This window comes from Microbacterium sp. Leaf159, assembly GCF_001423615.1.
Taxonomy (GTDB): Bacteria; Actinomycetota; Actinomycetes; order Actinomycetales; family Microbacteriaceae; genus Microbacterium.
The window spans coordinates 2,553,551-2,664,559 of record NZ_LMOU01000001.1; the positions used below are offsets into that span (position 1 = coordinate 2,553,551).

A 111,009-nucleotide genomic window follows, 5' to 3' on the forward strand; every position below is an offset into this window, starting at 1 on the left:
TTGCCGACCCCGTCATCGCCCGACGTCGCAGCCCCCGTCGCGGGGGTCGTCGCGGCGGGAGTGGCCGGAGCCGTTCCGCCGTTCGCCGAGCTCTCGCCGAGGATCGCGATCCCGTTGCCGGTGACGTTCACCGGCGCGGTGGCCGGCGCGGTGACCTGGCTGCCGCCGAGGATGCCGTCGTCTCCGGTGGTGGTGCCACCGGTCGAGCCGCCTGCAGCGGGTGCTGCCGGTGCCGGACCGCCGGTGACACCGCTGTCTCCGAGGAGCGAGATGGCGTTGCCCGAGACATTCACCGGTGCAGTGACCGGCGCGGTGACCTGGCTGCGGCCCAGGATGCCGTCGTCACCGGACGTGCCTGTCGCCGTGGTGGGCGATGCAGCCGGGGAGGCCGGGGCAGTTCCGCCCGTCGCCGCGCTCTCTCCGAGGAGCGAGATGGCGTTGCCCGAGACGGTGACAGGCGCCGTGACCGGTGCGGTCACCTGCGTCCCGCTGCCGACACCGTCATCACCCGACGTGGTCGGGGCGACGGAGCCGCTCGTCGAGGTGCTCGAGGAGGCCGGTGCTGCGGCATCCTGTCCGAGAGTCTCGCTCTCGCCGAGCAGCGCGACGGAGTTGCCCGACACGGTGACGGGGACGTCGACGTGCAGCAGGGCCTGGGTGCCCGACAGCAGGCCGTCGATGCCGTTCGTCGTGATCGACGGAGCCGGAGCGGTGGCTGCCGGGGCCTGGGGAGCCTCAGCCGGCGCTGCGGGAGCCGCGCTGCCCGACGAGTCGCCGAGCACCGTGATCGCGTTGCCTGTCACCGTGACGGGCAGTGTGACGTCCACGACGGCCTGGGTGCCGGATGCGGCGCCGGAATCGCCGCTCGTGGTGGGAGCCGGGGCCGGGGCCGGAGCCGGAGCGGGGGCCGGGGCGGGAGCCGGAGCCGGAGCTGGGGCTGGCGCAGGGGCTGGGGCCGGCTGCGCGGAAGAGTTTCCGAGGATCGAGACCGCGTTGTCCACGATCGTGACGGGCACCGAGATCGGCGCAACCGCCTGAGTTCCCGAGAGAAGACCGTCTTCTCCCGAGGTGTCTGCCGCATTGGCGGCAGTCGCGCCGAGCAGGGTGATCCCGCCGGCGAGAAGCGTGCCCCACAGGGCCCGCTTGATGAAAGTACGCATGATGACCTTCTCCTGACTGAATTGGGTGTGTCTGGATGGGTGCACGCGAAAGAGGATGTGCGCGCGCAGCACGGCATCTGTCGTTCACGAGGAACGACCGGACAACCCGTCAGTCAGGAGAGACGTCGGTGTCGGCGACCAGAGACGTCGGCAGGACGTCGTCGGGTGCACCGGGGGTGCGTTCCACAGCACGGAACGCGGGAACGCCCACGTCGCTGAGACGCGCGTGGGAGAGAGCGGATGCTCCGCCGGAACCGGCAGAGGAGGAAGGCGCCACCGGTCCGCCGACGGGCGGCGTGAAGGGCGTGGTGTCGCCGGATTCGGGCGCACTCGTGGCCGGAGCAGCGGGGAGAGCCACCGGCTGAAGAGCGGATGCTGCGGCGTCACCGACTGTCTGCGCGCGCGTGGGCACCGCGGCAGCCGGAGGTGTCGAGGCCGAGCGGTCGTCGACATCGAAGCCGAGCCGGTCAAGACCCGGAAGCGGTAGACCGCTCTCGGAGCGGTTCGGGTCGAGGGCGGTGAGCACGGGAGGAACGGTGTTCTCGACCACCCCGCCGACCAGGTCGGTCGTCGCGTCGACGACACCGACGACGTCGTCGAGCAGCGTGTTGACGCCGAGTTCTTCGATCAGGTGGCCGACGCCGGGGAGGGCTGCGAGAGCATCCTGCACCGGGGTGATGATCTGAGAGACAGGAGCGTCGGTGAGCAGATCGGCGACCGGAGTGACCACGGCCTGCGCGGTGTCGGTGACCGCGTCGACGACGGGAGCAGCGGCGGGCCCCACGACGGGGACCTGCGTGATCGTCTCGGAGACGTGCTCGACGACCGGGGGAGCGGCCTGCTGCACCGGGGCGACCACCTGGGTCACGACGGGTGCGACCACTTCGGTGACGACGGGCTTCACGACCTGTGTGACGATCGGCGAGGTCACGGCGGTGACGGTGTCGCCCACCGACGAGACCGTCTGGCTCACGAGTGACGTGACCCCATCGAGCAGGGGAGCGTCGGAATTCTCGTCGGCATGCGCGGAGGATCCTCCGGTGAGGACGGTGATCGCCGCCCACGCGAGCGCACCCACGCCACCCCAGAGGGCGATGGCCGGAAGGCCGCGCCGGGTTGCCTGAGCGTTCACGTCGACTTCCCTCCCCCGAGAGACGATCGTTCGTTCGACGCACGTCGCGCCGATTGGGGGTGACGATACTCCCGGTATTCCGGCATGTCTAGAGTGATCTGCTCGAAAACGATGACATCCCGCGCACATTTCCGGGGGTTGCGAAGTGTGACGCGCCCGGTGAAATCTCGGCTTGACTTTCCCCAGGTTCTACACATCCCGTACCGGATTCGATGAACCTTCAATGCGCGGTTGAAGCACTTTCTCATCCACAGGGTGGGGAAACTGAAAAGCCCAGTTCAGCGCGATAAAGAAAAGTCTGCTTCACGGTAGTCCACCGAGTTATCCACATGTGTTCTGCACAGACTCTCCGGACTTGTTCGCACGCTTTCCACAGAGTTATCCACAGGCAGTGTTGCGACCGAAAACCCTCGCTCGTAGCGTGGTGCAGCGACCCGATGTCGGAAGCACCTGGTTTGCTGCGCAGAAGGCTTCGAAAAGGCCGCGACAGCGCAGTACGAGACCCGGGCAGCACATCCGCCCCATCACGCTCGTCGCATCGAAGGGAACACTGTGTCGATCGCTGACATCTCCGAGGATCGCCTCGGCGGCAAGCGTCCGCCCGAGCGGACCCCTCCGCACGACCTCCTCGCGGAGCAGAGCGCGCTCGGTGGAATGCTGCTGTCGAAAGATGCCGTCGCAGACGTGATCGAGACGCTCAGGGGCGCCGATTTCTACATCCCGAAGCACGAGCTCATCTTCGAGGCGATCCTCTCGCTCTACTCGCACGGCGAGCCGACCGACGTCGTCGCCGTCACCGACGAGCTCATCAAGACGGGCGAGCTCAGCCGCGCCGGCGGTGCCGACTACCTCCACACGCTCACCTCGATCGTCCCCACCGCGGCCAACGCCGGCTACTACGCGGGCATCGTCTCGGAGCGTGCGATCCTCCGCCGTCTGGTCGACGCCGGCACCCGCATCGTGCAGCTCGGCTACGACGGGCAGGGCGACGCGACCGACCTCGTCAACAACGCCCAGGCCGAGATCTACTCGATCACGGGCTCCGAGACCACCGAGGACTACGTCCCCCTGCAGATCGCGGTCGACGCCGCGCTCGAAGAGATTGAGGCCGCGAGCGGCCGCGACGGCTCGATGACGGGCGTCCCGACCGGCTTCAAGGAGCTCGACGAGCTCACCAACGGCCTGCACGGTGGACAGATGATCGTCGTGGCTGCTCGACCCGCCATGGGTAAGTCGACCCTCGCGCTCGACTTCGCCCGCGCGGCCTCCATCGGTCACAACCTCCCCTCCGTCTTCTTCTCGCTCGAGATGGGCAAGAGCGAGATCGCGATGCGTCTGCTCAGCGCCGAGGGCCAGATCCCGCTGCAGAACATGCGAAAGGGAAACCTCGATCCTCGCGACTGGACCACGGTCGCGGCGACCCGAGGGCGCATCAACGACGCGCCGCTCTACATCGATGACAGCCCGAACATGACCCTGGTCGAGATCCGCGCGAAATGCCGTCGGCTCAAGCAGCGCGAGGGCCTGCGCATGGTCATCATCGACTATCTGCAGCTGATGACCTCGGGCAAGCGCGTCGAGTCCCGTCAGCAGGAGGTCTCGGAGTTCTCCCGTAGCCTCAAGCTCATCGCCAAGGAGCTGCAGGTTCCGGTCATCGCGCTGTCGCAACTGAACCGTGGTCCCGAGCAGCGCCAGGACAAGAAGCCCGCCATCAGCGACCTGCGTGAGTCCGGCTCGATCGAGCAGGACGCCGACATGGTCATCCTGCTGCACCGAGACTCGGTCTACGACAAGGACGTGCGTCCTGGCGAGGCCGACCTGATCGTCGCCAAGCACCGTAACGGTCCGACGGCCACGATCACCGTGGCCTTCCAGGGCCACTACTCGCGCTTCCACGACATGGCGCCGGGCGGCGACTTCAACTGACCCCGGGGTTCCGCCGACGAGCGCGATCGTCAGCGGGTGGGCGTCTCTCGGAACACCGTGCGACACGGCAGCGTTTCGACGCCGTTGCACCCGAACGGATGCCAACTATGCGTGAATGGGCGTACATTTTCACGCCAGTTCACGGTGAGTTCGGGCCGCGAACCTCGGGGCGCCTCGCAGAGGACCGCCTGAACCCGACAGTCGAGGACGCAGTCGTGAGGGACCTCGTCGACCGGGCCCTTGAGCAGTACGTGATCGGCCCGCCGGCGAATGCCATAGAGAGGATCGCCTGGTTCCACTGCGAGTTCGAGGTGATCCATCCGTTCGTCGACGGCAACGGGCGTATCGGTCGTGTCCTGATGAACCACCGACTACTCGGGCAGGGGCTGCCACCCGTCATCGTCCGTGCGCGGAACAGGCGCGTCGAGTACTACCCGGCGCTCGACGCGTACTCTCGCGCGAATCGCCACGACGAGATGACGCGGTTGCTCGCGCTGCTGGTGCTGGAGGCGCTCCACAAACGGATCTCCCTCCTCACCAGTCCAGAGATCATCCGGCTCTCGGAGTGGGCACGGAATGTCGGGATGCGCGGCAACGTCGCGGCGAACCGCGCCAAAAGACAGACGCTCCCCGCGTTCAGGGTGAGGGACCGCTGGATGATCGCTGCGGATCATCGAGACTGACGTCGACCGAGCCAGGGGTGTCACCGGAGGCCGTCGACGCAAGTGCTCCCTGGTCGCACTTCCCACCACAGCTCGTACTCGGTCCCGTTCTCAGTCTCGATCAGCCACGGCGGAAACTTGACGTACCGCTCCATCGCGAGGTTCCACGCCGCGTCCGCTCTCGTCGAACGAGGGTCGTCCGCGGGCAGGTCGTCCTCTGTCGTCCATGATTCTGCGGGGTGGGTCTTCGCCCAGTCGTAGATGAGCTGACCTGTCTGAGACCAGTCCCGTTCATTCATGCTCTCGGCGATGTCGGTCGGCATCGGCAAGCGGTCCGAAGTGCCGTAGTCGTAGGTGCAGGAGTACTCATGCCCGTCATCGCCGACGTAACTCAGGGCGATCGTCACGTTCGTCGTGAGCCACCACCTCTGACCGAGCACGATCATGGCGCCGATGACCACCATGGCGACAGCGACTGTCGCAGCGACCGCGATCAGCCATCCCGTGCGAGGTCGCCGCCACGGCGGAGCTGGCGAAGATTCGATCGACATCAGATCATCGTAATCAGGCCGGGGAGGCGGACACCGCGTTCACGGAGCCGAGAGGTCTCCCGGGGCGCCGAACAGACGGAGCCGAGAGGGTCGAAGCAGGGGATGGACGGGACGCCCCCACCACGGGGGAGGCGGCAGAAAGGGCGCCCCATCCGATGCCGTCATATGGGCGGCACCCCAGCTGTCGCGTTACAGCGCGACAGAGCTGTGACGTAAGCGTGACACCAGCGAACGCCTCGCGCAAGCCCTATTGTCGACCGGTATTTCGGGCAGTGGACGGGGAGGCGCGATCAGTCGTCCGCGATTCAGGCGAGCGCCTCGGCGTGACGGCGAAGCCCTCGGCGGTTCGAGACGTCCAGCTTGCGCATGATCCGGTGCATGTGGCTCTCCACCGTGCGCACGCTGAGCACCAGGCGGGAGGCGATCTCGGCGTTCGACAGCCCGCTCGCGGCGAGGCGTCCCACCTCTTTCTCGCGATCGGTGAGCGTGACCGCTGTCGCCCCGAAACGCGCGAGGTCGAAGTGCCTCCCCGGGTGCCGCGCGCGGATCAGCTCATCCCGCGCGAGTGCCTTCCGCTGCCCTGACTCGTCCCCGGCTTCGGAGTACCACGTTCGGGCGAAGCGACAGGCTGACAGTGACGTTCCGGTGAGGCCCCGAGCATCCAGCTCATCGGCCGTGTCGAGGATCTCGCGAGGATCATGGTCGACCAGCGCCGTCACGAAGGCGGCCTGGGCGGCGAGTCCGGTGGCCTCCGGCAATTGCCTCAGGTGCGCCAGTGCGACTGCGAGTCGGGCCGGTGTCGGCTCGAGCTCCACTGCGGAGAGCTCCGCGGTGAGACCCGCCAGGCGGGCACCGCGGTTCCAGAGAGCCTCACCTGAGCGGGCGAGCAGCTCGGCAGCCTTCTGAGTGTTCCCGTCGAATGCGAGCAGCTGCACCTGCGGCCAAGCGCGGCTCTGCCCGGGAAGAGGGCCGTCCTCTGCTCCGAGCTGCTCCAGGTCGGCCGCGAGCCGCTCACCGGTCGTGAGCTGACCCCGGCGGATGGCGACCACGGCGGCGATCGCCAGCAGTGACAGCTGCACGCCGGGTGGCAGGGGCGAGGGTTCTCCGGCGGAGAAGATCACCTCGAGCAGGTCGTCGACCGCCGCGTGGTCACCGGACGCCAGATGGCAGAGTGCCGCGGCCGTGCCGAAAGCGCGCACCGCGTCGATGTCGAGATATCCGTGCGCCTCGTCGAAGCCGCGCTGCAGCACGTCCAGGGCCCCGCTCGCGTCGCCCTGACCGAACAGGGCCATTCCGAGGAGCACCCGCGGGGTGTGCCGCTGCTCTTCGTTGTCGAGATCCTCGATGAGCGTGTACACCCGCAGGGCGTCGGTGAAGCGTCCGAGGCTCACGAGCACACTCATCTGCGTCTCGAACATCACCAGCTTGACCGTCGAGGGAAGCTCGTCCGAGACCTCGAGGCGACTGCTGAAGTCGTCGGGGACCGCGCCGAGATTCGCGAACAACTGCACCTCGACCGCCCGCAGCATCCCGGCATGCATGCCGACCGTGGCAGCATCCTCCTGCAGATGAGCGACAGCGCGATCCAGATCGTTGTCGACGTAGGCGGTCCACTCGGCCTTGAGGGCGGCGAACTCGGCACGACTCGCGTCATCGCCCGAGCGGGCATCGGGAGACGAGAGGATCTCGGCGATCACATCCCTCACCTTCGCCGTATGCGTGTGCATGAGAGCGCGGATGTAGCGGACGGCACTGGCCGCGGTGGGGTTCGCCTCCCACTCGGCGGCCGTGACGATGCGACGCGCGCGTGCGCGCTCCTGCAGCAGCCGGACGAACAGAGCATCCTGACCGCTCGCCGTCGTCGGGGAGGACTGCGAGTCGGTGAGCACCGACCAGACCGACTCTGGCGTGCTCAGCTGCCGCACGATCTGCCCCGTGAGCCGCGTGCGGCGTGCGGTGAGCGGTTCATGCCGGAAGAACTCCACGAGCAGGGGCGGCATCACCGCGACGAGCTGCCGGTCACCGCTGGGGATGAACGTGATCATCCGACGCTCCTCCAGCAGCTCCAGTGTTGCCCAGTCGACGAGTTGGCTGGCCGTGTCGATGTCGGCGACGCCGACGATCGCGATGATCTCGAGCGCGTCGCGCGTCGCATCGTCGAGGCTCTCGAGGTGCGCCTCCAGCACGGCGCGCAGACCGCTGCTCCACAGGTCTCGGGTCGCGGTCCATTCGCCGCCGCGCAGCACGAGGCGCTGCTCGCGGATGGTCGCGTCGACGAGACTCAGCGCGAGCCCGATGTTGCCACCCGACTTCGCGAAGATCCGGCTCATGGTGCTCGCCTCGATCGGGTGCGAGAGGTACGTCTCGAGAGCCGTCTCCATCTCCTCGAAGCGCAGCGGCGTCATGTCGATCACATACGACGGCTCGAGCGTCGATGCGGGAAGACCGCTCGGCGTGTGTCTGGCGCGCAGACCCTGCAGGCGCGACAGGACGATCGGCACCCCGTACTCGCGTCGCACCGACTCGGCGACGCCCCACGACGACTCGTCGAGGTCGTCCCAGTCGTCGAGGAACAGCACCGACCGCGAGGCGCGGAGCGCCTGCCGCAGCGAGTCGGCGGTCTCATGCAGGTTCGGACCCGGCCGCTGCGTGCTGGTCGCACCGATGCCGGCGAGATGCAGAGCGGCGAGCGGATGCTGGCGCAGCGAGGCGATCCCGCGCACCGAGACCACGGTCCACTCGTCCTGCTCCACCCGGGCGCGCAGTGCCTTGAAGAACGCACTGCGACCTGAGCCTCGGCTGCCGACGATATCGATGCTGACGCCCGCCTGGATCAGGTCGACTGCTGCGGCGAGACTCTCTTCGCGACCGACCACCATGAGTTCCCGCCTCCTCACGTGCTGTACCTATGCAAAACGTACTCTCCTGGACTCCGCAGAGATAGGCGCACCGGCGGCGGCCGATGCGGCCGCCCTGCCAGCTCTGATCCTGTCGCTCCGAGCCCCCGATGATCACGATGAGCACGCCCGGTACGCGGGGATAGCTCCGAGCTTGCGTACTTCCGAGCGCGCCAGGGCAGAGGTTGTGGTGCAGGGCAGTACCCGGATGGCCGGTACTGAGCATCCGCGACACAGAATCCTCAGGTCTGCGCGCGTCCACTACGTAAGGGACAGCGAGGGCCACTGAGATCGACGCGGCCGAGTGCGGAAGGAATCGGAATCCCGGCTTCCGGCCGGCTGCGGACCGCAGTCTTACAGTCACCGCCCATCTGCGCACATCGTGCCCCGCGGTCCTACCCCACCCGAGAAACAGCGTGACGTCAGCGCGCGCCCGAATACATGGAGACGACAACCGTGAGCGAGAGCCCTCGATTACCAGGCCGTCGAACGCTGCGCCGGCGGCGCCGGATGGCGCGGCGCGTGCGTCTCGTCGCCGCGGTGACGGCAGGGCTCGGCATGATCGCCGGCGCCCTCGTGGTCGCAGCCCCCGCGATGTCCGCACCGAGCCACGAGCTCGTCATCACGAGCACCGCCTTCTCGGGGATCGATCAGACGCCCGGCGACGGCGTGTGCCTGACCGCCACGGGAACGTGCACACTTCGCGCGGCACTGGAGGAGTCGAACGCACTGAAGGGCGCTCCCGGTGACGTCGTCATCACCGTGCAGCCCGGTCTCAGCGGCACCATCCGACCGGTCATGACCCGTTCCGCCGCGAACTGGATGCAGACGGCCGCCGTGTCGACCTGGGATGACGGCGCCTTCTATCGCATCACCGCGCCGGTGACCGTCGACCTCGACAACCGCCTCTCCATCGTCCCCACATCGGAGTCCGTCGAGGGAGCCGCGTTCGAGATCGCAGGGACCGATGTGGTGCTGAAGAACTTCACGAACATCCTCTCCAGCGGAACCTCGATCGTGATGGGCGAGCAGGCGAAGCGAGTCAGCCTCACGGGCGGCTCGACCGTCACCCGGGAGAACTACTTTCCCGAGCGGTTCGTCGTCTACCGGCAGGGAGCGAGCGACATCTCGGTCAGCGACTATTCGCTGCAGGGGTTCTTCCACGAGAGCCAGCAGACGTCGGGGCTGTTCCTGTTCAACGCCACGACGACGGCGCCGATGAAGAACATCACCATCTCGCGGGTGCAGGTGAACTACACCTCCGGCGGCACCTGCAACGGATCGGACGGATCCGGGTGCCGCACCAACCTGACGACCTTCTCGCCGCGTGACTCGAACGTCGTGCTCGACGGCTTCTCGTTCACGGATTCAGTCGTGAAGAACCTCAACGGTGCCACCGGATTCAAGTTCTCGAACAGCAACACCACGGGTGTGAAGCTGTCGAACCTGACCATCTCGGGCAACCAGTTCCTCAACTCCACCGGGGATGGATCGGGAGACGAGTACGCCTTCATCACGCTGCCGCCGGGCACCCTCAGCGGTGAGAACCGGATCTCGCGCAACCACATCGTGCGCGCGGCATCGGGGCAGAGCATCGCGATCCGCTGGGACGGCCTGACCCGCAGCGGCACGGTGCCGAGCGGGCTCAGCATCACCGACAACTTCATCGACGGCTACGACTCCAGCATCCGCCTCTCTCGCAGCGGCCTGACGACCGTCTCGGGGAACACCTTCGGAACCCGGTCGGGCTCGCAGGGCAGGCCCGCCACCGGCGAGGAGACCGCCGATGGAGGTGCGCTCCTCGTCGACAACGGCACGGACTCGAACCTGACCGTGGCCACCTGGTTCCCGACGGCGAACGCCTCGGTGGTGGCCGCTCCGTCGAGCGCCGCCCTGGTCGCGACGCCGCGCGCCGGGTTCACGGGAGGGACGTGCCTGGCCGAGGTCGCGGTGCAGAAGCCTGTGAGCGGGCAGAACATCCCCACCGGACCCGTCTCGCTCGACCTCTACTGGACGGCCGATCGCACCGCCGAGATCTATCTCGGGCGCGTGACCGGCGTGACGGCGGCCACGGCATCCGTCGCCTTCTCGCTTCCCGTCGGACCGCAGGCGCTCGCCGGCGCCACCACCCCCACCTCTGCGCAGGCCGTGAACGCGACGACCGGTGATGTCTCGGGATTCGTGCGCGTGCAGACCCATGGCGAGACGACGCCCCAGCTCACCTCGTCGCAGTTCAGCCGCACGGTCGCCGTGGCCGGGAACTGCCGGCCGACCCTTGCGCTCGAGCAGGCGGCAGGTCAGAACGACCCCACGATGAGCCGCGACCTGCGCTACCTGCTCACCTCGTCGCTGCCTCTCGACCCAGCGACCGTCACGCCCGATGACCTCGTCCTGAACGCCACAGCCACCGCGGACACCATCGACGCGGCGCGGATCAATCCTCGAGTCGTCTCGGTGACGCCTGTCGCCGGCAAGAACGGACTCCAGTTCGAGGTGGTCGCACGCGTCGACGATTCGGCCGCCGTGTCAGCGGGCATCGTCGCGGGGCGCGTGACGTCGACCTCGGGGCTCACCAACACCGCGGCCGCGAGCTCGGTCGATGCCCGCATCACCTTCGTCAACCCGCTGCAGGTGACGGCGTCGCGATTCACCCTCGTGACGGGAGAGAAGAAGGGCAAGACGTATGCCGTGATGCTCCGCGCGGGCGCGCCGGTGCCGACGTCGCCGGTGACCTTCTCGTCGCAGATCGACGCGGTGGGCCTGGAGTACGGCGTCCAGCTGTCGACCGCCGCTCCCGTGATCGCGCCCGGTGGCCGGGCGACCGAGTCGATCGTGGTGAAGGCGAGTGCGGGCGACGTCCGCGCGAACACGAAGACGACGATCGCGGCGACGGTCGCCTCGGGCGACGGGAACTACGACGGGCTGGTCGTGCCGTCGGTGAATCCGTTCCTGTTCTCGACCGACCCGACCATCGACATCGAGAAGCGCGCATTCGCCGCAGTGACCGATTCCTCGACTCCGGCCGCGATCGAGCAGACGGGGACTCCGGTGCTCACCGGCGCCAGGCTCGTCGACGGGCAGGCCGTGTGCTTCGTGTACACGGTGACGAACCGATCGGCGGACGACTGGGTCACGAACCTGCACGACATCCTCGTGACGGACTCCGACCTGCGTCTCGGCACCGGTGGCCTGATCGGATCGATCCCGCAGCTGCCGATCGGCGAGAGCAAGAAGGTCGCCGCGTGCGGCACGATCGTCTCGAACGGGACGGCCGACGGGTGGCGCCGATGACCGCGGCCGACACACCACCCCACTCGACGAGGATGCCGCTCGTCGTCGGCATCATCGCCGTCGCGGCACTGGCCGTCGCCGCGATCGGCGCCGGAACCTACGCACTGTGGTCGTCTGAGGACACGTTCTCGGGCTCGCTGTGGCGCGCGGGGGATCTGGAGATGACGACCGAGCAGGCGTCGTGGCGGCAGATCACCCCGGGCGTGACCGAACCTCGATCCGGAGAGCTGGCGAGCACCCCGACCGACTTCTACACGATGCCCGGCGATGTCATCGAGATCACCCAGCCCCTCGAGACGTACCTGTGCGGAGAGAACCTGATCGGGGCGCTGAGCGTCGAGTTCGCGTCACCTCTCGACGTGCAGGCTCAGGTCGATGCGGGCGACATCGCGGTGACGCTGCGCGTGGAAGATGCCGAGGGCGACGTCGTCGCGACCGGCACGCCCGACGGCGGGCAGCTCGCGGTGCCCGGACTGCTCGGATCGCCTCAGGGCGAGACCGATCGCTGGACCGTGATCGTGCGGGTCGAGGTGCGCGGCGACTACGTCTGGACGGACAGCGAGGTGCGCAGCGCCGCGGGGATCTGGGCCGCCGGCGACCTGATCGTGCGCCTCGACCAGGTGCGCGGAACAGGGGCCCGAGCATGAGGCGGCGCACGGTCCTCTCGCTCACCGCCGCGATCGCCGGAGTGATGACCTTCGGCGCGGTCTCGACCGCGCACGCGCTGTGGACCACGAACGACGCCGTCCTCGTGCCCGAGCTGCGCACCGGGGCGCTGACCTTCGGAGCATCCGCCGATTCGCAGCGCGTCCTGTCGGAGTCGGGTGAGCCCGTGGAGGTCACCCTGCCCGGCAGCGAGATCGCCGCGGTGCTCGATCAGGGCGGCCTGCGGACCGAGCCCGTGATCTGGCGATTCCAGGTGTCCGGTGCCGCTCTCGGCATCACCGGACTCGAGTACGACGTCACGATCGGCCCTCAGGTCTGGAGTGATGGCCGCACCGCCGACCTGACCGAGGGCATCGCCGAGGAGGGCACGCTCCTGGCGGACTCGACGGTCCGGGTCTATCCGGCAGGCCTCGGCGACGACTGCTCGGTGATCCCCGATGGCGAAGGCTCGGCGAACGTGCAGCTGACCGACGCCGCCGATCGCACGCTGCAGGAGCCGGCCGCCAACCCGACGGGTGCCGAGATCAGCCAGACCTGGTGCGTCGCGATGCTCTGGAACCACCGCGCCGACGGCCTCTACATCTCGGAGGCGAGCGCCTACGGCATCGCCGTCGACGGCAGTGAGAACCGGGACTTCGACACCTGGGAGGCCGCAGTCGCCTTCCCGGCATCGCTGAACGCCATCGGTGTCTACGACCACATCGCATGGGCGGAGGGAACGGGCGACGACGGCACCCTGTCGCGCGACGACTCGTCATGGAACGGGACCGTGCACCCCGACCCCGCAGGGGAACCGGGCCTCGTGATCCGCATCGACCCTCGCGTGACCAACGCGAACCCCACCATCGCTCCTGGCGACCGCGCCACGCGATGAATCCAGACCCTCCATCCCGCAGGCAGGACACGACGTCCTGCCGCGCCACACCCGACCACCATCAAGAAGGAGCACTCCCATGAGTATCGAAAACCCCCAGATCATCGTCGTGACCGAAGAGAAGAAGAAGCGCCGCGGCGCACTGCTCCTCGTGGCAGGCGGAGCCGCGGCCCTGCTCGCGGGCGGATCGACGTTCGCGCTGTGGACCGCGACCGACGGCTTCAGCGGAGGACAGATCACCGCCGGTGACCTCGACGTCGTGCAGACCGCTGACACGACCTTCTGGGACGTCTCCGCAGACCGCGACGACGCGACCGCCACCGTCACCGGTACCGACGGATCGCAGCTCGGTCACGCGCTCTCCCCGGCGGATGCATCGACCTGGCGCATCGTTCCCGGCGACAAGGTCGCGGCCTCGTTCTCGGCCGACGTGACCCTCGAAGGCGACAACCTCGTCGGTCGGCTGGCGCTCGACGGCCCGGCCCTGAACGAATACGACATCACGGGCATGACGTACACGTACGAGGTGTACCAGGACGGTGCCCTCGTGCAGCCCGAGATCGCGCTGCCCGTCACGGCAGACGCGACGCTGCTCTACCTGTCGGCACCGCAGACCGGACAGGACGCGGGTCTCGAAGACGCGAACGGCACCTCGGTGCTCTCGATGGCCGCGACCACCGAGGACCTGACCGTCGTCGTCTACGGCACCTTCTCGTCGACGGTCACCGACCGCACCGACGTCACTCTGACCGACACGCTGTCGGGTCTGAACCTCAGGCTCGAGCAGGTCCGCGACATCGGCGAGCAGTTCTAAGCACCCCGATCGGGAGGCGCTTCAGGATCGGGGCGCCTCCCTCGACCACCACCCGACCGATGAGAGACGGACGCATGCGCACCGCCGGCAGAATCCAGAAGAGCTGGTACGAGTCGCCCTGGCGCATCGCCGGGCGGGCCGTGTCGATCGCGTTCGTCGTGGCGGTGATCGCCCTCATCGCCGCGCTCCTGGTGGTGCCGCGAGTGGCCGGAGGGTCCTCGCTCACGGTGCTCACCGGTTCCATGGAGCCCACCCTCGCGCCGGGCGACGTCGTGGCCGTGCGAGGCGTCGCACCCGATCAGGTGTGCACCGAGATCGGGGTCGGCGACATCGTGACCTATCTGCCGGAGCCGGGGAGTCCGGCGCTCATCACCCACCGGGTCGTGGGCAAGACCGTCGGCACCTTCGACGACGGCACCGACTGCCGCCTCATCACCCAGGGCGATGCCAACTCGGCGGCGGATGCTCCCGTCTCGCCCGAGCAGGTGCGAGGCGCATTCCTCTACAGCCTCCCCGCGCTCGGATGGGTGCGCCAATGGGTCTCCGAGAACCTCATGATGCTCGGCATCGTGCTCGGTGCCGGTCTGCTCGGGTACGGACTCTGGAGCACGTTCAGGAGGCCCCGGACCCGCGTGATCATGACCTCGGGGGCGGGTGGGGGCGCCGGGGCAGCCGCTCCCGCCCCCGCAGCCGAACCATCGTCCGACGACCTGCGGGTTCGGGAACTCGATCTCCGCGAGCGCGAACTCGCGGTCCGCGAGCAGGAACTCCAGCTCGCACGACTGCGACTGCTGCCGTTCGACGAGGACTCCTTCCGAGAGCTGCTGCCGACCACGACGAATCCCGAGAGAGACCAGTGATGCCGTACCCGCACCCCGCACCCTCGACTGCGCACCCCGCATCCGGAGATCTCGACGACGTGCTCGCGGACTCTCGTCGGCGGAACCGCCGGGCGTCGTTCGTCTCGTGGATCCTCGCTCTCGTGCTCCTGCTCACGCTGGCGGGGGTGCTCTCGGCCGCGGGTGTGCTGCCGCCGTTGCCGTCGGGCGAGCCGACCCGGATCGCGGTGACGGGCGGCTCAGCAGACGCGGCGCCGGCGACGGCATCCGGTGATCGGAGCGCGCCGTGGGATGCCGTCGCGACGGCCACCTGGGACGGCGCCGCGACGCACCTGGACTGGTCGGGCCGCTCGTACTCCACCGCCGAGGCCTCGTTCGTCGGCGATCGGGTCGCGTCGCCCGGCGACCGCACGCGACGCACGCTGCTGCTGACGAACTCCGGTCCCTCCCGTGCCGACCTGGCCGTGTCGCTGCGGCTCGGCGAGGTCGTGCCCGAGGGCGCGCGAAATCCCGACCTCGCAGGCGACGTCGAGCTGTTCTGGAACGTGGGCGGCATCGAGGGGCGGCAGCCGTATTCGGCTCTGCGCGACCGATCCGCCGGCGTGGTCGAGATCGCGCAGGTGCACGTCGCCCAGGGGGAGACGGTGGCCGTGGAGATCGGGTTCGAGCTTCCGGCAGCCACCACTCAGCAGCGCAACGAGGGAGCCGCATCCACCGAGCTCGCCTTCGATGTGGTCGCCACCATGTCAGGGGATGTCGACGCGCAGCCTGAACGTCTGGCGGCCACCGGAGCGGACTCGCTCCTGCTGTTCGGCATCGCCGCAGGGCTGCTGATGCTGCTCGGACTGCTTCTCGTCGCCCGTCGTCGACCGCGATGCGACGACTGCTCGAGGACGATCGGCAGAGACGAGTCGTGGACCGATCTGGCGCGCCATGATGTGGGCCGGTATCGGGTGTGCCCGGACTGCGCAGAGCTGCACCGGGCGTTGTCGTCAGCGGGGTGATCGAGGTCACCTCTGATCCTGCAATCCCGACAAGCTGAGGCACTGGAACCGGGGTTCCGACAGCTAGAGCACGATGTCGTCCGAGGCGGTCAGGGGGATCCACTCGGTCGATCGGATGCTGCCTCGCCGCAGCACGTCGGAGTCGACCAGCACTCCGAGGTCGACACCGGTGATGCGTGCGACCTCGGTCACCGGCACCTGGAATGTGCGGAAGGCCCCCAGAGGCGGCACGGCGAAGAGGCCGTCGGCGGTCTCGACGAGCTCGGACTGGTCGAGGACGAAACCGGCGGACGCCAGGCCGTCAGGCCCCTGCCACGTGGCCACCTTCCAGAACCGGAGAGGGATGCGGATGCCGCGATACGCAGGATCGTCATCCGCGAGCACGGGCGCCGTGAAGACCGAGAGACGCTGATCGGTGGCCTCGGCGTACTCGATGACGTGGTCTTCGAGACCCAGCCAGAGCTCCTTCGACTGATTGAACCCGGCCGCCTGGGGAGCCGCATTCGGATAGAAGAACGTGGCCTCGGTGGCCGCGCGAGCGTCGGCGACATCGCCCCAACCGGGGTCGCGCCGACGCACGAGGTGTCCGCGGTCGAGGTCGTTGCGTGAGTAGACCTCGGCGCCGGTCTGCAGGTCGGCGGCGACTCGGGGATCGAGACGCCACTCGCCGGTGCGCGGCAGCTCGCGCAGCAGCGCTCCGTCGATGTTCACACCCGTCACGGCCGCCAGGCGACGGTCGGTGTCGAGCAGCACCGTGAAGCGCGGGTAGGTCAGCTCGGTCGCATCCTGCGTCGGCTGAGGCAGGGGAACGCGCGTCGGAAGGAAATCGAGGTCGTATCCGTCTGCCATACCGACATATTGCCTTGGGTCGCCGACATCGACGAGGGGGTTGCCGCGCGCAGGAACGCCCCCTCCCGATCGTCTCGGGAAGAGGCGTTCGCGCTCAGCGGCTCACGGGGTCGGCATGCCGCCGTTGACGTTGAGCGTCTCGCCGGCGACGTAGCTCGACTCCGCGGAGGCGAGGAACACGTAGGCGGGGGCGAGCTCGGCGGGCTGACCCATGCGGCCGAGCGGGGTGTTCTCGCCGAACTCGTCGAGCTTCTCCTGGGGCTGTCCGTCGCTGGGCTGCAGGGGCGTCCAGATCGGACCGGGCGCCACGGCGTTCACGCGGATTCCCTTCGGCGCCAGCTGCTGCGCGAGGCCCTTCGTGAACGCGTTGATGGTCGCCTTGGTCGAGGCGTAGTCGACGAGGATGTCCGAGGGCGAGTACGCCTGGATCGACGTGGTGTTGATGATCGCGGAACCCGCCGGAAGGTGCGGGAGCGCCGCCTTCGTGATCCAGAACATGGCATACACGTTGGTCTTGAAGGTGTCGTCGAACTGCTCGTCGGTGATGTCGGTGAGCGACTCCTGGTAGACCTGCTTGCCGCCGTTGTTGACGAGGATGTCGAGGCCGCCCAGCGCTCCGACAGCTTCGGCGACGAGCGTGCGGCAGTACTCGGCGTCGCGCAGGTCGCCGGGGATCTGCGCCACCGTGGCGCCGGCGTCGCGCAGGATGCCGGCGATGCGTGCCGCATCCTCTTCCTCCTCCGGAAGGTATGAGAGCGCCACATCCGCGCCCTCACGCGCGAACGCGATCGCGGTGGCCGCTCCGATGCCGGAGTCGCCGCCCGTGATGAGCGCCTTGCGACCGGTCAGGCGGCCGGTGCCGCGGTAGGTGTCTTCACCGAGGTCGGCCTTCGGCGCGAGATCCGCGTCGAGCCCCGGCTCGGGCATGTGCTGCTTCTCGGGCTCGATGTCGGAGTAGAGCTCGGCGGGGTTGACGAAGGTGTACTGGTCACGAGACATGGGGTTCCTCTCGGTCGCGGGTGGGGGTATGCCTCCAGCGTGCGCCGACGTCGGCATCTCGACCAGCGCCTTGCGCCTCGCGGCCCTGGTCGCTAGGGAACCGGGAGGGGTCGACCCGCTCGAGCGCCGGGAGTAGCCTCGCCGCATGGGCCGACTCATCTACTCCATGATCACGTCCCTCGACGGTTACGTCAGCGGGCCCGATGGCGGGTTCGACTGGGCGCTCGACGAGGAGCTGCACGACTTCATCAACAGGCAGTTCGCCGACGTCAGTACCTACCTCTACGGGCGTCGCATGTACGAGACCATGGTCTATTGGGAGACCGCGCATCTCGAACCCGATCAGCCGCAGGTGGGGATCGACTATGCGCGCGTGTGGCAGGCAGCCGACAAGATCGTCTTCTCGACGACCCTGGCGGAGGTCTCGAGTGAGCGCACCCGTCTCGAGCGCTCCTTCGATCCCGCGGTGGTCGAGCGCTGGAAGGCCGAGTCCGACGGCGATCTGACGGTCGACGGTCCGACGCTCGCGGGCGAGGCGATCCGCGCCGGACTGGTCGACGAGTTCGGCATGTTCATCGGTCCGGGGATCGTCGGTGGCGGCAAGCCGTTCTTTCCCGAGGGCGTTCACGTCGACCTCGAACTGCTCGAGGATCGCCGGTTCGGCAGCGGCGTGATGTTCCTCCGCTATCAGACGGTGCGTCCGTAGAGCCGTCGATCCGGGTCAGCCCTGCGCGGAGACCCAGCCGGTGGTGAGGCCGGTGACGGCCGAGCCGTCGAGGTCCTTGAGCTTGATCGCGGTGAACGCGGTGGCACCGGCCGACGTCTGCACGCGGAAGGCGGGATCGTCGGCGGTGAGGGTCGCGAGGATGACCGCTGCGACGTCGTCGGGCGTCTGCGCGTTGCCCGGCGCGAACGCCTGTCGGGTGCGCGCGAGGTAGCTGTCGACGGCGGGCAGGTACGCGGCATCCGCGCCGGTCAGCAGCGCCTCACGGTCGGCATCGGAGTTGGCGACGAACTCGGTGAGCACCGGCCCCGGCTCGATCACGCTCACGGCGACGCCCAGGCTCTTCATCACGGGATGCAGGCTTTCCATGAATCCTTCGACGGCGAACTTCGCCGCGCAGTAGGCCTCGTTGAAGGGCTGGCCGACGACGCCGCCCACGCTCGTGACAGTGATGAGGCGTCCCCGTGAGGCGCGCAGGTGGGGGAGTGCGGTCTTGGTCACATCGACCACGCCGAAGAAGTTGACCTCCATCGCGGCGCGCACGCGATCGAGGCTCATGGCTTCGATGGTGCCGAGCGCCCCGGCGCCCGCGTTGTTGATCACCGCGTCGAGACGCCCGTGCTCGGCGACCAGCGCCTCGATCGTCGAGGCCACCGCATCGTGATCGGTGACGTCGAGCGCGCGGATGTCGAGGGCGACGCCGGCCTGTGCGGCAGCGGCCTCGAGAGCATCCGCCTTGCTCAGATCACGCATCGTGGCGATCGTCGTCCAGCCGGCGGCTGCGAGCGAAACGGCGGTGCTGAGGCCGATCCCTGTGGAGGTGCCGGTGACGAGAGCGATGGGTGCGGTGGCGTCGGTCATACCTGAAGTATGCGCGCCGTTCGATATGCCGCGGCTGGATGCGGTCTCAGGGGCGGACGCGCACCGTTCGACCCTCGAAGGTGACGAGGTCGCCGTCGTGCAGCTGACGCCCACGACGTCGGTCGACCTCGTCGTTCACCCTCACGAAACCGTCGATCACGACCTCCTTGGCGTTGCCGCCGGAGTCGAGGAGTCCCGAGAACTTCAGGAACTGGCCGAGGCGGATCATCTCTCCGCCGATGGAGACGTCGTCGATGCGGCCGGAATTCGTCATGACTGAAATGGTAGCCGCCGCAGACGCGTCGAGCCGCCGACCCCGAAGGGCCGACGGCTCGAAGAACGACGCGGACGCTCAGTCGTCGATGTCGGTGCCGACGACGGCGTAGTCCGCACTGAAGTCGATGTCGATCGAGCGGTTGTCGCTCGTGAGCACCGAGGCGTCGTAGGGGCTCACGCTGTCGTCGTCGGCGTCGAGGTCGGTGATCATCCCGTCGGCCTCGGCCAGCGCCGCGTCGACCAGAGCGCGGATCGCCGCCTCGTCGAGCGTGTGGGTCGGGGCGGAGTCGTCGTCATCCTGTTCGGTGGAGACGACGGTCGTCGCGAGGTCGGCGTCCACACGCACTTCGGTCTCGCTGCCGTTCGCGGCGGTCAGCTGGACCTCCCACGTGCCGTCGCGCTTCGCGTCGATCGACGTGACATCGCCGTCGGCTGCTCCGCGTGCGGCATCCGCGATCGCGACGAGATCGTCGGCCGAATCCGTGCCGATCCCGGTGACGGGGCCTCCGCCCTGCGGTGCGCCCTGCTGGTCGTCACGGTCGTCGCCACGGTCGTCGCCCGGCTGGCCCCCACGGTCATCCGCATCTCCGCGCGGGCCGTCGGAGACCGACGGACGGTCGTCGTCGCCGCCGAACTCGTCGCCGACGGCAGCGCCCAGGGCCACGCCGCCTCCGACGAGGACGACGGCCGCGGCGATTCCGCCGCCGATCAGAAGCGCGCGCTTGCGTCCGGGCTTGGCGGGGGTTGCCGGAGCGGACGCGGGAGCGGCCGTCGCGTCAGCAGCGAGCGGCGCGACGGGCACGGTCTCCGCCTCGGATGCCGGAGCGGGAGTCGCCTGAGGGGCAGGCGGAGCGGGCGGCGCCGGCGGGGTCGGGTTCGACGGGAGGTTCTCGGGCGTCTGGTCGGGGGTCGGGTTCTTGTCGTTCATGTCTCGATGCTCTCGCGCCGGTGCTGAAGCCACCCTGAAGCCTCCTGAAGCGATCTTCAGGAAGGGGGCTCAGCCGCGGATCGCGCTCGCCACGTCGGGGAAGGATGCAGGAATGTAGCCGCCATGCGCCTGCTCGCCGTGCACGAGTTCGCCCGTTCCGGTCTCCGCACTGCCGAGCACGCTCCACGGGTCGACGATCCGCACGTCATGACCGTCGAGGTGCAGGCGGCGGACGCCTTCGAGCAGCATCCGCTTGGCGATGTCGTTGGCGCGCTGCACCCGGTCGAGGTCGACGATCACGGGGTCGTCGCCCGCTGGCTCTTCCGCGAACCCGCGCAGCACGCGCTCGGCCTCCATGAAATGCAGGTCGCCGGCGATCTCGTGCACGGTCGCGCCGTCGTGCTCGACCCGGCGCGACACGGAGCGGGCCGCGTCCGTCGAGGTCATCAGGTGCAGGCCGAGATCGTGGTTCATGCGCTCGAACATGCGAACGCCACGGGTGCTGTTGCCGTGCGGGTCGAGCCGAGGTGAGAACACGGCGATGCCGACCTGCCCGGGCAGCACCCCCATCAGGCCGCCTGCGACGCCGCTCTTCGCGGGGATGCCGACCGAGGTCAGCCAGTCGCCCGCCGAGTCGTACATGCCGCACGTGGTCATGACGCTCAGCACCTGCCGGTTGATGGCGGGGGCGATCACCTGTTCACCGTCGGACGTGCGGCCTCCGGCGGCGAGCACCGACCCCATGCGGGCGAGGTCGCGCACCGTGACCGACACCGAGCACTGCCGGGTGTAGCCGCGCACCACATCCGCCGGTTCCGCGTCGAGGGTGCCGACCGTGCGCAGCATGTACGCGAGCGCCATGTTGCGGTCGGCCGACGACAGCTCGGACTCGAAGACGTCCTCTGCGATCGAGAGCCGGCGACCCGCGAGACGGCTGTAGAGGTCGAGGATGCGCTCGGTCCGAGCGTCCGCATCGCCGCCCTGCACGAGAGCGTGGGCGGCGATCGCACCCGCGTTGATCATCGGATTCCGCGGGCGACCGGTCTCGGGCTCGAGGGAGATCTCGTTGAACGCGTCTCCCGAGGGCTCGACGTCGATCCGCTCGAGCACGCCGTCGAGGCCCTGGTCGGCGATCGCGAGCGCATACGTGAACGGCTTCGAGATCGACTGGATCGTGAACTCCACGTCGGCATCCCCGGCGACGTAGACCTCGCCGTCGAGCGTCGCCACCGCGATCGCGAGCCGGTCGGGGTCGGCCTGGGCGAGCTCGGGGATGTACGAGGCGACCTCACCGGCATCCTCCCCGCACGACTCGAGCAGCAGGGTGAGGTAGTCGATCATAGGGGTCTGCATATCGACCATGCTCCCACGCCTCGCTGCCGCGACTCTGGGCCGACAGGTCTGCTCAGGCCGACAGAGGGAGCGTCACGACGAACCGGGCGCCGCCCCACCGTGAGGCGTCGACCGAGACGGTTCCGCCACTGGCCGTGGCGATGCCGTGGACGATCGCCAAGCCGAGTCCGCTGCCGCCGGCATCCCGACTGCGTGCCTCGTCGAGCCTGACGAAGCGCTCGAAGATGCGCTCGCGCTCGTCCGGGGGCACTCCCGTTCCGTCGTCCTCGACGGTCACGAAGACATGGGCATCCTGCGGGATCACGCTGATGGCCACGTGGCCGGCGCTGTGCCGCGCGGCGTTGTCGGCGAGATTGCGCAGCAGCTGACCGAGAAGCCGCGGATCGCCTTCGACTCGGGCAGCGCGGATGCCGGAGCTGTCGACCTCGATGCCGCGCGAACGCAGTCGGCGTGCCTCGCCGAGGGCGAGATCGTCGAGGTCGACGGCCTCATCATGAGTGCCGCCGCCCTCGTCGAGACGAGCGAGCAGCAGCAGGGACTCGACGATGCCCTGCAGGCGGAGACCCTCGTCGGAGACGACTTCGGCGAGTTCTCCGATGCTGGTCGTGGCCGGATGCGCCTGCGCGAGCTCGGCATGCTGGCGGATCGTCGCGAGGGGAGAGCGCAGCTCATGCGACGCGTCCGAGACGAACCGGCGCTGGGCCGTCGCCGAGGCGTCGAGGCGATCGAGCATCCGGTTCATGGTGGTCGCGAGCGCCGCGATCTCGTCTGCAGACGCGGGGACCTCGACCCGATTGTGCAGGTGCTCGGCGGTGATGCCGTCGACCTCCTGGCGGATGCGCGTGACCGGTCGCAGAGCTCGACCCACGACGAGCCACGTCGTGACCGCGACGAGCACGAGGAGCAGGGGGACGGCGACCGCGAGCAGCACGACGACGGTCGACAGCGTCTCGTCGTCGTCTTCGATGGGAACGGCCAGGACGAGGGTCTCGTCGTTCTCGAGGTCGTCCGAGACGACGAGCATCGGCGTGCCGTCGATCGTCACGGTGAGCGCGTGGTCCGCGATCGGCAGCGCGCTCGAGCCCAGATCGTCGCGGGCGTCCTCGCTCGCCGAGCGGATCGAGCCGTCAGCGCCGATGATCTGCACGAGTTCGTCGTCGAGGGTGTCGATGCCGCGGGCTCCACCGGGGCCGCCACCGGGTCCGTCCAGGCGCTCGGTCAGCTCGTCGAGTCGCTGCTCGGCGGCGCGCTCGGCGCTGGCATGGATGCTGGAGCTCAGGATGCCGTAGAACGAGAACGCTCCGATCAGCAGGGCGGCGGCCACGACGAGAGTCGCGCCGAGGGTCGTCCGGGCGCGCACTGATCTGAAGGGGCGGTCAGCCACCGTCGGCCGCCAAACGGTAGCCGGCACCGCGGATCGTCTCGATCGCCTCACGGCCGAACGGCTTGTCGAGCTTGCGGCGGAGGTGACCTACATAGACCTCGACGATGTTCGGGTCGCCGTCGAAGTCGTCGTCCCAGACGCCCTCGATCAGCGCGCGCTTCGACAACACCTGGCCCCGGTGGCGCATCAGGTATTCGAGCACGGCGAACTCTCGGGCGGTCAGGGTGACAGGCGTTTCGCCGCGCCAGACATGGTGCGACGAGGGGTCGAGCTTCAGGTCTCCGGCTTCGAGCACGGCGGGGCGGGCGACAGCGCCGCGGCGCACCAGGGCGCGGATCCGGGCGACGAGGATCGCGAACGAGAAGGGCTTCGTCACATAGTCATCGGCGCCGGTCTCGAGGGCCTCGACCTGATCCCACTCGCCGTCCTTGGCCGTGAGCATGAGCACGGGCGTCCAGTTCTCCTCGGCACGCAGCGCTTCGCACACCTTCCAGCCGCTCATGCCGGGCATCATGAGGTCGAGCACGATCGCGTCGTAGCGGGTCTCGCGCGCACGCCAGAGTCCATCGACGCCGTTGTTCGCGACGTCGACCGCGAAGCCCTCGGCCTCGAGCCCCCGGCGAACGGCGTCGGCCAAGCGCACCTCGTCGTCAACCACCAGGATCCGCATTCCTCCAGTGTGGCGGGCGCACGCTGAATCCGCGCTGAAGCGGGGTCAAACGAGCAGACGGGACTGGATCTCGCGGATCGTCGATCCGAGGACGCCGGAAGCCAGCAGCCCCGCGCCGAGCGGGCCGGCCGAGTTCGATCCGAGCAGGGGAAGCCGGCGGAGGGCGCTGGCTGCCTCTGTGGAGAGCAACTCGAACTGAGCATCGATCTCGTGCTCGGCAGCGGCGGCATCCTCTGGACGACTCGCACTCACCGCTGCGACTGCATACGCGGCCGCGCCGAGCGCGTGCGCTCCCATGTGGGCGACACCTGCGGCCTGTGCGGCGGAACGAGCTGCAGCGACACCGGCGGGAGTGCTCGCGCTCGCCGCGGCGCGTCCGGCGACGAAGCGGCGCGTGATCTCGCCGGCGGCGCTCAGCTCGCCGCGACTGAACGCCCTGGCCCGCGCGATCGCCTCGCGCGCTCTCGGGTCGTCGGGTACCTCCTGCTCGAAGAGGGACAGTGTGCGTTCAGCGCAGTCGGCGGCCCACACGGCAACCGTTCGCCGATCGAGCCCACTCAGGGATTGAGGAGACGGAGTCTTGGGCATGCCGACCTCACCGCTTCCGTCGTGCAGCTCGCGCCCGCGCGGCCTGGTGCGCGTCACCGAGGAGGGCGAGGACAGCGGCCGCGGTCCGCTCGGCCGGGTTGACCACGCTGATCCAGCCGGCGTCGCCGTAGAGCGGGTGCCGCACGAAGACATCCGCATCCGACGGCTGCGCCGTCGTGTCGACGAGCTGCGCGACCCGCTCACCGCCGACGTGGATGTTGACCCGGAAGCGGCCAGGAGTATCGAGCCCGGACGACGAGTCGTCTGGATAGTTCTTCGTGATGATCGTCCCGTAGGGCTGGGTGTGCTCCGGCATCCGACCGTCGGGCGCGAAGTAGAAGAACGCGTCGCCCCAGGCAAGCTCAGGAGTGTCGTCACCGCGGGCGGGGGCGACGACGAGTGCGCCGTCGAGGGCGCGGACGTCGCCGATGATGTTGTGCATTTCCATCATTCAATGGTGGAGTTGATGTGCTGTGTGGAGTTCTGCGGCGAGGAGATCGGAAAGCTGTGTTCAACCCTCAAGTGAGCGGATTGACCACTGCGCAGTTGGCGCGCGCTGTCGGCTATTCCACGCAGCAGGTGAGAGACCTCGAACGACTGGGTGTGCTCCCTCGGGCCGACCGCGCTCCGAACGGCTATCGTCGCTATCTCGCTCACCATGCCGTGGCGCTGCACGCCTATCGGTCGATGGCCGCGGCGATCGGTCCGGTGCCTGCGCGCACGCTGATGCCAGAGCTCGTCGGAGGGACGGTCGAGGCGGCTGCCGAGCGCATCGACGAGCTGCATGGCGCGCTCGCGCAGGAGCGGATGCAGGTGAGAGACGCCCTTCGAGGGCTGGAGGTCGCGGTGGGTGAGTCCTCCGATCTCTTCTCGGAGGAAGACGCGATGACGATCTCCGAGCTGGCCCACGCGCTGGGGGTCCGCGCATCGGCACTCAGGCATTGGGAGCGGGAAGGGCTCGTGCATCCTGCGCGCGCATCGCTGTCGACCGCGCGGTCTTTCGGAGCCCGCGCCGTCACCGAGGCGCGCATCGTCGCAGCGTTGCGTTCCGGCGGCTACGGCATCCCGTCTATCGCTCGTGTGCTCGAGCAGGTTCGCGAACAGCCCGTGACGGCCGATGCGCAGCGGATTCTGACGGAGCGTCTGGCGGGGCTGACCCGGCGCAGCGTGGCGCTGCTCGCCGCGGCGGGCCATCTGCACGAACTCCTCGAAATGCTCGGTGCCGAAGCAGCAGGTGCTGGCGAGGACGGTTGAGCCGTCGCGCGGCGCACACCCGGTTGGCACTGTCGGTGCCGTGTGGTTGCATGAGGGCATGACCGGACTCCGGGGGGACAGGTCGAGAAGCGTGCGTCTGCTTCTCGTCATCGCTGCGACGGCGCTGCTCGCGGGATGCGCGACCGCGAGCCCTGCGCCGCTGGGCGTATCGCCGTCGGAATCGGCGTCTCCCACCCCGACAGCGGCCTGCCCGCAGGTCGAGGGCGTCGAGCTGCCACCGGAATGTGCGCCGTACGATCCCGATAACGCGATGGCGCAGAACGAGCGCTATCGCGACCGGATGGAGCTCTCAGAAGACAGCCGAGCCGCAGCCGAGACGCCGGCGAACGAGATCCGCACGGCGCTCGAGGCTCTGCGCACCTCGGGAGACCTGTCTGTTTCGGCCGTGGAGGCTGCGATCGCGGCTGCCGGCCTCAGCGGCATCCAGACACTCGGCGATGAACGCGCGGTCGCCTTCGGTGCTGCCGCGCCTGCGGGCGGATGCATCTTCGGCGAGGTCTCGGCCGACGTGCTCACGGTCGAGATCGGCGGCATCATCATGGACGGCGGCTGCTTGCCGGCAGTCGGCCACTGACCACGACCCATCGACCGACCGACCGCGACCGACCGACCGCGACGGACCGGTTCAGGAGTCGGTGCGGAATCCCGCGGCCTTGTGCGTGCCGTCGCAGAACGGCTTGATGGTCGAGAGCCCGCAACGGCAGAGTGCCACCGTGCGGCGCGTGACCTCGATTGGCTCTCCGTCGGATGACTCCAGCACCGCTGCGCCGCGCACCAGCAGCGGCCCGTCGGGGTAGGCGGTGATGGTGACGGCATCCTCGCGCGCGCTCATCGATCCGCCCTCGATCGCAGCGACGATTCGCCTCGAGTCCACGAGTCGAGCATGTGACCCGCCGCCCATCCGTCGACGGTGAGGCAGGCGGATGCTCCGAACATGATGTCGGGCAGCAGCTCGGGGTGGTCCTCGGCCAGACCACCCGCGAGATCGCGCGCCGCGATCTGCTCATGCACGGCATCGGCCTCGACGTGCTCGTCGAAGTAGTCGGTGACGTCCTCGGCGAAGCCGAGCCGCCGCAGGCCGTCGGCGTAGAGGCGATTGGGGATCGACGACGTCATCTCGAATGCTGCGAGATGTCCGACGATGGCTCCGACGAGGCGGCGGTTGAGGCCGAACATCGACATCGAGTTGAGCGAGGCGAGCGTGATCGCCGGCACATCGTCGACGTAGCCGCCGTATGTGTCGTCGAGACCCGCGCCTCGCATCGCCCTGGCGAAGATCGTCGCGTGCACCCGGTCGGGCCGCCCTGCGCCGTACTCGTCCGACTGGATCTCGACGAGCGCTGCCTTCGCGCGGCCGCTGAGACGGGGGATGGCCCAGGAGTGCGGGTCGGCCTCGCGCAGCGTGTAGATGGAGCGCTGCATGAAGAACTCGCGCATCTGCTCGACGGTCGCCTTCTTCGCGACATACCGCGACAGGCTCGGGCCGGTGTCGGCTTCGGCGAGGGCGAACAGGGCTCGTCCGACGGCGTCCACGGTCGGCTCGGGGAGCCCCGGCATCGGGACGGTCGCACGCAGAGCCTGCTCGAAAGCCTGCTCGAGCAGCCCCCGAGTCGCGATCAGCGCGGCGTCGAACTCGAGGGTCGGGTCGAGATCGGGAAGAGAGCCGTACGACGAGGCGTAGAGCACGAAGAGGGCGAGCTGGATGTCGTCATCGCGCACGACGTCGGCGCTCGCCGCGAGCGCAGACTCGGTGCGGGAGCCGAGAACGTCGACGTCGCCACCGGTCAGTCGGCGGATGACGGCATCGCTGAGCGGACCGCGCGGCGTGATGCCATGGAGGGCGGTGGTGGTGAGGGCCGGGGCAGACATGCTCGCAGTCTCGCCCCGGTTCCGCCCACCCGTGAAGGGTCTTGACGGCGACCGTCGGATGCCTCAGCATCCGGATCTGTGACGTCCGCACCGCCGCCTAGGCTGGAACCATGAACAAGAACTCGCTCTGGACCATCGTCGGCGTCATCCTCGCCGTCGTGATCGCCTGGTGGATCGTCAGCGCGCTGTTCTCGATCCTGTGGTTCATCGCCAAGCTCGCGATCGTGCTCGTCGTCGCGGTCGTGGTGTTCCTGGTGCTGCGAGGACTCTTCAGCTCGAAGGCCGAGTAGCGCCCGCGAGCGCCGGTCAGGCGACGGGAGCCTTCGCGCCCACCCGGTACCGGGCGGCGCGATGCGTGTCCTGCACGCGGTCGCCCTTGCCCTGCAGCTTGTTGCGCAGCGTGCCCGGCGTGTACTCGTTCGGGTAGACGCCGCGCTCACGCAGCACCGGGATGACGTGCTCGATGACGTCCTGCCAGGTGCCGGGGGTGACCGCGTAGGCGAGGTTGAAGCCGTCGATGTCGGTCTCCTCGACCCACGACTGCAGCTCGTCGGCGATCTCGACGCCCGAGCCGACGATGGTCGGTCCGAGGCCACCGATCGCGTTGTGGCGGCCGAAGTCGCCGACGGTCCACTCGCGTCCGAGGTCCGCCTCCTCCTTGAGGTGCTGCAGCACCGACTGGATCGCGTTCGATTCGACGTTTCCGACCGGCTCGTCCTCCGCATACTGCGACAGGTCGACGCCCATCCAGCCGGACATGAAGGTCAGTGCGCCTTCGGGGCTCGCATACGACAGGTACTCGGCGTGCTTCGCCGCGGCATCCGCGCTGGTCTCACCCGTGATCACGGTGAGCAGGGTGTAGATGCGGGCGTCGTAGCGGTCGCGCCCCGCATCCTCGAGCGCGTCGCGGATGCGCTTGACCGTGCCGGCGAGCACCTCCTTCGAGGGCGCGGCGACGAAGATCGCCTCGGCGTTCTCCGATGCGAAGCGCACGCCGCGCGGGCTGGCTCCCGCCTGGTAGATCACGGGGGTGCGCTGCGGCGACGGCTCGGAGATGTGGATGCCGGGAACGCTGAAGTGCTTGCCCTCGTGGCCGATCGGGTGCACCTTCGACGGATCGGTGAAGATGCCGCGCTCGCGGTCCTCGACGACCGCGTCGTCTTCCCACGACCCCTCCCAGAGCTTGTAGAGCACCTCGACGTACTCGTCGGCGTGGTCGTAGCGGTCGTCGTGCGCGAGCTGATCCTCCTGGCCCATGTTGCGTGCGGCGCTGGGCAGGTAGCCGGTCACGACGTTCCAGCCGACACGCCCATTGGTGAGGTGGTCGAGAGTGCTGAGCCGACGCGCGAAGGGATACGGGTGCTCGAAGGCGGTGCCGGCGGTGATGCCGAATCCGAGGTGCTCGGTGACCGCCGCCATGGCGCTGACGAGCAGGATCGGGTCGTTCACGGGAACCTGCGCGCCGTTGCGGATCGCCGCCTCGTTCGTGCCGCCGTACACGTCGTAGGTGCCCAGGACGTCGGCGATGAAGATGCCGTCGAAGGTCGCGCTCTCGAGCAGCTTCGCGAGGTCGGTCCAGTACGAGATGGTGTTGTACTGACGCGAGCGGTCATCCGGATGCCGCCACAGACCGGACGACTGGTGGGCGACGCAGTTCATGTCGAAGGCGTTGAAGCGGATCTGGCGGCTCATGCCGTCAAGCAAACCCGCTGATCGACGGCCCGGCCAGTGTCGGCGACACGTGCCGACACATTCGGCCGGCCCCTCATGCTTTCGAATCGCGCACTTTGCAGTTCAAAACGAGTCGAGACTGCAAAGTGCGCGATTNTGTCGCGGTCGACGGTCTTCATCGTCGAGGTGATCGGGCGCGGATCGGGCATGATCGTCTCGACCTGCGGTTTCGCGTTCGCCTGAGCGCGACACCAGACGACGAAGCCCACCGCGGTGAAGACACCGTAGAACACGTACATGAATCCGGTGGCGTAGAAGCCCGAGCTGAACAGCAGTGGCACGCCCACGACGTCGACGGCTATCCAGATGAGCCAGAACTCCGTCCAGCCCTTGGCCATGCCGTAGGTGGCGAGCAGGGATCCGACGAAGGTCCAGGCATCCGCCCAGACGGGCTCCCACGAGCCGAGCGCGCGGAACAGGGGAGTGAGGGCGATCGTGCCGATCACCATCACGAGCACCAGGCCGATGCGGGCGCTGTTGGGTGCCCATCGCGGGGTCACGCGTCCGCCGTCTGCCGATGCCTGGCGCCACCGCACCCAGCCGTAGATCGCCACGATGATGAACATGACCTGGCGGCCCGCCTGGCCGAGCAGGTGCGGGAGTTCGTGGTCGGGGTTCAGGATCGACCCGAGGAACACGGTGAGTAGCAGCAGGTTGCCGACGATGCCCACCGGCCACGCCCAGATCTTGCGCTGCATGCCGCCGAGGGCGCTCGCGAGGCCGAACACGTTGCCGACCACCTCGCGGATGAGCAGCACCTGGCCGCCCGGAAGCACCCACTGCGAGTTGAAGGCGTCGGCCAGCCAGAGCAGGGCGTTCACGCGAGTTCGTCCGGGAAGGGGCGCTCGTCGAGCACCAGCTGCAGGAAGGTGAGGTCGAGCCAGCGGTCGAACTTGGCACCGACCTGCGGCATGCGTCCGACCTGCATGAAGTCGAGGCGCTTGTGCATGATGATCGAGCCGGTGTTGCTGCTCTCGATCGCCGCGACCATGACGTGCTTGCCCAGCTCGCGGGCACGGTGGATGAGCTCGATCATGAGCGCCTTGCCGATGCCGCGCCCGCGCTGGCCCTCGCGCACGTAGACCGAGTGCTCGACGGTGTGGCGGTAGCCGCTGTGCGGACGCCAGTCGCCGAATGTCGCGTAGCCCAGTACGCCGGTGTCATCGACGGCGACGAGCACGGGATAGCCGCGCTCGGTGCGCTCGGCGAGCCAGGAGGTGCGGTCGTCCACCGTGACAGCCTCTTCGTTCCAGATCGCGGTGGTGGTCAGCACCGCATCGTTGTAGATGGCCGTGATCGCCTCGACGTCGGCTGTCCCGGCATCCCGGATCTGGTGGTCGCTCATCGGGTCTCCTGCATCTGCGCTCGGGTGCGCACTGGACGACGGTAGCAGGATGCCGGGGCGGGAGATGCGGGAGACTGGCGGCATGTCCCTCGCTGAAACGGTTCGCGACCGCATCGTCCGTGCGATCGATGAGGAGCAGCTGGGGGCATACGGACTTCATGTGCTCGTCGGGCACGAGTCGGCCCACCATCGATGGCGCAGCGACGATCGCGTGAACCTGTATTCGGTGTCCAAGGGGGTCAGCGCACTCGCGGCGGGGATCGCCGTCGACGAAGGCATCCTGTCTCTCGATACCCGCGTTGTCGATGTGCTGGACGTGCCCGACCCCGGCTCGGGCGTCGAGAGGGTGTCCCTGCGGCATCTTCTCTCGATGACGAGCGGGATCGACTTCGAGTGGTTCGGAGATCAGGAGGTGCCCTGGCCCGACCTCGCCCAGGAGATGCTCGCTCGTCCGAGCCGAGGCCCGGGCGAGCACTTCCAGTACTCGGATGCGAGCACATACGTCGCCATGAGGATGCTCGGCGCTGCCGTCGGCGATGTGCGGGACTGGCTGATGCCCCGCCTGTTCGAGCCGCTCGGCATCCATGACCCGCAGTGGTCGAGATGTCCGCTCGGATGGATCGTGGGTGGGAGCGGGCTGGAGCTCCGCACCGAGGAACTGGCTCGGATCGGACGCGTGCTTCTTGATGGCGGCCGCTTCGGGGACGACCGCATCGTGGCGCAGAGTTGGATCGATCGGATGCATTCCGATTGGGTCTCCTCAGGGGCAGGTGGCCTCTACGCCTCCTACGGGCTGGCCGCCTGGCGAGGACCGGGTGACGGATGGCGTCTGGACGGGCGGTACGGGCAGTACGTCTTCGTCGATGACGCGGCCGACGTGGTCGTCACGATCACGGCGCACGAGGAGAAGAGCGATCAGCGGCTCATCGAGATCGCCGCTGACGCCGTTGCTGAGGCCGTCTCAGCATCGACCCCCGCGAGCACGGGGTGGGAGGCGTCACGCGCTCGGATGCCGTCTCGTCATCTCGTGCAGAGGGATGCGGCGGACGCACCCCGGTGCGGGCCGGTGAGCTCGAACGGAGAGGAATTCTGATGAGGATCGCAGTCGCAGGAGGAACGGGAGTGGTCGGTCGGCATGCCGTCGAGGCGGCGCGGGCTGCCGGGCACGATGTCGTCGTGCTCACGCGCTCGGCCGGTGCCGACGTGATCACGGGTGACGGCCTCGTCGACGCGCTGCGGGGCACGGATGCCGTCATCGACGTCACGAACACGACCACCCTCTCGGCCGCGAAGGCGGTCGACTTCTTCGAGACGGCGACCCGAAATCTGCTCGAGGCGGAGGAAGCCGCAGGCGTCGGGCATCATGTCGCGCTGTCGATCGTGGGGATCGATGGGATCGACGCCTCCTACTACGCGGGCAAGCTCGCGCAGGAGCGCGCGGTAGCCGCCGGCCCTGTGCCGTTCACGATCGCGAGGGCCGCGCAGTTCCATGAGTTCGCGGGACAGCTGCTGTCGGGGATGTCGGGGCCGGTCGCAGTGATGCCGAAGCTGTTGATGCGGCCCGTTGCGGCGCGCGAGATCGGAACCCATCTGGTGCAGGTCGCGTCGGGTGCGGCGGCGGGGCGCGCTCGCGATCTCGTCGGACCGCGGGATGAGGTTCTGGTGGATCTCGCCCGAAGGCAGCTGGCTTTCGACGGGGTGCGGCAGCCGGTGCTGGGGGTGCGGCTGCCCGGGGCATACGGGAAGGGGCTGGCATCGGGGTCGCTGCGCGGCGGCGCGGATGCTCTGCAGGGTGAGATCACGTTCGACGACTGGCTGGGCAGTGAGGACCATGTGCGCGGGGAATGAGCCGCTGTCGATCATATGTCGGCATACCGACCGAGATTCGAACATATCTTCTAAACTGGGGGCATGCCGAATCCCCGTCTGACACCGTTGCTCGAGGCCGTCGAGCGCCTCGGCGATGCCTGGGCGGATGCAGAGAGGGGCGTCGATCTGTCTCGGGTCGAACTGCTCGGGGCGCATCGTGCGGTCGGCGAGGTGCAACGTTGTCTCGACGGACTGCACGCCGAACTCGCGGCCGCGATCGCTCACGAATCCCGACCGGAGCTCGGTCCTGAAGGACTGGCGAAGCAGCAGGGATACCGGAGCGCGGCGGCGATGATCGCCGCGACGACCGGCGGGGCGCACGGAGACGCGAAGCGCCTCATCACCGTCGGTCAGGCGGCCGCGCCGCGCACCAATCTGCTGGGCGAGGCGCTGCCGGCGAAGTACCCCGCGCTGGCGATAGCGCTCGCCGCGGGGGAGATCTCCGTGCCCGCCGCCGCGATCATCGTCGCGCTGCTCGAACGCGTCCGCCTCAAAGTCGGGTCGGCGCGGGTCGAAGAGGCTGAGCGACTGCTCGTCGAGCGCGCCGACGGGATGACGCTCGACGACGTCCGTACTCTCGTCGCCCGCACCGAGGCCTGGCTCGACCCCGACGGTGTGGCCCCGAAAGAGCGAGAGGCGCGCGATCGTCGGTCGCTCACCATGTTCGAGCGCGATGGGTCTTTCCACTTGAACCTGCAGACCGACATCGCCGCGAGCGCCCCCATCAAGGCGGCGATCCAGGCCTACGTGTCGGCGACCTTCCAGGCGCGGATCACGGCACCCGATCCGGGTGCATCCGACGCAGACCATCGCACGGTCGCGATGATCCAGGCCGACGCGCTCGCGGCCATCTGCGAGCACGCGATCGCCTGCGACAACGGGGGAATGCCCGCGACCGGCGCGACGGTGGTGGTGCGCGTGAACCTCGACGACCTCACCGCAGGGCTGGGTGCCGCGACGATCGACGGCAGCGACCATCCCGTGAGCGTCGCCACCTGTCGCCGGATGGCCGCGGGCGGCGGGATCATCCCGGTGGTGCTCGGGTCTGAGGGAGAGATCCTCGACTGGGGCCGCGAGAAACGACTGTTCACACGGGCGCAGCGCCTGGCTCTCGTCGAGAGAGACGGCGGGTGCGCGATGTGCAGCCTCCCGCCACAGATGACCAAAGCGCATCATCTGAGATGGTGGCAGCGCGACACGGGGCCGACCGACCTGAACAACGGAGTGCTGTTGTGCGAGTCATGTCACCACCGCATCCACGACAACGGGTGGGAGATTCGCATCGAAGGGATCGGCGTCGCCGCGCGAGTGTGGCTCATCCCGCCGCCGCACGTGGATCCGGCGAGGACTCCTCGCCTCGGCGGGAGGGCCCGCTATGACATCGCAGCCTGAGTACGCCTCGTCGGCGTCGGCGTCGGCGTCAGACGTGCACGTCGGCGGGCGATTCCTCACCCTCGTGGAAGTTCGGCTTCTTGCCGATCAGGCGACCGATGCCCAGGATGATCCCGACGATGATCAGACCGGCGATCAGTCCGGCGATGGCCGAGAACAGGGTGTCGCCGATCCAGACGATGACCCCACCCGCCGGCTCGAGGAAGTGCTCGATGCCGTGCAGGATGTCGGCACCGAAGTGCATACCCACCTCGCCGAGGTTCACGAGCAGCAGGTGGCCACCGACCCACAGCATCGCGACGGTGCCGAGAATGCTGATGAAGCGGAAGACCGCCGGCATCGACCGTACGATCCGGGTGCCGGTGTGGCGGACCCGCTGCACGGGGTTCTTCGCCATCTTCAGGCCGATGTCGTCGATCTTCACCAGCAGTGCGACCGCGCCGTAGACGACGCCGGTCATGATCAGCGCGATCACCGCGAGGATCGCGAGAGTGGTCCAGATGTCGAGACCTGCCTCGAGGTTGGCGAGCGAGATCAGCATGATCTCGGTCGACAGGATCAGGTCGGTGCGCACAGCGCCCCAGACGAGCTTGTTCTCGTTCCGATCGCTCTCGTCAGCGTGGCCGTGCTGCACACCGAACCACTCGAGCACCTTCTCGGCACCCTCGAAGCACAGGTACGCGCCACCCAAGATGAGGAGGTACGGCAGCACCCAGGGGGCGAAGGCCGTGAGCAGCAGCGCGATCGGGATGATGATCACGAACTTGTTCGCGAGCGATCCGACCGCGATCTTCGCCACCACCGGAAGTTCGCGCGCGGGAGTGATGCCCTGCACGTACTGTGGGGTCACGGCCGCGTCGTCGATCACGACACCCGCGGCCTTGGCAGACGCCTTCATCGCCGCGCTGAGAATGTCATCGACGACGGCGAGCAGTCCAACAGACATGTGCGTCTCCCTGTGGTGTGTGTGGCTGAGCAACTCTATCGACTGCGGCGAAACTCACAGCGCGCTCACAGTCCCGCGGGACCAAATCCGGGGTGCCGCTGGTTCTTCTCTATGACGCTGCAGCCAGCCGCGTCGGACAAGGAGACAGACCATGTCGAACGAGTACAGCAAGACCCCCGAGGCCGTCAGCGACCTCACGCACCTGCAGTACGAGGTCACGCAGGAGGATGCCACCGAGCCTCCCTTCCGCAACGCGTACTGGAACACCCACGACGACGGCATCTACGTCGACGTCGTCTCAGGGCAGCCGTTGTTCGCATCGACCGACAAGTTCGACAGCGGCACCGGATGGCCGAGCTTCACCAAGCCCATCGATGCCGACGCCGTGACCACCCGCACAGACCGTACGCTGTGGATGAAGCGCACCGAGGCGCGGTCCAGCGGCGCCGACAGCCACCTCGGGCACGTCTTCGACGACGGGCCACGCAGCGCCGGAGGACTGCGCTACTGCATGAACTCCGCCGCCCTGCGCTTCATCCCGGCTGACAGCCTGGAAGATGAGGGGTACGGTCGCTACCGTCACCTCTTCGCCACCCCGAACACTGAGGAGAACTCATGACCGACACCGGAACCATCACCCGCACCCCCGGGACCGAGACCGCCGTGCTCGCGGGCGGCTGCTTCTGGGGCATGGAAGACCTCATCCGCCGCCAGCCCGGCGTGCTCGACACCCGTGTCGGCTACACCGGCGGCAGCAACGACCATGCGACCTATCGCAACCACCCCGGTCACGCCGAGGCGGTGGAGATCGTCTTCGATCCCACGAAGACGACGTATCGCGACATCCTGGCGTTCTTCTTCCAGATCCACGACCCGTCCACCAAGGACCGTCAGGGCAACGACATCGGATCGAGCTACCGCTCGGCGATCTTCCCGCTCACGCCCGAGCAGGAGACCGTCGCCCGCGACACGATCGCCGACGTCGACGCCTCGGGTCTGTGGCCGGCCAAGGCCGTCACGACGATCGAGCCCGAGGGTCCGTTCTGGCAGGCCGAGGAAGAGCACCAGGACTACCTGATCAAGTACCCGAACGGCTACNCGCGGCGGTCTGAATCCGGTCTCCTCGCCGGGGCTCAGGCCTCGGCGAGGAAAGCCAGTGCTGCTTCTTTGAATGCGCGGGATCCCGGAGCGTTGAAGTGATTGCGATCCGGGATCTCGAAGAACCGTCCCTGAGGAGCGGCTGAGGCGAGAGCGCGGGATCCCTCGATGATCGCGTCCTTCGACCCGGTCGCGAACAGGATCGGACTCCCCGGAGCGTTCGACGGATCCGGATCGATCGTCCGTGACGACCGCATGCCCTCGGCCAGCGCCACCAGGGCACCGAGGTCGTTGCCGGGCACACGCTCGGTCAGCGCGATGTAGTTCTGCGTCGTCGGGTCCGACACTGGCGTGCCGTCGGCCAGGTAGGCGCGCACCTGATCGAGATCGAGACGGGCGAGCGGGATGCCGTCCGGCACGCCACCGAGCACAGCGCGTCCGATGCGGTGCGGCAGATCGCGCACGACCTCCCAGCCGACTCGCGCGCCGAGCGAGTACCCGACGTAGACGGCCTCGTCGACGAGGTACGTGTCCATGACCGTCTCGACATCGGTCGCCAGGGTGCGGATGCCGTAGGCATCGGCCTGATGCGGCTTCTCGCTCAGGCCATGGCCTCGCTGGTCGAGGGCGAGCACCCGATAGCCCGCCTTGGTGAGCTCGCGCACCCATCCGGTGAGGACCCAGGTGTCGCGGGCGCTCGACGCGAAGCCGTGCACGATCACCACCACGGGTGCGTCGATCTCGCCCCAGGTGTACGTCGCGAGACGGGTGCCGTCAGCGGCGTGCACCTGCTGGGGCTCGGGCATGTTGGTCAGGTCGGAAAGAGGAACAGCCACGGCATCCATTGTCCTCCTGCGCGACGCCCGGATACGCCGAGACCCACCGGCCCCGAGGGGACGATGGGTCTCGGCGTGAGTGGATCCGAAGGGATGCGACTCAGAAGCGCGCGCGCAGCGCGTCGCCCAGCGACGCATCCACGTTCGTCCAGTACTGGAAGAAGCGCTCACGGATCGCGTCGATCGTGATGCCCTGGCCCTGGCCGGTCAGCGTCTCGAGGAAGCGAGCGCGCTGCTCGTCGTCGAAGACCGTGCGGTACAGGGTTCCGGCCTGGCCGAAGTCGTCGTCGTCCAGGTGCAGGGTTGCGGCGGCGCGGATCAGCTCGCCGTCCGACTCCCAGCTCGCCTCGACACCGGCTGCGGGATCGGCGGTCGGGCCGCCGGCCGCGCCGTACGAGTTCGGTGTGTAGACACGGTGCTCGGCCGGGTTGAACTTGTACTGCATCTGGCCTTCGTGCATGTAGTTGCGCACCTCGGCCGCGTGCGGCTGGTTGACCGGCAGCTGGTTGTAGTTCGCACCGATGCGGTAGCGCTGAGCATCCGAGTACGCGAACACGCGAGCCATGAGCATCTTGTCGGGCGAGATGCCAGTGCCGGGCACCTGGTTGCCGGGCGAGAAGGCGGCCTGCTCGATCTCGGCGAAGAAGTTCTGCGGGTTGCGGTCGAGCGTGAACGTGCCGACCTTGATGCGCGGGTAGTCCTTCTTCGACCAGGTCTTCGTCAGGTCGAACGGGTTGAAGCGGTAGGTCTTGCCCTCGTCGTAGGGCATGACCTGCACGTAGACGTCCCACGAGGGGGCGTCGCCGCTCGCGATCGCGTCGAACAGGTCGCGACGGTAGTAGTCGGCATCCGATCCTGCGAGCTTCTCGGCCTCTTCGGCGCTCATCGCCTCGACGCCCTGCTTGGAGAGGAAGTGATACTGCACCCAGAAGCGCTCGCCAGCGGCGTTGACCCACTGGTAGGTGTGCGATCCGTAGCCGTTCATGTGGCGCCAGCTGCGGGGCAGGCCGCGGTCTCCCATGAGGTACGTGACCTGGTGGGCGGACTCGGGCGAGAGGGTCCAGAAGTCCCACTGCATGTCGGCGTCGCGCAGACCCGAGTCGCCGAGGCGCTTCTGCGAGTGGATGAAGTCGGGGAACTTCATGGCGTCGCGCAGGAAGAACGTCGGGGTGTTGTTGCCGACGATGTCGAGGTTGCCCTCGGGCGTGTAGAAGCGCAGCGCGAAGCCGCGCACGTCGCGCCAGGTGTCGGGGGAGCCCTGCTCGCCGGCGACCGACGAGAAGCGCAGCAGCGTCTCGCTCTGAGCTCCGGGCTGGAAGGCCGCTGCGCGGGTGTAGGCCGAGACGTCCTCGGTCACGGTGAACGTCCCGAATGCTCCGCCGCCCTTGGCGTGCGGGTTGCGCTCCGGCACACGCTCGCGGTTGAACGATGCGAGCTTCTCGACGAGGTAGCGGTCGTGGAGGACCGTGGGGCCGTCAGCGCCGACGGTGAGCGAGTGGGCGTCGCTGGCGACCGGCGTTCCCGTCTGGGTCGTGGTGGCGGGCGTGGTCGATGGATCGGTCATGTTCTTCTCCTTCTGCGCGCGGGCGCGACGAATACCCCGGAGGACCGGGAGCGGACGACGGATGCTAGTGCGCGGCGTTCTGGCAACTGGGGCACAGGCCCCAGAAGGTGACTTCGGCTGTTCGGACGGTGAATCCCCCCGCCGAAGACGGGGTGAGACACGGCGCTTCGCCGACGACGCAGTCCACATCGCCGACCGCACCGCACTGGGTGCAGACGACGTGGTGGTGGTTGTCGCCGATGCGCCGTTCGTAGAGCGCTGCGGAGCCTGCCGGTTCGATACGGCGGAGCAGGCCCGCCGTCGTCAGGTCCGCGAGGATGTTGTGCACCGACTGGATCGACGTCGTCGGAAGCACCTCGGCCACGGCGCGGTAGACCCGCTCCGCATCCGTGTGGGCCATGGATTCCATCACCTCGAGCACAGCGACACGGCCCGCGGTCGCCCGCAGTCCCGCATCGCGAAGCGCGGAGTCGAGGTCGGTGTCCATGCCTCGACTGTACCCGCTGTTTTTAGTTATTCAAAAGATCGGCGTGTCGGCGTCGACGGTTGCGCGCTCCGTGCAGATGCGTAGCGTGGAGGGATGGGTATGAGACGAGCGGCGACGATCGGGCTGATCCTGGTGGCGGGCGTGGCGCTCGCCGGATGCACGGGGGAGCCCTCGGGCTCGGCTACGGCATCGCCCTCTGCATCCTCCTCATCCATGCCGACGAAGACTCCCGACGGGGCGGAAGCTGACGAGGCACTGCTCCCGATGCCTGTCGAAGAGATCCCCGAGTGGGCGCAGAAGGCGGTGCCCGGGTCGGACTCGCCCGGATACGTCTTCGGCTTCTCCGGATGGATGAGCGAGAACAGCTCGGCCAACGACGTCACCAGCTTCACGTCGCTCGAACCGGGAACGTATCAGGCGCAGTTCGCGTGCAGAGGCGAGGGGACGATCGAGCTCACCGTCAGTGAACTCGACGAGGGATCGCCCTCGGAGCCGATCGCCTGCACGAACGAGACGATCGCGTTCGACGTCACCAACGCCCGGACCGGAGTGAGGTTCGAGCTCGCGCTCGATGGCGCCCCCACGATCAATGCCGTCTCGCTCGTCACTGTGCCGTGAGTTCCCCGCGACCTCGATGGGTGTCAGGACTCCGAGGGCGCGAGAGGCAGCTCGAGTCCGTAGTTCCACGACAGGATCGCCGGCTGCTCACGGTAGAAGCTCAGCACGGAAACCGATCCGGCATTCAGGGTGATCTGCGCCCCGAAGCGCGGAGCCAGCCGCAGATAGACGGCGGTCAGGATGCGCAGGAAGTGGCCGTGCGCGACGAGTGCCACGTCTCCGTCCACCAGGGCGGGTAGGACGCGAGTGAGAACCCGCGACGCGCGGGCGGCCACCTCTTCGACGGTCTCTCCCGGCGTCTCGCCCCGGATCACACCATGCGTGAAGGCGCTCCAGTTGTAGCCGAGCTCCTCGCGGATCTCCTTCGTCGTGCGGCCCTCGTATCCGCCGTAGTCCCATTCGACGAGCAGCGGGTCGACCTCCGCGTGCAGGCCGGCGAGCTCGGCCGTGCGGCGGGCGCGCTCGAGCGGCGAGGTCAGGACGAGCGAGAAGTCGTAGTCCGCGACCAGTTCCCCGGCACCGCGAGCGAGATCCTCGCCCCGGGCGGTGAGCGGGACGTCGGTGAGCCCCGTATGCAGCCCCGCCTTCGACCATTCCGTCTCCCCGTGGCGCAGAAGCACGAGCTTTCCCGAAGGATTGTCGGGCGCTGGACGGTCGGGCAACGGGTCGTTCTCGGGGATCGCAGGCACACCGCAACCGTAGCCCGACGAGCCGCCCGATCTTCGAATCGCGCACTTTGCAGAAATGCACCCCCACCGATTGCAAGGTGCGCGATTCGAAAGTCAGGCCCGGGTGATCGTGAACCCGCCGCCGCGCACCCGCACCTGGCCACCCTGCACGGCTTGACCCCGCTGCGATCCGTCGGCGTCGTACGACCGGCCCGATCCTGCCGCGAGGGGCGCGACCCGCTGATCGCGGCGGCCCCCGTTGGCGTACAGCACGGCGGCGCCCGAGGTCGTCGCATACACGGCCGAAGCGACAGCCGGCTGGATCACCAGGGCATCGAGGCGCACGTCGCCGCGGCTGGTGCAGCGCACGGTCACCGCCTCGGCGGGCAGGTCGCCGCCGAGCAGCTGCGGCACCAGCATCCCGTCGGCCTCGGTGAGACCCCGATCGCCGGCTCCTCCGGCGGGAGTGCGCGTGCTCCAGAGCCGCTTGCGACCGCGGAACACCTCCCACACCGCGTCTCCGGCATCCGCAGCCTGCCTCCAGATGAGCCCGTGCAGGATGCCGCCGGCCTCGGTCACATCGAACTCGACGGACTCTCCGGCGGGCACCGTCACGTAAGCAGCACCCGAGAGGTTGCCCTCTCCGATCCACGCACCGCTCTCGGGGCGCGTGATCGAGCAGCCCGCTGAGAGCCGTGCGTTCTCGGCCTCGAGCACCCGCAGCCCCGAGAAAGAGGACAACCCGGTGATCGAGGTCGCGATCCGGGCGATGTCGCGGTTCGCATCGAGCAGCAGCATCGTGAGGAGCCCGTGGATCGTCGACTCCGCACCGGAGTTGCGATTCACTCGCCCGTCGGTCTCGACGCCGTCGAACGTCACGCCGGTGGCGGGATCGTAGACAGGGATGCCGGCGGTGTTGGCCCCGAAGAACCATCCCGCAGCGAGCCCTGCGAGCACGCGCAGCCCCTCGCCTCCGACAGTTGCCGCCTGCACGGCTCCAGCCACGCGACCGTGCGCGCCGTAGGCGATCTGCGCTTCGGCGGGCAACGGCGCCCACGCGTTGTGCGGCCCGCCCGAGGCGAGCACCTGCGGCGTGAATGTGCCGGCATCAGCGACGGCCGCGGCCTTCCAGTCGCGTCGCCTCAGCAGCGCACCGGCTCTGGCCAGCGCCTCGGGTGCAGCCGCACCCCAGGCGTGCCAGAACCCGAGAGACCCGGTCCACGGCAGCACCGCGCCGAACGGCCAGCCCTTCGCAGGATCGGTGGCCATCGCGCCCACACCCTCGCCATAGGTCTGCAGGGCCTGGCGGCTGCGGGCGTCGCCGGCCTCGGTCGCGGCGGCGAGCCCGAGCATCGCCTCGGCCGTGGCATCCGCTCCGCCGGCGATCAGCCAGGCGGGCAGATCCTTGCCGTCGCTGCGCACCCACTGCCCGGCTCGAGACAGCGATTCGCGACCGAGCGCATCGAGGGCGAGATGCAGCCGCTCGAGCAGGAAGGCCGCGAACGCGGCATCCTCCCGGCGGAACGCGGCGTATCCCTCACCGAACGCCCACACCGTGCGGGCGAGCCAGTACGACTCGGCGGAGTCCGAGGGGTCGGGCAGCTCGACGGGGATCGCGCTGGGGTTCAGCGTGCCGTCCTCCTGCTGCCACAGCACGACTCGACCGGCGTTGTCACCGCTCGTCGTCTGCAGGAACGCGAGCGACCGCAAGACATCACGCGCCTCGTCCCGGCTCTGCGGATCGCCGGTCGCCGTCCAGTCACGCAGGAACACGATGGCCGCGCGGGCGATGTCGTCCGCGTTGTACGCGCCCTGCGTCCAGTACCCGGTCACGGCGTCGCGCGTCCCTCCGCCGACGGGGCGGTAACCGCCGGCGCCGTCGGTGTCGGCATACGTCCACGGCGCGAGCACCCGCGGCGATGCCTCGATGCCGAACGTGGTGTGCGTCGCGCTCGCGACCACCGGCACCTCGGCGAGCAGGAACCGCAGGTGCGCGAGGTTCGTGAGTCGCGCACCACGTGCGGCATCCAGCGGCGCGGAGCCCCAGGGACGAAGACCGGCGGATGCCGAGGCCTGCGCCGTGTGCGCATCGAGGGGCAGCAGCGCGAGCGCCGAGCCGGCGGCCGCCGCGGTCAGGAACGTGCGTCGGGAGATGGACATGGTCTCATTCCTTGTCAGCGCCTGAGCCGGCGGAGTCTCTCAGTGCGCGACCCCAGGGCTGCGCCGGATCGTGGATGGCGACGGCCAGCGTCGTGTCGGACTGTCCGTAGTAGGCGAACCACTTCTCCTGGAACTTCACGAGTCCCTCGACGAACGTCACATTCGACACCAGACCGTGCATGTCCTCGAAGGTCTGCGGCCGCAGCCATGGCTCCTGCAGGCGGGCGATCACCTTCGTCGGCTCGTCGGGGTCGATCGCGATCTGTCCGCAGCGATAGTCGACGTCGACCGAGCCGTCAGCGTGCACCGTGCGGGTCGCCCCGTTCGTGAGGAACACGAGCAGGCCGTTGTCGGCCAGCACGGGCGAGGTGCCGATCTCGACGAGCGCTTCGTCCCACGTGCCAGGGGTCGGCGAGTACATCGGCTCGGTGTCGGCCGTGCCAGGGGTCCAGTGGATGAGATCGTCGCTGGTCGCCCAGTAGATCGCCCCCTCGCCGAAGTACATCCACCACTTCCCGTGCATCCGCTGCGGCACGATGACCCCGGCCTTCGACCAGTTGAAACCGCGCGGGTCCATGGTCTTGAACGTGTCGAAGTCGTCGAACAGCGGGCCGTGCTTGGTCCAGGTGCGCAGGTCGGTCGAGGTCGCGAGGCACAGCTGCGCGCTGCGCCTGTCCCAGCCGGTGTAAGTCAGGTAGTACGTGCCGTCGATCAGCGCGATGCGCGGGTCCTCGCATCCGAAGCGCTCGTAGTCCTCGGAGGGGGAGAGGATCGGCGCATCCTCGCGAGTGAAGTTCACGCCGTCCTTCGAGCGCGCGATGCCGATGTGCGACACGATGTCGTCTGCGTGCGCCCGATACAGCAGCACCACCTCGTCGCCGTCGACGATCGCGGCCGGGTTGTAGAGGTTGGCCGACTCCCAGCTGTCGCCTTTCGGCCGCAGGATGGGGTTGGCCTCGTAGGGGGTGAACGGGCCCAGGGGGAAGGTGGCTCCGGAGAACATGGATGCCTTTCTGGCTAGCCTTTGACGGCCGCGCCGAGGTCGGTGGCTCGGAAGAACCGCTGGAAGACGACGAACAGGATCACGACGGGGAACGCCAGCGCTGTCGCACCCGCGAGGATCGCGCCGTTGGGGTTCGCCGTGGACTGCGCGACGTTGGAGATGTAGTTCGCGAGGGAGACGGCGAGCGGCTGCAGCGACGCATCCTTCGTGATGAGGAACGGCCAGAGGAACTCGTTCCACGGACCGATGAAGGTGACGAGCACGACGGTCACGAGCACCGGCTTGATCAGTGGGATCGCGACCGACGTCAGCAGGCGGATCTCGCCCGCGCCGTCGATGCGTGCGGCCTCGAAGATCTCGACGGGCAGCGCCTTGAAGAACTGCACGAAGATGAACACCGCCGTCGTGTTGATGAGGAACGGCAGGATCATGCCCAGGTACGAATCGCCGAGCCCGTAGCTGCGCGTGATCTGCACGTAGAGCGGGATCATCAGCAGCTGGAACGGCACCATCTGCACGAGCAGCATGAGCACCCAGATGACCCCGCGACCGCGGAAGTCGAGTCGGGCGATCGCATAACCCGCGAGCAGGCCGAACACGACGGTCCCCAGCAGCACGCCGGCGGTGAAGATCAGCGAGTTGAGCAGCGAGCCGACCAGGTCGATGCGCGAGTCGATCGCGACGAAGTTGTCGACGGTCCACCCGGAGGTCGGGAAGAGCTCGTTAGGCGAGTTCGTCGGGTTCTCCTGGAAGGCGCCGACCAACATGAAGTAGAACGGGAAGGCGAAGCCGATGGCCGCGACCGTGAGGAGCACCAGGCTCAGGATGCGGGGGAGTGAACGCTTGCGTCTCATGGTCATCGCTCCCTGGTTGCGCGGTTGGCGGCGAGCGACAGCATCCCGACCAGGATCACGAGGATCATGCCGATCGCAGCCGCGGTGTCGGGGTTCTGCTGCTGGATGCCCAGTTGGTAGATGAGCAGCACGGGTGTCGAGGAGGCGCCGTCGGGGCCGCCGCCGTTCGTGAGCAGGTACGGCTCGGTGAAGAGGTTGGCGCCGGTGATGATCGACAGGATCAGCACGAGCGTGGTCGCATTGCGGACGCCGGGGATCGTGACGTTCCAGAAGCGCGAGAACGCGCCGGCGCCGTCGGTCTCGGCCGACTCGTAGAGCTCTTTGGGCACGTTCTGCAGGGCGGCGAGGTAGAGCAGGATGTAGAACCCCAACTGTTTCCAGGTCACGTACAGCGCGATCATCGGCATCGCGAGTCCGCTGTTCACGAGCCACGACGGATCCGGTGCGAGCGGGCCGAGGATGGTGTTGATCAGTCCGTTGCCCGAGAACAGCAGCATCCAGACGCCGACCAGCGAGACGCTCGCCGTGAGATAAGGCACGTAGAACGCCACCCGATAGGCGGCGACCCAGCGGATGCCGGTGTTCAGCGCCGCGGCGAGCACGAGCGAGAGCACGGCGGTGAGCGGCACGTTGATGACGAGGAAGATCAGCGTGTTGCGGAACGAGCCGAGCACGCGCGGGTCGGTGAGGACGGTGACGAAGTTGTCGAAGCCCACGAACGGGCGCTCGACCTCGACGTTGGGTGCGGTGAAGAAGTAGTCGTGGAAGGCGATGTAGATCGCGAACCCGAGGGGGTACGCGAAGATCGCGATCACGAAGACGAAGTACGGCAGCGCGAAGAGGGCGCCGAGCGGTTGCGCCCCCAACAGCCGGGTGCGCAACCGCCCCCTGGGTGGCCGTCCCGCGGACGGGGCCGGGGCAGCAGTGCCCCCGGCCACGTCCGCGACGGCGTCGTCTCGGAGCGTCATCGCAGACTCATCACTCGGCGACGAGATCGTCGATCTTCGCTGCCGCGTTCTTCAGGAAGTCGGCGATCGGCTCCTTGTCGAAGATCACGGATGCGGAGTACTCGTCACGGAACGCCTGCCAGGCCTCTACGGAGTTGGGGATGCTGGGCACATCCGCCGTCGCCTCGGCCTGCTCGGCGAACGCCACGTAGTTCGGGTTCGCGTCGAAGTAGTCGGCGTACGTGCCGGTGAGGTCGGTGCGCATCGGCATCTGACCGGTCGCCTCGAGCAGCTGCCCGTCGCTCTCGACACTGGTCGAGAACTTCAGGAACTCCCACGCGGTGCCCTGGTTCTCGCACGCCGTGAACATCGAGACGCTCTTCGAGTCGGCGAAGGTCGTCGGGTTCTCGCGGCCGTCGCTCGTGGGCACCGGCATGAAGCCGACGTCGACGGTGTCGGCGTACGACGGGATCGCCCAGGGGCCCGCGAGCTGCATGGCGGTGGTGCCGGCTGACATCGCATCGTCGGTCGACGCCTCGTTCGGGGAGAGCTTCTCGTCGTAGAAGGTCTTCCAGAACTCGGCGACCTCGCTGCCGGCATCCGAGTCGAACGTCGACGTGCCGTCTTCGACGAGCATCGTGCCGTCGGTCTCGGCGAGATAGAGCGGGTAGAAGTCGAACCAGGGCTGGTAGAACTCGCTCGTCGGCGCCGGCCAGATGGCGCTCTGCACGCCCGAGGCGACGATCGCGCGCGAACCTTCGAGGAACGCGTCGTACGTGTTCATCTGCGGGTCTTCGGGGTCGATGCCCGCGGCCTGGAACAGCGCCTTGTTGTACATCACCATCACGGGGTTCGACTTCCACGGCAGCTGGTAGAAGCTGTCGTCCGTGGCGTACGAGTCGACCTCGCCGCCACGATCGGTGATGTAGTCGCTGCCGCCCTCCATGGTGCTGAGGTCGACGAGACCGCCCTGCTTGACCCAGCCCGAGACGGCGGCCGGAGCCACGTTGTAGACGAGGCAGGGCGCGGTGCCCGCGGTGATCGCGGCGGTGATGGCCTCTTCCGACGATGAGCCGGCGGGGATCTCCTGGGCGTTGACCTTCTCATCGGGGTGCTCGGCGTTCCAGGCGTCGACGACGGCGGTGCCCCAGGCGACCTCCTGCTCGTTGTTCGACAGCCAGATGTCGATGGGACCGGTGGAGTCGGCTGAGCCTTCGCCGCTGCCCCCGCCTGCCGAGCATCCGGTGACGACGAGCGCTGCTGCCCCTAAGAGCGCTGCTGCGCGGATCTTCTTCTTCATGGTGTCCTCCTTGACGCGATGGTTCGGGTGATCGTCTAACGGGTGGTGCTCTCCCGGAAGTGCACGATGTTGCAGTCGACGACCTCGGTGCGCGGTTCGGCGCCCAGGATGTCGGCCAGCAGCAGACGGGCCGCAGCGCGTCCTCGCGCGGCGGGCCCTGACGAGACGCTCGTGAGAGCGGGGGAGAGGTGGGCGGAGAGATGGTCGTCGTCGAAGCCCGCGATCGCGAGATCGCGGGGGATGCTCAGCCCGCTCGAACGGGCGAACGACAGGCCGGCGATCGCCATGGTGTCGTTCGAGTACAGGATCGCGGTCGGTCGCTCGGGCAGCGCGAGCAGCTCGGCGGTGCGGGCGCGGCCGCTGGCGGCGGTGAAGTCGCCCTCGCGCAGGAGGTCGTCGTCTCCGACGGCGGAGATGTAGGCATCCGCGCGCACCCGCGAGTGCACGTAGTCGAGGGGGCCTGCGACATGCGCGATGCGCTCGTGGCCGGCGCTGCGCAGGTGCGCGATGATCTCGCGGATCGGCTCCGCGTCGTCGGTGCGGACGCACGAGAAGCGGGTCGGCTGCTCGTAGGCGCCCACCAGCACGGCGGGCAGCTCGAGTTCTTCGAGCAGCGGCACGCGCCAGTCGTCGGTGCGCAGGTCGAGCAGCAGGGCGCCGTCGGCTCGTCCGTGGCTGAGAGCGCGGTAGGCGCGCTCCTCGGCGGCGCGGTCAGGGACCACATGCAGGATCAGTCCGGTCTCGGTCTCGGCGAGCACCGACTCGACGCCCGCGATGAACGCGGGGAAGAACGAATCGTTCGCGATGACCTCGGGGTCGCGGGCCAGCACGACGGCCACGGCGTTCGCCTTCTGGGTTGCCAGGGCCCGGGCGCTCTGGCTCGGCACCCAGTTCAGCTTCTCGGCCGCGGCCAGCACCTTGGCCCTGGTGTCGTCGGAGATGGGCCGCTTGCCGCTCATCGCGTGCGAGACGGTGGCCTTGGTGACGCCGGCTTCACGGGCGACGTCGGCGATCGTCGTGCGGCTCATGCCACCTCCTCGTGGAACATCGGGCTGATCGTCGGCATCCGGTCTGGCAGTGTTTAACCGGTTTGACGATTGCGGGTGAAGCGAGTGTAAACCGGTTTGATGACCGTGGTCAAGACCCCTTGCAAGGGCGGAGCCCGGATCAGACGACGCGGCTCAGACGAACGTGACGGTCTGCTGCAGGCGTGTGCGCACGTCGAACAGCTCGTTGCCGCCGATCGCCCTGGCACCCGGAACTCCCTGACGCAGCACCATCGACAGCGCGCTGCGTCGCACGACGACGACCGGCACTCCGCGGCTGCTGCCGAGGGGTGTGACGGCCTGCGCCAGATCGTCGTCGGGGAGAACGACGATCACTCCGCCGAACTTCACCCGAGCGGCCTTGGCGACCGTACGCATGCGGGCGAGGGCCGCGGTGACGGGCGCGCGGGTGCCGAGGCTCGGCCCGGTGATCTCACCGCGCCGGAATCCGACGACTCCGCCGAAGTCCTCCGACATCACGCCGTAGAGGCCCGAGGGGCTGAGCACCACGTGGTCGAGCTTGTCGTCGGCATCGGCGCTCGTGGCGACGTCGTGCCAGACGGTGAATCCCATGCCGAGGGCGCTCACCGTGCGGGCGGTCGCCTCTTCGGCCAGCGCATCGGCGAGCAGTCGTCGCAGGTCTCGCGGTGCCGAGCGCACGAGCGCGGGGTCGTACGGATCGGGGACCTCGACGCCGCGGCCCGCCCACTCGCGGATCAGCGACAGGTAGCGCTCACGTCGCCAGCCGCCGGGGTGGCCGTACGAGCGCGCCCGCGGGCGTGTGTCGGTGCGCGTCGGGGACTGCGGACGCCATCCGCTCCACTCCGGTTCCGAGGGTATGCCGGGATGCGCGCCCGAGCGGCGGTCGTAGGCGGCGCGACTCTCGATGGTGCCGACGAGTTCCCACGCGCGCTGCACCTGGATGAACACGGCGGCGTCGCCTCCGGTGTCCGGGTGGGTCTCCCGCAGACGCAGTCGATACGCGCGGCGGAGCTCGACGTCGTCGACCGACGGGTCCACGCCGAGGATCTCGTAGGCAGAGGCCGAGAGCGGGCTGTCGAACATCGCTCTCCTTCCGAGATCGCGGCATCCAGAATATCCGGCTGTCGTTGTGGATCAGCCGTGGCGGTCGGGATCAGCCGTGAGTCCAGTCGTGGGAGGCGGGACGCGGCAACCCCTGGACACCTCGGCTGCGGCTGGTCTGAAGCGCGTCGTCTGCGAGCAGCGATCAGCTCCGTGGGCTGGGTCGGAACACGTCGATCACGGGGTGCGCGACGGCGAACGGGACGGCCGTGGCCGTGACGGGATCGAAGAGACGCGCGGGCGTGCGACCGGAGGCGAGCTCTTGTCGGGCGGCGGGGTCTGTGGCGTACAGTCGCAGGGCCAGCCAGAGGAGAGTCCCGTCGATCCCGAGCGACAACGGCTCGACGTCGAGTGACTTCTTACGTCGGAAGAATGGGTGTCGCCAGACCGACTCGAATGACGTCGCGGTCGGAGCGACGTGCACGCGAAGCACCATCATCCCCGCAGCACCCTCGGTGAACTCGATCGTCTCGATGTCGTGCCACTGCACCGCGGCGTCGGAGAGGAACGAGGCAGAGCCGAGACCGTTCGGATGCAGGATGAGTCTGCGAGGGTGCGCTGCAGCGATCCCCGTACTCACCGTCGCGATGACGCAAAGAGCGGCGCACGAACCCCAGGCGATCGCCCATCCGCCGCTCGTGGTCACCGTGGCGATCACACAGAACGCCGCAGCGGTGCCCACGGCAGCGAGCAGCGCAAGGGTGTGGCCTCGGCGACCGGGGATGAGGATGCCGTGCGGGAGAGCGTCTCGCGCGGCGCTGATCTGGGCCGGTCCTGTGCGCCGCACTCTCGTCGTCACGAGCTGGAACACGACGAACGCCCAGCACACGATCGGGATCGAGACGAGGATCGGCACCATCGACGCCAGGCTGGATGCGAGGGGACGTTCGAGAGCAGCGCCCCACAGCAACGCGGAGAGCGCCACAGCGAGAGCCGCACTCAGCCACAGGGCCACGACGGCACCGTGCCTCCCGAGGAGCGCCTCCAGGCGCGTCGTCGGCATCGGGCGCGGAGCTCTCATCGCGTCATCCGAAGATCGAGTTCCACGTGTCTCCGATCCCTTCACCGATCGCGCCGATGCCGTCGCCGATCGCGCCCACGGTGTTCGAGCATCGGCACCCCGCAGTACCGGACGGCTCGCCGTCATCCGACGATCTCGCCTGGTCGCCGAGCAAGCCGGTGACCATCGCGGTGCAGTTGTGCCTGGCATCCCACCACTGCTTGCGGACACGCGCGATGACCGCATCCGCGTCGTCGACCGAGACGACCGGTTCGACGGTCGCGATGAACCGCGACTTCTTGATGATGAGCTCGTGCTTCACAGGCGCGGCGATCGTGGCCGGGTAGGTGCGGGCGGAGGTCATCTGCCCCAGACTACCCAGCCACCATGCGCACTCAACGGTCGACGAACGACATCTGCTGCGGGTTGTAGCGGTCGCCCTGCACACCGACACGGGCGGCGAGCTGGTCGAGATCGGCCATCTCGTCGGCTGAGAGCGCGACGGCCGTCGCTCCCGCATTCTCGGCGATCCGCGATGTGCGCCTCGTTCCGGGGATGGGGACGATGAACGGTTGCCGGGCGAGCAGCCAGGCCAGCGCGATCTGGCCGGACGACGACTGCTTGGCCTCCGCGAGAGCCGTGACGTGACTCACGAGGGCCTGGTTCGCGGCCCGATTCTCCTCGCTGAAGCGCGGGATCGTGCCGCGGATGTCCCCGGCTGAGAACGAGGTCGTCTGATCGACGGTGCCGGTGAGGAATCCCTTGCCGAGGGGGCTGAACGGCACGAAGCCTATGCCGAGCTCGGCGAGAGTGGGGAGCACCTCGTCCTCGGGGTCGCGGGTCCACAGCGAATACTCGCTCTGCACTGCCGTGACCGGCTGCACCGCGTGCGCGCGGCGGATCGTCGAGGCGGATGCTTCGGAGAGACCGAAGTGACGCACCTTGCCCTCGGCGATCAGCTCGGCGACCGTGCCCGCGACGTCGTCGATCGGCACGTCGGGGTCGACGCGATGCTGGTAGAAGAGGTCGATCACATCGGTGCGCAGACGGCTCAGTGACTGCTCGGCGACGCGGCGGATCTGCTCGGGCCGACTGTCGAGACCGACGCTCTTGCCGTCTTCGATGCGCCAGCCGAACTTCGTCGCGATGACGACCTGGTCGCGGATCGGCTCCAGCGCCTCACCGACGAGCTCTTCGTTGACGTAGGGGCCGTAAACCTCGGCGGTGTCGAAGAATGTCACGCCGAGATCGAGCGCCGAACGCAGCACGGCGATCATCTCGTCGCGACTGCCGGGGTTCGGGCCGTAGCTCTGCGACATCCCCATGCAGCCGAGTCCGACAGCCGAGACCTCGAGTCCCTGGCCGAGTGTGCGAGTGTGCATGTCGAGTCCTTTCGTCGAGACCGACGCTACGCGCGCTGACGGCGCTGAGGGAGGGCCTGTCGGAACCTCCCTCAGACACCGCGGGTTCACGATTCAGCACGAGATGCCCCGGACACGACAGAGCCGGCCGATTCGTCAGGAATCGGCCGGCTCATGCTGAATTGTGAACGCGGAGACGCCCGCGACTACTCCGCGGAGTCGTCGCGCAGGTACGCGATGTGCGCTGCGTGGCGTGTCAGGTGGTTCTGCGACCTGCGCACGAACAGCCAGGCCACGAGCAGCAGCACGAACCAGATCGGCGTCACCAGCAGTGCGGTCAGCGTGTCGGGCTGGGTCGTGAGCGCCCAGAGGATGAACACGAAGAACGCGAGCACCACGTAGACCATGAAGACGCCGCCCGGCATCCGGAACTTTGACGCTGCGACCTTCTCGGGGCGCCTGCGCCGGTAGACGAGGTAGCTGCAGAGGAAGATCGTCCAGACGAACATGAAGCACACGGCGGACACCGTCGTGACCATGTCGAACGCCGTGCCGATGTCCTTGCCCGCGTAGAGCAGCACGACGCCCGAGAGCAGCAGGATGCACGAGAGGAACAGCGCGTTCTGCGGCACGCGGCGCTTCGAGAGGCGGCCGAAGAGGCGCGGGGCGTCGCCGTCCTTCGCGAGTCCGAACACCATGCGCGAGGTCGAGTAGATGCCCGAGTTGGCGCTCGACATCGCCGAGGTGAGCACGACGAGGTTCACGACGGTCGCCGCGATGCCGAGACCCGCGAGCGCGAACATCGCGATGAAGGGGCTCTCGCCCGCGACGTACTCGGTCCACGGGGTGACGGCCATCAGGATGATGAGCGCGCCCACGTAGAAGAGCAGGATGCGGATCGGGATCGCGTTGATCGCCTTGGGCAGGTTCTTCTCCGGATCCTTCGTCTCGGCCGCGGCGGTGCCGACGAGCTCGACACCGACGAACGCGAACACCGCGATCTGGAATCCGGCGACGAAGCCCATGAAGCCGTGGGGGAACATGCCGCCGTGATCCCACAGGTTGCTGAAGCTGGCGGTGCCGGCGTCGTGCTGGAAGCCGGTGAAGATCATCACGAGACCGGTGATGATGAGCGCGACGATCGCGACGATCTTGATCAGCGCGAACCAGAACTCCATCTCGCCGAACGCGGCGACGGTGGGCAGGTTCAGCGCGAGCAGGATGACGATGACGAGCACGCCGGGGATCCACAACGGGATGCCGGGGAGCAGCGCGTCCGTGTATCCGGCGATCGCGATCACGTCGGCGACGCCGGTGACGACCCAGCAGAACCAGTACGTCCACCCGGTGAAGAACCCGGCCCACGGGCCGAGCAGGTCGCCCGCGAAGTCGCTGAAGGACTTGTACTTGAGGTTGGACAGCAGCAGCTCGCCCATCGCCCGCATGACGAAGAAGAGCATGAAGCCGATGATCATGTAGACGAAGATCACCGAGGGGCCGGCGACCGAGATCGTCTTGCCGCTGCCCATGAAGAGGCCGGTGCCGATCGCTCCGCCGATCGCGAGCAGCTGGATGTGCCGATTGCTGAGAGCACGTTTCAGGTGCTGCTCTTCTCCGTCGGCGGCTCCGTCCACCCCGACGGTTCCTTCCGTGTCCTGTGCCGTCATCGCTCGAACCTCCGGTGTTCCGTGCCGCGACCCGCTGCGGCATCCTTCCGACCGTACTTGTCGATCGGGGATGGCAGTTAACCGAATCGATTCGATATCCTGGTTCGACCCCCGATCATCCCCCAGTTCTGCGAGCCGCTTCCTTCATGGCCACCTCTCTCACTACGGGCCGCCCGTGGCGTGTCATCCTCTCGTTCTCGATCCCCCTGCTGCTCGGCAACGTCGTGCAGCAGATGTACCAGTTCGCCGACGCCGTCGTCGTCGGCCGTCATCTCGGCGTCGAGTCGCTCGCAGCCGTCGGCGCCACGGGCAGCCTGCTCTTCCTGCTGATCGGCTTCGCCTGGGGCCTGACCAGCGGCTTCGCGATCCCGATAGCCCAGGCGTTCGGCGCGGGCGACGGCGCGGCCGTGCGACGGTCGGTCGCGACCGGCGTGATCCTGACCGGCATCACGAGTGTCGTGCTGACGATCGTCGCGCCGCTGATCGCCGCGCCCGTGCTCGCGCTGCTGCAGACCCCTGCCGAGCTCATGCCCGAGGCGACGATCTTCACGCAGATCAGCTTCATCGGCGCGAGCGCGACGATGTTCTTCAACTACCTCTCGGCGATCATCCGGGCGATCGGCGACTCGCGCACGCCCCTGATCTTCCTCACGGTGTCGTGCGCGCTCAACGTCGGCCTCGTCGTCCTCATGGTCGGCCCGCTCGAGTGGGGCGTCGGCGGAGCGGCCCTCGCGACGGTGGTCGCCCAGGCCGTCTCGGTCGCGCTGTGCCTCGAGTTCGTGCGCCGCCGCCTGCCGATGCTGCATCTGCGCCGTGCCGACTGGCGGGTCACCCGCAACGATTTCACGGAGCACCTGCGCCTCGGCCTGCCGATGGGTTTCCAGGCGTCGATCATCGCGATCGGAACCCTCGTGGTGCAGGTCGCACTCAACACCCTCGGCTCCGACGCGGTCGCCGCCTACACGACGGCGTCGAGGGTCGACGGTCTGGCCGTCGCGTTCCTCTCGTCGCTCGGTCTCGCGTCGTCGATGTATGCGGCCCAGAACCTCGGCGGGCGTCGGCCCGACCGCATCCGCCGCGGAGTGATCGAGGGCACCTGGATGGCGATCGCCGCCGGTCTCGCACTCGGAGCGCTGATCATCGCGTTCGGGACGCCCATGGTGCGGCTGTTCGTCGGCGAAGGATCCGACGAGGTCGTCAGGCTCGCGCACCTCATGCTGATCATCAACGGATGCGGATACTGGGCGCTCGGCGTGCTGTTCGTGCTGCGCGGCGCGCTGCAGGGGCTCGGCCACACACTCATCCCCACGGTCACCGGGGTGGTCGAGCTCGTGATGCGCGTGGGGGCGGCTCTCGTGCTCGGCGCCATGATCGGCTTCGAGGGAGTGGCGCTCAGCAACCCGCTGGCCTGGCTCGGCGCGATCGCCCTGCTGGTTCCGGCGTACGTGCGCGCCCACCGCGACCTCGGCCGGATGCCGGTGGATCCCGTCGAGTCGACCGAGACGTCGGCGATGGCGATCATCGGACCGACCGACGGCTCGATGGTCGTCGACGCGGTGGTCACCCAGCCGGTGCGCGTGATCAAGACGTCGCGTTTCGCGCGGTTGAAGCGCCGCTGAACGACGCGTCACAGTTACGGAACATCATCCTTGAGATGGATGCCCGGTATGCCGACACTTCGTAGTGTTGGTAGTGCGGAGATTCCGTTTGACCGGGGGGTCGTGATGACGTCATCAAGAGTGGCAAACGAACTGGCATCGATACTGGTGCCGATCGGAGTGGTGGGAGCCGTGATCGCGGCTCTGTGCGCGATCGTCGCAGGAGTCGCGATCATGCGCGGCGCCGCGGGGCTCGCCGGCGGAGCGGTGGGTCTGTGGATCCCGAGTGCGATGCTCAGCTCCACGGCATCTTTCGCGAGTCAGTGGACGCCGCTGCTCGTGTCTGGCGTCGTGCTCGCCGCGATGCTCGTGATCGGCGCCGTGGTGCGCGCGATCGTGAGCGCCGGGGAGCCCGCGCGACAGACCGCGCGCACCGCACGGGCCGAGGCCCTCGCGAAGGCGCCGGAGCCGCAGCCCGCACCGCGCGCGTCGACGGCACCGAGCACCGGCTCGCAGCCCGCACTCGCCCGCTGAGCTCGCGAGCTCAGCGGTAGTCGCGGTCGCGGTGCTGCCCGGCCTCGTCACCCGAGGTCACGCGCTCGGCCTCTCTCGCGCGCAACTCGACGCGTCGGATCTTGCCCGAGATCGTCTTGGGCAGCTCTGGAACGAACTCGATGATGCGCACCCACAGGTGCGAGGAGAGCCGGTCGTGGGCGTACGCGAAGATCGATCGCGCGGCGTCCGCCTCGGCATCCACCGCATCTGCCCGCAGGCACACGTAGGCCTTCGGCACTGCCAGTCGTGTCGGATCGGGGCTGGGGATCACCGCGGCCTCGATCACGAGCTCGTGCTCGAGCAGCACGGACTCGAGCTCGAACGGCGAGATCTTGTAGTCGGAGGCCTTGAAGACGTCGTCGGCCCGCCCGATGTAGGTGAGGTAGCCGTCGGCATCCCGCTGGGCGATGTCGCCGGTGTGGTGATAGCCGCCGACGCGAGACTCGGCCGTCTTCTCGGGGTCGTCGTAGTACCCGGCCATGAGACCTGCGGGCGGGTGCGCGAGGTCGAGTGCGATCTCGCCCTCGGCCTCGGCGAGCCCGCCGGTGGCGGGGTCGAGCAGCACGACCGGGTAGCCGGGCAGCGGGCGGCCCATGGATCCGACCTTCACGACCTGACCGGGCGAGTTGCCCACGCAGGCCGTCATCTCGGTCTGCCCGAATCCGTCGCGGATCGTTCCGCCCCATGCCTCGCGCACGCGGTCGATGACCTCGGGATTCAGCGGTTCGCCGGCGCCGACGAGCTCGCGCGGCGGGTGGGTCAGTCGCGCGAGGTCGGCCTGGATCAGCATGCGCCACACGGTGGGCGGCGCGCAGAACGTCGAGACGTTGTGCGTGTCCATCACCTGCATGAGGGTGTTCGCGTCGAAGCGGTCGTAGTTGTAGACGAACACGGCCGCCTCGGCGAGGAAAGGTGAGTAGAAGCTCGACCAGGCGTGCTTCGCCCATCCCGGCGATGAGATGTTGAGGTGCACGTCGTCTGGGCGCACGCCCAGCCACCACATGGTCGACAGGTGTCCGATCGGATACGAGACGTGGGTGTGCTGCACGAGCTTCGGGCGGCTGGTGGTGCCGCTCGTGAAATAGAGCAGGGCCGTGTCGTCGGCGGGTGTCGCGGCGTCCGGCGCGAACGTCGTCGGCGCGGTGGCCGAGTCGGCGAAGCGCGTCCACTCGGCGGGGATGCCTTCGCCCACCCCGATGCGCAGCACCTCGGCGTCGATGTCGGCGATGCGCTCTGCCAGGCCGCCCAGGGTCACGATCGCGCGGGCGCGGCCGTGCTCGACGCGGTAGGCGAGGTCGGATGCCGAGAGCAGGGTCGAGGTCGGGATCGACACCGCGCCGATCTTGGTGATCGCGAGCATCACCTCCCACAGTTCGATCGTGTTGCCGAGCATCACGATGACGTGGTCGCCCCGACGGATGCCGAGACCGGTCAGCCACGCGGCGACCTGGTCTGAACGTGCGGAGAGGTCGCCGTACGTCCACGACTCGAGGCTGAGATCGGCCGAGACGATCTGCACGGCCGGACGATCCGGAGTCTCACCCGCGACGACGTCGAACCACTCGAGAGCGAAGTTGAACTCGGTGGGCGCCGGCCAGGAGAATCCGTCCCGCGCCGCGGCGTAGTCGGTGGCGTTCGCGAAGAGGAAGTCGCGCATCTCGCGGATCGCGGTCGTGGCTGCGGTGGCGCTGCGGCTCATTCGGGGCTCCCTTGCTCGACGGACGTCTTCCATCCTCGCACCGAGCGCGGCCGCCGTGCCGACCTACGGCAGGCGGATGGTCCCCGTGGCCAGGCGCTCGGTCGGCATCCGATCGCGGTTGTAGGTGATCTCGCTGTACCCGTGAGGGGTGGGCACTCCGTCGTCATCCAGGCTCACGAACACGATCTTGTCGATCGTCAGGATGCGCTTGCGGGTGATCATGTTGCGGGCGACGGCCCGCATGGTCAGAGACGTGGTGCCGAAATGCGTGGCCTGCAGGCCGATCTCGATCAGGTCGCCCTGCACTGCGGACGCCTCGAAGTTGATCTCCGAGATGTGTTTCGTCACCGCACGGTAGTTGCCCAGCTGCACGATCGCGTAGATCGCCGCCTCCTCGTCGATCCACTTCAGCAGGCTGCCTCCGAACAGCGAGCCGTTCGCGTTGAGGTCTTCGGGGCGCACCCACTTGCGGGTGCGGAAGTTGATGCCGTCCTCGGACCACTGCCACTCGGGTGTCTTCTGCTTCGCCATGCTCCGAGGGTAGGAGCCTCGTGAGTCGGGGGTGTTACGCGAGCATGCCGACTCGATCTGCCGTGGGCTGATCCGCCCCGAGCGGATACCCGACCGCGGCGGATCGCGGCGGCGGATGCTGGTCGCATGAGCGAAGACAACTCCCTCCCGCAGTTCGGCCCCGAGGCCAGAAGAGCGCTGTTCCACGAACGCGTCCTGGTGCTCGACGGCGCCCTCGACGACGACAACGGCACGCTGCTGATGACGCAGCTGCTGACCCTCTCGGTCGAGGATCCGACCACCGACATCGCGCTGTGGATCCACTCGCCCGGCGGTTCGGTTCCCTCGATGCTCGCGATCCGCGACCTGATGACGATGGTGCCGAACGACGTGTCGACCCTCGCGCTCGGGCTCGCCTGCAGTGCCGGACAATTCCTGCTGTCCGCCGGCACGAAGGGCAAGCGCCGCGCGCTGCCGCATGCGCGCATCCTGATGCACCAGGGGTCTGCGGGCATCGGCGGGTCGGCGGGCGAGATCGAGACGCAGGCCGACGATCTGCGGCACATGCGCGACACGGTGCTCGGGCTGATCGCCGACGACACCGGTCAGCCCAGAGAGCGGATCTTCGAGGACTCACTGCACGACCGCTGGTACACCGCAGGGCAGGCGAAGGACTACGGCTTCATCGACGAGATCGTCGCCTCTCTCGGCGACCTCATGCCGCGTCGCCGGGCCCGCGTCGGTCTGGGGGCGAGCGCATGAGCGGCTACACGATCCCGAACGTCATCGCGCAGCATCCGCGGGGCGATCGGGTCATGGACGTCTACTCGCACCTGCTCGCGGAGCGGGTCATCTATCTCGGCACCGGAATCGATGCGGGAGTCGCGAACGCCCTCATCGCGCAGCTGCTGCATCTGGATGCCGACAGTCAGGACTCCGGCATCCAGTTCTACATCAACAGCGAAGGCGGTGACCCCGGGGCGGCGCTCGCGATCTATGACACGATGCAGCACATCCGTCCCGCCGTCGCGACGACCTGCGTCGGGCAGGCGATCGGACCCGCCGCGCTGCTCGTCGCGGCCGGAGCGCCGGGACAGCGAGCCGCTCTCGCCCACGCCCGCATCGTGCTGCATCAGCCCGCGGGGCAGTCACGCGGCGCGATCCCCGATCTCATCCTCGCGGCCGACGAGGTCGTGCGGGTGCGCTCGGACATGGAGTCGATCCTCGCCAGACACAGCGGCCGATCGCTGAGCGAGCTGCGCGCCGACACCGATCGGGACCGCGTCTTCACGGCATCCGCTGCCCTGGACTACGGACTGATCGACACCGTGCTGGGGGAGCGGGCCGTCTGATGGCTAGCGGGTCGGGTGCCTCGGTCCGTCTGCAGGATCGGGGTACGTCTGGTGCCCTTGCACGTCTGCAAGATCGAAGCGCGGATGCAGATGATTCGGCCGTTCTGGTCCTGCAGGCGTGCCGGGGTGCTGCAGATGGACGGACAGACGGAAGAGGGGCCCGGTCAGGCGGCGAGGGCGAAGGTCCCGCGGGTGACGGACACCGCAGCGGATGCCGGAGCCGCCGTCGCCTGGCGCAGCTCGTCGGCCACGGCGCTCGTCAGCTCGATCAGGGAGGTGTCGAGGGCCCCGGCGATCGCGGCGATCATCTCGCTCGACGGCTCTTTGAGTCCTCGTTCGACCTCCGAGAGGTACTGAGGCGAGACTCCGGCGTTCCCGGCCGTCTCGGTCAGGGTCTCGTCGCGGTGGTGGCGTCGGCGTCGCAGCTGGTCGCCGACCATCTGGCGCCACAGGGGTTCGGGCTCACTGGGACGAGGGCGGGCCGGGCGAGGGCGGGCAGAGCGAGGTGCGCGAGGGAACGGGACGAGGTCGGCCATGCCTCACGATAATCCGCCGTCAGCGAGGGAATCGAGCCGTTCTGCTCAGAGCAGAAAGACCGCGGCACCTCTCGAGCGCGTCAGCCGAGCGGCAGAGCACCGTCATCGACGACCTTGCGCATCACGAGCGTCGAACTGACGCGCTGCACTCCGGGCAGGGCGGTGAGCTGCTCGTCGTAGAGGCGCTGGAAGTGCTCGAGGTCTGCGGCGACGACGCGCAGCAGGTAGTCGGGGTCGCCGAACAGCCGGTGCGCGAGCGTGATGTTCGGGATGCGGGTGACGGCCTCCTCGAACGGGATGATCGAGTCGCGGTTCGCCTCTTTCATCGTGACGAAGACGAGGGTCTCGAACCCCAATCCGAGGGCCTGGGGAGACAGGGTCGCGTGGTAGCCGGTGATGACTCCCGAGCGCTCCAGTTCGCGCAGTCGGCGGTGACAGGGAGACACGCTCAGCTGCACCCGTTCGGCGAGCTCGGTGATGCTCAGGCGCCCGTCACGCTGTAGCTCGGCAAGGATCTTCCGGTCGATCGCATCCATACTCTAGATTCTTGCGCAGAATCAGGCCGCGCGTGCAAACAACGCAAACACTTTCCGTCGATTTCTTCCTAGAGTTGCCCCGCAGCGCAGGAACGACGAAAGAGAACAGCCATGGCACTCACCGCGATCACCGCCTTCTGGGGTGTCTCGATGCTCTTCGTCATCACCCCCGGCGCCGACTGGGCATTCGCGATCTCGGCCGGTCTGCGGCGCCGAACGGCACCTGCGGTGCTGGGGATGCTGTCCGGCCATGTGCTCGCGGTGGTCATCGTGGCGGCCGGAGTCGGAGCGCTCGTCGCTCGATATCCGGTCGCACTCACCGTGCTGACGGTCGCGGGAGCGCTCTACCTGGTCTGGCTCGGCATCGGCACCCTGCGTGCACCCGCCGTGATCCGCGAAGGCGCCGAACTCATCGAGGCCTCACCGGGCAGGTGGATGCTGAAGGGCTTCGGGATCAGCGGACTGAACCCGAAGGTGACCCTGCTGTTCCTCGCGATCCTTCCCCAGTTCACGGCGGCCGATTCGACCTGGCCGCTCGCGGTGCAGATCGTGATCCTCGGCGCGGTGCACCTGGTCGGCTGCGCTGCGGTGTACTTCGCCGTCGGATTCGGGGCGGGGTCCGTATTGCGGGCTCGTCCGAGCGCGGCGCGCGTCGTGAGCATCGTGTCGGGCATCGCGATGATCGGGATCGGCGCGGTGCTGCTCGTCGGACAGCTGGTGCGATGACGACGTTCTACGATCCGATGGTGACCGCATACTTCGAGCGCCTCTCCGACAGTGCCTTCCGAGCCACGGGGGAGGTGCAGGGCGCATGGAACACATCCGAGCAGCACATCGCTCCGACGATCGGCCTCCTCGCGCACCTCGTCGAGAGGCACCGGGATGCGCGGCGTGATGACGCGCTCGTGCTCGCCCGTGTCTCGTACGACATCCTCGGGGTGCTGCCGATCGACGTGGTCGAGGTCGACGTCCGTGTCATCCGCCCAGGGCGCACGATCGAACTCGTCGAGGCGACGCTGAGTCACGACGGCCGACCGGCCGTGATCCTTCGGGCGTGGCTGATGCAGACGGCCGACACGTCGGCGATCGCGGGCGGCGCGCTACCGGTCATGCCCCCGCTCGACTCGCACGCCGAGTGGCAGGCGGGCGCGGTGTGGCCGGGTGCGTTCGTGCGCTCGGGTGACTTCCGTCACCGCGAGGAGTCGCCGGGCAGGGCATCGGCGTGGGTGCGTCCGCATCATCCGCTGCTCACGGGCGAGACGGTCAGCCCGACGGCGCGTGCCCTCGGAGTCGTGGATCTCGCGAACGGCATGACTCCGCGCGTGCCGATCGGCGCGGCGTTCTTCCCGAACGTCGACCTCACGGCTCACCTGTTCCGAGAGCCGGACGAGGGGTGGATCGGACTCGACACGACGGTGACCTTCGGCGCTCACGGGGTCGGCGTCACGCACTCCGTGCTGAACGACGCGGCAGGACCCTTCGGTGTCTCGGTGCAGAGCCTGACCGTGCGGCCGGTCCCCGCGCGGGGGTGACCGCGGGCGTCAGGCTTCGGCGCGATCAGGCACCGCGGAGTCGGTGGTCGAAGGAGTGGACGCCGCAGCATCCGTCGCCGCCCAGCTGGCGAGCATCCGCAGCTTCTCCTCCGATGCGGAGCCCGGCTCCGCCGTGTAGGTCGACATCTGCAGACCGGGATCGGCCGGCAGCTCGAAGGCCTCGTAGGTGAGTTCCATCTCGCCGACGACGGGGTGGTTGATCCTCTTGACGCCGCTGCGGTGGAAGCGCACGTTGTGCGCGGCCCACAGGGTGCGGAACCGCTCGCTGCGGGTCGACAGCTCGCCCACGAGATCGGTGAGCTTGCGGTCGAACGGGTTGCGCCCGGCTTCGCCGCGCATCGCGGCCACGAGCTCCTGGGTGTTGCGCTCCCACTCGGGGTAGAACTCCTGCGCGGCGGGGTCGAGGAAGGCGAAGCGGGCGCTGTTCGGCACCGGGGTCGTGAAGAGCGGGGCGTAGAGCGCGCGGCCCAGTGCGTTCGCCGCGAGGTAGTCGAAGTAGTTGTTGCGCACTATCGCGGGCGCTTCCGTCATCGCGTCGAGCAGGCGCAGGATGCTGGGTCGCAGCGTCTCGACCTTCTTGCGCGGCTTGCGGGCGACCGGTGACGCGTTGGCCGTGCGGGCGAGGTCGAACAGATGCGCCGTCTCGGCCTCGTCGAGCTGCAGGGCGCGGGCGAGCGCGTCGAGCACGCTGTCGGAGACGCCCGACAGATCACCCCGCTCGAGGCGGGTGTAGTAGTCGACGCTGACGCCGGCGAGCAGCGACACCTCTTCGCGGCGAAGCCCGGGTACGCGCCGGTTCCCGCCGTATGCGGGCAGGCCTGCCTGGTCGGGGGTGATGCGGTCGCGCCTCGACGAGAGGAATTCGCGCACCTCGTTGCGGGTGTCCATGTCCTCGACGGTACGCCCCCTCGGGCGGTGAAGGGAGGTACTGGTGGACTCTCCCTCGTATGCGAGACCGCGCGCAGACTGAGGACATGACAACGCAACTGACTCTCAACAACGGCATCGAGATGCCCGCCCTCGGCTTCGGAGTCTTCCAGGCCGCCCCGGACGAGACCGTCGATGCCGTCAGCACAGCCCTCGAGACGGGCTACCGCCTGATCGACACCGCCGCTGCGTACGGCAACGAGCGCGAGGTGGGCGAGGCGATCCGTCGCACCGGCATCGCGCGCGACGAGATCTTCATCGAGACCAAGGTCTGGATCAGCGACTTCGGCTACGACGAGACGCTGCATGCTTTCGAGAAGTCGACCGGCAAGCTCGGCGTCGACCAGCTCGACCTGCTGATCCTGCACCAGGCCCTTCCCACCCGCTTCGACCTCACGCTCGGCGCCTACAAGGCGCTCGAGACCCTGCTCGCCGATGGTCGGGTGCGCGCCATCGGCGTCAGCAACTTCATGGTGGAGCACCTCGAGAAGCTGGCGGCCGAGACGAGCATCGTCCCGGCGATCAACCAGATCGAGGTGCACCCCTACTTCCAGCAGCGTGAGGTGCAGCAGGCGGATGCCGCGGCCGGCACCGTCACGCAGGCCTGGTCGCCCATCGGCGGCATCACGGCCTACCGCCCCAACGGGGCATCCGTGTTCGATGACGAGACCCTCACGGCCATCGCCGCCGAGCACGGCAAGTCGCCCGCGCAGGTGATGCTGCGCTGGCACCTGCAGCAGGGGCGATCCGCGCTGCCGAAGTCGGTGCGCCCTGCCCGCATCGCCGAGAACTTCGACGTGTTCGACTTCGAGCTCACCGCTGATCAGCTCGGCGCGATCGACGCGCTCGACACCGGTGTGCGCCGCGGCCCCGAGCCCGAGGACGTCACGCTCGAGACCTTCGGCCGGGAGATCCCCGAAGCCTGATCGGCGCTAGAGGGCCGCAGTCACACCCGGGAGCAGCTTGGACGCGATCGCGCCGAGCTGCTCCCGCTCGGCTTCGGTGAGGGGGTCGAGGATCAGCTCTCGGATCTGTGCCACGTGCACGGGGGCCGCTCCCCGCAGCAGCTCGCGACCGGCATCCGTCAGCGCCGCAGTCAGAGTGCGCTTGTCACTGCTGCACGATGTGCGCACCACCCAGCCGCGTTCTTCGAGCGAATCGATGGCGTGACTGAGCCTCGAGCGGCTGAGTCCGGCGATCTGCGCGAGCTCGGTCATCGGTATCGCACGGTCATCCTGGCCTGCCAGCGTCACGAGGATCGCGTAGTGCGCGTGCTTGAGTCCGGTCTCGGCTTTCAGTGCGCGGTCGAGCACCTGAGGCAGCAGCTGGACGAACCGGATGGTCGGCAGCCACGTCTGCATCTCGGTGTCGTCGAGCCGTCGGTCGTTCACCACCTGCGCGTTCATCACGCGGCGGACAGATCGAGCGTGTGCGAGGTGTGGTCGCGCTTTGCCTCGAGGTAGCGGTGGTTCGCGTCCGACAGGTGCACGCCGGTGCGGACCTGCTCGGTGACGCGGATGCCGAGGGACTCGAGCTGCGCCGCCTTGTCGGGGTTGTTGCTCAGCAGGCGGATGCTGTCGGCACCCACCGTGTGCAGCATCTGCGCCGCGACCGTGTAGTCGCGTTCGTCCTCGCCGCGGCCGAGAGCGACGTTCGCCTCGTAGGTGTCGAGCCCTGCGTCCTGCAGCGCGTACGCGTCGAGCTTGGCGTACAGGCCGATGCCGCGACCCTCCTGTCGCAGGTAGAGCAGGAATCCGCCCTCCTCGGCGATGCGCTCGACGGCTTCCCGCAGCTGTGGACCGCAGTCGCAGCGCTCGGAGCCGAAGACATCGCCGGTCAGGCATTCGCTGTGCGGGCGCACGAGAGGCGCGTCCCCGCCGTCGGCTGCGCGGTCGAGCGCAGCCCTCCAGTCGCCGAGGCCGAGCAGCAGGTGCTCACGGCCGTCGACCAGGCCGTCGAACGTCACGACATCCGCTGCGGTGGAGAACCCGTCGGCGAAGCGCATCGGCACGCGCACGCGCGTGCGCTCGGTGGCGACCGGAACGACGGTTGAAGTTTCAATCATGTGGGGTGAAACGCGATGTGCGCTCGTCTATCCCACGAGGGGTGTCTTATCAGAGCCTCCCGCGGGCGCGCCATCGGGAGTTGACTGGAACCACAACACCGAAGGAGCACCACTCATGCGTGGAGTAGTCATGTACGCACCCGGCGACGTTCGCGTCGAGGACCGCGAGAAGCCGACCATCACCCGTCCGACCGATGCCGTGATCCGGATCGCCGCGACCTGCATCTGCGGATCCGACCTGTGGCCCTACCGGGGCGCGAACGAGGTCGATCACGACCCGATGGGCCACGAATACGTCGGCATCGTCGAAGAGATCGGCGCCGATGTGACGACCGTGAAGGTCGGCGACTTCGTCGTCGGATCGTTCATGGCCTCGGACAACACCTGTGAGATCTGCCAGGCCGGATACCAGTCCCGGTGCGTGCACGTCGTGCCGATGGGGGCCTTCGGAACCCAGGCCGAGTACTCGCTGATCCCGCATGCCGACGGCACGCTCGTCGCGACGCCGGGGCAGCCCGACGCCGATCTGATCCCGTCTCTGCTCGCGGCATCCGATGTGCTGGGCACCGGCTGGTTCGCCGCGGTCGCCGCAGAGGTCGGCCCGGGCAAGACCGTCGCCGTGGTCGGTGACGGAGCAGTGGGTCTGCTCGGCATCCTCGCCGCACGTGAACTCGGCGCCGAGCGGATCATCGCGATGAGCCGTCACGCCGACCGCCAGGCGCTGGCGCGCGAATTCGGCGCGACCGACATCGTGGAAGAGCGCGGAGACGAGGGCGTGGCCCGCATCAAGGAGCTCACGAACGGGCTCGGCGCGCACTCGGTGATCGAGGCGGTCGGCACGCAGGAGTCGATGATGCAGGCCATCCGCGCGACCCGCCCCGGCGGTCACGTCGGATACGTCGGCGTCTCGCACGACGTCGCGCTGCCCGGTGAGGAGCTCTTCTTCTCGGGCGTGCACCTGCACGGCGGCCCGGCACCGGTGCGCCGCTTCCTCCCCGAGCTGATCCAGCTCATCTGGGACCGCAAGATCGACCCCGGCAAGGTGTTCGACCTCACTCTCCCGCTCGAAGATGCCGCCGAGGGCTACCGCGCCATGGACGAGCGTCGCGCCACCAAGGTCCTGCTCACCGTCTGAGCAGGCCGGCGACACCTCGATCGCGCGACAGGAGAGAAGACATGCACATCGAAGACCGCATCCCGACCGTGAAGAACCCGCCCGAATGGTTCACGGGCGACGTCTGGCTCGACCCGATCATCGCCCCGCACGACGCCGACCAGCGGATGTCGGGAGGGATCGTCAGGTTCGCACCCGGTGCCCGCACGGCATGGCACTCGCACGCGCGCGGCCAGTACCTGCGGGTCACCGAGGGCACCGCCCTGTGCGGCACACGTGACGGCACCGTCGTCGAGGCCCGGCCCGGCGAGACGATCTACACGCCGCCGGGGGAGGAGCACTGGCACGGCGCCGCCGAGGACTGCTTCATGCAGCATTTCGCGCTGCTCGAGGGCGCCGACGACCCGAGCGAGACCACGACGTGGCTCGAGCACGTGACCGACCAGGACTACCGCCGACGCTGAACCGCTACTCCGGTGCCGGCATCGGTTCCGGTCCCGGTGCCGGTGCCTTGTCACGGCGGCGCACGAGTCTGAGCTCACTGGCCAGGATGCCGAGCACGACGAGTGCGCCGCCGATCAGCGCCGTCACGGGCAGGCGCTCGCCGGCGATGCGGCCGATCGCGGCCGCCCACACCGGCTCGCCCGCGTAGATGATCGTGGCGCGGGTCGGCGAGACGGACTTCTGCGCCCAGTTCATCGTGAGCTGGATGATGCAGCTCGCCGCCCCGAGCCCGATCGCGCAGCCGACCCAGATCCACGAGAACTCGGGCAGTCCCTCCCCGACGATCGGCATGGTCAGGATGCCGAGCACTCCGGCGGTGAGGAGCTGGATGATCGTGATCCGGCCGAGGTCGATCCTGCCGGCGAACACGCTGATCAGGATGATCTCGGCCGCGATCGGCAGGGTGCTGATCATGGTGAGGATCTCGCCCGACCCGAGTGTGAGGGCGAACGCATCGGGGCCGGCGATGAGCATCAGCCCGAGGAAGGCGAGCCCTGCGCCCACGAACGCCATGGCAGGTGGGCGCTTGCGAAACACCGCCCACTGGGCGAGCGGCACGAGCGGGATGTACATCGCCGTGATGAAGGCCGAGGTGCTCGAATCGATGGTCTGCAGCCCGACGGTCTGCAGACCGTAGCCCAGGTAGATCATCACGCCGATCGCGACGCCGGCGCCGATGTCGCGCCAGCGGATGCCTCGAAGCACGCGCCGGAAGATGACGACGCTGATCAGGCCGGCCACCAGGAACCGGATGCCGACGAAGAACCAGGGTCCCGAGTGCTGCATCGCCCAGTGCACGAGCAGGAAGGTGCTGCCCCAGACCGCCGTCACGGCGATGAGCGCGACCTCCTGTCGACGCAGGCTCATCCAGCGGAATCGAGTGGACATGCGGTCCTTTCTCGACGCGGCCGGATCGAGCCTAGCGCCGCCCTCGCATGCGCTTCGAATCGCGCGAATGGCGCGATATGACGACAGAATGCCGCCAGGTGCGCGATTCGAACGCCGTCTCGATAGCCTCGCCTCATGAGCAACTTCGTGAGCGTCGATGAACTGAACGAGCTGCGGGCGTCCGAGACGCCGGTCCGAGTGATCGACGTGCGCTGGCGTCTCGACCGCCCCGACGGTCACGCCGACTATCTCGGTGGCCACATCCCCGGAGCCGTCTACGTTCCGCTCTCCACCGAGCTCGCGACCCACGGGGAGCCGTCGGAGGGGCGCCACCCGCTGCCGTCCACCCAGACGCTGCAGGATGCCGCGCGCCGGTGGGGCGTGAACCAGGGCGACGTGGTCGTGGCCTACGACGATGCGAAGGGACTCAGCGCCTCGCGCGCCTGGTGGCTGCTGCGACAGGGCGGCGTCGACGTGCGCGTGCTCGACGGCGGCATCCGCGCCTGGACGGCGGCCGGTCTGCCGGTCGCGACCGACGAGGTGGAGGTCGAGTCGGGCGATGTCGTCCTCGACGAGATCGGTGCCGACGCGATCTCCATCGACGAGGCGGCGTCGTTCCCCGAGACCGGTGTGCTGCTCGACGTGCGAGCCCCCGAACGGTATCGCGGTGACCACGAACCGCTCGACCCCATCGGCGGACACATCCCCGGCGCGCTCAACCTGCCGATGGCGGCTCATCTGAACTCCGAGGGCAAGATCCTCGACGTGCACACCCTGCAGGCGACCTTCGAGGCCGTCGGCGTGACCGCGGGAACTCCGGTGGCGGCGTACTGCGGCTCCGGCATCACGGCGGCCCACACCGCGCTGGTGCTCGACGAGGCCGGCATCGAGGCCAAGGTGTTCCCCGGATCGTGGAGCCAGTGGTCCAACACTCCGGGTCGCGCGGTCGCCGTCGGCGAGCAGCCCGGCTGACGTCAGCCGACTGAGCAGCGCCGGCGTCGGGGTCAGCGACCGTCGGCGTAGGTCCAGGAGACTCCGAGGAGTCCCGGGCCGAAGGCGCGTCGCACCTGATGCACCGAGTTGCGGCCTTCGAGCGACAGGACCGTCGACTTGGTGCCGGCCGGCGTCTCGGCGCGCTCCTCGATGTGATCGGGCAGGGCGTCGGGGTGGAACCGGGTCCACACCAGCAGCTCTCGGCACTGTCGGGCGACGGCGTGGCCTGTCTCCCGCTGCGGCGGATACCCGGGCGGGTACTCTACCGACCACTCCACCATCGACGTGCTCGGAGCGGTCAGCGGCACGTCGAGCTCGAACAGCACGCCGTGCACCTCGCCGTTCGGATGCGAGTAGCGGGCGGCGATCCGGCCGCCGGCCACCGCGTGGATGATCGGCGCGGGGGTGCTCACGCCCGGAGTCATCTCGAGGAACGGGATCGAGGCGACCGTGCCGACGGTGGACTGCACGATGCTGCGCGTGATCGAGTACGAGACGTTGCCGTCGGCATCCACATCCGTCACCGAATGCGTGGTCAGCTCGCGGGAGGTGTCGGGGTACTCGGCGCCGAGGGCCGCGAAGGCCTCTTTCACAGCCTGCTCGAGTTCCTGCTCGTCGAGCGGGAACTGATTGGGTCCGAGCGGGCCCGTGCGGTTGGTGGTGCCGAGAAGTGCGGTGAGGGAGCCGGGCTCGAGGTGCAGCAGCTGCTCGATGTCGCTGAGCGCCGCCATCGACTGGGCTCCCTCCGGCCGACGAGCGCCGGAGCGCCAGTAGCTGAGGGTCGCCATCGACACGCTGTTGCCGCGGGCGCGCAGCTGCTCGTGCAGTCTCGCCAGAGTCAATCCACGTGCATTGATCGCGTCACGGAAGGACGCTGCAAATACATCGGCATACCGGCGGATGCCACTTTCCATACTCATCACAGCACCCCCTCCGGTATGTGAAGAATCGAGTTCTAAAGTGAGCATACGACCACACCAGCATCGCGTAGGGGACGAGGTGCTATTTCTGGGGTCAGCTGGGCTGAACAGTCGTGGGCAGGGTGCCCGACCTCACGACCGATCGGCCTATAACGCGGTGTCGCCCCCGTCGCTGCGTTCTGTCGCGGGGCCTGATGATCGATCTGGGGAGATCCATCGGGCCCCGCGAACACCTCTCTCTCGGCGTCCGCGCCCACTCCGCGCCCCCGCGTAGACTGGGAGGAACACCCCGGAGGACTCTGGATCGTCATGTCTGCCCCTGCCCGCGCGTTCACCGTGCGTCATCTTCAGCTGCTGCGCGCGCTCTTCGCCGCCGCCGCGGCCGTGATGATCACCTTCTCGCCCGACCACTCGGCGGCCGTCGGTCTCTCCGTCTTCAGCGGCTTCGTGCTGACGACCGCCCTCGTGATGATCGTCGCCGCCTGGCTGGTGTTCCCCGCCGGGCAGCGCTGGCCGTCGGTGGTCCTGGCCATCCTGGGCTTCGCCGCGGGCATGGTCGCGGGAGTGCCGGCCTGGCGCACCGACGACGTCTTCTTCGTCGTCGTGATCGCCTGGGCCGTGGCCACCGGAATCCTCGAGCTGGTCGTCGGACTGCGCGCACGCCGCACGGGCGACCCCACGGCACGTGACTCGATCACCCTGGGTGCCTTCGGTCTGCTGCTCGCCGTGCTGCTGCTGGCGGTCCCCGCAGGCTTCGTGCAGCCCTACGCGATCAAGGGTGCAGGAGAGTTCGAGCTCACCGGCATCATCCTGGGCGTCGGCATGTTCGGCGGGTACGCTGCCGTCGTCGCCGTCTTCCTCGGCATCGCCGGGCTCACCCCGAAGCGCGCCGACGCCGTCGCCGACTCCGCAGCAACCGAGAACGACCCGGCCCCGGCCGGGCACGGAGGAGACCGATGAGCGACGAGAAGCCCACCCGGCGCGACATCCTGCGCCCGCTGCACCTGCTGGGCATCGCCCTCGCATGCGGCGTCTTCGCCGCGATCGTCACGCTGGTGTCGACCGGAGCCTTCACCGCCCGGGTGAACAGCGCCATCGCGAGCGGCACCTACGACGGCCTCACCCCGATCGCCCTCGGCCTGGTGGTCGGCGGCGGAGCGTTCATCGTCACGCTGCTGTTCCTGGCGATGCTGATCCTCGTGGTCGATCCTGCCGATGTCACCAAGACGGTCGACCGTCCGGTGCTCTTCGACCCCGAGACGCCTGACGAGCCCGAGTCCGACAAGCCCGGTCACGGCGCTTCCTCCTGACTCGCACCGCCCTGTCGTGATGCGCGGCGTCTCTTCTCTGACGTGCGGCGCAGGAATCTCCGGCATCCGTCCGGAATAGTCCCTGCGCCCGAGCGCTTGTGACTGTAGTGACTGCCTCGATCGACCGCGCCTCCATCGGACTCCGCTCGACCCGCGGTCCCGTGCTCGGCGCGCTCATGCTCGCCACCGGACTCATCGCGATCGACGCGACGATCCTCGCGACGGCGGTGCCCAGCATCGTCCGCGATCTCGGCAGCTACCAGCAGTTCCCGTGGCTCTTCTCGGTCTACCTCCTCGCCCAGGCCGTCAGCGTGCCGATCTACTCGCGCTTCGCCGACACCGTGGGGCGGAAGCCCATCATCCTGCTCGGCATCGGACTCTTCCTGCTCGGCTCCGTGCTGTCGGGCTTCGCCTGGAGCATGACCTCCCTGATCATCTTCCGCATCGTCCAGGGTCTCGGCGCCGGGGCGGTCGCTCCGATGTCGATGACCATCGTCGGCGACATCTACACGGTCGCCGAGCGCGCCAAGGTGCAGGGCTACATCGCCTCGGTCTGGGCGATCTCGTCTGTCGTCGGCCCCGCACTCGGCGGGATCTTCGCGCAGCTCGACGCGTGGCGGTGGATCTTCTGGGTCAACATCCCGCTGTGCCTGATCGCGGGGTGGATGCTGCTGCGCAAGTACCACGAAGAGAAGCAGACGCAGAAGCATCGCATCGACTACGCCGGAGCCGTCCTGCTCACGATCGGGCTCACCGGCCTCATCCTCGGGATGCTGGAGGGCGGCAACGCGTGGGCCTGGCTCTCCGTTCCCAGTGCGATCTGCTTCGGCCTCGGAGTCCTGGCGCTGATCGCGTTCGGGCTCGTCGAACGGCGGGCGGCCGAGCCGATCGTCGACCTGCGGCTGGCCGCGCGCCCGCTCATCCTCACGACCACGATCGTGTCGCTCGGCATCGGCGCACTGATGACCGGCGTCACGAGCTTCGCGCCCGCCTATCTCGAAGGGTCGATCGGCATCGCCCCGCTGCTGTCGGGTCTCGCCGTGGCGGCCCTGACCCTCGGATGGCCGCTCGCCGCCGCGAACTCCGGGCGCCTGTACCTGCGGATCGGGTTCCGCCGCACCGCACTCACTGGCATGTCGATCACGGCGGTCGCGGCGATCGCTCTCGCAGTCGTCTCGCCCTGGCCCAACCCGTTCTCGATCGCGGCCGTGGCCTTCGTGCTCGGCTTCGGTCTGGGATGGAGTGCCGCCCCGACGCTCATCGCCGCCCAGGCCTCGGTCGGCTGGGGCGAGCGCGGAGCCGTCACCGGCATGAACGCCTTCGCCCGCTCCGCCGGAAGCGCGCTCGGAGTGGCGGTGTTCGGGGCGATCTCGAACTCGGTCATCGCGCAGGGCGCCGGCCCCGAAGACCCGGCGACCATCGTCTCGGCATCCGTCTGGGTGTTCATCGCCGCCGCGATCGTGGCCGTGCTGACGCTGATCGCCGCGGCGTTCATGCCGCGCGACTCCGCCGGAGCCCACTCCGGCGAGCCCCGGCCCTAGCCGGGACTACTTCGCGAGCTGTTCGGCGATGCCCGTGTACGACGCGGGGGTCAGGGCCAGCAGGCGCTGCTTCGCCGCATCCCCGATCTCGAGTCCCTCGACGAAGGCCGCGAGGTCGGCTGCACCGACGCGGTGTCCGCGGGTCAGCTCCTTGAGCAGAGCGTAGGGGTCGGTGATCGACGAGCGACCGGCGACGACCTCGGCGCGGATGACGGTCTGGATCGCCTCGGCGAGGACCTCCCAGTTCACGTCGAGGTCGGCGAGCAGCACGTCGCGCGACAGCGAGATCGCGTTCAGTCCACGTCGCAGGTTGTCGATCGCGAGCAGCGAGTGCCCGAAAGCGACGCCGATGTTGCGCTGCGTCGTCGAGTCGGTGAGGTCGCGCTGCAGGCGGCTCGTGACCAGCGTCTGGCCGAGGGATGCCAGCAGCGCACCCGAGATCTCGAGGTTCGCCTCGGCGTTCTCGAAGCGGATCGGGTTGATCTTGTGCGGCATGGTCGACGAACCGGTCGCGCCCGCGACCGGGATCTGCGCGAAGTAGCCGAGCGAGATGTAGGTCCAGATGTCGGTGGCGAGGTTGTGCAGGATCCCGCCGGCGTGACGGACGCGGTCGTACAGCTCGACCTGCCAGTCGTGCGACTCGATCTGCGTGGTCAGCAGGTTGAAGCCCAGGCCGAGGCCTTCGATGTACTCGCGAGAGATCGTGGGCCAGTCGGCGTCGGGGTCGGCCGAGAGGTGCGCCGACCAGGTGCCGGTCGCGCCCGAGAACTTGGCGAGGTAGTCGGATGCCGCGATCTGGGCTCGCACGCGCTCGAGACGCCACGCGAAAACGGCGATCTCCTTGCCCATGGTCGACGGGGTGGCGGGCTGTCCGTGGGTGCGCGAGAGCATCGCGGCGTCGGCGTGCTCGGCCGCAAGCTCCCGGAGCTTCGCGATCACGACGTCGAGTGCGGGGAGCCAGACCTCTTCGACCGCACGCTTCACGGTGAGCGCGTACGAGGCGGAGTTGATGTCCTCACTCGTGCAGGCGAAGTGGGTGAGCTCGGCGATCGAGTCGAGGCCGAGGGCCGACAGGCGGTCGCGCACCAGGTACTCGATGGCCTTGACGTCGTGCTGGGTGACTGCTTCCTTCTCGGCGAGCCAGTCGATCTCGGCCTGACCGAAGTCGCGGTACAGGGCGCGCAGGCGCTCCTTGTCGGCATCCGACAGAGGGCTCGTCTCGAAGAGCGAGCGGTCGGTGAGCGCGATCAGCCATTCGACCTCGACCTCGACGCGGGCGCGGTTCAGGCCCGCCTCCGAGAGGAAGTCGGCGAGGCCGGTGACGGCGCCGCGGTAGCGACCGTCGAGGGGGCTCAGGGGCTGCGGCGGGAGCGAAGGCTGGAAAGTCAGGGGAGTCCTCCTGATCGGGCCCCGGGCGTGCGGGGCGTGCGGGGCTGGCGAAGAGCCGGCTCGAGCTGGCGGAACAGCCCGCGAGTCGCCGTCTCAATCATACCGAGCACCGAATCGAACATCTCGGGGCCGGCGTAGTAGGGGTCCGGCACGTCCTGGCTGGGCGCTTCCGGGTCGAACGCGAGCAGCAGGGTGACCTTGCCCTCTTCGTCTTCGTTGTGTGCCCATTCGCGGAGGATGCGCTCGTGGGTGCGGTCGAGCGCGACCACCAGGTCGTTGTCCGAGAACGAGGCGAAGGTGAACTGCTTCGCGCGGTGGAGCGAGCCGTCGTAGCCGCGACGGCTGAGGGAGTCGAGCGTGCGATGATCCGCGCGTTCACCGACATGCCAGTCGCCCGTGCCGGCGCTGCGCGACACGATGCGCGAACCCAGACCCTGCCTCTCCGCGAGTTCGCGGAACACCACCTCGGCCATCGGAGAGCGGCAGATGTTCCCCGTGCACACGAAGATCACGCGGAAGGGATCCGGGGATGTCACCGTCCTATTCTGCCGGTCGCCGACCGATCGCGCGACGCCCGCGTCGTGCGCGGCGGCTGCGACGGTCTCGTTCTGCACGGGTGACGATCGCGGCGAGCTGCTCACGATCCCCGCGATGGCGGCGATCGTCGGCCCCGCAGATGACGCGGATCGCGGATGCTGAGCGCATGTACTCCTTTGCACTCGCACCCACCGGCACGGCCGACGCCGCGTGGGCGAAAGCCCAGGCCGTGGCCGCTCTCGGCACCGCCGTCGATGCGCTCGACGATGTCCGTGCAGCGCTCGCCGTCCTCGCCTCCGACACCGACTGGCACTCAGACGGTGTGCGCGCGATGCAGGAGTCGCTCGACCATCTGCGGGTGAGCACTCGTGCTGAGGCCTCCGAGACGCGCAGCCGCGAATCCGAGGTCGAACGGGCGGAGATCTCATGACCGGGCTGACGATCGATCACGGCGGGGCCATCGCGGTCGACCCCGACGCGCTGCGAGACGTCGCTCGTCGTATCGAGGGCGTCGCCTCGCGCTACGACGATGCGCGCTCCGCGCTCATGCGCGCCTATCGGGTCATCCTCGACACCCCGGGCTTCAGCGCGCAGGTCGACACGGTCGAGCTCTGGTCGTCGGGGCAGCGCGTGGCCCGCCTTCATTCGGAGTGCCAGAAGACCGCCACATCCACGCTGCTCATGGCCGACACCTACGAGTACGTCGAACTGCGCGCCGAAGCCGAGATGCTGTCGCACACCGATCCGAGCACGGCGCAGCGACTGACGCGCCGTGCCGATCGGCTGGCGGCATCCGACGACCGCATCGCCGACATGGCCGAGCAGCTCATCAACGAGTGGCGCGCGGGGAGCTTCGAAGGACTGGTCGGCAACATCGTGACGCCCTCCCTCTACGACGACGTCTTCGGCACTGCGGCGTTGGTGGGGCTCACCTCGGGCTTCGGCAAGGTGGTCCCCGGCGAGACGCTGAAGGGCACCGCCGATCGTGTCTCGGTCGCGCCGGTGAAGACCTCGACCCCCACCGGTGCGCCGACGGGCATCGCGGGGGCGCTGGGGCGGATGCCTGTCACCTCGGGGGCGCAGATCGCTGTCGAGAAGTACTCCTTCGCCGACGGCAGCACGAAGTACGTCGCGTATCTGAAGGGGACCCAGAGCGTCGGGTGGGGAGGCAAGGAGCCGTGGGACCTCAAGTCCAACGTCGAGCTCTACACGGAGCAGGATGCCGCGTCGTACCAGGCCACGCTCGATGCCCTGGAGGCTGCGGGAGCCCAGCCCGGTGACGAGGTCGATGTCGTCGCGCACTCGCAATCGGGGATGATCACCGCGCACCTCGCGATGGAGAGCGGGTTCGACGTGCAGATGCAGATCACTGCCGGGAGCCCGGTCGAGCCCACCCTCGACGATGACCAGACGATCATCCAGCTCAGACACACCGATGACCCCGTCCCGGCGCTCGCGGGTGGCGGTTCGCCCGAGGGCACGGGATCCGCCGACAGCATCGTCATCTCGACCCAGGGCAACCCGGGCGACACCCCCGAGGACTGGCTTGTCGACGCTCACCACCTCGACACCTACATCGAGACCGCGGAAGAGGCTGACGCGTCGAGCGATCCCCGGATCGACGCTGCGGACGAGTTCTGGAGGGAACTCGACTCGGCCGAGGTGATCGAGCGCACCGAGTACCACGCAGAGCGGGTCGGGTGATCGCCCGCGAGCCCCGGACCGCCCGCGAGGGGGTGCGAGTCAGTCGCGCCGCTGCTTCTTGCTCTGCGGGCGCAGGATGAAGCCGAAGACGCCGTTGATCAGCGAGATGATCAACGCCGCGAGAACGCCCCACCAGAAGCTGCCGACAGTGAGGCCCCAGCCGAAGCCGCTCGTGATCCAGGCGGTGAGCCACAGCAGGAAGCCGTTGATCACGAACCCGATGAGGCCCAGCGTGATGATGTACAGCGGGAACGCGACGATCTTGACGACGGTGCCGATGATCGTGTTCACGAGCGCGAAGATCGCGGCGACCGCGAGCAGGGTCAGCACCAGCTGCAGGGTCTCACCCGGCGCGAACGCCTGGATCTGCACCTGCAGGGCGGGGATCAGCGTGACGACCCAGAGGGCGAACGCGTTGACGACGACTCGGATGATGAAGCGCATAGTCAGCCCAGTCTCCCATGCGCTCCGCGGGAAGTCAGTCGGACATCGCTCGCTCGCTATCGAATGTGTTCTCTGATCACGGCGGCGATCTCGTCGAGATCGATCCGACTCTGCGCGACGTCGAGCACGAAGTCGAACGCCTCGTCGTTGCTGAAGGTCAACTCGTATCCGTTGAGGCGGATGAAGATGAAGGTCACGTACAGCGAGAGTCGCTTGTTCCCATCGAAGAGAGAGTGATTCTGAGCGACTGAGCTGATGAGCGCCGCGGCCTTGGCCTCGAAAGACGGATAGGCATCTGCTCCGAACATGCTGGCTGCGGGACGAGCAAGTGCGGAGAACAGCAGCCCTTCGTCGCGCACGCGAAGGCCGAGTTTCGTGATCAGGGCGAGCGCCTGCTCCGGCTCGACGTACTCGGTCACGGATCAGGCGTCTTCGAGCCGCGTGAGAGTGTCCGCATATCGTTCGGCAACCTCGTCGGCGATCGAGAGGACGCGCTCCGTCTTCGTCTCGGTGTTCGCGAATCTGGTCGCCGCCTCGATCAGGATCGCGTGCTTCGAGGTGTGCCGTGAGCGCGCGATCTCGTCGAGCCGCGCATCGAGTTCTTCCGGGAGCCGCACCGTCATCGCCATACCAAAATGGTACTACCGCCTTGGGATCGGTGCCAGAGGGGCTGTGGAATCTAGACTCATCGTTGTGACCGACCCCATCCTGCCGCGCATCCGTCCCGCCATCGCCGCCCTCGCGCCGTACCGCCAGGGCAAGCAGGCAGGTCCCGACGCCTTCAAGCTCTCGAGCAACGAGAACCCCTTCGAGCCGCTGCCTTCCGTCGCGGCCGCCCTGCAGCACACGACGCCGATCAACCGCTACCCGGACGCGACCGCCGGAAGGCTCCGCGAGCGCCTCGGCGCGCGCTACGCCGTCGAGCCCGACCAGGTGCACGTCGCCGCGGGCAGCGTGTCGATCCTCCAGCAGCTGATCCTCGCCACAGTGTCGGTCGGCGACGAGGTCGTCTACGCCTGGCGCTCGTTCGAGGCCTACCCGAGTCTGCCGCTCGTCGCCGGGGGCACCGGGGTGCAGGTGCCGGTGACGGCCGACGGACGCCACGACCTCGACGCGATGGCGGATGCCGTCACCGACCGCACTCGCGCGATCATCCTGTGCACGCCGAACAACCCGACGGGTCCGATCATCACGAGCGACGAGTTCGCGACGTTCGTCGAGCGCGTCCCCACCGACGTCCTGATCATCCTCGACGAGGCCTACGCCGAGTTCGTCACCGCCCCCGGTGCGGTGGACGGTCTTGAGGAGCGGGTCTTCGAACGGCATCCGAACGTCGTCGTGCTGCGCACCTTCTCGAAGGCCTACGGACTCGCAGGTCTGCGCATCGGCTACGCGATCGGCCACGAGAAGGTCCTCGACGCCGCCCGCACCACCGGCATCCCGCTCTCCGTCACCTCTGCCGCCGAGAACGCCGCGATCGCGAGCCTCGACGCCGAGGGCGAACTGCTCGAGCGGGTCGCCGTGATCGTCGAGCGCCGCACGCGCCTGCTCGAGGGACTCCGGAGGCAGGGCTGGGACGTGCCCGACTCGCAGGCCAACTTCGTCTGGCTCCCCACCGGTGAGCGCACCGTCGAGGTCGCCGCGGCCTTCGTCGCTGCCGACCTGATCGTGCGTCCGTTCCCGGGGGACGGCATCCGCATCTCGGTCGGCGAAGAAGAGTCCGTGGCGCGTGTGCTCGACGTCGCCGCGACCCTGCGCTGAGGGGCTCCATCCCGCTGTTTCTCCGTGTTCCCGGCAGATGCGAGGACGTCCTAGGTATGCGTGACCGGGCATGCGCGCGGCGGTAGCGTGGCACCGTGACCTCGTCAGAGACTGAACTCGTCCGCGTCCTCGATCAGGACGGCCGCTATACCCCGAGCGCGGCTGCTGAGCAGTACCTGCCGCTGATCGAGGCGATCAGCGACGCCGAGCTCGAGCAGTTCTACCGCGACATGGTGGGCATCCGCGCGATCGACACCCAGGCGACCAACCTGCAGCGTCAGGGGCAGCTCGCCCTGTGGCCGCCGAGCCGTGGGCAGGAGGCCGCTCAGGTCGGATCCGCCCGTGCCGCCCGTGCGCAGGACACGATCTTCCCGTCGTACCGCGAGCACGCAGTGACGCGTATCCGCGGAGTCGATCCCGTCGACATCATCAAGCTCATGCGCGGTGTCTCGCACGGTGGCTGGGATCCGACGGACCCCAAGAACGGCAACACCCGCCTCTACACGCTCGTGCTCGGCTCGCAGGTGCTGCACGCGACCGGCTACGCCATGGGGCTGAACTTCGACGGCCGCTCGGGAACAGGCGACGTCGACAAGGACGAAGCCGTCATCGTCTACTACGGCGACGGCGCATCGAGCCAGGGCGACGTGCACGAGGCGATGGTCTTCGCCGCCAGCTACCAGTCGCCGACCGTCTTCTTCCTGCAGAACAACCACTGGGCGATCTCGGTGCCCGTGTCGACGCAGTCGCGCGTGCCGCTCGTCGAGCGCAGCGCCGGCTACGGGATCCCCAGCGTCCGGGTCGACGGCAACGACGTGCTCGCCAGCTATGCCGTCTCGCGAGTGGCCCTCGACGAGGCCCGCAGCGGCAAGGGCCCGCGTGCCATCGAGGCCGTGACCTACCGGCTCGGGGCGCACACCACCAGCGACGACCCGACGAAGTACCGCGGCTCCGACGAGGAGCAGTCGTGGGCGCAGCGCGACCCGATCGACCGCATGCGCGCGTTCCTCGAGAACAGGGGAGCGGCAGGACAGTTCTTCGCCGACGTGGATGCCGAGGCCGCCGACGCCGCCGAAGACCTGCGCACCCGCAGCGTCGAGCTCGGCCCGCCCACCGCCGACAAGATCTTCGACCACGTGTACAGCGACCCCCACCCCCTCATCGCGGAGCAGAAGGCCTGGCACGCGCGATACGAGGCGTCGTTCGAAGGAGACAGCAAGTGACCCTCGAGACGATGCCCCTCAGCAAGGCTCTCAATTCTGGTCTGCGCCGGGCGATGGAGGACGACTCGAAGGTCCTGCTCATGGGCGAGGACATCGGCAAGCTCGGAGGTGTCTTCCGCGTCACCGAGCACCTGCAGCGCGACTTCGGTGACAAGCGCGTGCTCGACACGCCCCTCGCCGAGTCGGGCATCGTGGGTACCGCGATCGGGCTCGCGATGGCAGGGTTCCGTCCCGTGATCGAGATCCAGTTCGACGGGTTCGTGTTCCCGGCGTTCGACCAGATCACGACGCAGCTCGCCAAGCTCACCAACCGGCACGAGGGCAAGCTGAGCCTGCCGATCGTGATCCGCATCCCGTACGGCGGGCACATCGGCGCCGTCGAGCACCACCAGGAGAGCCCCGAGGCGTACTTCGCGCACACCCCGGGTCTGCGGGTGGTCTCGCCGTCGACGCCCAACGACGCCTACTGGATGATCCAGGAGGCCATCGCGTCGAACGACCCCGTGATCTTCATGGAGCCGAAGAGCCGCTACTGGCAGAAGGGCGAGGTCGAGCTCGACGGCTCCGCCGCTCCGCTGCACTCGTCGCGCGTCGTGCGCACGGGCTCCGACGTCACCCTCGTCGGGCACGGCGCCATGGTCACGACGCTGCTGCAGGCCGCGGCGCTCGCCGAGTCCGAGGGCACCAGCTGCGAGGTCGTCGACGTGCGCTCGCTGTCGCCCATCGACTACGAGCCCATCCTGAACTCGGTGCGAAAGACCGGACGCATGGTCTATGCGCAGGAGGCGCAGGGCTTCACGAGCATCGGCAGCGAGGTGGCGGCGACCGTCATGGAGCGCGCCTTCTACGCCCTCGAAGCCCCCGTGCTGCGCGTCTCGGGCTACGACACCCCCTTCCCGCCCGCGAAGCTCGAGGGCACCTACCTCCCGGATGCCGACCGCATCCTCGAGGCCGTCGACCGTTCGCTGGCCTACTGACCTCGCCGTTCCGAAAGGACCGCACATGAGCACGCAGAACTTCAACCTCCCCGACGTGGGCGAGGGACTGACCGAGGCCGAGATCGTGGCGTGGAAGGTCGCGCCCGGTGACACCGTCGCCATCAACGACGTCATCTGCGAGATCGAGACGGCCAAGTCGCTCGTCGAGCTGCCCTCGCCGCACGCCGGCGTCGTCGGTGAGCTGCTCGCCGCCGAGGGTGCGACTGTGGAGGTCGGATCCCCGATCATCACGTTCGTGACGGATGCTCGCGACGATGCCGGTCCCGGCAAGATCGCGACCGCCGAGGCACCCGCGCCCGAAGAGGGCGGCGGCTCGGTGCTCGTCGGCTACGGCACCGGCGGAGGGGCCACATCCCGTCGCAAGCGCCCGGCAGAGCGCCCGGTGCGCTCGTCGGTCGGCGTGATCGCAAAGCCCCCGATCCGCAAGCTCGCCCGCGACCTGGGTGTCGACCTGACGACCGTCACGCCGACCGGCGCAGACGGCGAGGTCACCCGCGACGACGTCGTGACCCATGCCTCGCAGGCGAGTGTCTTCCGCAACATCGAGACGCCCGAATGGGGAGCCGTGCGCGAGGAGACCGTGCCCGCGCCGCAGAGCACCCCGGCGGGCCTCGCCCGTGGAGTGACGGCAGCGCGGGCATCCGCCCCGGTGTCCGACGACCGCACCGAGTCGATCCCGGTCAAGGGTGTGCGCAAGGCCACGTCGTCGGCGATGGTGCAGAGCGCCTACTCCGCCCCGCACGTCACCGTGTGGAAGGAGATCGACGCGAGCCGCACGATGGAGCTCGTGAAGCGGCTCAAGGCATCGCCCGACTACGCCGACATCCGCGTCTCGCCGCTGCTGATCATGGCTCGCGCCGTGATCTGGGCCGCCCGTCGCACGCCGATGGTCAACGCCGCGTGGATCGAGACCGAGGGCGGCGCCGAGATCTCGGTGCGTCACTACGTGAACCTCGGCATCGCCGCAGCAACGCCCCGCGGCCTGCTCGTGCCGAACATCAAGGACGCGCAGGACCTCAGCATGAAGGACCTCGCCCGCGCCCTGAACCGCCTCACCCTCACCGCCCGCGAGGGCAAGACGAGCCCCGCCGACCAGCAGGGCGGCACGATCACGATCACGAACATCGGTGTGTTCGGGATGGATGCCGGCACGCCGATCATCAACCCCGGCGAGGCCGGAATCGTGGCCATGGGCACGATCAGCCAGAAGCCGTGGGTCGTCGACGGCGAGGTGCGCCCTCGCTGGGTCACCACGGTCGCGGGTTCGTTCGACCACCGCGTGATCGACGGCGACGGCATGAGTCGCTTCATCGCCGACGTGGCATCCGTGCTCGAGGAGCCTGCGCTGCTCGTCGAGTGAGGCGGACAGCGCGGGGATACAGTGGCAGCAGAACCGCGATGACCGGCCCCCAGTAGAACGGACTCCCAGCGGATGAAGATCGAACCGACTGCCATCACCCTCGGAACCTCGGGCCTCGGCCGGCACTCGGAGCCGGGATCCGCCGAGGAGAGAGCTGCCGTCGAGGTCGCCATCGACCTGCTCACGAGCCGACACGGGTTCGTGGACACCTCGAACAACTACGCGGCCGGTCGCTCCGAGGTCGTCCTCGGCATCGCGCTGCGTGAGCTGGGGCTGGACGGTTCGCGGGTCATCTCGAAGGTGGATCAGGACCCGGAGACCGGGGTCTTCGACCGCGACCGCGTCCTTCGCTCGTTCGACGAGACGACCGCCCGCCTCGGGGTCGACCGGCTTCCGCTGTTGCACCTGCACGATCCGTACTCGGTGTCGTTCGAGGACACGATCTCGATCGGTGGCGCGGTGCAGGGACTCATCGAACTCCGCAGCGCCGGCGTGGTGGACGCGATCGGTGTGGCGGCGGCTCCCGTCCCGCTGATGGCGAAATACGTCGAGACGGGTGTGTTCGACGCCGTGCTGATCCACAACCGATTCACGCTCGTCGATCACTCGGCTGAAACTGTGTTCGCCGACGCCAAGGCGCGCGGCATGGCCGTGTTCAACGCGGCACCGTTCGGTTCGGGATTGCTCGTCAAGGGCCCGCATTCCGGCGCGCAGTACGCCTATCGGCCCGCGGGCGAGGAGCTGCTGGAGTGGACTGAGCGGTTGCAGCGCGTGTGCGCGGAGCACGGAACGTCGATGGCTGCCGCAGCGCTGCATTACTCGCTGCGGTCCCCGCTGGTCAACTCCACTGTCGTCGGGGTGTCGACACCGCATCGTCGGGAGCAGCTCGACGAGCTGGTGCAGACGGAGGTCCCGGAGGGGCTGTGGGACGCCATCGAGAGCCTGGGCGCGGCGCCCTCGCCGGTGGACGACAGCGACTACGCCTGAACGCTGTCGCTGTTCAGCACCTCGACAGCCGGCCCGAGCGTGCGGTGCCGGTGACGGCGCTCGATCGCCTGCCCCGCGTATGACGCTGCGACGATGAGCGCGGCGCCGAGCAGACCGACGGCCCCGACGCTCTCCCCGGCGAGCAGGAGTCCGACCAGGAGCGCCCAGACGGGCTCTGTGCCCATGAGGATGCTGGCGCGCGTCGCAGAGGTGCGCCGCACCGCCCAGAGCTGAACGACGAACGCGAACACCGAGCACATCAGGCCGAGGAAGAGGACGTTCGCCCACCCTGATCCGTCGAGTCGCGCGACCGCCGCGGGCAGCTCCGCTCCTGCGACCAGTGAGGCCGTCCCTGCGCAGACGACGAGCTGCACCAGGACGACCGCGAGCGTGCTGTCTCGGCGACCGCGGGTGAGCCGGGCGCTCGCGGTCACGTGCAGCGCGCGCACGACCGCCGCTGCGATCACGAGGGCGTCGCCTGCCGTCGGCATCCGCAGTCCGCCGTCCGACACGAGAAGGGCGACCCCCACCACGGCAGCGACCGTGGCGACGAAGTACGCGCGCGGAAGCCACGACCGCGCCGCGAGACTCTCGAGCACGGGGGTGAGGATGAGCGCGAGGCTGATGAGCAGACCGGCATTGGTTGCCGACGTGAGGTGGACGCCCCAGGTCTCGAGTCCGATGATGGCTGCCTGGGAGAAGCCGAGGACGACGGCGACGGCGAGGCCGCGGCCACGCGGCATCCGCTCCTTGCGTACCGCGCAGATCGCCCCGAGAGCGACCGCTGCGACGAGGAACCGCAGTGCGACGGCCGAGGCGACGCCGGTCTCGAGGGCCAGGCTCTTGGCGGCCACGAAGCTCGCGCCCCACACCGCCGCCACGGCGACGAGCAGAACGTCGACGAGCAGATCGCGAGGGGGATGACGAGGCATGTACTCACTCTGGCGATCCAAACCATGAAGACCAAGGGGCATCTTCTTACAGTTCCCGTAAGGTTGCCCTTATGGATCCGACTCACCTTCGACTGCTCCGGGAGCTTCGCGACCGAGGCAGCGTCACGGCCGTCGCGGCCGCTCTCGGAATCTCGGCGTCGGCGGTCTCGCAGCAGCTCGCGACTCTGCAGTCGGCGGTCGCCCTGCCGCTCACGGTGCGCCGGGGGCGAGTCCTGATCCTGACCGCGGCGGGCGAGGCGCTGGCTGCGGCGAGCACTCGTGTCGATGAGGCGCTGACTGCGGCACGCGACTCGATCGGGGCGCTCCTCGAAGCCGGCGACCGGCCGGTGCGGGTGTCGTCGTTCAACAGTGCGGGCCTCGCCCTGTTCAGACCGCTCCTGAGGGAACTCGACGGGAGTCCTGCCGTCCGCCTCGCGGATGCCGACGTCCCGCACCGGGACTTTCCCGGGCTCACCGCCGACCACGATCTCGTCATCGCCCATCGGCTCGCGCACGACGCCCCCTGGCCCGCTGATCGGGTCGTCGCGGTCCCGCTCGTCGAGGAGCCGCTCGACATCGCTCTCCCCGCAGGGCACCGTCTCGCCGGCCGAGCGGGCATCGCCCTCGCCGACCTCCGCGACGAGGAATGGGTGTCGGTGCATGAGGGCTTCCCTCTCGCGGGTGTGCTCGACCATCTCGCGGCGCTGTCAGGGGCGCCGCTGCGGATCGCGCATCGCATCAACGAGTTCTCGGTGACTGCCGAGGTCGTGCGCGCCGGGGCGGCGATCGCCGTCATGCCTCGCGCCACCGCCACGCCTCTCGCTGTGGACGGCCTCGTTCTCAGGCCGCTGTCCGATGTCGATCTTGTCCGCCACGTCGACGTGCTCGCTCGACCGGATGCCCTGGCCTACACGGCGGTCAGGCGTGTGGTCCGAGCCCTGCAGGACGTCGCCGCGCGCGTGCAGCACGACTCGTTCAGCTCACCTCATCGAGGCTGACGCCGCTCCGCGAGGGGCGACCGGCTATGCCTGACGAAGCTCCGCAAGGGTCGTCAGCTGTGCGGTGGCGGGCTCCCAGTGCCGCACGCTGCGCGCGTGGGCGTGGATGCCGCCGCCGATGAGATCCAGCGCCTGCGCGAGGTCGGCGACGCGCAACCGGCGGGCGAGGGCGACGTGCGGCATCCACTCGTCCGGCGCGGTGTGCGGAGCATCGTCCCCCGGCCCGACGGCGGCGAGGATCGTCTCGCGGAGGCCCATCAGCTCCATACCGGGAACGATGCTCCGCGCCAGTACGCGGCGATCCCCGGAGCCGAAGAGCAGGGGAGCGCCCAGGGTGATCGGGAACGAACGGATGCCGGCGAGGCCATCCGGGTCCGGCGGCGACAGGTCGACGCGTGCGACCAGCGTGATGTGAGGGCGGTTGCTCGCCGACGTGTGCCCCGCGAGGCTCGACAGGCCACGTGCGGCGAGAGCATTCCACTCGGCCCGGATCGCGGCTTCTGCCTCTGCGTCGAGGAGCAGCTCGATCGAGGAGGGGGAACGCTGCGGATCTGGTTCTCGCACGGGTCGATTATGTCGCGGTCCGCGCCCGGCATCCGCGCGGAAACCGCAGACCGTTCCTGTGCGCCGCGGCGATTCGGCCCTCGACTCGCCGCGGCGCGGCGCGATGCTCTCCGTTTTCCGAGGAGGAACGGTCGAGACGTCGGCCAGCCCTTCAGCTCACCGCGCTGAGGCGCCGTTCCGCCAGGAGCGGCACTGCCACCTCGCGGGCGGCACGGCGTGCCGTCGCGACGGCACCGATCGACACGACTTCTGCGCCGAGCGTCGAGGCGAGGATCTCGGGCGCAGGCAGATGCAGCTGGGTCGGCAGCACCTCGCGTGCGGCCGTGAGCACGGGGGCGATGCTCTCGGCGACCCCGCCGCAGACGATCACACGCGCCGGGTCGTACATGCTGCCCAGCACTCCGACGACGCGGGCGAGCGTCGCGCCGACGCGTGAGGTCGCGAGCAGCGCGTCGGCATCACCGGCGGATGCCGCGGTCAACACGATCCGCGGATCGATGCGATCCTCACCTGCGAGCCGCCCGATCGCGGATTCCGACGAGATCTCGCCGCTCTCGACGCCTGCGCGTACCTGGTCCTGCAGTGCATAGCGCAGCCCGAATGCAGAGCCGACTCCGACGATGTGGTCGAACACGACACCCTCGCCGACGCCGCCGTGCGCGCCGTGCAGCACATGGCCGTCGACGACGACCCCGCCGCCGAAGCGTTCGCTCGCGAGCAGGGCGACGTAGTCACGGCATCCGACGGCCGCTCCTGCCGAGCCCTCGGCGATCGCGGCCAGTTGCGCGTCGTTCTTGATCTCGACGACGGGAGCCCAGTCGGCCAGCGCCTCGGCGAGACCCGGGTTGGTGCGCTCCCAGAAGCCGTCGGGGTGCGGCGGCGAGATGCCGGCCCTGTTGACGGGAGCGGCCACTCCCACGCAGATCGCGAGGATCTCGGTGCGCTCGACGTCTGCCTCGTCGAGTGCGAGCTGCATCTGTCCGAGGATCGTCGCGCGTCGCGCACGCGCCGATTGGCCCGAGTCGAGGTCGGTGCGGTGGTGCACGAGGGTGCGCTCGAGCGGGTCCGAGATCGTGACGGCGAGGTGGGTGTCTCCGGCATCCACGCCGACGACGACGCCGAGATCGGATGCCAGCACGAAGCGCCTCGCGGGGCGCCCCGCGCGGTAGCTTCCGGCCACCCGGGCGTTGGGGAGTTCCTGCAGCACCGCGGCGCTGACGAGGGTGTCGATCGCGTCGATCGCGGTCGAACGGGTCAGCGTCGTGGTCGCCATCGCCTCGGTCGCGGTGAACTCGCCGGCGGCCCATGCGAAGTCGAGGATGGCGCCGACGCTGGCTCGTCCGGTGCCCAGACCTGCGGATACTTCGGTCATGGGTCTTGACCTCACTCTCGTTCAGATGAGAGAGTACCGTTCATCGAAGTAAATTCGCTCACTAGATTTAGTCTGCGGATCTACAGGACGAAAGGACAACGGTGTCTGTGAAACCTCCACACCCGGCACGGATCGTCGCCGGTGCGGCCGCTCTCGCCCTGGTCGGGGCCGCCCTCACCGGCTGCTCGACGGCCGGCGGAACCGAGACCATCCGCTTCACGTTCAGCAAGCGGGAGGCGATCGAGTTCATGACCGAGCTCGTCGCGCAGTACAACTCCTCGCAGGACAAGGTCCGCGTCGAGATCGACACCTCGGGTGTCGACGTCGTCTCGGCCAGCTTCGTGCGGGGCAACCCGCCCGACATCATGCTCGCCAACTACAACTACGAGATCGCCCGCTTCGTGCAGCGCTGCGCGCTCACCGATCTGTCGGGCACCGACGCTGCCGCCACCATCCGCGACGACCTGCAGCCCCTCATGGAGCAGTACGGCTCGTGCGAGGGACGCACGAGTGCACTGCCCTACTCGGTGATGGGGGCCTCGGTCATCTACAACAAGGAGATCTTCGACCAGCAGGGGCTCGAGGTTCCGCAGACCTGGGACGAGCTCCTCGCCGTGTGCGACCAGCTGAAGGAGGCGGGCATCGACCCGTTCTACGCCACCTTCAAGGACGACTGGACGGTCGCGCAGGGTTGGTATGACTACACCGCGGGCGGTTCGGTCGACGTGATCGACTTCTTCGACACCCTCGCGACCGAAGGCACCGAAGTGGGACCCGACTCGGAGGTCTCGTTCGAGAACGACTTCGCAGAGCCCATGGACCGCATGATGACCCTGGTGGAGAACTACACGAACGCGGATGCCGCGAGCCGAGGCTACGGCGACGGCAACCTCGCCTTCGGCAAGGGCGAGGCCGCGATGTACCTGCAGGGGCCGTGGGCCTTCAGCGAGATCGAGAAGACCGCGCCCGACCTCGACCTCGGCACGTTCCCGCTGCCGATGACCGACGATCCCGCCGACCTCGGCGTGCGCGTCAACATGGACCTCGCCGCGATGATCCCCGAGGGATCGCGCCACCAGGAGGCCGCCCGCGACTTCCTGGAGTACCTGTTCCTGCCCGAGCACATCGAGGAGTACAACGCCTCGCAGCTCGGCTTCACCCCCACGAAGGATGCTCCGGCTCCGGATGACCCGCGGGTCGAGGGCATGGTCGAGTACTACGACAACGGGCAGATCTACCAGGGCCCCTCGGTGCTCGTGCCCCGCACCCTTCCGGTCTTCAACTACGCGCAGGCGATGGTGCTCGGCGCGTCCACCACCTCCACGTTGCGCACCATGGATGCCGACTGGGCCAGGATCGCATTCCGCGCGCCCATCCCGTCGACCCAGGACAACGCCTCCGGTGAGGACTCAGCATCCGGCGAGACAGAGGAGTCCACGCCATGACGAACACCGCTCTGCCCGGCCCCGCGGCGACCCCCGCCGCATCGAACATCACCAAGCCGAACACTCCGACGACCGACACCACGGCGATCGTCACGGGCGGCACCCGCAGGCTCGGTCGCCGCACCCGCAAGGTCGAGCCGATCTACTACCTGTTCCTGCTGCCGACGCTCGTGATCTTCACGCTTGCGATCACGGTGCCCGGCGTCATGGGCATCTTCTTCAGCTTCACCGACTCGATCGGCATCGGCGAGTGGAGCTTCAACGGACTGACCAACTACATCGCCATGTTCAGCGATCCGGCCATCCTGCAGAGCTACCTGTTCACGTTCGGGTTCTCGATCGCGACCGTGATCGTCGTCAATGTGGTGGCCTTCATGCTCGCGGTCGGTTTGACCTCCCGCATCCGCTTCAAGACCGGGCTCCGCACGATCTTCGTGATCCCGATGGTGATCTCGGGCATCATCATCGCCTACGTCTTCAACTTCCTGTTCTCCAACTCCCTCCCGGCGGCGGGCGCCGCCACCGGCATCCCATGGCTGTCGACCAGCCTGCTCGCGAATCCCGACCTCGCGTGGGTCGCGATCGTCATCGTGACCGCCTGGCAGGCCGTTCCCGGCACACTGCTCATCTACATCGCAGGTCTCCTCTCGGTGCCCGGCGCGGTCTACGAGGCGGCGAGCATCGACGGGGCGAACAAGACGCAGCAGCTGACGCGCATCACGCTGCCGCTCGTCGCGGGCTACGTGGTGATCAACGTGATCCTCGGGTTCAAGGGCTTCCTGAACGCCTACGACATCATCGTCGGCCTCACCAACGGCGGACCCGGAACCTCCACCCGCAGCGTCGCGATGACGATCATCGCGGGCTTCAACGGCGGCGACTACGCCTACCAGATGGCCAACGCGACGATCTTCTTCATCGTCGCCGTGCTCATCTCCCTGCTGCAGCTCTCGCTGACCCGCGGAAGGAACGCACTCTGATGTCGACGCAGACACTCACCACCATCCCCACCTCGGGCAAGAAGCCGCGCGTCCGCATGGAGCGCGTCAACTGGTCGGGCACGATCATCCTGATCCTGTGCGCGGTCACCGTGCTGCTGCCGCTCTACGTGACGATCTCGATGGCCTTCAAGACCACCGGTCAGGCGGTCGACGGCAACGCCTTCTCGCTGCCGGCGCCGTTCAGTATCGACGGCTTCATCGAGGCGTGGAACCTCACGAAGTTCCCGGTCGGCGCCGGCATCTCGCTGCTGGTGACGGCCGGCACGGTCATCGCGACCATCGTGCTCGCGGCATTCGCCTCGTACGCGATCGTGCGCAACTGGGACCACCGCCTGTTCCGTTACTCGTTCTTCTACCTGCTCGCTGCGATGTTCATCCCGTTCCCGGTCGTCGCACTGCCCCAGATCCAGCTGACCGGATGGGTCGGGCTCGACAACCCGTTCGGCGTGATCATCCTCGCGACGATGTTCCAGCTGAGCTTCAGCGTGCTGCTGTTCACCGCGTTCCTGCGGTCGATCCCGATCGAGCTCGAGGAGAGCGCCCGCATCGACGGCGCCACGACGTGGCAGACGTTCTGGCAGCTCATCTTCCCGTTGCTCGCACCCATGAGCGCGACCGTCGGCATCTTCGCCTTCCTCTACGCCTGGAACGACTTCATGATGCCGTCGCTGATCATCTCGGACCCGGCTCTGCAGACGCTCCCGGTGCGGCAGAACCTCTTCCAGACCCAGTTCAGCAACAACTACAACGTGTCGTTCGCCTCGTACCTGATGGCGATGGCCCCGGCGATCCTGGCGTACCTGTTCACGCAGCGCTTCGTCATGGAGGGCGTCACGCAGGGCGCCGTCAAGGGCTGACACCTCTCACACCGCAGACCGCAACACGAAGGAGCAGTACCCCTCATGACCGATGCGCTTCTCACCGAGACCCGCGACGACACGACGGCAGCATGGTGGCGACAGGCCGCCGTGTATCAGATCTACCCCCGCAGCTTCGCGGACGCGAACGGCGACGGGCTCGGCGACATCCCGGGCATCGTCTCGCGCGCCGACTACCTGCGTGAGCTCGGCATCGACGCCGTGTGGCTCAGTCCGTTCTATCCGTCGGCTCTCGCTGACGGCGGATACGACGTGGCCGACTACCGCGACGTCGACCCGCGTCTCGGCACGCTCGACGACTTCGACGACATGGTCGCGGCGCTCCACGACCGCGGCATCCGCGTGGTGGTCGACATCGTGCCGAACCATTCGTCGGATCTGCACGAATGGTTCCAGGAGGCGCTCGCCGCAGGCCGCGGCTCGGCGGCCCGCGAGCGGTACATCTTCCGTGAGGGTGCGGGTGAAGACGGCTCCGAGCCCCCGACCGACTGGACCGCCGCGTTCGGCGGTTCGGCGTGGGAGCGGGTCGAGGACGGACAGTGGTTCCTGCACAGCTTCGCCCCCGAGCAGCCCGACCTCAACTGGGATCACCCCGAGGTGCGCGAGGACTTCCTCACGACGCTGCGGTTCTGGTCGGACCGTGGGGTCGACGGCTTCCGCATCGACGTGGCGCACATGCTCACCAAGGACCTGAGTGAGCCGCTGCCGAGCACCGCCGAGCTCGAGCTCCTGCCGCACGACGGCAATCACCCGCTGCACGACCGTGATGACGTGCACGAGGTGTACGCCGAGTGGCGCCGCGTCTTCAACGAGTACGACCCGCCCCGCACGGCCGTCGCCGAGGCGTGGGTGAGCACTCCCGAGCGTCGCGCCAAGTACGCGTCGGCCGAGGGCCTCGGGCAGGCGTTCAACTTCGACCTGCTCGTGGCGGACTTCGACGCGACGCAGTTCCGCACGATCATCTCCGACAACCTGGCTCAGGCGCGCGAGACCGGCTCGTCGACCACGTGGGTGCTCTCGAACCACGACGTCACGCGTCACGCGACCCGATACGGACTCGCTCCGCTGGCCGGTCGCACCGGGGTCAAGCAGGGCGTCGAGTGGGTCGCCGCGGGCGGGCCGGACGAGCAGCTCGACCGCGAGGCCGGACTCCGCCGGGCGCACGCGGCGACCCTGCTGCTGCTCGGCCTGCCCGGCAGCACCTACCTCTACCAGGGCGAGGAGCTCGGCCTGCAGGAGGTCGCCGAGATCGGCCCCGACCAGCGCCAGGACCCGGCGTTCTTCCGCGGAGCGGAGTTCGACGGACTCGGGCGGGACGGATGCCGTGTGCCGCTGCCGTGGACGGCATCCGGTTCGTCCTTCGGCTTCGGAGCCGGCGATGCGCATCTGCCGCAGCCCGAGTGGTTCGCCGAGTATGCGGTGGACGTCGAGGAGGCCGACCCCTCGTCGACGCTCTCGCTCTACCGCGAGGCACTGCGCCTGCGTCACGAGCTGCAGACCGACGAGAGCCTCGAGTGGATCGAGACCGGCCGTGCCGATGTGCTGCGCTTCGCCCGCCCGAACGGCTGGCAGATCGTGACGAACTTCGGCACCGAGCCGTTCGATCTCGGGGCGGATGCCGCGGACGTCGTGCTCGGCGCGATCGTCGACGGCGCCGTGCCGAATGACTCGACCGTCTGGATCGCTCCCGGCCTGATCGGCTGAGCCGGATCCACTGAGCTGGTCCACCGAGTCGTTCGTCGGACGACAGCACGGATGCAGGACGAGAACACGATTTCTCGTCCTGCATCCGCGCCTCGGTCCTGCAAGCGGTCGCGAACGTCCCCCTTAACTCCTCACCGATTTGATAATGGTTCTCATTAGCGTTTAGAGTGAGAGCATGAAGAAGCCGCTCGTCGCCCTCGCCCTGGCATCCGTCGCCGCACTCTCGCTGGCCGGATGCTCCACCACCCCCGCGGCGGGGGAGGGCGACAGCGGTAACGTCGCCGTCGTGGCGAGCACCAACGTCTACGGCTCGCTCGCCGCCCAGATCGGTGGTGATCGCGTCGACGTGACCTCGATCATCACCTCGGCGACGCAGGACCCGCACTCGTACGAGGCCTCGGCGCGCGACCGTCTCTCGGTGCAGAAGGCCGACCTCGTGATCGAGAACGGCGGCGGCTACGACGCGTTCATCGACACGCTGCTGCAGGATGCCGGCGATCCGCACCTGGTGACGGCCGTCGAGTTCTCGCACGACTTCCCCGGCAACGAGGGTCACTCTGACGAGGCAGAAGACGCGACCGAAGAGGACCACGACCACGCCGAAGGCGAGGAGGGTCACGAGGGCCACGACCACATCGAGGGATTCAACGAGCATGTCTGGTTCGACCCGCACACGATGATCCATGTCGTCGAGGCCATCGCCGAGGAGCTCACCGAGCTCGACCCCGACGGTGAGGCGGACTTCACTGCGAACGCCGAGGAGATCGTCGCCGACCTCGAGGGCTTCGAGGCCGATCTCGAGACGCTCAAGACGGATGCCGCCGGCGCGAACGTGATCATCACCGAGCCGGTGCCCGGCTACCTCGCCGCGGCCGCCGGACTCACTGATGTCACGCCCGAGGGCTTCGCCGAATCGGTCGAGGAGGGCAGCGATGTCGCCCCCGCGACCCTGCTCGCCACCTTGAACGTCGTCGAAGCCGGAGACGTGCGCGCCGTGCTCACGAACGCGCAGACCGGTGGTGCCGAGACGCAGCGCGTCGAGGACGCCGCAACGGATGCCGGGATCCCGCTCGTCGCCTTCACGGAGCTGCTCCCCGAAGGATCGTCGTACTCTGAGTGGATGAGTGACGCGATCCAGAGCCTCGCCGACGCGCTCCAGTCGTGAGCGCCGGCGCCGACGCGCGGGCAGGAGCCGAGAAGTCGAGCCCCGTGCTCGAGGTGCAGGGAGCAGCCCTCCAGCGTGGGGACCGGGAACTGTGGTCGGGCCTCGATCTCACGGTCGAGCCCGGTGAGTTCATCGCCGTGCTCGGGCCGTCGGGGTCGGGTAAGACCACGCTGCTGCGCAGCATCCTGGGCCTCCAGCCGCTGTCGGCCGGCGAGATCACCGTCGCGGGCGGGCCCGTGCGCAAGGGCAACCCGCGCATCGGGTACATCCCGCAGCAGCGATCACTCGCCCCGGACACGAGCATGCGGGCCCGCGATCTCGTGGCGCTCGGGGTGCAGGGCAGCCGCTTCGGCTTCCCGATCCCGCACCGCGGCGACAAAGCCAAGGTCGACCAGCTGCTCGCCTCGGTCGGGGCCTCGCACTATGCCGACCGCCGGGTCGGACTGCTCTCGGGCGGTGAGCAGCAGCGGCTGCGTGTGGGCCAGGCCCTGGCCGACGAGCCCAGCCTGCTGCTGTGCGACGAGCCGCTGTCGAACCTCGACCTCGCGAACCAGGTCGCCGTCACCGACATCATCGACCGTCAGCGCCGCGATCGTGGGGCGGCCGTACTGTTCGTGACCCACGACATCAATCCGATCCTGGGTCGCGTCGACCGCATCCTCTACATCGCCGGCGGCCGCTTCGTGCTCGGCACCCCCGAAGAGGTGCTGCAGACACGGGTGCTGACCGAGCTCTACGGAACCCCGGTCTTCGTGCTGCGAGCCGGCGACCGACTGGTCGTCGTCGGGGTGCCGGATGCCGAGCCCCACCACCTGCACGACCACGATCACGACCACGGGGGTGCCGCATGAACGTCATGACCGGCATCGTCCAGGCGGTCGACTGGAGCGACGTCTTCTCGTTCCAGGACTACGGCGAGCTCGTCGCCCTGCTCGCCAACTCGATCATCGCGGGCGCGGTGCTCGGCATCGTCGGCGGACTCATCGGCGTCTTCGTGATGCAGCGCGACCTCGCGTTCGCGGTGCACGGAGTCAGCGAGCTGTCGTTCGCCGGTGCGGCCGCAGCGCTGCTGTTCGGCGGGAGCGTGGTCGTCGGATCGCTCGGCGGGGCTCTGGTCGCGGCGATCCTCATCGGCATTCTGGGATCCAAGGCCCGCGACCGCAACTCGATCGTCGGCGTGCTCATGCCGTTCGGCCTGGGCCTCGGCATCCTGTTCCTGTCGCTCTACGACGGGCGCAGCGCCAACCGCTTCAGCCTGCTCACCGGGCAGATCGTCTCGGTCTCGAGCCCCGACCTCGGCTGGCTGCTCGGCATCAGCATCGTCGTGCTGCTCGGACTGCTGCTCATGTGGAACCCGTTGCGCTTCGACTCGCTCGACCCCGAGTCTGCCGCCGCCCGCGGGGTGCCCACGCGTGCGGTGAGCCTGCTGTTCATGGTGCTGCTCGGTCTGATCGTCGCGGTCAGCGTGCACATCATCGGAGCACTGCTCGTCATGGCACTGCTCGTGACGCCCGCCGCCGCTGCGATGCGCATCACCGCGGGGCCGGTGGCCGTGCCCCTGCTCGCGGCGCTGTTCGGCTTCGTGTCGGCAGTCGGCGGCATCCTGCTCGCGCTCGCCGGCACCCTGCCGGTGAGCCCGTACATCACCACCCTGTCGTTCACCATCTACGTCGTGTGCTGGATCGTCCAGCGCGCCCGCGGCGGTGTGCGCCGTGTGCGGGCCTGACGGTTGCTTTCGAATCGCGCACTTTGCAGGAAATCGGTCCTCGGATCTGCCAGGTGCGCGATTCGAAAGCCCGGGGACCGTTCCCAGGGCCCGGCAAGGGCGGCGCGCCTAGAATCGTCGGTATGGCTCAGCGGAACACCTGGCAGCGCGAACGCGTGCGCGAAGCCCTCGCCGATGCGCGCGGGTTCGTCAGTGCGCAGAACCTGCACGCCTCGCTCCGCGATGACAACACCGGCATCGGCCTCGCCACGGTCTACCGCGCGCTGGCCGGGCTCGCGGCATCGGGCGATGCTGATTCGCTGCAGAGCCCCGAGGGCGAAGCGCTCTACCGCGCCTGCACGACCCAGGGCCACCACCACCATCTGATCTGCCGCAACTGCGGACTCACGGTCGAGATCGAGGCGACCGACGTCGAGCAGTGGGCGCATCGCACCGCAGCTCTGCACGGATTCACGGATGCCGCGCACGTCGTCGACATCTTCGGGCTGTGCGCCTCCTGCACCAACAAGCGCGACGCCGAAGAGGCAGCGAACGCGTGACCACCCAGGCCGCTCCACGGACGGTGCACTCGCACCGGCCCTCACGATCCCCGCGCTCGCCGTGGATCGGGGTCGGCCTCGGCGCCGTGATCGTGGCGGCCCTGTTCCTGGTCGATCGGTTCCTGCCGACCCTGTTCACCGCCAGCCTCCCCGACAGGGCGCAGGACGGCCTGACGCTCGCGTTGAGCGTGCTGATCGAGGCACTGCCGTTCGTGATCCTCGGGGTGCTGCTGTCGATCGTCGTGCAGGTGTGGCTGCCCGCTGACGTCATCCACCGCTGGCTGCCGAAGCGCGCCTGGGCGCGTCGCGCCGTGCTGTCGCTGCTCGGCATGCTGATCCCGGTGTGCGAGTGCGGCAACGTACCCTTCGCCCGCGGCCTGATGATGCGGGGCCTCGCCCCGGCCGAGGCGCTCACCTTCTTGATCGCCGCCCCGATCGTCAACCCGATCGTGATCCTCACCACGCACGCGGCGTTCGGCTTCGACGACGGCATCCTGGTCGCCCGCCTGATCGGCGGCTACCTGATCGCGAACCTGATCGGCTGGATCTACAGCCGTCACCCCTCGCCCGACTCGCTGCTCACGCAGCGTTTCATCGACACGTGCGACCGCGTCACCCATGAACCCGGCACCCCGGTGCGCCGCAGCCTGACGCAGTTCCTCGTCGAGCTGCGCGCGGTGATGCCGGCGCTCGTGATCGGCTCGGCGCTCGCCGGGGCCGTGCAGGTGCTCATCCCTCGCGACGTGCTTCTGGCGATCGGATCGAACCCGGTGCTGTCGATCCTCGCGATGATGGCCCTCGCGATGACCGTCGCGATCTGCTCCAACGTCGACGCGTTCTTCGCACTGTCGTTCGCCTCGACGTTCTCCTCGGGCGCGCTCGTGGCGTTCCTGCTCGTCGGTCCGCTGGTCGACGTCAAGATGCTCGCGCTCATGCGCACGACCTTCACCACCCGCACGCTCGTCGGCATCGTCGGCGTCGTCCTGTTCGCCGCCTTCGCGATCGGGATCGGGGTGAACGTCTTTGTCTGAGCACACGCACACCGATCACGAGCCCTCCCGCGCCCGCGCACTCGGGTCGCGCTGGCTGGGCATCGGCCTCGCCACCGTCATCTCGGTCGTCACTCTCGGACTCGGTCTCACCGGCCGGCTCAACCTCTACATCAGCCCCGAGTCGGTGTGGTTCGCCTGCGCGGCCGCCGTCGTGACGCTCGCGGGCGCGATCTGGTCGTGCACACTGCCGCTCGGTGAAGAGGGCGATCACGGACACGACCACGGCGACGCCCACGACGCGGATGCACCGGCCGCGCCGCGCCGCAGCCTCGCCGTCGTCGGCACGGTGACGGGCGGGGTGATCGCCTCGGGCGTCGTCGTCGCCGCTCTCGTGCTGCCGCCCGCATCGCTGTCGGTCGAGCTCGCGATGTCCCGGGTCGGCGAGCAGACCGCGCTGTTCGCGGGCGCCGACGACGTGACCCTCGGAGTCGCCGACACCTCGACCTTCGGTGTGGGCGACTGGGCGAGCGTGTTCGCGACGGCGACCAACACCGCCGCCTACGACGGCAAGACGGTCACGCTGACCGGATTCGTCACCCCCACGGATGCCGATGAGGTCAACCTCACGCGCCTGGTCATCACGCACTGCGTCATCGACGCGCAGCCCGCGACCCTGCCCGTGACGATCGATGCGGGCGAGTTCGACACCGGCCAGTGGGTCGAGGTCGAGGGCACGATCAAGGCGGATGCCGACGGATCGCTGCACGTCGAGCCGAACTCGGTCACACCGATCGACGAGCCGCAGGACCCGTATGAGTACTGACGACGAGCGCCCCGAGGTGCCGGCGGCGCCTCGCACGCGCGCCGAGATGCGCGCCGCCCGCGAGGCCGAGGCGGCCGCGTCGGCTCCCGCCTCGGATGAGGACGGCGGAGCCGACCGCGACGAGGCGTCTTCCGCTGCGGAGCCGCGTTTCGACTCGCCTGCGGCTCGCTCAACGACCGGTGGTGGGGGCGCTGCGGCGCGCTCGAAGGGTGACGAGCGGCCGACGCGTTCGACCTTCGTCCCGCCGGATGCCGACTCGACGACCACGTTCGCGGCTCACTCCTCGACCGACTACGTGCCCCCCGCTCCCTCTACGACCGACGAGTCATCCCCCGCGCCCGAGAAGCGGAAGCCCGCCAAAGCGCCGAAGGAACCGAGGGCCGCGAAGGAACCGAAGTCCGCGAAGGAACCGAAGTCGGCCAGGGAACCGAAGCCCGCGAAGGAGCCGAAGCCCGAGAAGCCCGCTTCCCCTCGCGACCGCCGATTCCTGCTGGCTCTCGGCGCCGTGCTCGGCATCCTCGTGCTGGTCGGCGCCGGACTCGGCGCCGTCAGTCTGACCCAGGGGCCGCGCATCACCGGGGTGCAGGTGAACCCGACCGAGGCGATCGAGACGTCGGGCAGTCGTGTCATCCTCACAGCGAACCAGTCGCTCGCCGCGATCGACGAGTCTCAGGTGACGGTCGAGCCCGCAGTCCCCTTCACGCTGGACGCGGCGGGCCGCGGCATCGGCATCCGCTTCACCGTGCCGCTCGACGACGACACCGACTACACCGTGAGCATCGCCGACGCGGTGGGCGCCGGAGGCGGACCGACAGCGACCCTCACGACGAGCTTCTCGACTCCCGCGTCGAGCATCTTCCTGCTGCGCCGCGACGTCGAGGGCAAGGACACGATCTTCCGCACCGATCTCTCGGGTGAGGAGGCCGTGCCGGTGTTCACCGCCGACAGCATCAACGACTTCCGTGCGACGTCGTCGCAGCTGGTCGTCTCGCTGGAGGAGGAAGAAGGCTCGAAGCTGCTCGTGATGGACCGGAAGGGCGGGAACCAGCGCGAGCTGCCGCTCCCCGGCGTCGGCTACGTCGGTGCGATCCAGGTCTCGGACCGCGGCGGACTCGTCGGGTACAGCTACTCCGACAAGGAGCTGAGCGACACCGAGGGGCGCGCGAGCGTGCTGGTCACCCAGTCGCTCAGCGGCGACGATGAGCCCGTGGTCACCGAGGTCGGCGACAAAGAGGCGAACATCTTCGTCTGGCAGTTCGTGCCCGACACCGCCGCCGTGCTCTTCATCGACTTCGACGGTGCACTGTCGCTGGTCGACCGCTCGACGGATGACGGCGTGCAGTCGCTCGGGCTCGCCACGACGATCCAGGGCATCTCGCGCGGCACGTACACGGCCATCGTCGAGAGGCTCGACGGCTCGGTCGTCGAGCTGAACCTCGCCGACGGCACCGAGGTGCCGCTCGAGGCGTCCGATCCCGATTACGGCACGGCGACGACGATCACGCCGTTCCCGGGAGGCACTCTGCGTCACGTCGTCGCGCGGGCCGCCGACGGCATGCCGACGGGGCAGGCGGTCGTGCGGGTCGACGACGACGGAAAGGCGACGCCGCTGGTCGAGGTCGATTCGACGGACTCGATCCTGCAGGCCTGCGCCTCGCCCAGTGGGCAGTACGCCGCGGTCGTGATCGCCCCCGACCTCGCAGACAACCCCTACGACCAGATGCTGCTGCCCTTGCCGCAGAACCTCGAGACGCACCTGCTCGACCTGCGCACGGGAGACGAGATCGTGGCCCTCACCGGCTTCGACGCCTCGTGGTGCCAGACGGCTCCGCAGTTCTAGACGCCATGTCGTCGGATCCGCTGCACCGCGCCACCCGCGCCGAGCTGAGCGGGCTTGCCGTCGATGTCGCCCCGCTGCTGCTCGGGGCCGAGCTGCGCACCGTCGTGGCGGGCTCGGAGGTGTGCCTGCGATTGACCGAGGTCGAGGCCTATCACGGGCATGGCACCGGACCCCAGGCTGACCCGGGCTCGCACGCGCGCATGGGGCGAACGGCACGCAACGCGACGATGTGGGGCGAGCCGGGGCATCTGTACGTCTACCTCAGTCACGGCATCCATTCGTGCGTCAACGTCGTGTGCGGGCCGGACGGCCAGGCGGGCGGAATCCTGATGCGCGCGGGCGAGGTCGTCTCAGGAGTGGATGCCGCCGCCGTGCGCCGTCACGCATCGACGCCCCTCACGAAGACGGCGCTGCGTGACCTCGCGCGCGGTCCCGGTCGATTCGGGCAGGCGGTGGGGCTGCGGCATCCGATCCACGACGGCATCGACGCGGTCACCGGCGAGGAGTTCGAGGGCGCCCGCGCCGAGCTGTGGCTGCGCGACGAGCCGGTGGCCGAGATCGCGACCGGGCCGCGGGTCGGCGTCGCGGGCATCGCCGGCACCGAAGCGTTCCCCTGGCGGTTCTGGATCGCGGGCGATCCGACGGTCTCTCCGTTCCGCTGGGGGAGAGGTGCTCAGGCCGAGTCTCTCCACACGACCGGCGTCGGCAGCATGATCCCCGCGCGCGGGCGCTGATCGTCGCGCAGCTGCGCGAGCACGGATGCCGCGGCGGCGGCCCCGAGGCCTTCGGCCGGCTGGTCTACCGTCGAGAGCTGCGGTGTGGTGCGCGTCGCCCAGCTGCTGTTGTCGAAGCCGACCACTCCCACGTCCTCCGGCACGCGGCGCCCTGCTTCGCGGAGCGCCCACATCGCGCCCGCCGCGACCGCATCGGACGCGGCGAACACCCCGTCGATGTCGGGAGCGCGCTCGAGCAGTCGGGTCATGGCCGCGGCCCCATCGGCGTAGGAGTACAGCGGCACCTCTTCGACGAGGTCCGCGTCGAAGGCGTCACCGAGCGCATCGGTGAACCCGGCGAGTCGGTCGGTGCCAGAGTCGCGATCGAGGGCTGCGGCGATCATGCCGACCCGCGTGCGCCCCGTCGCCAGGAGGCGTGAGGTCACGGCGTGCGCTGCCCCGCGGTTGTCGACCCCGACCCAGGCGGCATCCACGTCCGGCGGGTGTCCGACGTAGGTGACCGGAAGATCGAGCCGCATGACGGCCTTGGTGATGGGATCCTGCGCACGGGCCGAGACGATGACGGCCCCGTCGACGAATCCGCCGTTCAGATACCGCGCGACGCGCTCGGTGTCTCGCACCGAGTCCACGACGAGGCACACCATCTGGTAGTCCGCCTCCGACAGCGTCTCGTTCGTGCCGAGCATGATCGCGCCGATGTTCGGGTCTTCGAGGAACAGCGCGTGCGGCTCGTGCACGATGAACGCGATGGCCTGCGTGCGCTGGCGCACGAGGTTCTGCGCCGCCGTGTTCGGCACGTAGCCGACCTCGCGGATCGCGTCCTCGATCGCGGTCCGCGCGGAATCCGACACGTAGCCGCCGTTGATCACGCGGCTGACGGTTCCCCTCGAGACACCAGCTACGCGCGCCACGTCGTGCACGGTGCTGCGACGGCGCGCGGAAGTACTCATGATCGACAGCCTAGCGACCCGGACTTGACGGGATTCGCGAAGACATGCGACGATGTGTGCACGTTCACAGAAATCCCGATCGCTGCTTTCATGCCGCGAGCTGTGCACGTGCACACATGAACCGCAAAGGAGCGTCACCGATGGCCGCCGCTGTGTCCGACCGCATCGCCACCCTCTCCGCAGGGCGCGGCCTCGTCTTCGGATGCGACTACAACCCCGAGCAGTGGGACCGCAGCGTCTGGCCCGAAGACGTGCGTCTCATGCAGCAGGCCGGCGTCGGACTCGTGGCGATCAACATCTTCGGCTGGTCGTCGATCAACCCGGCCAGGGGAGTGTGGGACTTCAGCGCCCTCGACGAGATCGTCGGGCTGCTGCACGAGGGCGGCATCCGCATCAACCTCGGCACCGGTACGGCGTCGCCCGCACCGTGGCTCACCGCGCAGCATCCCGAGATCCTCCCGGTCGGCCAGGACGGCACCGTCTTCCAGCAGGGCGGCCGCCAGGGCTACTGCCCGAGCTCGCCGATCTTCCGCGCCTACGCCGCCGAGGTCGTCACCCGCGTGGTCGAGCGCTACGGCGACCACCCCGCCGTGTCGCTCTGGCACGTGTCGAACGAGCTGGGCTGCCACAACGCGCTCTGCTACTGCGACACGAGCGCCGAGGCGTTCCGCGGCTGGCTGCGCGACCGCTACGACGACATCGACACGCTGAACCGCGCGTGGGGCACGACGTTCTGGAGCCAGCGTTACAGCGACTTCGACGACGTGCGCGTGCCCGCCCAGGCCCTCTCGCTGCGCAACCCCGGTCAGATCCTCGACTTCCAGCGGTTCAGCTCCGACGAGCAGCTCGCTCTCTACCGCGCCGAAGCCGCGATCCTGCGTGAGCGCAGCGACGTGCCGGTGACGACCAACTTCATGGTCACCGCGCACATCCGCAACCTCGACTACTGGACGTGGGCGGGGGACATGGACCTGATCGCCAACGATCACTACCTCGACCGTCGCCTCGACGACGCGCGGGGGGAGCTCTCGTTCGCCGCCGACCTGACCCGCGGCCTCGCGCAGGGCGCGCCCTGGCTGCTCATGGAGACCTCGACCGGCGCCGTGAACTGGCAGCCGTACAACCTCGCCAAGGCCCCGGGCGAGATGCAGCGCAACATCGCCACGCACGTCGCCCGCGGTGCCGACGGCATCTGCTTCTTCCAGTGGCGTGCGTCGACGCAGGGTGCCGAGAAGTACCACACGGCCCTCGTGCCGCACGCGGGTGAGGACTCCGACCAGTGGCGCGAGGTCGTCGAGCTCGGCGGACTGCTCGATCGCCTCGGCGAGGTCGCCGGCACCCGTGTCGCCGCCGACGCCGCCCTTCTCTTCTCGTGGGAGAGCTGGTGGGCCGCCGAGAACGAGGGTCGCCCGAGCGAAGCACTGACCTACCTGGGCCAGGTGCACGCGGCACACGCGGCACTGGCCGATGCCGGCATCACCACCGACGTCGTGCGCCCGGGCAGTGATCTCGACGGCTACCGACTGCTGATCGTCCCCGCGCTGCACCTGATCAGCGATGCGGATGCCGCCGCCATCGCTCATGCGGTCGAGAACGGCGCGACCGCCCTCGTCACCTTCTTCAGCGGCATCGTCGACGAGGAAGACAGGGTGCGCACAGGCGGCTACCCCGGCGCGTTCCGCGAGCTGCTCGGCATCCGCTCCGAGGAGTTCGCGCCCCTCCGCCCCGACGACTCCGTCACCCTCACCGACGGCACGACCGGCACGGTCTGGAGCGAGCGGCTCAAGACGACGGATGCTGAGGTCATCGCGTCGTACGTCGACGGCCCCGCTGCCGGGGGACCCGCGATCACCCGACGTGCTGCGGGAGAGGGCGAGGCCTGGTTCCTCGGCACGCAGCCTGCTCGCGACGACTACTCACGGCTGGTCGCGCAGCTCGCGGCCTCCGCGGGCGTCTCCCCGATCGCCGGTGGCGACCGGGACGTCGAGATGGTCCGCCGCACCGGCGACGCGGGCTCGTTCCTCTTCGTCATCAACCACGGATCGATTGACGTCGAGATCGCGGCCGCAGGCCACGACCTCGTCACCGACGCCCCCGCCACCGGCCTCGTGCCGGCCGGGGCGGTCCGCATCATCAAGGAGGATGTATGACCACCACGCTCACCGCTCCGGCGGTCGCTTCGGCGCCGAAGGCGCAGGGACGGCGCCGACGCATTCCGCACAAGGGCGCCATCGCGTTCCTGATCGTGCCGTTCGGCATCCTGTTCCTGCTCTTCTACGTGGTGCCGATCGCCTACGCGTTCTGGCAGTCGCTGCTCGTGGTCGAGCGCGACGGCACCTTCGGCAAGGCCGAGCAAGTGTTCGGCGGCTTCGCCCAGTACGTGCTCGTCTTCCAGAACGAAGCCTTCTGGAGCTCGATGGGGCGGATGCTGACGTTCGGCGTCGTGCAGGTGCCGGTCATGCTCGGCCTCGCCCTGCTGTTCGCCCTGCTGCTGGACTCGCCGCTCGTGCGGGGCAAGCGCTTCTTCCGCCTCGCGTTCTTCGTGCCGTACGCGGTGCCGGGCGTCATCGCCGCGATCATGTGGGGCTCGCTGTTCTCGCCCAACCTGTCGCCGTTCACCGCGATCACGAAGCACATCGACTTCCTCGGAGCCGACCTCGTGCTGTGGTCGATCGCGAACGTCGTCACCTGGGTCTACGTCGGCTACAACATGCTGATCATCTACTCGGCGCTGCTCTCGATCCCGCAGGAGCTGTATGAAGCGGCGATCCTCGACGGAGCCGGCCAGTGGCGCATCGCCTGGTCGATCAAGATCCCGCTGGTGCGTCCGGCGATCGTGATGACCGCGATCTTCTCGATCATCGGAACCCTGCAGCTGCTCGCCGAGCCCCAGGTGTTCCGCTCGTTCAGCTCAGCGGTCACCAGCACGTTCACGCCGAACATGACCGTGTACGCCACGGCATCCATCCCGAACACCAACCTGGCGGCCGCCTTCTCGGTCGTGCTCGCCGTGACGACCTTCGTGCTGTCGTTCGGATTCATGAAGTACATGCAGCGCAAGGAGCAGAACGCATGAGCACCAGGACGATCGTCGCCCCCGGTCGGGGCTCGCGCGAAAAGGCCCCGCGGGGCAAGGGCCCTCGCGAATCGGGCATCTCCCGCACCGGCGCCATGCTGATCATGGCCGTGTTCACGGTCTACTTCCTGCTGCCGCTGTGGTGGCTGCTCGTGGCCTCGAGCAAGGACACGGGCGACATCCTGACCACCGCTCCGCTGTGGTTCGCCGACTTCCACCTGCTCGACAACATCGCCGAGCTCTTCACCTACCGCGACGGCATCTACCTGCGCTGGCTGATGAACTCGGTGCTCTACGCGGCACTCGGCGGGGCCATCGCGACCCTGCTCGCCGCGATGGCCGGCTACGCCCTGGCGAAGTACCGGTTCCCCGGCCGCGACCTCATGTTCGACATCGTGCTCGGCGGTGTGCTGGTGCCGGCGACGGCCCTCGCGCTGCCGCTGTTCCTGATCTTCAGCCAGGCGCAGCTGACCAACACGTTCTGGTCGGTGTTCCTGCCCTCGATCGTGAGTCCGTTCGGCGTGTACCTCGCGCGGATCTTCGCGGCGTCCTCCGTGCCGGATGAGCTTCTCGAGGCGAGCCGGCTCGACGGCGCGGGCGAGATCCGTACGTTCTTCACCGTCAGCATCCGCCTGATGACTCCGGCACTGGTGACGATGTTCCTCTTCCAGTTCGTGGCCATCTGGAACAACTTCTTCCTGCCGATGATCATGCTCCGCTCCGAGGACCTCTTCCCGGTCGTCTTCGGTCTCTACAACTGGAACAACCAGCTGAACCAGCTGCCGGAACTCCGCGGTCTCGTGCTGATCGGCGCCCTGCTGTCGGTCATCCCGCTGATCGTCACCTTCCTCCTGCTCCAGCGCTTCTGGCGCAACGGACTGGGCGCCGGCGCCCTGAAGTGAGCAGGCAGCCGCCCGGACCGACCGGGCGGCGCACCACCCGCACCATCCCTACCCGCACCACCCCCATCGCATCCACGAAAGGATCGAAATGCAGCATTCGAAGATGAAGGCAGCCGCTGTCATCGCCATCTCGGCATTCGCGCTCGCCGGTTGCTCGGCGTCCGGCGGAGACAGCTCCGGCACCGGCGGCGAGGCAGCCGCCTGCACCCCGGCAGACGGCGACGTCACGCTCGAGTTCACCTCCTGGATCCCCGGCATCGAAGACGTCGTCGAGATCTGGAACGAGGCCAACCCCGAGATCCAGGTCGACGTGCAGACCGGCCCGAACGGCAACGGCGGCACGTACCAGAACTTCTTCAACCAGATCAAGGCGGGGGATGCCCCCGACCTCGGCCAGATCGAGTACGACGCGCTCCCGAACTTCCTCGTGCAGGACGGCCTGGAAGACCTCAGCGCCTGCGAGGACGTCGTCGCCGCAGAGGACCAGTTCGTCGACTGGGCCTGGGGACAGGTCACGCTCGGCACCGAGGGCGTGTACGGCGTTCCGCAGGACACCGGCCCCATGGCGCTGTTCTACCGCGCCGACCTGTTCGAGCAGAACGGCATCGCGATCCCCACCACCTGGGACGAGTACCGCGACGCCGCCGTGAAGATCCGCGCACTCGGCGGATACATCACCAACTTCTCGCAGTCGGACATCAACCAGTTCGCCGGCTTCGCCTGGCAGGACGGCGCGCAGTGGTTCTCGAGCGACGACGAGGGCTGGACGGTCTCGCTGGCCGATGACGCCACCACCACGGTCGCGGACTTCTGGCAGAGCATGCTCGACGACGACCTCGTCGCCACGGTTCCCGCATGGACCGACGAGTGGAACAACGCCTACAACTCGGGCGAGGTCTGGACCTGGAACTCGGCCGTCTGGGGCGCCAACTCGATCTCCAGCGGCGCCCCCGACACGGCTGGATCCTGGGCCGTCGCACCCCTCCCGCAGTGGGAGGCCGGCGGTACCGCGGCAGGCAACTGGGGTGGGTCGTCGACCGCCGTCCTCAAGGGCAGCGAGCACGTCTACGAGGCGGCGAAGTTCGCGCTGTGGCTCAACACCTCGGATGAGGCGCTGACCGCGCTCGCCGAGGCAGCCAACCTCTACCCGGCGACCACCGCGGGTCTCGAGCTCCCGGTATACGCCGAGGGCGTCGAATTCTACGGCGGACAGAAGATCTACGACGTCTTCGCCGACGCCGCCACGCAGGTCTCGCCCGACTTCGCGTGGGGCCCGACCATGACCCAGACCTACTCGGACGTGTCCGACGGGTTCAAGGCCGCGGTCTCGGGCAGCGGCACGCTGCTCGACGCGATCGAGAAGGGTCAGACGGCCACCGTCGACGCGCTCAAGGCCGCGTCGATCCCCGTCAAGGAGTAACACCCCTCGGAGGCCCGCCCGTATGCTCACGGGCGGGCCTCCCTTTTTCGTCTGGAGCGGCAATGAGCGAACTCGTCCACCTGACCTCGGCCGGCGTGAGCGTCGTCATCGACACGACGAGTGCGCGCCTGCTGCACTGGGGTGCGGCGCTCGATCCCGCCGACCTCGAGGCGCTCGCCGGATCGTCGCGCGGCTCGGTGACGTTCAGCTCGTTCGACGCCCCGCGCACCTTCCCGCTGCTGGCCGTCGAGGCCGACGGGTGGTCGGGTGCGCCGGCTCTCGCCTGGCACCGGGGTGGTCTGCACAGTGCTCCGCTGCTGCGGTCGGTCGGGTGGGAGGCGGCGGAGACGTCGGTGCGGGCGGAGTTCGCGGATGCAGCGGCCGGGGCCTCCGTCGTCCTCGATCTCGAGCTGGATGCCGTCGGCGTGCTCACCGCCCAGGTGTCGGTGACGAGCACCGCCGGCGAGCAGGCCGAGCCGCTCGACCTGATCGCCGCACGCATCCTGCTCCCGATTCCCGCTCAAGCGACCGAGGTGCTCGACCACACCGGACGCTGGACGGGCGAGCGGCACCCGCAACGGGGTGCCCTGCGCCACGGAGCGCATCTGCGTCAGGTGCGCCGCGGTCGCGGTGGCCACGATGCCCCGTACCTGACCGCGGTCGGCACCGACGGGTTCGGCTTCCGTCGGGGGGAGCTGTGGACCGCGCACGTCGCGTGGAGCGGCGACCTCGAGGTCGGGGTCGAGAGGCTGCCCGAGGGTGCCGGCGTGCACGGCGCGGTGCTCGGCGGGGGAGAGCTGCTGCTGCCCGGCGAGATCCGGCTCGCGGCCGGCGAGACCTACGTGTCTCCTTGGGTGTTCCTGACCTATGGCGAGAGCGGCCTCGACTCGGTGTCCGCCCGCCTGCATCAGAGCGTCCGGGCGTTCTCGGCGCACCCCACCCCACCGCGCCCCCTCGTGCTCAACACGTGGGAGGCCGTGTACTTCGATCACGACCCGGCGAAGATCATCGAGCTCGCCGAGGCCGCGGCATCCGTCGGCGTCGAGCGGTTCGTGCTCGACGACGGCTGGTTCCGCGGTCGCCCCGACGACCGGTCGGGGCTCGGCGACTGGTACATCGATCACGCCAAGTGGCCCGAGGGCCTGCGGCCGCTCGCCGAGCACGTGCACTCTCTCGGCATGCAGTTCGGGCTCTGGTTCGAACCCGAGATGGTGAACCCGGTGTCCGACCTCGCCGCACGGCATCCGGACTGGGTGCTGCAGGCATCCCCCGACTCACCCACCTGGCGGCACCAGAAGGTGCTCGACCTCGCGAACCCGGATGCCGCGGCCCACCTGCTCGAACGCCTCGACGCCCTGGTCTCTGAGATCGGGATCGACTTCATCAAGTGGGACCACAACCGCGACCTGCATGCGGCGGTGTCGCCGCACACGGGCCGAGCGTCGGTGCACGCTCAGACCACCGCGTTCTACGCCCTGCTCGACGCACTGCGCGAGCGGCATCCGGCACTCGAGATCGAATCCTGCGCGAGCGGAGGTGCCCGCGTCGACCTCGGTGTGCTGCAGCGCACGCAGCGCGTGTGGGCCTCTGACTCGAACGACCCGGTCGAGCGTCAGCGCATCCAGCGGTGGACGGGCACGCTCGTGCCGCCGGAGGTCGTGGGCTCGCACGTGGGCCCGCCGATCGCCGAGACCACGCACCGCGCGGCATCCCTGCCGTTCCGCATGACGACCGCGCTGTTCGGCCACGCCGGCATCGAGTGGGACATCACCGGATGCACCGACGACGAGCGTGCGGCGCTGACGCGCTGGACCGCTCTGTATCGCGAGCTGCGTCCGCTGCTGCACGCGGGCGTCACCGTGCGCAGTGACGAGGTCGACGACGAGACCCTGCTGCACGGCGTCGTCGCGGTCGACGGTTCGCGGGGTGTGTTCGCGTGGGTGCGCCTGGGGGCATCGGTCGACGGCTTCACCCCGCGCACCCGCATCCCCGGACTGCAGTCGGGGGAGCGGTACAGGCTGCGCGTGCGCGAGGACCTCGGAGCGGTGTCGCGTCACCAGGTCGCGGACCCCGCCTGGCTGGATGCCGGGATCGAGGCCACCGGCTCGTTCTTCGAATCCGTCGGAGTGCCCCTGCCGCTGCTGGCACCGGGGGCGGCGCTGCTGCTCGAGGCCGTTCGAGTCTGAACGGGTCGTTCGGGGGTGACTCGGGCCATGCTAAACTGACTCCTTGTCTGCGCACACTCCTGTGCGTAGTTCGCGTGCTTCCCCCTCTTCCACCGAGAGATCGGCGATGCGGGGTGGCGCGCAGACAAGGGATCTTGGGTGAGGCCGTCCGGCCTCACGGTATAGAAGGAGTCACATCATGGCAGCAGTGTGCCAGGTGACAGGAGCTGTTCCCGGCTTCGGTCACAACGTCTCGCACTCGCACCGCCGGACGAAGCGTCGCTTCGACCCGAACGTGCAGAAGAAGACCTATTTCGTCGCTTCGCTCGGTCGTAAGATCACGCTCAACGTGTCCGCCAAGGGCATCAAGGTGATCGACGTCCGCGGCATCGAGAACGTGGTCAAGGACCTCCAGGCGAAGGGTGTGAAGCTCTAATGGCCAAGAAGGCTCAGGACGTACGTCCGATCATCAAGCTGCGCTCGACGGCAGGTACGGGTTACACGTACGTGACGAAGAAGAACCGCCGCAACACCCCCGACCGCCTCGTGCTCAAGAAGTACGACCCGGTCATCCGTCAGCACGTCGAATTCCGAGAGGAGCGTTGATCAATGGCTAAGAAGAGCAAGATCGCTCGCAACGAGCAGCGCAAGGTCATCGTCGAGCGTTACGCAGAGCGTCGCGCCGAGCTGAAGAAGACCCTGGTCGACCCGAACGCCACCGACGAGGCCCGCGAGGCCGCACGCCTCGGCCTGCAGAAGCTGCCGCGCAACGCGTCGCCGGCTCGCGTGCGTTCGCGCGACGTCATCGACGGCCGCCCCCGCGGTGTCCTCACGAAGTTCGGCATCTCGCGTGTCCGCTTCCGTGACATGGCACACCGTGGCGAGCTGCCGGGTGTCACCAAGTCGAGCTGGTAAGTCTCAGCAGACAAGCCGAAAGGGGCGAGGATCTTCGGATCCTCGCCCCTTTCGCTGTGTTCGGGGTGGAGTGTGCGTCCTGGACTGGGCGCCTTCGTCGACGGCGAGAAATATTAATACTTGGAATTGGTGAAATATTAATGTATTCTTGGGGTATCAGCCACCCGCTGATCCGTCGGACCGAGAATTCTGAGCCGGCGCACGCGACATCATCGCGATGACCCCTCGAAGGACTCTCATGACCTCCGCAAGCTTCCGCGCACGACGCCCGCGCGTAACCTCGCCCGCCGTGCCTGCTCTCCTCGTGAGCGTCGTCCTCGTGGCGGCATCGGTCGGTGTCGGTGTCGGAGTCGGTGTGGCCCCGGCATCCGCCTCCCTCCTTTCCGCCGAAGAGAGCATCGCCGTGCAGCCGAGTACCGACCGCGTCGGCAATGTCAGCACGCCGGTCGCCGTCAGCATCCTCACGACTTCCGCTCCGGGTCCCCAGCCCGGTGACGGATCCACTCCGGAGGCGGGCCCCCCGCCCGCATCCGGAACCGCTGCCGATCCGATCTCCCCATCGGATGCGTCTGCGCCCTTGCCGGCGCCGACGCGGGCGGCGGCGTTGGCTGCCACGGGCGGTGACGTCGACGGCATCCTTCTGGGTGTCGGCGGACTCCTGCTCGTCGCCGGCATCCTGTCTCTCGCGATTCCCCGTCGCAGAGTGCAGTAAGCCGTCAGACAGCCGGGAGGGGCGAGGGTCTTCGGGCCCTCGCCCCTTTCGTACTTCCGCGGGCGTGCCGCGCGCCGCCCACAGCTTCGCGCCTGACCGCCGGGAGGAGAACTGCGGCTCGGGAGGAGTGAAGCAGCGGATCCGTCCTCCCGAAGCGCAGTTCTCCTCCCTAGGCGCGTAAAGGCGGTGCCGAGTTGCACGACGGGACGGGAAGGCGTCGGCACGCGGCGGCGCCTCTTCTGCACACTGCGGCGATCGACCAGGGCGATACACGATTCGCGGGATTCGCGCGAAGTTCGGATGTCGCCATCGGCGATCCTCGATCCGTGACCCTGACACAGGCCTTGGCTCAGCGCGACGGCGTGGCACGTACTGAGACGCTGCGCCGACTCGGCGTGAGCCGCCACGCCATTCGGTCCGCGGTGCAACGGGGTGAGGTCATCTCCGTCCGCCGGGGGTGGGTCGCGTTGCCGGGCGCCGACCCGATGCTTATGGCCGCTGCGCGCCGCGGGGTGGTCCTGAGCTGCGTCACTCTTGCGGCGCGAAGGGGGCTGTGGGTGCTCGACGCCTCCGAACCGCATGTCGCCGCACCGGCGAGGTCGGGTCATGTGACTGTCTCGCACGGAACGATTCACTGGAATGAGCCGGTGTTTCCGAGGAACCCCGACTCACGGGAGGATTCACTCGAGAATGCGCTGATCGTGGTCGCAGGGTGCCAGCCCTACGAGAGCGCGCTGGCGACGTGGGAGTCGGCGATGCGGCAGAATCTCGTGGACCCCGGAATGCTCGAGCGAGCTCCGCTGCCGCCGAAGGCGAGACGCCTTCTCGCCGATGCCCGCCCTTTCGCCGATTCCGGCACGGAGAGCATCTTTCAGACACGGCTGAGATGGTTGGGAATCCCTGTCGTGCCACAGGTCTGGATACTCGGGCATCGGGTCGACTTCGTCATCGGCGAGCGTCTCGTCGTCCAGATCGACGGCGGGCATCATGTCGGACATCAGCGCACGAGCGACATCGCCCACGACGCCCTGCTGAAGCTGCACGGCTATCACGTGATCCGCATCGGCTACGACCAGCTGATGGGTCAGTGGGCACAGGTGCAGCAGGTGATTCTGGCCGCCATCGGGCAGCGACTCCATGTTGCTGCATGAGTGCGGCCTGACACCCGGGAGGAGAACTGCGCCTCGGGAGGAGAGAATCCGTGGATCTCTCCTCCCGAGACGCAGTTCTCCTCCCGAGGGGCAGCCCTGATCGAGAAGCGTGACGCAGCGAGGGTGCCCCAGAGGGGCAACACCCACGCATCACACGGATGCTGTCGCGTGCGCCACCGCCCAGGTCAGGGCGTAGTCGGCGATCTCCTCCCAGCCGTCCTGGCTGACGAGCCGGTGGGTGCGGCCGGCGTATTCCTTGTACTCGACGATGGCGGGGCTGCCGGAGGAGCGGTACTTCTTGACGATCGCCCGACCGATGGCCGGCGGCACGACGTGGTCGATCTCACCGGTGATGACGAGCAGCGGGGCGCGGTCGGCGCGGGTGTAGTCGACGTGAGTGACTCCGCCCTTCTCGTTGAGCACCGAGGTGACCCCCTCGAAGAAGACCTTGTTGTAGGAGTTCACCGCCGACTCCTCCCACAGGGCGTCGGATTCCGCGCGCGACAGGTCGTTGCCGAACGTGAAGTGGAAGTGGCGCTTCGACAGCGGCTTGGCGCCGTTGCGGCCGAACGGGTTCGACAGGATCGGCGTTCCGGTCCAGAGCGTCGAGAGGGGGAGCGCGGTGACGCCGGCGGTCTGTCCGGGGGCGACGCCCACGTAGGCGGCGCCGAGTCCGCGGTCGGCGAGCATCTGGGTGAGAACCCCGCCGAAGGAGTGGCCCATGATGATCGGCTTCACGGGGAGTGCGCGGATGATGCGCTCGTAGTTGTCGGCGATCTGCTTCAGGCCGATGCCCTTCAGTGCCGACGGGTCGCGGCGGATGTCTTCGACCGAGCGGTCGTCGATGCCGGGCCAGCCGGGAACGATCACTTCGTGGCCCTGGGCCCGGAAGTGCTCCGCCCACGTGTTCCAGCTCTTGGGTGTCATCCAGAGTCCGTGGATGAGGATGATCGGGGTCTTCTCGGTGCTGCTCATTGTCTCTTCTCCTTTTTCTGCCCCCGCCCGGTGCGAGTGCGTTACGCTGATAGTAGACCGAACGTTCTATCTACCGCAACCTATTCCCGAAATTCACAAGTCGCGGTTCGAAACCCGGGGTTCGGATGACACGATGAGAGGGATCACCATGGACACCACCACTCGCACGACGACGACCGACGCTCCGAACGCCGACGCTCCGAAGCGGCCCAGCGCAGCCCGCACTCGGCTGATCGACAGCGCGACGAGGCTCTTCTATGAAGAGGGGATCCACGCGGTCGGCGTCGATCGGATCATCGAAGAGGCTGCCGTCACCAGGGCCACCCTCTACAACCAGTTCGGCGGCAAGGAGAATCTCGTCCTCGCCTACCTGCGCAATGAAGACGAGATGCTGCGGTCGATGTTCGCCGAAGCCGGGGCCGAGGTCACCGACCCCGCCCAGCTGGTCGACGCAGTCAT

The 111,009-nt window shown here is 68.5% G+C and carries 114 protein-coding genes and 4 pseudogenes (1 of these 118 running past the window's edge); 64 read left to right on the forward strand and 54 right to left on the reverse strand.

The features are described from left to right. Together ASF80_RS19380 and ASF80_RS12065 are read right to left on the reverse strand one after the other, a co-directional pair. Positions 1-1,160: chaplin family protein (locus ASF80_RS19380; RefSeq protein ID WP_056311055.1), on the reverse strand; the 1,160-nt coding region annotated here is incomplete at its 3' end. 109 nt (positions 1,161-1,269) lie between these two features. Continuing rightward, positions 1,270-2,292 (reverse strand): hypothetical protein, encoded by a 1,023-nt coding sequence (locus ASF80_RS12065; protein ID WP_235559960.1) that lies wholly within the window; start codon positions 2,290-2,292, stop codon positions 1,270-1,272. A 552-nt stretch (positions 2,293-2,844) separates the two neighbouring features. Here ASF80_RS12065 and dnaB point away from each other — a divergent pair. After that, on the forward strand, positions 2,845-4,218 hold the full coding sequence (gene dnaB / locus ASF80_RS12070) for a replicative DNA helicase (RefSeq protein ID WP_056311057.1): 1,374 nt from the start codon (positions 2,845-2,847) through the stop codon (positions 4,216-4,218). A 107-nt stretch (positions 4,219-4,325) separates the two neighbouring features. Then, a complete protein-coding gene (locus ASF80_RS12075; RefSeq protein WP_056311059.1) occupies positions 4,326-4,901 on the forward strand; it encodes a Fic family protein in 576 nt (191 codons plus the stop codon). Between the two features lie 20 nt (positions 4,902-4,921). Here the strand turns inward: ASF80_RS12075 and ASF80_RS12080 are convergent, their stop codons facing one another. Continuing rightward, positions 4,922-5,431 (reverse strand): hypothetical protein, encoded by a 510-nt coding sequence (locus tag ASF80_RS12080; protein WP_056311062.1) that lies wholly within the window; start codon positions 5,429-5,431, stop codon positions 4,922-4,924. A 305-nt stretch (positions 5,432-5,736) separates the two neighbouring features. Then, a complete protein-coding gene (locus ASF80_RS12085) occupies positions 5,737-8,310 on the reverse strand; it encodes a helix-turn-helix transcriptional regulator (protein ID WP_056311064.1) in 2,574 nt (857 codons plus the stop codon). Positions 8,311-8,850: 540 nt separating this feature from the next. On the opposite strand from ASF80_RS12085, the gene ASF80_RS12090 reads away from it, so the two are divergent. The 6 genes from ASF80_RS12090 (at position 8,851) to ASF80_RS12115 (ending at position 15,816) form a co-directional block, all read left to right on the forward strand. Continuing rightward, positions 8,851-11,619, forward strand: coding sequence for a hypothetical protein (locus ASF80_RS12090; RefSeq protein ID WP_157521047.1), 2,769 nt, complete (start codon positions 8,851-8,853; stop codon positions 11,617-11,619). After that, entirely contained in the window at positions 11,616-12,266 is a 651-nt protein-coding gene (locus ASF80_RS12095) for a SipW-dependent-type signal peptide-containing protein (protein WP_157521048.1), read from the forward strand. Before ASF80_RS12090 ends, ASF80_RS12095 begins: the two co-directional genes overlap by 4 nt. After that, positions 12,263-13,159, forward strand: a complete 897-nt coding sequence (locus ASF80_RS12100) for a hypothetical protein (RefSeq protein WP_056311070.1) — start codon at positions 12,263-12,265, stop codon at positions 13,157-13,159. The genes ASF80_RS12095 and ASF80_RS12100 overlap by 4 nt, the downstream gene beginning before the upstream one ends. A 79-nt stretch (positions 13,160-13,238) precedes the next feature. Beyond that, positions 13,239-13,973 carry a SipW-dependent-type signal peptide-containing protein gene (locus ASF80_RS12105; RefSeq protein ID WP_056311074.1) on the forward strand — a complete coding sequence of 245 codons (735 nt, stop codon included), beginning with the start codon at positions 13,239-13,241 and terminating at the stop codon, positions 13,971-13,973. Positions 13,974-14,047: 74 nt separating this feature from the next. After that, the gene (locus ASF80_RS12110) at positions 14,048-14,833 is read left to right on the forward strand and encodes a signal peptidase I (protein ID WP_162239131.1); all 786 of its coding nucleotides are present in this window, start codon (positions 14,048-14,050) and stop codon (positions 14,831-14,833) included. Beyond that, the gene (locus tag ASF80_RS12115; protein ID WP_056311077.1) at positions 14,833-15,816 is read left to right on the forward strand and encodes an LPXTG cell wall anchor domain-containing protein; all 984 of its coding nucleotides are present in this window, start codon (positions 14,833-14,835) and stop codon (positions 15,814-15,816) included. Before ASF80_RS12110 ends, ASF80_RS12115 begins: the two co-directional genes overlap by 1 nt. Positions 15,817-15,879: 63 nt before the next feature. Here the strand turns inward: ASF80_RS12115 and ASF80_RS12120 are convergent, their stop codons facing one another. Further along, entirely contained in the window at positions 15,880-16,665 is a 786-nt protein-coding gene (locus tag ASF80_RS12120) for a DNA/RNA non-specific endonuclease (RefSeq protein ID WP_056311079.1), read from the reverse strand. 102 nt (positions 16,666-16,767) lie between these two features. Continuing rightward, complete coding sequence (locus tag ASF80_RS12125; protein WP_056311081.1) at positions 16,768-17,664, reverse strand: SDR family oxidoreductase; 897 nt, start codon at positions 17,662-17,664, stop codon at positions 16,768-16,770. Positions 17,665-17,809: 145 nt separating this feature from the next. Here ASF80_RS12125 and ASF80_RS12130 point away from each other — a divergent pair, with 145 nt between their 5' ends. Beyond that, positions 17,810-18,370, forward strand: a complete 561-nt coding sequence (locus tag ASF80_RS12130) for a dihydrofolate reductase family protein (protein WP_056311084.1) — start codon at positions 17,810-17,812, stop codon at positions 18,368-18,370. 15 nt (positions 18,371-18,385) lie between these two features. On the opposite strand, the gene ASF80_RS12135 is transcribed toward ASF80_RS12130, so the two are convergent. From ASF80_RS12135 to ASF80_RS12170, 8 genes are all read right to left on the reverse strand, one after another. Beyond that, positions 18,386-19,249 (reverse strand): SDR family oxidoreductase, encoded by an 864-nt coding sequence (locus ASF80_RS12135; protein ID WP_056311086.1) that lies wholly within the window; start codon positions 19,247-19,249, stop codon positions 18,386-18,388. Positions 19,250-19,295: 46 nt separating this feature from the next. Beyond that, complete coding sequence (locus ASF80_RS12140) at positions 19,296-19,523, reverse strand: RNA-binding S4 domain-containing protein (protein WP_056311088.1); 228 nt, start codon at positions 19,521-19,523, stop codon at positions 19,296-19,298. A 78-nt stretch (positions 19,524-19,601) separates the two neighbouring features. Continuing rightward, complete coding sequence (locus ASF80_RS12145; protein ID WP_056311089.1) at positions 19,602-20,453, reverse strand: hypothetical protein; 852 nt, start codon at positions 20,451-20,453, stop codon at positions 19,602-19,604. 69 nt (positions 20,454-20,522) lie between these two features. Next, a complete protein-coding gene (locus tag ASF80_RS12150; RefSeq protein WP_056312081.1) occupies positions 20,523-21,806 on the reverse strand; it encodes a glutaminase in 1,284 nt (427 codons plus the stop codon). A 52-nt stretch (positions 21,807-21,858) separates the two neighbouring features. Then, the gene (locus ASF80_RS12155) at positions 21,859-23,190 is read right to left on the reverse strand and encodes a sensor histidine kinase (RefSeq protein ID WP_056311090.1); all 1,332 of its coding nucleotides are present in this window, start codon (positions 23,188-23,190) and stop codon (positions 21,859-21,861) included. After that, entirely contained in the window at positions 23,183-23,860 is a 678-nt protein-coding gene (locus ASF80_RS12160) for a response regulator transcription factor (protein WP_056311091.1), read from the reverse strand. The genes ASF80_RS12155 and ASF80_RS12160 overlap by 8 nt, the downstream gene beginning before the upstream one ends. Positions 23,861-23,905: 45 nt before the next feature. Beyond that, positions 23,906-24,448 carry a putative immunity protein gene (locus tag ASF80_RS12165; protein ID WP_056312083.1) on the reverse strand — a complete coding sequence of 181 codons (543 nt, stop codon included), beginning with the start codon at positions 24,446-24,448 and terminating at the stop codon, positions 23,906-23,908. A 7-nt stretch (positions 24,449-24,455) separates the two neighbouring features. Beyond that, on the reverse strand, positions 24,456-24,896 hold the full coding sequence (locus ASF80_RS12170; protein ID WP_056311094.1) for a DUF6194 family protein: 441 nt from the start codon (positions 24,894-24,896) through the stop codon (positions 24,456-24,458). Positions 24,897-24,979: 83 nt separating this feature from the next. Here ASF80_RS12170 and ASF80_RS12175 point away from each other — a divergent pair, with 83 nt between their 5' ends. Together ASF80_RS12175 and ASF80_RS12180 are read left to right on the forward strand one after the other, a co-directional pair. Then, complete coding sequence (locus ASF80_RS12175) at positions 24,980-25,702, forward strand: MerR family transcriptional regulator (RefSeq protein WP_056312085.1); 723 nt, start codon at positions 24,980-24,982, stop codon at positions 25,700-25,702. 58 nt (positions 25,703-25,760) lie between these two features. Beyond that, positions 25,761-26,297, forward strand: coding sequence for a hypothetical protein (locus ASF80_RS12180; protein WP_157521049.1), 537 nt, complete (start codon positions 25,761-25,763; stop codon positions 26,295-26,297). A 51-nt stretch (positions 26,298-26,348) separates the two neighbouring features. Here ASF80_RS12180 and ASF80_RS12185 read toward each other — a convergent pair whose 3' ends face one another. Together ASF80_RS12185 and ASF80_RS12190 are read right to left on the reverse strand one after the other, a co-directional pair. Further along, positions 26,349-26,555: a CDGSH iron-sulfur domain-containing protein gene (locus tag ASF80_RS12185; protein ID WP_056311097.1), complete on the reverse strand. Its 207-nt coding sequence runs from the start codon at positions 26,553-26,555 to the stop codon at positions 26,349-26,351. After that, positions 26,552-27,592, reverse strand: coding sequence for an iron-containing redox enzyme family protein (locus tag ASF80_RS12190; RefSeq protein WP_056311099.1), 1,041 nt, complete (start codon positions 27,590-27,592; stop codon positions 26,552-26,554). Before ASF80_RS12190 ends, ASF80_RS12185 begins: the two co-directional genes overlap by 4 nt. A gap of 110 nt (positions 27,593-27,702) precedes the next feature. Between ASF80_RS12190 and ASF80_RS12195 the strand changes: the two genes are divergently transcribed. After that, complete coding sequence (locus tag ASF80_RS12195) at positions 27,703-27,882, forward strand: hypothetical protein (protein ID WP_056311101.1); 180 nt, start codon at positions 27,703-27,705, stop codon at positions 27,880-27,882. Positions 27,883-27,898: 16 nt separating this feature from the next. Here ASF80_RS12195 and ASF80_RS12200 read toward each other — a convergent pair whose 3' ends face one another. From ASF80_RS12200 to ASF80_RS12210, 3 genes and pseudogenes are all read right to left on the reverse strand, one after another. Beyond that, the gene (locus tag ASF80_RS12200; RefSeq protein ID WP_056311103.1) at positions 27,899-29,284 is read right to left on the reverse strand and encodes an LLM class flavin-dependent oxidoreductase; all 1,386 of its coding nucleotides are present in this window, start codon (positions 29,282-29,284) and stop codon (positions 27,899-27,901) included. Positions 29,285-29,420: 136 nt separating this feature from the next. Next, positions 29,421-30,144, reverse strand: a pseudogene (gene pnuC, locus ASF80_RS12205) (nicotinamide riboside transporter PnuC); the annotation flags it as partial. Continuing rightward, positions 30,141-30,668: a GNAT family N-acetyltransferase gene (locus ASF80_RS12210; RefSeq protein ID WP_056311105.1), complete on the reverse strand. Its 528-nt coding sequence runs from the start codon at positions 30,666-30,668 to the stop codon at positions 30,141-30,143. The gene ASF80_RS12210 and the pseudogene pnuC, both read right to left, overlap by 4 nt. 82 nt (positions 30,669-30,750) lie before the next feature. On the opposite strand from ASF80_RS12210, the gene ASF80_RS12215 reads away from it, so the two are divergent. From ASF80_RS12215 to ASF80_RS12225, 3 genes are all read left to right on the forward strand, one after another. Beyond that, positions 30,751-31,761 carry a serine hydrolase domain-containing protein gene (locus ASF80_RS12215; protein WP_082488302.1) on the forward strand — a complete coding sequence of 337 codons (1,011 nt, stop codon included), beginning with the start codon at positions 30,751-30,753 and terminating at the stop codon, positions 31,759-31,761. After that, positions 31,761-32,516, forward strand: coding sequence for an SDR family oxidoreductase (locus ASF80_RS12220; RefSeq protein WP_056311107.1), 756 nt, complete (start codon positions 31,761-31,763; stop codon positions 32,514-32,516). Before ASF80_RS12215 ends, ASF80_RS12220 begins: the two co-directional genes overlap by 1 nt. Before the next feature lie 63 nt (positions 32,517-32,579). After that, a complete protein-coding gene (locus ASF80_RS12225; RefSeq protein ID WP_056311110.1) occupies positions 32,580-33,929 on the forward strand; it encodes an HNH endonuclease in 1,350 nt (449 codons plus the stop codon). Positions 33,930-33,957: 28 nt separating this feature from the next. Here ASF80_RS12225 and ASF80_RS12230 read toward each other — a convergent pair whose 3' ends face one another. Beyond that, positions 33,958-34,875, reverse strand: a complete 918-nt coding sequence (locus ASF80_RS12230) for a DUF808 domain-containing protein (protein ID WP_056311112.1) — start codon at positions 34,873-34,875, stop codon at positions 33,958-33,960. Between the two features lie 151 nt (positions 34,876-35,026). On the opposite strand from ASF80_RS12230, the gene msrB reads away from it, so the two are divergent. Continuing rightward, the gene (gene msrB / locus ASF80_RS12235) at positions 35,027-35,494 is read left to right on the forward strand and encodes a peptide-methionine (R)-S-oxide reductase MsrB (protein ID WP_056311113.1); all 468 of its coding nucleotides are present in this window, start codon (positions 35,027-35,029) and stop codon (positions 35,492-35,494) included. Further along, the coding region (gene msrA / locus ASF80_RS12240; RefSeq protein ID WP_056312087.1) for a peptide-methionine (S)-S-oxide reductase MsrA at positions 35,491-35,973 on the forward strand (483 nt) is incomplete at its 3' end. The genes msrB and msrA, both read left to right, overlap by 4 nt. Positions 35,974-36,008: 35 nt before the next feature. On the opposite strand, the gene ASF80_RS12245 is transcribed toward msrA, so the two are convergent. Both ASF80_RS12245 and ASF80_RS12250 read right to left on the reverse strand, forming a co-directional pair. Further along, positions 36,009-36,818, reverse strand: coding sequence for an alpha/beta fold hydrolase (locus ASF80_RS12245; protein WP_056311116.1), 810 nt, complete (start codon positions 36,816-36,818; stop codon positions 36,009-36,011). 91 nt (positions 36,819-36,909) lie between these two features. Next, entirely contained in the window at positions 36,910-38,373 is a 1,464-nt protein-coding gene (locus ASF80_RS12250; protein WP_056311118.1) for a catalase, read from the reverse strand. A 61-nt stretch (positions 38,374-38,434) separates the two neighbouring features. Between ASF80_RS12250 and gvpH the strand changes: the two are divergent. After that, positions 38,435-38,647 (forward strand): annotated as a pseudogene (gene gvpH, locus ASF80_RS19590) (gas vesicle protein GvpH); the annotation flags it as partial. On the opposite strand, the pseudogene ASF80_RS12255 reads toward gvpH, so the two are convergent. Beyond that, a pseudogene (locus ASF80_RS12255) lies at positions 38,567-38,860 on the reverse strand (Fur family transcriptional regulator); the annotation flags it as partial. The pseudogenes gvpH and ASF80_RS12255 sit on opposite strands and share 81 nt — an antisense overlap. A 93-nt stretch (positions 38,861-38,953) precedes the next feature. On the opposite strand from ASF80_RS12255, the gene ASF80_RS12260 reads away from it, so the two are divergent. After that, positions 38,954-39,478, forward strand: coding sequence for a hypothetical protein (locus tag ASF80_RS12260; protein WP_157521050.1), 525 nt, complete (start codon positions 38,954-38,956; stop codon positions 39,476-39,478). Between the two features lie 23 nt (positions 39,479-39,501). Here ASF80_RS12260 and ASF80_RS12265 read toward each other — a convergent pair whose 3' ends face one another. From ASF80_RS12265 to cycA, 12 genes are all read right to left on the reverse strand, one after another. Beyond that, complete coding sequence (locus ASF80_RS12265) at positions 39,502-40,158, reverse strand: histidine phosphatase family protein (protein ID WP_235559994.1); 657 nt, start codon at positions 40,156-40,158, stop codon at positions 39,502-39,504. A 102-nt stretch (positions 40,159-40,260) separates the two neighbouring features. After that, the gene (locus ASF80_RS12270; RefSeq protein ID WP_056311124.1) at positions 40,261-42,306 is read right to left on the reverse strand and encodes a hypothetical protein; all 2,046 of its coding nucleotides are present in this window, start codon (positions 42,304-42,306) and stop codon (positions 40,261-40,263) included. A gap of 4 nt (positions 42,307-42,310) precedes the next feature. Continuing rightward, positions 42,311-43,309 carry a glycoside hydrolase family 130 protein gene (locus ASF80_RS12275; RefSeq protein WP_056311126.1) on the reverse strand — a complete coding sequence of 333 codons (999 nt, stop codon included), beginning with the start codon at positions 43,307-43,309 and terminating at the stop codon, positions 42,311-42,313. Between the two features lie 14 nt (positions 43,310-43,323). Then, positions 43,324-44,163 carry a carbohydrate ABC transporter permease gene (locus ASF80_RS12280; protein WP_056311128.1) on the reverse strand — a complete coding sequence of 280 codons (840 nt, stop codon included), beginning with the start codon at positions 44,161-44,163 and terminating at the stop codon, positions 43,324-43,326. Between the two features lie 2 nt (positions 44,164-44,165). After that, positions 44,166-45,131 (reverse strand): carbohydrate ABC transporter permease, encoded by a 966-nt coding sequence (locus ASF80_RS12285; RefSeq protein WP_082488303.1) that lies wholly within the window; start codon positions 45,129-45,131, stop codon positions 44,166-44,168. A gap of 10 nt (positions 45,132-45,141) precedes the next feature. After that, complete coding sequence (locus tag ASF80_RS12290) at positions 45,142-46,410, reverse strand: extracellular solute-binding protein (protein ID WP_056311130.1); 1,269 nt, start codon at positions 46,408-46,410, stop codon at positions 45,142-45,144. 35 nt (positions 46,411-46,445) lie between these two features. After that, complete coding sequence (locus ASF80_RS12295) at positions 46,446-47,438, reverse strand: LacI family DNA-binding transcriptional regulator (RefSeq protein WP_056311131.1); 993 nt, start codon at positions 47,436-47,438, stop codon at positions 46,446-46,448. A gap of 153 nt (positions 47,439-47,591) precedes the next feature. After that, complete coding sequence (locus tag ASF80_RS12300) at positions 47,592-48,521, reverse strand: DnaJ domain-containing protein (RefSeq protein ID WP_056311134.1); 930 nt, start codon at positions 48,519-48,521, stop codon at positions 47,592-47,594. Between the two features lie 163 nt (positions 48,522-48,684). Beyond that, complete coding sequence (locus ASF80_RS12305; RefSeq protein ID WP_157521051.1) at positions 48,685-49,560, reverse strand: hypothetical protein; 876 nt, start codon at positions 49,558-49,560, stop codon at positions 48,685-48,687. Between the two features lie 4 nt (positions 49,561-49,564). Further along, positions 49,565-49,903, reverse strand: coding sequence for a YigZ family protein (locus ASF80_RS12310; protein WP_082488304.1), 339 nt, complete (start codon positions 49,901-49,903; stop codon positions 49,565-49,567). A 31-nt stretch (positions 49,904-49,934) separates the two neighbouring features. Beyond that, positions 49,935-50,921, reverse strand: a complete 987-nt coding sequence (locus tag ASF80_RS12315) for an aldo/keto reductase (RefSeq protein ID WP_056311138.1) — start codon at positions 50,919-50,921, stop codon at positions 49,935-49,937. Between the two features lie 185 nt (positions 50,922-51,106). After that, positions 51,107-52,567 (reverse strand): D-serine/D-alanine/glycine transporter, encoded by a 1,461-nt coding sequence (gene cycA / locus ASF80_RS12320; protein ID WP_056311140.1) that lies wholly within the window; start codon positions 52,565-52,567, stop codon positions 51,107-51,109. A 146-nt stretch (positions 52,568-52,713) separates the two neighbouring features. Here cycA and ASF80_RS12325 point away from each other — a divergent pair, with 146 nt between their 5' ends. Both ASF80_RS12325 and ASF80_RS12330 read left to right on the forward strand, forming a co-directional pair. After that, the gene (locus tag ASF80_RS12325) at positions 52,714-54,186 is read left to right on the forward strand and encodes an MATE family efflux transporter (protein WP_056311142.1); all 1,473 of its coding nucleotides are present in this window, start codon (positions 52,714-52,716) and stop codon (positions 54,184-54,186) included. A gap of 120 nt (positions 54,187-54,306) precedes the next feature. After that, positions 54,307-54,699: a hypothetical protein gene (locus ASF80_RS12330; protein WP_145985693.1), complete on the forward strand. Its 393-nt coding sequence runs from the start codon at positions 54,307-54,309 to the stop codon at positions 54,697-54,699. Positions 54,700-54,709: 10 nt separating this feature from the next. Here the strand turns inward: ASF80_RS12330 and ASF80_RS12335 are convergent, their stop codons facing one another. Beyond that, positions 54,710-56,419: an AMP-binding protein gene (locus tag ASF80_RS12335; RefSeq protein WP_056311145.1), complete on the reverse strand. Its 1,710-nt coding sequence runs from the start codon at positions 56,417-56,419 to the stop codon at positions 54,710-54,712. A gap of 63 nt (positions 56,420-56,482) precedes the next feature. Then, positions 56,483-56,950, reverse strand: a complete 468-nt coding sequence (locus tag ASF80_RS12340) for an acyl-CoA thioesterase (RefSeq protein ID WP_082488305.1) — start codon at positions 56,948-56,950, stop codon at positions 56,483-56,485. Between the two features lie 126 nt (positions 56,951-57,076). Here ASF80_RS12340 and ASF80_RS12345 point away from each other — a divergent pair, with 126 nt between their 5' ends. Both ASF80_RS12345 and ASF80_RS12350 read left to right on the forward strand, forming a co-directional pair. Continuing rightward, positions 57,077-57,691, forward strand: coding sequence for a ClpP family protease (locus tag ASF80_RS12345; protein ID WP_056311147.1), 615 nt, complete (start codon positions 57,077-57,079; stop codon positions 57,689-57,691). Beyond that, a complete protein-coding gene (locus ASF80_RS12350) occupies positions 57,688-58,281 on the forward strand; it encodes a ClpP family protease (protein ID WP_056311148.1) in 594 nt (197 codons plus the stop codon). Before ASF80_RS12345 ends, ASF80_RS12350 begins: the two co-directional genes overlap by 4 nt. A gap of 164 nt (positions 58,282-58,445) precedes the next feature. On the opposite strand, the gene ASF80_RS12355 is transcribed toward ASF80_RS12350, so the two are convergent. Continuing rightward, positions 58,446-58,817, reverse strand: coding sequence for a helix-turn-helix domain-containing protein (locus ASF80_RS12355; RefSeq protein WP_056311151.1), 372 nt, complete (start codon positions 58,815-58,817; stop codon positions 58,446-58,448). Between the two features lie 80 nt (positions 58,818-58,897). Then, on the reverse strand, positions 58,898-59,353 hold the full coding sequence (locus ASF80_RS12360) for an Lrp/AsnC family transcriptional regulator (RefSeq protein WP_056311153.1): 456 nt from the start codon (positions 59,351-59,353) through the stop codon (positions 58,898-58,900). Positions 59,354-59,464: 111 nt separating this feature from the next. Here ASF80_RS12360 and ASF80_RS12365 point away from each other — a divergent pair, with 111 nt between their 5' ends. Together ASF80_RS12365 and ASF80_RS12370 are read left to right on the forward strand one after the other, a co-directional pair. After that, positions 59,465-60,079, forward strand: coding sequence for a LysE family translocator (locus ASF80_RS12365; protein ID WP_056311155.1), 615 nt, complete (start codon positions 59,465-59,467; stop codon positions 60,077-60,079). Positions 60,080-60,099: 20 nt separating this feature from the next. Further along, positions 60,100-60,885: a thioesterase family protein gene (locus ASF80_RS12370; RefSeq protein WP_235559962.1), complete on the forward strand. Its 786-nt coding sequence runs from the start codon at positions 60,100-60,102 to the stop codon at positions 60,883-60,885. Between the two features lie 9 nt (positions 60,886-60,894). On the opposite strand, the gene ASF80_RS12375 is transcribed toward ASF80_RS12370, so the two are convergent. Next, complete coding sequence (locus tag ASF80_RS12375; protein WP_056311157.1) at positions 60,895-61,794, reverse strand: helix-turn-helix transcriptional regulator; 900 nt, start codon at positions 61,792-61,794, stop codon at positions 60,895-60,897. A gap of 86 nt (positions 61,795-61,880) precedes the next feature. Here ASF80_RS12375 and ASF80_RS12380 point away from each other — a divergent pair, with 86 nt between their 5' ends. Continuing rightward, positions 61,881-62,759, forward strand: coding sequence for an aldo/keto reductase (locus tag ASF80_RS12380; protein ID WP_056312095.1), 879 nt, complete (start codon positions 61,881-61,883; stop codon positions 62,757-62,759). Positions 62,760-62,765: 6 nt separating this feature from the next. On the opposite strand, the gene ASF80_RS12385 is transcribed toward ASF80_RS12380, so the two are convergent. Both ASF80_RS12385 and ASF80_RS12390 read right to left on the reverse strand, forming a co-directional pair. Continuing rightward, positions 62,766-63,224 (reverse strand): MarR family winged helix-turn-helix transcriptional regulator, encoded by a 459-nt coding sequence (locus ASF80_RS12385; protein WP_235559963.1) that lies wholly within the window; start codon positions 63,222-63,224, stop codon positions 62,766-62,768. 14 nt (positions 63,225-63,238) lie between these two features. Continuing rightward, complete coding sequence (locus ASF80_RS12390) at positions 63,239-63,898, reverse strand: GTP cyclohydrolase II (RefSeq protein WP_056311161.1); 660 nt, start codon at positions 63,896-63,898, stop codon at positions 63,239-63,241. 115 nt (positions 63,899-64,013) lie between these two features. On the opposite strand from ASF80_RS12390, the gene ASF80_RS12395 reads away from it, so the two are divergent. Both ASF80_RS12395 and ASF80_RS12400 read left to right on the forward strand, forming a co-directional pair. After that, complete coding sequence (locus ASF80_RS12395) at positions 64,014-65,033, forward strand: zinc-dependent alcohol dehydrogenase family protein (RefSeq protein ID WP_056311164.1); 1,020 nt, start codon at positions 64,014-64,016, stop codon at positions 65,031-65,033. Between the two features lie 41 nt (positions 65,034-65,074). Next, positions 65,075-65,476 carry a cupin domain-containing protein gene (locus ASF80_RS12400; RefSeq protein WP_056311167.1) on the forward strand — a complete coding sequence of 134 codons (402 nt, stop codon included), beginning with the start codon at positions 65,075-65,077 and terminating at the stop codon, positions 65,474-65,476. 4 nt (positions 65,477-65,480) lie between these two features. Here the strand turns inward: ASF80_RS12400 and ASF80_RS12405 are convergent, their stop codons facing one another. After that, a complete protein-coding gene (locus ASF80_RS12405; RefSeq protein WP_056311169.1) occupies positions 65,481-66,404 on the reverse strand; it encodes a DMT family transporter in 924 nt (307 codons plus the stop codon). Positions 66,405-66,539: 135 nt separating this feature from the next. Between ASF80_RS12405 and ASF80_RS12410 the strand changes: the two genes are divergently transcribed. Then, positions 66,540-67,376 carry a sulfurtransferase gene (locus tag ASF80_RS12410; RefSeq protein WP_056311171.1) on the forward strand — a complete coding sequence of 279 codons (837 nt, stop codon included), beginning with the start codon at positions 66,540-66,542 and terminating at the stop codon, positions 67,374-67,376. Positions 67,377-67,408: 32 nt separating this feature from the next. Here ASF80_RS12410 and ASF80_RS12415 read toward each other — a convergent pair whose 3' ends face one another. Beyond that, positions 67,409-68,317: a hypothetical protein gene (locus ASF80_RS12415; protein WP_056311173.1), complete on the reverse strand. Its 909-nt coding sequence runs from the start codon at positions 68,315-68,317 to the stop codon at positions 67,409-67,411. Positions 68,318-68,626: 309 nt separating this feature from the next. Here ASF80_RS12415 and ASF80_RS12420 point away from each other — a divergent pair, with 309 nt between their 5' ends. The 3 genes from ASF80_RS12420 to ASF80_RS12430 all read left to right on the forward strand — a co-directional run bounded on the left by ASF80_RS12420 (position 68,627) and on the right by ASF80_RS12430 (position 71,168). Continuing rightward, entirely contained in the window at positions 68,627-69,277 is a 651-nt protein-coding gene (locus ASF80_RS12420; RefSeq protein ID WP_056311175.1) for a hypothetical protein, read from the forward strand. After that, positions 69,274-69,627: a hypothetical protein gene (locus ASF80_RS12425; protein WP_056311176.1), complete on the forward strand. Its 354-nt coding sequence runs from the start codon at positions 69,274-69,276 to the stop codon at positions 69,625-69,627. The genes ASF80_RS12420 and ASF80_RS12425 overlap by 4 nt, the downstream gene beginning before the upstream one ends. A gap of 107 nt (positions 69,628-69,734) precedes the next feature. Continuing rightward, positions 69,735-71,168 (forward strand): MFS transporter, encoded by a 1,434-nt coding sequence (locus ASF80_RS12430; RefSeq protein WP_056311178.1) that lies wholly within the window; start codon positions 69,735-69,737, stop codon positions 71,166-71,168. Between the two features lie 6 nt (positions 71,169-71,174). Here ASF80_RS12430 and purB read toward each other — a convergent pair whose 3' ends face one another. Both purB and ASF80_RS12440 read right to left on the reverse strand, forming a co-directional pair. Continuing rightward, the gene (purB, locus tag ASF80_RS12435; protein ID WP_056311180.1) at positions 71,175-72,557 is read right to left on the reverse strand and encodes an adenylosuccinate lyase; all 1,383 of its coding nucleotides are present in this window, start codon (positions 72,555-72,557) and stop codon (positions 71,175-71,177) included. Beyond that, the gene (locus ASF80_RS12440; protein WP_235559995.1) at positions 72,554-73,030 is read right to left on the reverse strand and encodes a low molecular weight protein-tyrosine-phosphatase; all 477 of its coding nucleotides are present in this window, start codon (positions 73,028-73,030) and stop codon (positions 72,554-72,556) included. Before ASF80_RS12440 ends, purB begins: the two co-directional genes overlap by 4 nt. Positions 73,031-73,260: 230 nt before the next feature. On the opposite strand from ASF80_RS12440, the gene ASF80_RS12445 reads away from it, so the two are divergent. Both ASF80_RS12445 and ASF80_RS12450 read left to right on the forward strand, forming a co-directional pair. Continuing rightward, complete coding sequence (locus ASF80_RS12445; RefSeq protein ID WP_145985692.1) at positions 73,261-73,524, forward strand: hypothetical protein; 264 nt, start codon at positions 73,261-73,263, stop codon at positions 73,522-73,524. Then, positions 73,521-74,798 carry a hypothetical protein gene (locus ASF80_RS12450; RefSeq protein ID WP_056311184.1) on the forward strand — a complete coding sequence of 426 codons (1,278 nt, stop codon included), beginning with the start codon at positions 73,521-73,523 and terminating at the stop codon, positions 74,796-74,798. The genes ASF80_RS12445 and ASF80_RS12450 overlap by 4 nt, the downstream gene beginning before the upstream one ends. Positions 74,799-74,837: 39 nt before the next feature. Here ASF80_RS12450 and ASF80_RS12455 read toward each other — a convergent pair whose 3' ends face one another. Genes ASF80_RS12455 through ASF80_RS12465 form a run of 3 tightly spaced genes read right to left on the reverse strand, consistent with a single transcriptional unit; the run spans position 74,838 to position 75,871 of the window. Continuing rightward, positions 74,838-75,242: a phage holin family protein gene (locus ASF80_RS12455; RefSeq protein WP_056311187.1), complete on the reverse strand. Its 405-nt coding sequence runs from the start codon at positions 75,240-75,242 to the stop codon at positions 74,838-74,840. A gap of 56 nt (positions 75,243-75,298) precedes the next feature. Next, positions 75,299-75,661, reverse strand: a complete 363-nt coding sequence (locus ASF80_RS12460) for a type II toxin-antitoxin system death-on-curing family toxin (RefSeq protein WP_056311189.1) — start codon at positions 75,659-75,661, stop codon at positions 75,299-75,301. A 3-nt stretch (positions 75,662-75,664) separates the two neighbouring features. Further along, positions 75,665-75,871, reverse strand: a complete 207-nt coding sequence (locus ASF80_RS12465; protein ID WP_056311190.1) for a ribbon-helix-helix protein, CopG family — start codon at positions 75,869-75,871, stop codon at positions 75,665-75,667. A 64-nt stretch (positions 75,872-75,935) separates the two neighbouring features. Here ASF80_RS12465 and ASF80_RS12470 point away from each other — a divergent pair, with 64 nt between their 5' ends. The 5 genes from ASF80_RS12470 (at position 75,936) to ASF80_RS12490 (ending at position 81,571) form a co-directional block, all read left to right on the forward strand. Beyond that, a complete protein-coding gene (locus ASF80_RS12470) occupies positions 75,936-77,003 on the forward strand; it encodes a histidinol-phosphate transaminase (RefSeq protein ID WP_056311192.1) in 1,068 nt (355 codons plus the stop codon). Positions 77,004-77,098: 95 nt separating this feature from the next. After that, the gene (gene pdhA / locus ASF80_RS12475) at positions 77,099-78,226 is read left to right on the forward strand and encodes a pyruvate dehydrogenase (acetyl-transferring) E1 component subunit alpha (protein ID WP_056311194.1); all 1,128 of its coding nucleotides are present in this window, start codon (positions 77,099-77,101) and stop codon (positions 78,224-78,226) included. An 11-nt stretch (positions 78,227-78,237) separates the two neighbouring features. Next, positions 78,238-79,203 carry an alpha-ketoacid dehydrogenase subunit beta gene (locus ASF80_RS12480; protein ID WP_056312099.1) on the forward strand — a complete coding sequence of 322 codons (966 nt, stop codon included), beginning with the start codon at positions 78,238-78,240 and terminating at the stop codon, positions 79,201-79,203. A 25-nt stretch (positions 79,204-79,228) separates the two neighbouring features. Continuing rightward, entirely contained in the window at positions 79,229-80,584 is a 1,356-nt protein-coding gene (locus tag ASF80_RS12485) for a dihydrolipoamide acetyltransferase family protein (protein ID WP_056311197.1), read from the forward strand. Between the two features lie 72 nt (positions 80,585-80,656). Further along, a complete protein-coding gene (locus ASF80_RS12490; RefSeq protein WP_056311199.1) occupies positions 80,657-81,571 on the forward strand; it encodes an aldo/keto reductase in 915 nt (304 codons plus the stop codon). Here ASF80_RS12490 and ASF80_RS12495 read toward each other — a convergent pair. Further along, on the reverse strand, positions 81,562-82,503 hold the full coding sequence (locus ASF80_RS12495; RefSeq protein ID WP_056311201.1) for a DMT family transporter: 942 nt from the start codon (positions 82,501-82,503) through the stop codon (positions 81,562-81,564). The two genes, ASF80_RS12490 and ASF80_RS12495, sit on opposite strands and share 10 nt — an antisense overlap. A 71-nt stretch (positions 82,504-82,574) precedes the next feature. Between ASF80_RS12495 and ASF80_RS12500 the strand changes: the two genes are divergently transcribed. Then, positions 82,575-83,501 (forward strand): LysR family transcriptional regulator, encoded by a 927-nt coding sequence (locus ASF80_RS12500; RefSeq protein ID WP_056311203.1) that lies wholly within the window; start codon positions 82,575-82,577, stop codon positions 83,499-83,501. Positions 83,502-83,525: 24 nt separating this feature from the next. Here ASF80_RS12500 and ASF80_RS12505 read toward each other — a convergent pair whose 3' ends face one another. Together ASF80_RS12505 and ASF80_RS12510 are read right to left on the reverse strand one after the other, a co-directional pair. Beyond that, complete coding sequence (locus ASF80_RS12505) at positions 83,526-84,065, reverse strand: 2'-5' RNA ligase family protein (protein ID WP_056311205.1); 540 nt, start codon at positions 84,063-84,065, stop codon at positions 83,526-83,528. A gap of 151 nt (positions 84,066-84,216) precedes the next feature. Further along, complete coding sequence (locus ASF80_RS12510) at positions 84,217-85,437, reverse strand: ROK family protein (protein WP_056311207.1); 1,221 nt, start codon at positions 85,435-85,437, stop codon at positions 84,217-84,219. 101 nt (positions 85,438-85,538) lie between these two features. Here ASF80_RS12510 and ASF80_RS12515 point away from each other — a divergent pair, with 101 nt between their 5' ends. From ASF80_RS12515 to ASF80_RS12570, 12 genes are all read left to right on the forward strand, one after another. Then, entirely contained in the window at positions 85,539-86,882 is a 1,344-nt protein-coding gene (locus ASF80_RS12515; RefSeq protein ID WP_082488307.1) for an ABC transporter substrate-binding protein, read from the forward strand. Next, positions 86,879-87,862 carry a carbohydrate ABC transporter permease gene (locus tag ASF80_RS12520; protein WP_235559964.1) on the forward strand — a complete coding sequence of 328 codons (984 nt, stop codon included), beginning with the start codon at positions 86,879-86,881 and terminating at the stop codon, positions 87,860-87,862. Before ASF80_RS12515 ends, ASF80_RS12520 begins: the two co-directional genes overlap by 4 nt. Continuing rightward, on the forward strand, positions 87,862-88,740 hold the full coding sequence (locus tag ASF80_RS12525; RefSeq protein ID WP_056311211.1) for a carbohydrate ABC transporter permease: 879 nt from the start codon (positions 87,862-87,864) through the stop codon (positions 88,738-88,740). Before ASF80_RS12520 ends, ASF80_RS12525 begins: the two co-directional genes overlap by 1 nt. Before the next feature lie 45 nt (positions 88,741-88,785). Continuing rightward, positions 88,786-90,465: a glycoside hydrolase family 13 protein gene (locus ASF80_RS12530; protein WP_056311213.1), complete on the forward strand. Its 1,680-nt coding sequence runs from the start codon at positions 88,786-88,788 to the stop codon at positions 90,463-90,465. A gap of 175 nt (positions 90,466-90,640) precedes the next feature. Further along, complete coding sequence (locus ASF80_RS12535; RefSeq protein ID WP_056311214.1) at positions 90,641-91,630, forward strand: metal ABC transporter solute-binding protein, Zn/Mn family; 990 nt, start codon at positions 90,641-90,643, stop codon at positions 91,628-91,630. Beyond that, entirely contained in the window at positions 91,627-92,481 is an 855-nt protein-coding gene (locus tag ASF80_RS12540) for a metal ABC transporter ATP-binding protein (protein ID WP_056311216.1), read from the forward strand. Before ASF80_RS12535 ends, ASF80_RS12540 begins: the two co-directional genes overlap by 4 nt. Before the next feature lie 5 nt (positions 92,482-92,486). Further along, positions 92,487-93,356, forward strand: coding sequence for a metal ABC transporter permease (locus ASF80_RS12545; protein ID WP_056312103.1), 870 nt, complete (start codon positions 92,487-92,489; stop codon positions 93,354-93,356). Between the two features lie 122 nt (positions 93,357-93,478). Further along, entirely contained in the window at positions 93,479-93,895 is a 417-nt protein-coding gene (locus ASF80_RS12550) for a Fur family transcriptional regulator (protein WP_056311218.1), read from the forward strand. Positions 93,896-93,918: 23 nt separating this feature from the next. Next, a complete protein-coding gene (locus ASF80_RS12555) occupies positions 93,919-94,926 on the forward strand; it encodes a permease (protein ID WP_056312104.1) in 1,008 nt (335 codons plus the stop codon). Then, a complete protein-coding gene (locus ASF80_RS12560) occupies positions 94,919-95,710 on the forward strand; it encodes a TIGR03943 family putative permease subunit (protein ID WP_056311220.1) in 792 nt (263 codons plus the stop codon). The genes ASF80_RS12555 and ASF80_RS12560 overlap by 8 nt, the downstream gene beginning before the upstream one ends. Then, entirely contained in the window at positions 95,700-97,550 is a 1,851-nt protein-coding gene (locus ASF80_RS12565) for an Ig-like domain-containing protein (RefSeq protein ID WP_235559965.1), read from the forward strand. The genes ASF80_RS12560 and ASF80_RS12565 overlap by 11 nt, the downstream gene beginning before the upstream one ends. A gap of 5 nt (positions 97,551-97,555) precedes the next feature. Next, positions 97,556-98,284 (forward strand): DNA-3-methyladenine glycosylase, encoded by a 729-nt coding sequence (locus tag ASF80_RS12570; RefSeq protein WP_056311222.1) that lies wholly within the window; start codon positions 97,556-97,558, stop codon positions 98,282-98,284. Here ASF80_RS12570 and ASF80_RS12575 read toward each other — a convergent pair. Continuing rightward, on the reverse strand, positions 98,224-99,234 hold the full coding sequence (locus ASF80_RS12575) for a LacI family DNA-binding transcriptional regulator (protein ID WP_056311224.1): 1,011 nt from the start codon (positions 99,232-99,234) through the stop codon (positions 98,224-98,226). The genes ASF80_RS12570 and ASF80_RS12575 overlap by 61 nt on opposite strands. 140 nt (positions 99,235-99,374) lie before the next feature. Between ASF80_RS12575 and ASF80_RS12580 the strand changes: the two genes are divergently transcribed. The 11 genes and pseudogenes from ASF80_RS12580 (at position 99,375) to ASF80_RS19390 (ending at position 109,575) form a co-directional block, all read left to right on the forward strand. Continuing rightward, a complete protein-coding gene (locus tag ASF80_RS12580) occupies positions 99,375-101,384 on the forward strand; it encodes a beta-galactosidase (RefSeq protein WP_056311226.1) in 2,010 nt (669 codons plus the stop codon). Further along, positions 101,381-102,310: a carbohydrate ABC transporter permease gene (locus ASF80_RS12585; protein WP_056311228.1), complete on the forward strand. Its 930-nt coding sequence runs from the start codon at positions 101,381-101,383 to the stop codon at positions 102,308-102,310. Before ASF80_RS12580 ends, ASF80_RS12585 begins: the two co-directional genes overlap by 4 nt. Further along, on the forward strand, positions 102,307-103,212 hold the full coding sequence (locus ASF80_RS12590) for a carbohydrate ABC transporter permease (RefSeq protein WP_200934780.1): 906 nt from the start codon (positions 102,307-102,309) through the stop codon (positions 103,210-103,212). The genes ASF80_RS12585 and ASF80_RS12590 overlap by 4 nt, the downstream gene beginning before the upstream one ends. An 88-nt stretch (positions 103,213-103,300) precedes the next feature. Further along, entirely contained in the window at positions 103,301-104,632 is a 1,332-nt protein-coding gene (locus tag ASF80_RS12595; protein WP_056311230.1) for an ABC transporter substrate-binding protein, read from the forward strand. Between the two features lie 62 nt (positions 104,633-104,694). Beyond that, positions 104,695-106,818 carry an alpha-galactosidase gene (locus ASF80_RS12600; protein ID WP_056311232.1) on the forward strand — a complete coding sequence of 708 codons (2,124 nt, stop codon included), beginning with the start codon at positions 104,695-104,697 and terminating at the stop codon, positions 106,816-106,818. A 178-nt stretch (positions 106,819-106,996) separates the two neighbouring features. Further along, the gene (gene rpmB / locus ASF80_RS12605) at positions 106,997-107,233 is read left to right on the forward strand and encodes a 50S ribosomal protein L28 (protein ID WP_042540533.1); all 237 of its coding nucleotides are present in this window, start codon (positions 106,997-106,999) and stop codon (positions 107,231-107,233) included. Next, positions 107,233-107,403, forward strand: coding sequence for a 50S ribosomal protein L33 (rpmG, locus tag ASF80_RS12610; RefSeq protein ID WP_017203558.1), 171 nt, complete (start codon positions 107,233-107,235; stop codon positions 107,401-107,403). The genes rpmB and rpmG overlap by 1 nt, the downstream gene beginning before the upstream one ends. Positions 107,404-107,406: 3 nt before the next feature. Continuing rightward, positions 107,407-107,712 (forward strand): 30S ribosomal protein S14, encoded by a 306-nt coding sequence (gene rpsN, locus ASF80_RS12615; protein WP_046014936.1) that lies wholly within the window; start codon positions 107,407-107,409, stop codon positions 107,710-107,712. Between the two features lie 289 nt (positions 107,713-108,001). Next, a complete protein-coding gene (locus ASF80_RS12620; protein WP_056311234.1) occupies positions 108,002-108,424 on the forward strand; it encodes a hypothetical protein in 423 nt (140 codons plus the stop codon). A 326-nt stretch (positions 108,425-108,750) separates the two neighbouring features. Beyond that, positions 108,751-108,873, forward strand: a pseudogene (locus ASF80_RS19520) (type IV toxin-antitoxin system AbiEi family antitoxin domain-containing protein); the annotation flags it as partial. A 198-nt stretch (positions 108,874-109,071) separates the two neighbouring features. Next, positions 109,072-109,575: an endonuclease domain-containing protein gene (locus ASF80_RS19390; protein ID WP_235559997.1), complete on the forward strand. Its 504-nt coding sequence runs from the start codon at positions 109,072-109,074 to the stop codon at positions 109,573-109,575. Positions 109,576-109,725: 150 nt separating this feature from the next. Here ASF80_RS19390 and ASF80_RS12630 read toward each other — a convergent pair whose 3' ends face one another. Then, the gene (locus ASF80_RS12630; RefSeq protein WP_056311238.1) at positions 109,726-110,550 is read right to left on the reverse strand and encodes an alpha/beta hydrolase; all 825 of its coding nucleotides are present in this window, start codon (positions 110,548-110,550) and stop codon (positions 109,726-109,728) included. 148 nt (positions 110,551-110,698) lie between these two features. Here ASF80_RS12630 and ASF80_RS12635 point away from each other — a divergent pair, with 148 nt between their 5' ends. Continuing rightward, positions 110,699-111,009 carry the 5' portion of a TetR/AcrR family transcriptional regulator gene (locus ASF80_RS12635; protein ID WP_056311240.1) on the forward strand. 310 nt of this gene lie beyond the right edge of the window, so only the first 311 of its 621 coding nucleotides appear in the window; its start codon is at positions 110,699-110,701; the stop codon falls past the right edge of the window.

Excerpts from the sequence above, each read along its gene's own strand:
- ASF80_RS12140 (WP_056311088.1), bottom strand. The coding sequence starts at position 19,523 with ATGACGAATTCCGGCCGCATCGACGACGTCTCCATCGGCGGAGAGATG.
- ASF80_RS12550 (WP_056311218.1), top strand. The coding sequence starts at position 93,479 with ATGGCTCAGCGGAACACCTGGCAGCGCGAACGCGTGCGCGAAGCCCTC.
- ASF80_RS12480 (WP_056312099.1), top strand. The coding sequence starts at position 78,238 with ATGCCCCTCAGCAAGGCTCTCAATTCTGGTCTGCGCCGGGCGATGGAG.
- ASF80_RS12200 (WP_056311103.1), bottom strand. The coding sequence starts at position 29,284 with ATGAGCCGCCAGATCCGCTTCAACGCCTTCGACATGAACTGCGTCGCC.
- ASF80_RS12585 (WP_056311228.1), top strand. The coding sequence starts at position 101,381 with ATGACCACCACGCTCACCGCTCCGGCGGTCGCTTCGGCGCCGAAGGCG.
- ASF80_RS12260 (WP_157521050.1), top strand. The coding sequence starts at position 38,954 with ATGGGTATGAGACGAGCGGCGACGATCGGGCTGATCCTGGTGGCGGGC.
- ASF80_RS12510 (WP_056311207.1), bottom strand. The coding sequence starts at position 85,437 with ATGACCGAAGTATCCGCAGGTCTGGGCACCGGACGAGCCAGCGTCGGC.
- msrB (WP_056311113.1), top strand. The coding sequence starts at position 35,027 with ATGTCGAACGAGTACAGCAAGACCCCCGAGGCCGTCAGCGACCTCACG.
- ASF80_RS12390 (WP_056311161.1), bottom strand. The coding sequence starts at position 63,898 with ATGATTGAAACTTCAACCGTCGTTCCGGTCGCCACCGAGCGCACGCGC.
- ASF80_RS12300 (WP_056311134.1), bottom strand. The coding sequence starts at position 48,521 with ATGTTCGACAGCCCGCTCTCGGCCTCTGCCTACGAGATCCTCGGCGTG.
- ASF80_RS12520 (WP_235559964.1), top strand. The coding sequence starts at position 86,879 with ATGACGAACACCGCTCTGCCCGGCCCCGCGGCGACCCCCGCCGCATCG.
- ASF80_RS12135 (WP_056311086.1), bottom strand. The coding sequence starts at position 19,249 with ATGACCGACGCCACCGCACCCATCGCTCTCGTCACCGGCACCTCCACA.
- ASF80_RS12110 (WP_162239131.1), top strand. The coding sequence starts at position 14,048 with ATGCGCACCGCCGGCAGAATCCAGAAGAGCTGGTACGAGTCGCCCTGG.
- ASF80_RS12545 (WP_056312103.1), top strand. The coding sequence starts at position 92,487 with ATGACCGGCATCGTCCAGGCGGTCGACTGGAGCGACGTCTTCTCGTTC.
- ASF80_RS12335 (WP_056311145.1), bottom strand. The coding sequence starts at position 56,419 with ATGAGCCGCAGCGCCACCGCAGCCACGACCGCGATCCGCGAGATGCGC.
- ASF80_RS12295 (WP_056311131.1), bottom strand. The coding sequence starts at position 47,438 with ATGAGCCGCACGACGATCGCCGACGTCGCCCGTGAAGCCGGCGTCACC.
- ASF80_RS12415 (WP_056311173.1), bottom strand. The coding sequence starts at position 68,317 with ATGAGTATGGAAAGTGGCATCCGCCGGTATGCCGATGTATTTGCAGCG.
- ASF80_RS12325 (WP_056311142.1), top strand. The coding sequence starts at position 52,714 with ATGGCCACCTCTCTCACTACGGGCCGCCCGTGGCGTGTCATCCTCTCG.
- ASF80_RS12310 (WP_082488304.1), bottom strand. The coding sequence starts at position 49,903 with ATGACCTCCGCCCGCACCTACCCGGCCACGATCGCCGCGCCTGTGAAG.
- ASF80_RS12185 (WP_056311097.1), bottom strand. The coding sequence starts at position 26,555 with ATGAGCGCGCGCGAGGATGCCGTCACCATCACCGCCTACCCCGACGGG.
- ASF80_RS12445 (WP_145985692.1), top strand. The coding sequence starts at position 73,261 with ATGTACTCCTTTGCACTCGCACCCACCGGCACGGCCGACGCCGCGTGG.
- ASF80_RS12290 (WP_056311130.1), bottom strand. The coding sequence starts at position 46,410 with ATGAAGAAGAAGATCCGCGCAGCAGCGCTCTTAGGGGCAGCAGCGCTC.
- ASF80_RS12085 (WP_056311064.1), bottom strand. The coding sequence starts at position 8,310 with ATGGTGGTCGGTCGCGAAGAGAGTCTCGCCGCAGCAGTCGACCTGATC.
- ASF80_RS12275 (WP_056311126.1), bottom strand. The coding sequence starts at position 43,309 with ATGTTCTCCGGAGCCACCTTCCCCCTGGGCCCGTTCACCCCCTACGAG.
- ASF80_RS12100 (WP_056311070.1), top strand. The coding sequence starts at position 12,263 with ATGAGGCGGCGCACGGTCCTCTCGCTCACCGCCGCGATCGCCGGAGTG.
- ASF80_RS12130 (WP_056311084.1), top strand. The coding sequence starts at position 17,810 with ATGGGCCGACTCATCTACTCCATGATCACGTCCCTCGACGGTTACGTC.
- rpmB (WP_042540533.1), top strand. The coding sequence starts at position 106,997 with ATGGCAGCAGTGTGCCAGGTGACAGGAGCTGTTCCCGGCTTCGGTCAC.
- ASF80_RS12630 (WP_056311238.1), bottom strand. The coding sequence starts at position 110,550 with ATGAGCAGCACCGAGAAGACCCCGATCATCCTCATCCACGGACTCTGG.
- ASF80_RS12340 (WP_082488305.1), bottom strand. The coding sequence starts at position 56,950 with ATGGCGAAGCAGAAGACACCCGAGTGGCAGTGGTCCGAGGACGGCATC.
- ASF80_RS12425 (WP_056311176.1), top strand. The coding sequence starts at position 69,274 with ATGAGCGACGAGAAGCCCACCCGGCGCGACATCCTGCGCCCGCTGCAC.
- ASF80_RS12600 (WP_056311232.1), top strand. The coding sequence starts at position 104,695 with ATGAGCGAACTCGTCCACCTGACCTCGGCCGGCGTGAGCGTCGTCATC.
- ASF80_RS12165 (WP_056312083.1), bottom strand. The coding sequence starts at position 24,448 with ATGCCCAAGACTCCGTCTCCTCAATCCCTGAGTGGGCTCGATCGGCGA.
- ASF80_RS12225 (WP_056311110.1), top strand. The coding sequence starts at position 32,580 with ATGCCGAATCCCCGTCTGACACCGTTGCTCGAGGCCGTCGAGCGCCTC.
- ASF80_RS12280 (WP_056311128.1), bottom strand. The coding sequence starts at position 44,163 with ATGAGACGCAAGCGTTCACTCCCCCGCATCCTGAGCCTGGTGCTCCTC.
- ASF80_RS12570 (WP_056311222.1), top strand. The coding sequence starts at position 97,556 with ATGTCGTCGGATCCGCTGCACCGCGCCACCCGCGCCGAGCTGAGCGGG.
- ASF80_RS12270 (WP_056311124.1), bottom strand. The coding sequence starts at position 42,306 with ATGTCCATCTCCCGACGCACGTTCCTGACCGCGGCGGCCGCCGGCTCG.
- ASF80_RS12250 (WP_056311118.1), bottom strand. The coding sequence starts at position 38,373 with ATGACCGATCCATCGACCACGCCCGCCACCACGACCCAGACGGGAACG.
- ASF80_RS12535 (WP_056311214.1), top strand. The coding sequence starts at position 90,641 with ATGAAGAAGCCGCTCGTCGCCCTCGCCCTGGCATCCGTCGCCGCACTC.
- ASF80_RS12525 (WP_056311211.1), top strand. The coding sequence starts at position 87,862 with ATGTCGACGCAGACACTCACCACCATCCCCACCTCGGGCAAGAAGCCG.
- ASF80_RS12080 (WP_056311062.1), bottom strand. The coding sequence starts at position 5,431 with ATGTCGATCGAATCTTCGCCAGCTCCGCCGTGGCGGCGACCTCGCACG.
- cycA (WP_056311140.1), bottom strand. The coding sequence starts at position 52,567 with ATGACGGCACAGGACACGGAAGGAACCGTCGGGGTGGACGGAGCCGCC.
- ASF80_RS12565 (WP_235559965.1), top strand. The coding sequence starts at position 95,700 with ATGAGTACTGACGACGAGCGCCCCGAGGTGCCGGCGGCGCCTCGCACG.
- ASF80_RS12380 (WP_056312095.1), top strand. The coding sequence starts at position 61,881 with ATGACAACGCAACTGACTCTCAACAACGGCATCGAGATGCCCGCCCTC.
- ASF80_RS12180 (WP_157521049.1), top strand. The coding sequence starts at position 25,761 with ATGACCGGACTCCGGGGGGACAGGTCGAGAAGCGTGCGTCTGCTTCTC.
- ASF80_RS12105 (WP_056311074.1), top strand. The coding sequence starts at position 13,239 with ATGAGTATCGAAAACCCCCAGATCATCGTCGTGACCGAAGAGAAGAAG.
- ASF80_RS12095 (WP_157521048.1), top strand. The coding sequence starts at position 11,616 with ATGACCGCGGCCGACACACCACCCCACTCGACGAGGATGCCGCTCGTC.
- ASF80_RS12220 (WP_056311107.1), top strand. The coding sequence starts at position 31,761 with ATGAGGATCGCAGTCGCAGGAGGAACGGGAGTGGTCGGTCGGCATGCC.
- ASF80_RS12440 (WP_235559995.1), bottom strand. The coding sequence starts at position 73,030 with ATGGCCGAGGTGGTGTTCCGCGAACTCGCGGAGAGGCAGGGTCTGGGT.
- ASF80_RS12375 (WP_056311157.1), bottom strand. The coding sequence starts at position 61,794 with ATGGACACCCGCAACGAGGTGCGCGAATTCCTCTCGTCGAGGCGCGAC.
- ASF80_RS12350 (WP_056311148.1), top strand. The coding sequence starts at position 57,688 with ATGAGCGGCTACACGATCCCGAACGTCATCGCGCAGCATCCGCGGGGC.
- ASF80_RS12215 (WP_082488302.1), top strand. The coding sequence starts at position 30,751 with ATGTCCCTCGCTGAAACGGTTCGCGACCGCATCGTCCGTGCGATCGAT.
- ASF80_RS12400 (WP_056311167.1), top strand. The coding sequence starts at position 65,075 with ATGCACATCGAAGACCGCATCCCGACCGTGAAGAACCCGCCCGAATGG.
- rpmG (WP_017203558.1), top strand. The coding sequence starts at position 107,233 with ATGGCCAAGAAGGCTCAGGACGTACGTCCGATCATCAAGCTGCGCTCG.
- ASF80_RS12315 (WP_056311138.1), bottom strand. The coding sequence starts at position 50,921 with ATGCACACTCGCACACTCGGCCAGGGACTCGAGGTCTCGGCTGTCGGA.
- ASF80_RS12245 (WP_056311116.1), bottom strand. The coding sequence starts at position 36,818 with ATGGATGCCGTGGCTGTTCCTCTTTCCGACCTGACCAACATGCCCGAG.
- ASF80_RS12455 (WP_056311187.1), bottom strand. The coding sequence starts at position 75,242 with ATGCGCTTCATCATCCGAGTCGTCGTCAACGCGTTCGCCCTCTGGGTC.
- ASF80_RS12355 (WP_056311151.1), bottom strand. The coding sequence starts at position 58,817 with ATGGCCGACCTCGTCCCGTTCCCTCGCGCACCTCGCTCTGCCCGCCCT.
- ASF80_RS12125 (WP_056311081.1), bottom strand. The coding sequence starts at position 17,664 with ATGTCTCGTGACCAGTACACCTTCGTCAACCCCGCCGAGCTCTACTCC.
- ASF80_RS12170 (WP_056311094.1), bottom strand. The coding sequence starts at position 24,896 with ATGGAAATGCACAACATCATCGGCGACGTCCGCGCCCTCGACGGCGCA.
- ASF80_RS12210 (WP_056311105.1), bottom strand. The coding sequence starts at position 30,668 with ATGAGCGACCACCAGATCCGGGATGCCGGGACAGCCGACGTCGAGGCG.
- ASF80_RS12195 (WP_056311101.1), top strand. The coding sequence starts at position 27,703 with ATGAACAAGAACTCGCTCTGGACCATCGTCGGCGTCATCCTCGCCGTC.
- ASF80_RS12590 (WP_200934780.1), top strand. The coding sequence starts at position 102,307 with ATGAGCACCAGGACGATCGTCGCCCCCGGTCGGGGCTCGCGCGAAAAG.
- ASF80_RS12160 (WP_056311091.1), bottom strand. The coding sequence starts at position 23,860 with ATGCGGATCCTGGTGGTTGACGACGAGGTGCGCTTGGCCGACGCCGTT.
- ASF80_RS12345 (WP_056311147.1), top strand. The coding sequence starts at position 57,077 with ATGAGCGAAGACAACTCCCTCCCGCAGTTCGGCCCCGAGGCCAGAAGA.
- ASF80_RS12075 (WP_056311059.1), top strand. The coding sequence starts at position 4,326 with ATGCGTGAATGGGCGTACATTTTCACGCCAGTTCACGGTGAGTTCGGG.
- ASF80_RS12420 (WP_056311175.1), top strand. The coding sequence starts at position 68,627 with ATGTCTGCCCCTGCCCGCGCGTTCACCGTGCGTCATCTTCAGCTGCTG.
- ASF80_RS12595 (WP_056311230.1), top strand. The coding sequence starts at position 103,301 with ATGCAGCATTCGAAGATGAAGGCAGCCGCTGTCATCGCCATCTCGGCA.
- ASF80_RS12395 (WP_056311164.1), top strand. The coding sequence starts at position 64,014 with ATGCGTGGAGTAGTCATGTACGCACCCGGCGACGTTCGCGTCGAGGAC.
- ASF80_RS12190 (WP_056311099.1), bottom strand. The coding sequence starts at position 27,592 with ATGTCTGCCCCGGCCCTCACCACCACCGCCCTCCATGGCATCACGCCG.
- ASF80_RS12120 (WP_056311079.1), bottom strand. The coding sequence starts at position 16,665 with ATGGCAGACGGATACGACCTCGATTTCCTTCCGACGCGCGTTCCCCTG.
- ASF80_RS12495 (WP_056311201.1), bottom strand. The coding sequence starts at position 82,503 with ATGCCTCGTCATCCCCCTCGCGATCTGCTCGTCGACGTTCTGCTCGTC.
- ASF80_RS12500 (WP_056311203.1), top strand. The coding sequence starts at position 82,575 with ATGGATCCGACTCACCTTCGACTGCTCCGGGAGCTTCGCGACCGAGGC.
- ASF80_RS12580 (WP_056311226.1), top strand. The coding sequence starts at position 99,375 with ATGGCCGCCGCTGTGTCCGACCGCATCGCCACCCTCTCCGCAGGGCGC.
- rpsN (WP_046014936.1), top strand. The coding sequence starts at position 107,407 with ATGGCTAAGAAGAGCAAGATCGCTCGCAACGAGCAGCGCAAGGTCATC.
- ASF80_RS12485 (WP_056311197.1), top strand. The coding sequence starts at position 79,229 with ATGAGCACGCAGAACTTCAACCTCCCCGACGTGGGCGAGGGACTGACC.
- ASF80_RS12490 (WP_056311199.1), top strand. The coding sequence starts at position 80,657 with ATGAAGATCGAACCGACTGCCATCACCCTCGGAACCTCGGGCCTCGGC.
- ASF80_RS12465 (WP_056311190.1), bottom strand. The coding sequence starts at position 75,871 with ATGGCGATGACGGTGCGGCTCCCGGAAGAACTCGATGCGCGGCTCGAC.
- ASF80_RS12450 (WP_056311184.1), top strand. The coding sequence starts at position 73,521 with ATGACCGGGCTGACGATCGATCACGGCGGGGCCATCGCGGTCGACCCC.
- ASF80_RS12150 (WP_056312081.1), bottom strand. The coding sequence starts at position 21,806 with ATGCAGACCCCTATGATCGACTACCTCACCCTGCTGCTCGAGTCGTGC.
- ASF80_RS12575 (WP_056311224.1), bottom strand. The coding sequence starts at position 99,234 with ATGAGTACTTCCGCGCGCCGTCGCAGCACCGTGCACGACGTGGCGCGC.
- ASF80_RS12115 (WP_056311077.1), top strand. The coding sequence starts at position 14,833 with ATGCCGTACCCGCACCCCGCACCCTCGACTGCGCACCCCGCATCCGGA.
- ASF80_RS12285 (WP_082488303.1), bottom strand. The coding sequence starts at position 45,131 with ATGACGCTCCGAGACGACGCCGTCGCGGACGTGGCCGGGGGCACTGCT.
- ASF80_RS12405 (WP_056311169.1), bottom strand. The coding sequence starts at position 66,404 with ATGTCCACTCGATTCCGCTGGATGAGCCTGCGTCGACAGGAGGTCGCG.
- ASF80_RS12410 (WP_056311171.1), top strand. The coding sequence starts at position 66,540 with ATGAGCAACTTCGTGAGCGTCGATGAACTGAACGAGCTGCGGGCGTCC.
- ASF80_RS12360 (WP_056311153.1), bottom strand. The coding sequence starts at position 59,353 with ATGGATGCGATCGACCGGAAGATCCTTGCCGAGCTACAGCGTGACGGG.
- ASF80_RS12230 (WP_056311112.1), bottom strand. The coding sequence starts at position 34,875 with ATGTCTGTTGGACTGCTCGCCGTCGTCGATGACATTCTCAGCGCGGCG.
- ASF80_RS12305 (WP_157521051.1), bottom strand. The coding sequence starts at position 49,560 with ATGAGAGCTCCGCGCCCGATGCCGACGACGCGCCTGGAGGCGCTCCTC.
- ASF80_RS12145 (WP_056311089.1), bottom strand. The coding sequence starts at position 20,453 with ATGAACGACAAGAACCCGACCCCCGACCAGACGCCCGAGAACCTCCCG.
- ASF80_RS12530 (WP_056311213.1), top strand. The coding sequence starts at position 88,786 with ATGACCGATGCGCTTCTCACCGAGACCCGCGACGACACGACGGCAGCA.
- ASF80_RS12365 (WP_056311155.1), top strand. The coding sequence starts at position 59,465 with ATGGCACTCACCGCGATCACCGCCTTCTGGGGTGTCTCGATGCTCTTC.